Raw genomic sequence first — 115,343 nt, 5'->3', positions numbered from 1 at the left:
AATGCTCATCGTCTTCGCAGTCTTATGGGTTGTATTGCACAAAACTCCATTTGGTCGTAAAACCTATGCCATTGGTGGTAATGAAAAAGCATCAATTATTTCAGGGATTAAAGTAGACCGCATTAAAATTATGATCTATTCATTGACCGGTATGTTGTCCGCATTGGCAGGAGCTATCCTGACTTCCAGATTGAACTCAGCACAACCCACAGCAGGCACATCCTATGAGCTGGATGCTATCGCAGCTGTAGTATTAGGCGGTACGAGCTTAACTGGTGGTCGTGGACGTATCGTAGGCACATTGATTGGTGCACTGATTATCGGGATTTTGAACAATGGTTTGAACTTGCTCGGCGTATCCTCTTTTTACCAGATGGTGGTCAAAGGAATCGTTATTGCCATTGCCGTACTCATAGACCGTAAGAAAGCCGTATAAGGGGGATTCCAACATGAAAAAGTTAACTTTGATTCTTACTTCCTTACTATTAATTCTCATGACAGGATGTTCCTTGGAGCCTCCAGAGTGGGCTAAGCCTAGCAGTGGTGGAAGCATGGAGAATATGAAGATTGGATTATCCATATCTACATTGAATAACCCCTTCTTTGTATCCGTTAAAGATGGTGTTTTGGCCGAGGCTAAGAAGCAAGGCTTGGAAGTCCTTGTCATTGATGCCCAAAATGATTCTGCTAAACAAAGTAATGACGTCGAAGATTTGATGCAAAAAGGTGTGAATGCGTTATTGATCAATCCTGTAGATTCATCAGCGATCTCGACGGTAGTGCAAACAGCTAACAGTTTAAAGATTCCCGTCGTTACGTTGGACCGTTCCGCAGATCAAGGGGATATCAAAGCTCTAGTTGCCTCTGACAATGTAAAGGGTGGCTCTATGGCGGCAGAATATATTGTAGAGCAGCTTGGGAAAGGTGCAAAGGTCATCGAGCTAGAAGGATCCCCAGGAGCGTCAGCGACTCGGGAACGCGGTAAGGGATTCCATGAAATTGCGGACAGCCAGCTAGATGTCATTGCTAAGCAAACGGCTGATTTCGACCGTACGAAAGGCCTGACCGTTATGGAGAACCTTCTACAAGGAAATCCTGGCGTACAAGCAGTTTTCGCTCATAATGATGAAATGGCGCTAGGTGCCATTGAAGCCATTCAAAGTTCAGGCAAGAATATCCCTGTGATTGGTTTTGATGGAAATGAAGATGCACTTAAATCCATCGAAGCTGGTAAATTAACAGGAACCGTTGCTCAGCAGCCTGAATTAATTGGCCAGCTAGCCATTCAAGCCGCTAAGGATGTATTAGAAGGCAAAACCGTAGAAAAGCTGATTGCGGCACCGCTTAAACTAGTTGTTAAAGAGTCAAAATAATAACCATTATAGAAAAAGACTGCGCTCGCCGATTTGGCGAGCACAGTCTTTTTTGCTGTACATTGCAGCTTATTCTTCAATAACTCTATCCGGTAGCTGTGTAACATAGCTGTCTGACAAATGGAGCAGCTGTAAGGCACGCTCGAATTCGTCTTCTGTGGATTGCAGAGGTTGATCGCCGTTACCAGATAAAGTATAATGCTGGCCATCCTCGAAGCCACTGCCGGATAAGAAGAGCTCTTCGTTATTTACGAAAGATCCTGTAGGCAAATAATACCGTTGTGGAAGTAAGTTATATGTTGATTGATTCAAGAGATCTTGTCCGAAATGAATATGATCTGTAAGAGAGACACCCAATAAATTAGATACGGTAGGTAAAATATCCACTTGCCCGCCCAGCTGTTCTTTTACACTAGGTGTTGTAATCCCTGTCGCTGACATGATCAACGGAATATTAATCAATTCACGTTCCGAATATTCATGGCCGAGAATCTCTTCCAGTAGGAGATGATCATCCTCTTTTAGAGAGAAGATAGGCAGCCCACGATGATCCCCGTACAATACGATCAAGCTGTTATCCCACACTCCGTTTTGTTTGAGCTCATCGATAAAAAGTCCTAGCGCATAATCAGCATAATTCTGAGCCCGAATATAATCGCCAACAAGCGTTCCTTCGAATCGCACTGGAAGTGTCATTTTGTATTTATCCTCTGGGATGGAGAACGGGTTATGAGATGACATCGAAATTACATGGGAGTAGAAGGGCCGGTCATCCTGATCCATTCTCGCCAGCTCTGCAGCGGTTTTTTCATACAAAACTTCATCAGAAGCGCCATAAAATACTGTGTCTTCTTCCCCGAAGTAAGTTTTATCATAATAACGATTGAATCCCAAAGCACTATAAAGCTCACCACGGTTCCAAAAGTCGACTTCGTTCGTATGGAATGTTGCCGTATCGTAACCTTGTGCTTGCAGCAGCTTGGGTAAGCTTGGAAGCTCTTTAGGAGCGTACATTTGGGTAGCTGGACCATCAGGTGGTACATAAAAAGAAGTGTTCACAATAAACTCTGCGTCAGAAGTGTTGCCTTGTCCAACCTGCTGGTAGAAACGCGGGAAGTAGAAGCTGCTGGCCGCAAGCTTGTTCATATTTGGTGTGATTTCTTGTCCATCAATCTTTAGATTGATTAAGAAGTTCTGGAAAGACTCCATTTGCAGAATGATTAGATTTTTTCCTTTGGCGGCTCCAAATAAAACCGGGTTAGAGATTGCTTGAATTCCTTTGGTTTTATCAATAGTGGATTGCGTAATCTCAGAGACGTCAATTTGTTCTTCCTCTTGATCAGCTAGCAGAGAGTAGGCTTCATAATTAAGAATGCCCATTTGCTCCGCTTTAATCGTTTCGTTCATACTGGCACGGTTTGGAAAAATATTCATTGCACAAATGATGATGGAAATACAGAACAGGACTGCCACCGCTTTACGGTTACTTTTGCGCGACATGGCTTTTTTCCAATCCAGTGCTTTCTGTTTTCTAAACATCACCAAGCTGATGACAATGATATCCACAAAGATAAGCATATATTGAGGACGAAGGACCGAAAATATACTTTTCTTTACGGCTCCCACTTGTTTGACCTGATCTAATACTTGCGAAGTAGCAATGATGCCAAAATGATTATGATATACAATTAATGAGAAAAATAGAGTAGTAATCAACACATTGACAAGCATGTAAATTGCAATTTTTCGTTTCGTAGCGAACCATTCAATCAAGCAAAAGACTAGAAGTACAAAAGGGATTTCTTTAAGCCAAGTGGTCCAAGTAGGGCCATCTTCAAATAGAAAATACCAGGCAAAATAGCTTTTTACAAGCATAATGAGAGAGAAGAATAGCAGGGATCTTTTACTGAGGGTACGAGGTTCTTTAAACGGCATTGCTTATGCCCATCCTTTTCTTTTTAGATTAGTTCATTCTATTACATTGAAGCGTTTAAAATCAACTAGATTTGGGTATGTCTGAGTGAAATTTTCCTGAATATTACAGTTTAGGTGGATTGAATAGTTCGCGATATATAAAAATTTTTTATGAAGATGAACTTTTTACAGTGCTCCTGACTCATATAGGGGAGAGAGGTGAAGGCATGGATGTTATACGATTGGTGAAAAAAGCCAAAAAAGGAAATAAAGAAGTTTTGCTGCAATTAATTATGTCTGAAAAAGATGTTTTTTATAGGCTTGCGTACAGCTATATGGGAAATGCGCAAGATGCAATGGATGCCATGGAGGAAATGATAGTTACGTTATACGAGAAGATTGATCAACTTAAGAAAGAGGAGTCTTTTTACAGCTGGAGTAAAACGATTTTGGTAAATGGCTGCAAAAGGCAGCTTCATAAGCGAAGCAAACTGGTGTTATTAGAGGATTGGAGCTCCAATGATAAGATGGAAAGCGTCCATGTTGCACCAGGCGATCCTTATCATAAAAGTGAACAGCAAATGGATATGCAGGCGTTATTGTTACATGTGAACGAGCAGCAAAGAGAAGCAATTCAATTAAAGTATTTTCATGATCTCGATTATCAAACGATAGCTGACATTACACAGGTCTCGATCGGAACTGTTAAATCAAGAATCTACAATGGATTACAAACGCTAAAAAATCATTACAGAGGTGATGTTGATGAACGATAACGTCGAACAACGATTAGTGGATGAGAAGAGGAATTTAGAGTCCATAACTGCACCTGAGGGTTTAGAAATGAGATTAAGAAATGCTTTAGACTCGGCACCCCCAAAAAGAATAAAAAGAGAAAGCTCCCCCCTCTGGAAGATTGCAGTCGTCATCTTATTAGTGATAGTGGTTTCTGGAAACAGCTATAATGCCTTCGCTTATTATGGAAAAAAGTTATTTGGTTTTGATGAGGTGTTAGAGGGAACTTTACAACAACTCAATGAACAAGGAATGGGACAAAGCATAGACAAAAAGACGACGTTAGCAGATGGAACAGAACTTAAGATTAACGGAATTATGGCAGATGCCAATCAATTTATTGTGTATTACACGTTAAACAATCCTAAGGGACTAGAGGAGACGGGAGATCATTTTAGTCCTTCTAAAATAGAAGGGTTTCTCACGAATTCCAACATAAGAAGTGGTTTATCTTTAATCAATGACGAACATACAGAAATAAAAGGCACGATGACATTTGATAGCGTAAGCCCATTTTCGAAAAAACTAACACTTCATTACTGGGGACCTCTACAGAAAGGGCAGATGAGTGAAGGGAGCATAACGTTTTCTTATAATCCAAATCAAGCGATGGTGACTCAGATCAAACAATCGATTAATAAAAAGGTCAAAGCCGACAAAGGATCAATTACCTTCAAATCGATCACGGCCACACCAACCATGACTGTGATTAAAGGGAGTATGAATGTCGAGAATTTCGATCGAATAAGATTAGGGTTAGAAGGCATTCAATTAATTGCCAATGGAAAGCCTGTAGAAATATTAGGTAGTAGCAATAAAACCTCGCTGGGTGGGAGATCATTTGATATTCGTTATGACACCTTGCCAAAAGAACTACATTCATTGCAGCTGGTTGTTAAAGAGTTTGTTGGATATCAGAAGCTGGAAGAGAAGTATCCTCTAAATGCTGATAGTAATGAGCCGATTCTACTGGGGGATAAAGAATTATGGATTAAGGATGTGTCCAATACCGCTCAAGGGATTGAAGTAACTATTGCTACAGATGAGGATGTAATGCTGGATGGTGTGTCTATAGAAAATGCTGGCGAAAACACGGCTTTAAAAACAACAATTAATCAAAAAGAGTCAGAACAAACGAACGGTAAACTCATGAAGGAACGCACCTTATTATTTGATACACAAACGAAACCTGAAAATATTCTGATAGAAGGAATACATTATATGAAGGAATATAACAAGGTGATTGAGATTCCAGTGGATTAAAAAGAGGTGCCATATCCATAATTTATGAAATATAGTAAGCTATAATAGTCTGAGAAAGTGAGGGGGTTATGGAAAATATAGGAGCTTATAAGGTGAGTCGTCCGTCGTTAATGTCGCTTCTGTTTTCTATGATTTTTTCAAGTAGCATACTACTGTTAAATGCCAGAAATAATATGGAGTATAAAGTATTACTTTATTTTGGTTATATATGGTTGACCTTCTGTCTGATTGTTGTAATCATATTGCTCTATAGGATCATTACGATTAGAAAGTTCATTGAGGTTCGGATTCTTCCAGACTCTATACTAGTAGATAACAAAGAAATTCAAGCGAAACAAATTGAGAATATTTATGTAAAGGGCTATTTCATACCCGTAATTGGCATTAAACCTGTAGATCACAAATTTCCTCCCTATAGATTATGTTTTAGTTTTCTTGACGAAGAATACAAGGGAATGAAAGAACTAACCGCATGGGCCGAACATAATCAGATTAAACTATCTAAAAAAAGATTTATGAGATGGCTTTAACCGGGCTCTGACCAGTCCACCATACCGCGCTATATGCGCACTGCGGAGAGGATGGGTGTCCCAAAAGCCGAAAATGGCTACTGGGGCACCTCATTTTTTTTGCTCCATCATCGAACCCCAAACGTCGCTCGTTTCCTCTATCTGCGAATCCAGAAACGTCGTTCGCTTCCTCCATCCGCGATTTCTCATACTTCGTTTGTTACCGCTATCACCGATTTCCCAAACCTCGCTCACATTCTCCATCATTCAACCCCAAACCTCGCTCACATTCTCCATCATTCAACCCCAAACCTCGCTCACATTCTTCATCACCGAATCCTCAAATTTTGTTCTCTTCCGCTATCACACTCCCAAGTCACACTTTCTTCGATCACATTTGCGCGTCCGGAAGCATCTATCGGACTCAGATGACCCTTAGACGCGTCATATCCCATTTTTGGAATTCTAACGGACCGCATAGTCGCTATTGGCCTGAAAAACACCCCGAAAGCAGCCTTTTCGGGGGAATAACTGCACTGGAGTCCGAACCCTTGCTCCAAAGCCGAAATATTCGCAAATAACGTCATCTGGGTCCGAAAAGTAACCGTCATCCATCATCGAATCCCCAAACGTCGTTCGCTTCCTCCATCCGCGATTTCTCATACTTCGTTTGTTACCGCTATCACCGATTTCCCAAACCTCGCTCACATTCTCCATCACCGAATCCTCAAATTTTGTTCTCTTCCGCTATCACACTCCCAAGTCACACTTTCTTCGATCACATTTGCGCGTCCGGAAGCATCTATCGGACTCAGATGACCCTTAGACGCGTCATATCCCATTTTTGGAATTCTAACGGACCGCATAGTCGCTATTGGCCTGAAAAACACCCCGAAAGCAGCCTTTTCAGGGGAATAACTGCACTGGAGTCCGAACCCTTGCTCCAAAGCCGAAATATTCGCAAATAACGTCATCTGGGTCCGAAAGTAACCGCCATCCATCATCGAACCCCAAAAACCTCGTTCGCTTCCACTTTTGGAGTCCTGACTGCCGCATAGAGACTGATTACGCCAATACGCTAATAGGTGGGATGAATGGAAAACACTTAGTTTTTGTTGCAAATACAACAATTATGGTATACTATTTTCCTGTCACATCTGCATAACACCATATAAATAGAGCTCAAAATAAAGTTTATTTGTAAATTGATATTTTAAAAGGAGAAAACACAATGGCTATAAATATAAAAAAGTGCACGTTAGAAGATTTAGGTTCACTTCAAGGAATTAGTGTTGAAACATTTAATGAGGCATTTAGTAATCAGAATTCACCTGAAAATATGAAAGCCTACTTGGATAGAGCATTTAACTTAAAGCAATTAGAAAAAGAATTGTCGGATAGCTCATCAGAATTCTATTTTATTTATTTTAATGAAGAAATAGCTGGGTATTTAAAGGTTAACACCGATGATGCTCAATCTGAAGTAATGGGCAATGATTCGCTTGAAATCGAGAGGATTTATATTAGGAAAAAATTTCATAAACAGGGGCTTGGGCAATATCTAATAAATAAAGCTATAGAAATAGCGATACAATGTAATAAAGAGAAGATTTGGCTGGGGGTTTGGGAAAAAAATAAGAACGCCATTAGCTTTTATGAAAAAATGAAGTTTGTTCATACAGGAACTCATTCTTTTTATATGGGTGATGAGGAACAAATAGACTTTATTATGACAAAACAACTATAACATTTCTCTAAAATGATGTTAACTAAGGAGCGATAGGAGGCTTAGAATGAAGCAACTTTATATAAAACAAAAGGTATTCAGTCTAAGTGGTAAATTCACGGTAAAGAATCAGCAGGAGCAAGATGTCTATTACGTAGAGGGCAGTTTTATGCAAATTCCCAAGACTTTCTCTATTATGAATACAACAAGAGATGAAGTCGCACTAATTACGAAAAAGGTGTTCAGTTTTTTACCAAAGTTTTTTGTTGAAGTAGATGGTCGAGAGGTGTTAACGATTAAGAAGGAGTTTTCTTTCTTTAAAGCACGTTATACGATTGATGCTGCTGACATTGAGGTACATGGTAACTGGTGGGACATGGATTTTCAGGTTTTACAGCATGGTGTAGTCATCGGTAAAGTGAACAAGGAGTGGTTCACTTGGGGTGATAGCTATAAGGTTCAAATATTGAATGATGAGATGGAGACGCTCATGATTGCGTTCGTTGTCGCTATTGATTGTGTGAAGGCTGACCAAGCATCTGCATCTCATCAGTGACGATTTAACATTAAAGTTGAAAACTTAACAAGGTGACGTGGACGGAATTAATTCAGCAGGTGCTGATGAGTGTAATTGGCTTAGTTTATTTATGATGCGTTGAACCGTACTATAAGTAGGAGCAAGTTTAGTTTTTTGATATTGCCTATGTTAGATCTTATTGTTGATTTTCATTTTTTGAAAAAACGCCCATTGCGCCCAAGCGCCCTTTCCACGAATGCATATGATGATTATGCCTACTCATTGAAAGGAGCGATCACATATGGGATTTTTTCCAACACCGGGAGCCGGCGGAGGATTTCCAGGATTCCCGGGCGGACCTGGCGGACCCGGGGGACCAGGGTTTCCGGGAACCCCCGGACAATTTCCGGGGGGTGCACCAGGAGGCGTTCAAGCGCCGACGGCTCCTCCACCGCAATTCGTGCCGCAAATGACGTCTACCACATTTGCCATTGATCCCGGCGGGATCAGACGCTGCCTGTTCCGCAACACATACATTTGGCTGAACAACGGCGAGCAATTCTGGTTCTTTCCGGTATTCGTCGGACGTAATTCTATTGCAGGGTTCAGATGGAACGGTTTTTTCTGGTCGTACTTCGGCATTGATTTGAATCGGATTAGCTCGTTCACGTGCTTCTAAGGCAGACAGCGATAGAGAACAGCCAGCAGGCTGTTCTCTATGTTATGCGAATTTTCGTGTTCCGGGAGTAGTGAATTACGCAAAAGATACATAGACAAGGTTCATTTTTCCCTGACGCTGACGTTAATACTAGATTCAAAAAAGGACCACTCTGCGAAGGATAACCTTAAAGCTTGCCGTTACAGACAGCGCGTTGAGTCATATCATAAATCACGGTAATGCGGAGGGCTGGGCACGTTGGGTGATCCATTGTGTTATGAATTCAATTAGTTTTTTTGCCGCTGGAGAGGCATTTTTAATGGAGGCGGCTGCAATGCCAATAGAACGATAATGCTCTCCTTCTAATGGGCGATAACATACATTGTCGGGGAGATGTGACAGAATCATTTCGGGGAGTATACTTACTAGGCAGATTTACAAATCCCAAGTCAGCGGTTCCATCGGCAATCCATTCTTCTATTTCAGAGTAGTTACCATCAAGTAGTTTTATTTCAATATGTGGAAACTGATTTTGAAATTGTTTAATGATTTGGGGCATCCATTGGATCGATACACTAGAGAAAGTACCTATTTTCACAGTGCCAATCTCAACTACCTTACTGAAAATCTGATATTTTAAAAGATTCATAATGATTTCTCTCCTCAATAATATATGAAAAAAATTCATTAAACTAATAATTAATATTCATTATTTTTATCTTAATTATAATAGTATAATCTGTTTTATATAAAAACATCTACGATTAAAGGGGAGTTTGAGCGGAATGGTTCATGAATCAAACGGATCTTATTATGCAGTCATATTTTCAAGTCAACGTACGGAGGGGGATAACGGATATAACATTATGGCTGAAAAAATGGAGCAGCTTGCGTCCGGGCAACCTGGGTTTTTAGGAGTGGAAAGTGTCCGGGATTCTTCAGGAGCGGGTATTACGATTTCTTATTGGGAGAGCTTAGAGGCGATTAGTAACTGGAAACAGCATCAATCTCACAAAGTTGCTCAGGAGAAAGGGAAGAATGATTGGTACCAAAATTACAAAGTGAAAATTTGTAAAGTTGAAAGAGAGTATTCTTGAGTGGTAACATATTACTGCAACTGCAAAGTAATTTGGGAATCAATCCATTGAAGCGTACAACAACAATTGTTTTATTTCAAAAGGATGCGAAGAAACTTATCCGAGAAAATAGAAGATTCCTTTACTAATTAGATAAAATATAGATATGGGATGATTATTAAATGAACTATCAAATTAAAAGGGCGACCCTTGAAGAAAAAGAAATCCTCAACAACCTAATGCAATTTTATATGTATGATTTCTCCGAGTATATGGATTTGCACCTTGAAGAAAACGGAAAATTTAATGATTATCCTCTCAACGATTACTGGACAGAAGAGTCGAATTTCCCATATCTGTTAACTCTGAATGAGAAAAATGCTGGATTCGTTTTAGTCAAATTAAAAAATAGAGATGATGATTTATACTTTTCCATTGCAGAGTTTTTTATTATAAAAAAGTATCGGAGAGTAGGATTAGGTAGACTAGTTGCAAAAGATATTTTTAATTTACATAAGGGGCAATGGGAAGTTTATCAAATAGATAATAATGAGCCCGCACAACGCTTTTGGAAAAAGGTAATAGAGGAATACACTGGCGGAAAATTCACTGAACGAATTGAAGCAGGGAGAAAGACACAGGTGTTTGTTAATTGAGTTTGAATCTTAAGCTAACAGGATACAGTAGATCAATAAAAAGCGGCAGTCGTGGACTTTATTTACTAGTTCAGGGCTGCCGTTGTTTTTTAGGTTCTCCAGAAGTGATGTTATAAGCCAGTTGCTTTGGTATTTTTGAGTAGTACAAAATCTCTTCTGGTGTTAAAATTACCCAAAAAGTATTTTAGGAGGCTAAGACGGGAATTATGCTAAATATACAGCAGATTGTAGAACTTATTCCTCATCGGTATCCGTTTATTTTAGTGGACAGAATTATAGAGTTGGAGGAGAACAAGAGAGCAGTAGGTATAAAAAAAGTATCCATTAATGAACCGTTTTTTAGCGGCCATTTTCCTGAGCATCCTGTAATGCCAGGTGTTTTAATTGTGGAGGCATTAGCCCAGGTAGGAGGAATCACAATGTGCAAAAACGAAAAGCTGATGGGCAAGATAGGGTTATTAGTTGGCATTGATAATGCCCGTTTTAAGCGCCAAGTAACGCCTGGGGATCAGCTTCTTCTCGAATTCGAAGTCAATCGGATGAAAGGTGAGATTGTAAAAGGCAAAGGCATCGCAACAGTAAATAGTGAGCTGGTATGTGAAGCTGAGATTTCTTTTGCATTTGTGCAAAAAGGAGGTTCAAAATGAAAAGGATGCCGTTTGTACGACCAACTGAACATTACGATCTGCAAATTAAGGATATCGACGAGCAAATATGTGCATTGATCAAGCAACGAAAGGAAATCTCGAATAATAATCCAGGATTCCCACCGTTTGAATCTATCTCTAAATGGGCAGAAAATTATGAGCTCTATGAGGATTTTTTGAAAGCGGTATTTGGGACATTGCTAAGTGAAGATCATTTTAAACCGATGGTTGAGCCAATTGATTTTAGAAAACATATTGCAGTTCTTAAATCAATTGAGAAAGATGAATTATTTTATACACTGACCTCTATACGTCAATACAGTAATGCTAGTGTGGTCACCCTTAATATAGATTGGGACATGACAACTGAGCTTCCAGCAAATTCTCATAGCCATAGCTTTTTCGAGCTGTTTATAGGAGAAGAATATGATAGTCGAATGACGAATGGCGGAAGTTCAACCGGACAAGCTTCTTATAATTACGTGATTTCTCCACCGCTTTCTGACGATCCTTCAGGCGTTACATTAGAGTTCAGGAAATATGGTAAACCCTTCAAGAACAATGAGACAGGAGATCAAATTGTTTTTAGGCTGTAGTACTTATTTATTCACCGGAAAATATTGCTTATAGCTGTCTCCATTGCTATGATCAAAAGTGGAGATCCGAGCGAAGTTAAATTAGGCTCCGCTCCATATCACAGTTAACGGATTTTAGTGAAATAAAAACCGGCCATCCTGAGGGGATGGCTGTTTTCTGTGTAAAACAAATTCAATGATTCATTTCCAGCCATAAAAACTACGAAGGTACAGTTTACAATGTAGATATTCAGGAATACGAAAATTGATGACCCCACACAGACTTCAGATGTCTGTATTTTTTTGCTAATTGTGGTTCTATAGTATGATTTTTTGGGATTATTTGAAAAATGGTTGAGAAATACATAGTGTATAGTCAATACTGTGACTTATAATGTTAGCTTAGGTAATTATCTAAAACCCTTAATATAACCTTGAATATATTCATTTACGCAGCAAAAGGCTGAAAGGAAGTCATCTCTTGTTTGAAACCCTACTTTTGAATTTTTTGTTTTTGCTTTTTCCAGTATTAACATTTCTGATATTTTTTGAGAATCGGGCCTATTCCTACAATAGATTGATTCTCGTTTTTATGTCAGCAGTGACCATGAGTCTCTGTATCGCTAAACCTATCAGACTAGAAATTGGCTATATTTTTGATTTAAGGTACATTCCGTTTATTATTGTGGCACTCTTTGGAGGATATAGGAATGTTTTTCCTCTATATATTATTTTGAATGCGTACAGATTCTATGTGGGTGGAGATGGCGTATTTTATTCGTTTCTATTTGCGACGGCGATTCTGATTTTGGTGCCGTTATATAAAAACAGATTTTTAAAATTACCATCGAAAGGTCGTGTGATTGCGGCAAATCTGATTGCTTTGCTAATTATGGGGGTTTATCTGTTTATTTTAGGTTTGGTTCAGGATTCTTTAGACAGGCAATTTTGGATTCTTTCATTAAATGCTTTGACGACTCATGTTGGGGTGATGAGTGTCATTATGATTTTGATTGAAAAAATTATATCTAATATTAAAAATCGGGAACGGATTGTCCAATCGGAAAGATTAAATGTCGTCAGCGAGCTAGCGGCAAGTGTATCCCATGAAATCAGAAATCCACTTACTGTGACTAGTGGTTTTTTGCAGCTATTAAATAAATCTAAAACAATGACGCCAGAGGAAAAGGGATTTGTAGAGTTGTCTCTACAAGAGCTACAGCGAGCAGAAAAAATTGTAAGTGATTATCTCTCCTTTGCCAAGCCACAATCTGAAAACATGGTTTACTCCAATATGAAGGCAGAATCAGAATATACTAAAAATATCATAATGCCTTATGCCACCATGCACAAAGTAGATGTTCAATTCAATTTTAATAATTCCTTAAATAAAAGTTATGACCGGAACCAGATTCAGCAGTGTCTAATTAATTTATATAAAAACGGTATAGAAGCGATGAAGGAAACCGATGGCGGAACGCTATTTATCGATATATTTGAAAAAAAGCAAAATATTATGATCAGTATCAAAGATAACGGTGTCGGCATGACTAAAGATGAAATATCGCGACTCGGTAAACCATATTATTCTACTAAAGCAGAAGGGACGGGGCTGGGTATGCTTATGGTCTACAGTACCGTCGATAAAGTGAAAGGAAATATTGAAGTCGATAGTGAAAAAGGCAAAGGGACAACATTCCTTATAACCATCCCAACATAGGCAAGTTGCAGAGAGTATCTTTTGCTGTTTATACCCCACTAGGAGTGTGTAATACCTTTCATGAATGGATTTCGTGTAAAAAGGGCAACGTGCCTGCGCGAGTCCCATCTGGAGGTGCAGCAATGGAGATATTTGTAACTATAGGCGTCAAATTGGTCATCAGCTTTTTTGGTTTGTGGATCATTACCTTTATTACCGGCCGCAAGACGCTTAGTCAATTGACACCACTTGATTTTCTGTCTTCATTGATTTTAAGTGAAATTGTCGGCAATACGATATATGATGATGAGGTGAAGATCTGGCATTTGCTGTTTGCTCTTTTTATTTGGACCGCATTATCTTATCTGTTCGAAAAGGTGACTACCCATTTTGTGAAATTCGGGAACATGGCGGAAGGCCGGACAGTGCTGCTAATTGACGATGGCAAAGTGAATCAGGATTTGTTGGAGAAATATGATATTGAGTATACCCAACTGCTGTTCATGCTGAGGCAACAAAATATCTTTTCCCTAAGTGAAGTACGGTATGCTCTGCTCGAAACGAACGGTTCTCTATCGGTAATGCGCAAGTCTGAAGATGAGCAATCTTCTGCTTTTTCCGTTACAGTTATTGATAAAGGCAGGGTACTGGAAGAGTCTATGCGTGGCAGATCGATGAACAAGGAGCAGATTAAGGAACGCGTCAGAGAGCAGGGCTATAATTGCATTGAGGATATTGCCTATGCTGAATATAAAGAAGACGGAACACTCTATATCCTTCCCAAAAACAAACCATAAATCCACATGATGAGACGCTGGAGCCGGGAGGCTCAAGTGTCTTTATTTGAAATCAGGAGTGCAAACTCAACTTTTTGGGCTTCACATTACATTGTTTGGAGTAGTTGTGATATTAGCCTATGAGGGTGGCCGCGGGATAGGCGTTTTTATTGGATTAATTGGGCTGTTTACGGGTATCTTGGGCTCTTTTAGAGATTCCTCTAAATCGGAGGATAAAAAGAATATCTGACAGCTTATATATTTACTAACTTTCGGAGGGGTATAACTTTATGGAGATTTCTATATGTAAAGCAGACGCGAGTGACGCAGCGTTTATTCATGAAATGCAAGTCAAAGCCTTTATGCCATTGCTGGAAAAATATAAAGATTATGAAACCAGCCCAGCCAATGAATCTGTGGAACAAATAAGGGATCGAATTAATCAGTCTTTTGCAGATTATTACATGATTAAGAGTTTTGATATTGTTGTGGGTGGTGTCCGCATCGTTAAAAAGGAAAATAAAACTTATCGGGTCAGTATCAAAGAAATGGGAGCTGGATAGTATTATACAAGAGCAAAGGAATTGCTATTTATATGAAAAGTTAGGGTATAGAAGCACGGGGGAAACCAAAAGAATAAATGACAACTTAACATTAGTTTTTTATGAAAAACATATGAGTTAAAGCCTTAGGATTATACTTGAAAAAAAAGACAGCGGGCAGTTCATGTCCACTGTCTTTTTAACATACAAATCAATACACTCGAATACGCTTCACAAATAACGATATAATCAATCCTATACCTGCAATTGCTGCGATAAATAAGTAAGCATGTGTAATTCCAGCGGTTAATATTTCAGGCTGTGCAGCGGTTGGGTGTGTGATTGCGAATCGTGTTTGTCCACTAGACATTAGCGTAACAGCGAACGTTGTACCAAGAGCACCTGCAATTTGCTGAAGTGTACTCATAACAGCAGCCCCATCCGGATAGTATTTCACAGGTAATTGATTTAACCCATTGGTTTGAGCGGGCATAATGACCATTGCTAATCCGATAAACATTGCGCAGTGTATTAAAATAAAGGTTAGGCTACTGGTTTCAGTTGAGTTTCTTGTAAATAGAAAACCAGCAATGGTTGTGATGGAAAATCCAAGCGGCAGCAATAATTTCGGACCGTATTTATCGAATACTCTACCCGTAACTGGAGCCATAGCCCCATTAATAACACTGCCTGGAAGAAGTAGAGAACCAGCCATTGTGGCCGATAACAACAAACCTCCTTTTAAATATAAAGGTAATAAAATTGCAGAAGATAAAATGATCATCATTCCTAAAAAGAGCATTATAAGACCTATCGTAAACATGGGATATTTAAATACCCGTAAATTCAGCATTGGGGTTTCCAATTTAAATTGCCGTAATACAAACAAGATTAAGCTGATGAAACCAATAATAAGAGGCAACAAAACAATGATTTCACTCAAAGAATGATCAGCAAAGTTACTAAAACCAAAGACGATTCCACCAAATCCAAGCGTAGAAAGCAAGATGGATAAAATATCTATTTTAGGTTTTGTGATGTTGGCTACATTTTTGATGAATGTTAATCCGAAACCTAATGTAAATAACAATAAAGGTAAGCTTATCCAAAAGATATACTCCCAGCCAAAATGATCTACAATTAAACCAGATAGAGTAGGTCCAAGGGCCGGTGCACACATAATAACGAGCCCCATCATTCCCATGACAGTTCCGCGTTTATATGCAGGGAAAATAATAAGAATAATATTGGTCATTAATGGAAGCAATAAGCCTGTCCCTAAGGCTTGCACTAATCGTGCAATTAATAATGAGCTGAAATTAGGGGAGAGGGCAGCAATTAATGTACCGACGATAGATAATAGCAAGGAAGCTGTGAATAATTGTCTAGTGGTAAACCATTGCATTAATAGGGCGGATATTGGAACGAGGATTCCTAATACAAGTAAATATCCTGTGGTTAGCCATTGAACCGTTGAGGCGTTGATTGAAAATTCATCCATTAAATTTGTAAAAGCCATGTTTAAGGCGGTTTCACTAAATAGCCCGACGAATGCACCTAACATAAGCGAGAAGGCCATAAGGGCGGGACGTTTAACTTGAACAGTTGATGTTGATTCCATGATAATGATGAACCTCTTTTCAGAATTTTGATTCGGATTATTTATGCTGGATAGATGATATATCAACTATGAGGAGGAGAGAAATGCTCTAAGCACCTCTTACATTATCCTGCACACGAGTTAACAAAGTCTTAAGTGTTGAATAATCCGCAGGAGATAGTCCTGTTGCGATAACTTCGTTTAATTTAATAGTCACCTCATTTATTGTAGACTCTAATTTTCTGCCCTCGTCTGTGACAAAAACATTTACCGAACGACGATCCTGCGTACTTGTTATTTTGTGTATATAACCTTTGCTCTCTAAGCTGGCGATCATTCGGGCAACACTGGCTTTGTCCTTCCCAAGTTTATTAGCAATCTCGTTCTGAGATAAACCTTCTTTCTCAAGCAACAAAGCCATAAGTAGATGTTGTTCAGGCGCAAGTCGAACAGGGGCAAGCAATTTTGTTAAATAATTTGCTATTTCCAAATGTAAATCGCGAATCACTAAACCTAGCGGGTCTTTGGAATCCATATAATCTCTCCTAATTGAAGAATAGATGATATATCAACGTTATTGATTTGTCTATATTAGCATACAGTAACTGATGCTTGTCAAGTTAAAGAAAATGAATAGAATCATAGGCTTAGATACAAGCGACAAAGTTGTTTAATGCCCAATCATTTGATGATACATAGTCATATGCTGTTGTGAAATTAAAAAAAAGTAATTAGGGAGGGATTAAAATGGGATATAATTGTGTTGGGGGCGTTCAAGAACAAAAAAAGGCTCCAGTTTGTATTAATCCTTGGACATCAACGGGTACGATTCTTGTGCTTTACATTCTTCTCGTCATTATCCTTAAAACTTGTTGGATCTAGAATTTATGTAAATTGACGCCCCGAAGTTTTTTTCTTCGGGGCGTTTCTTTGTTTTCTTTAGCAGGATAGACTTAACGGGAATAATCGGGTTGTGTCATAGAAATAGGCTGAGGATTGGCAAGTACCCATTGCACCGCCAGCTCGCATAATCTGGCTGGTTGCTCATTGCCAGCAATGTTGCGGAACCGCTTGGCGAGTGCAGCTGCCTCTTGAAGAAGGGCGGGCGTTAAAGGCGTGCCCGTGCTAAAATGCCGTATCAGTGCATCCAGCATTTTACGGTAATCGGCATCCCAGTTTCCTCCGCCATTATTAAGTATTTCATGAGACACCCGCCCTGTGATGCGGATAACCTCACCCTGCACCGTTGTCGCATGTCCTGAAGCAGGGACAAGAAAATCCCACAGCTCTTGGTGCTGTGCGGGCCATGCGGCTGCCGTTACCTTGATGGGAGAAATTCCATCATGTCTCACCAGTTTCGCTATAGGCTCGACATCAAATTGCCGGTACAGCTCCAGGAGAGCATTTGCCGTTTCATCCAGTCGATCTTTATTGTAATTTGTTCTGACGAATTCAAAATCCTTGCCGATACGCCGCACGGATTCCTTCATCTCCGGCGTGATTACTGCTCCTGCATCTAGCATAATACGCGAGATTTCTGCCATGTGAACTATATCGATATTCCGGCATTGTAATAATCCTTTGGCGAGAGGTGTGTTTTTTCGGTTATTTTCTGCATGGACATTTGCGCCGCGTACCACCAGATCCCGCACTACTTTTGTTTTGTAAGAAGCAGCTGCTGAGTGCAGCGGTGTCTCATTCTGGTAATCCAGGGCTTCCATATCTGCACCTAGCTCAAGGAGTAAGGGGACATTTCCGGACCAGGTTGCAGCCTGAGCATGAAGAGGGGTACGCTTATAGTTGTCGGCAGCGTTGATGTCAGCACCCTGCTCCACAAGCCAGGAAACCATTTCATCCGGTATTTGCCGGAAGCTGAGGGCGGTACCTTTGCTGTAACCCCCACGGGCATCCCATTCGCATAGCTCAAATACCTCTTTTAAGGCAGACATATCATTCGTTTTAACCAGCTCGTCAAAATTGGCGGGTAATGTTTTTTTCTTTTTGCCCATCTCATTTTTCCGCTCCTTTATTAATAGATAAATAGCAGATAACTTCTTGCAAGTTTATCATATAGGAGAATTGAACACTAATTCATGCAGGACGAAAAGGTTGAAGATATAAACGTAACTTTATTGGAAAAGAGTGGGATATCGTTTATATGTCGATTTCGAATCATAGACTAATAGAAAATAAAAACATTAAGCTTGTGTCTTGGAAATATATTCGAGATTTACGAAGGACATCGAAATTACGCTAACACTAGGCAGTCAGACAAAGCGATCGACTCTGCTTTTGTTGTTTTTTAAGTTCGTTCATTTCTAATTTTTCTGAACTCCTTAGGAGTTATGTTTAAGTGTTTTTTAAAAGACTGGATAAAGTGATTGGCGTTATTGAAACCAACTCGCTGTGCGATTTCAGTTATCGTGTAGTCAGTTGCTATTAACAAATCACAGCTTTTATTAATGCGATATTTAATTAAGTAGAAATACGGAGTCATATGGATACTTTTCTTAAAACCTCGAGTGCACTCCGATACACTTAGATGTGCTGTGTCTGCTATTTCCTTCAATGTCAAATTATTAGAATAGTTTTTGTGAATAAAACTAAGCATTAATTGTAGTCTCTCTTGCTGGAGTCTGTTATATTTAGACGATTCCTCAGAGGATAGAGAAAAATTTGATATAAGGATTAACCATAACTGGACAGTTTTGATAGAAACTTCGTACTCCCATCCCCATTTTTTTTTCGATTCAAATTCTTTTTTCATATCCCAAAGAATTTGTAGGATTTGATTATGCCAGTCCTTATCTCCTTTGATTTCTAAACTTAACAAGAATGAATTGGTATACGGAAGTACATACTTTTTTTCCATTGCACTTTCAGAATAAAAAGCGAGTAACTTCTCTGGGAAGTTAAAACTAACATATTCACCCTCTTGGTTAAGGTACGTAACAATATGAAGTACGCTCTTATTAATAAAGATGGCCTGACCTGCTTCTAAATCATAATTGATTCCGTTGACTTGTATGGTTAGTTTCCCTTTGGTCACTAAAGTAATTTGTAGTTCTTGGTGCCAATGTAGATCGTTAACCCCTCTGCCATTAGGAATAGATTCATAATTGGTATGAGTGTACATGATGTATGGAAATGCATCATCAGGAAATTGAATGGCTTCGTGCAATTGCTTTTTCAAAGTGCTTATTCTCCTTATTTGACGATATTTCAATATAAATTAAAGATATAGTTGCACAATATAGACCCTGACGATGATATTATTATATCCAGCCTAGACTTATCATACAATTCTGTGCACAGGGATTGTCACACATTTTGGAGGAACTATGGTTAGTTCAAATAAACCGTCTATACTATTTCATCCGTTTATTCTGTTATTTATCAGTATTTTGTCCGTTTCTATCTCTTCAATTATGATTAAACTTTCAGATACACCTACTTCAGTGGCTGGGATGTATAGACTGTTTATTTCTGTAATCATCATGCTCTGTTTTACATCCGGGAAAATGGCTCGTTCTACTGAGATGAATAAAGAAGATTGGGTCATCGTTATTTTATCCGGCCTATTTCTAGGGTTACACTTTTTATTCTGGATGGAATCATTGGTCTATACTTCAGTTGCAAGCTCCATGGTGATCTTATCGTTACAGCCACTATTTGTTATGATAGGGTCTTACTTTTTATTCAAAGAACATGTTAACCTGCTAACCGTTTTTTGCCTGATTGTTGCTCTTTTAGGTTCGATTGTTATTGCATGGGGAGACATATGGGTTTCGAAAGATGCACTAATCGGTGATGCTTTATCGTTAATTGGTACATTCTTCGCTTCAGCCTATCTGTTGGCCGGGCAAAAAGTAAGCGGCAAAATCAATGCAAATATATACAGCATTTTCGTCTTTTTTATTGGTGGTACTGTTATGCTCGTGTACAATTTGATAGATAATGTCTCATTAATTAATTATGCTTCATCAGATTGGATTTATTTTTTGCTTCTTGCAATAATTCCAACTATTTTTGGTCAATACATCTTTAACCTTTTGTTAAAGTCGATTGGAGCAACTACTGTCTCGGTTGGGATTATTGGTGAGCCTGTTCTTGCCATTGTCCTTGCATACCTATTATTAGGGGAAACTATGTCATTATTCCAGCTTTTAGGCGGCATAATAACCTTACTCGGTATGGGAATGTATTTTTGGTCGAAATCTTTAAAGTACAACATTCAAAATAAGTAAATGAGTAGTCGGAAATATGTATAGGGGGATGGAAAATGGTAACTATTGATGATTTTTTGAAACTTGATGTTCGTGTTGGAACGATTATTAAAGCGGAGTTTTTTGCAAAAGCAAAAATACCTGCGATTAAACTCCAAATTGATTTTGGACCAGATATCGGAAGCAAAACATCAAGTGCACAGATTACTAAACGATATAGGCCTGAAGAGATTGTAGGGCAACAAATCATTGGGGTAGTTAACTTCCCTGCTCGAAATATAGCGGGTTTCCTATCAGAAGTATTAGTTCTTGGAGGAATACCGGATAAAGGGGATGTGGTTCTCTTGAAGCCAGATATTAAATTACCTAATGGGACACCTATTGGGTAATATAGGGTAATTGTTGTATTAAACTAACTAACAGTGGGTCTATTTTAAGATGTACACAAAATTGATAGTAATCGGAGAGAAGACCATGGAAGAATTAACAAGCTTAGTATCTGAAAGTATTGAGGCAAGTAAAACGGCGCTAGTCGTGATCGACCTGCAACAAGGAATTGTCCTCAGTCCAAAGCAGGGGCCGCATACAAGTGCTCAGGTGGTTGAGAATGCCTGCAAATTAGCTCAATCCTTTACGGAGAAAGGAGGATTTGTTGTTCTAGTGAGGGTGTCATGGCTAGATGGGCAAGATATGCTTAAACCTAAAACTGATTTACAAATGAATTCTGTCACCTATCCAGAAGGTTGGGACAACATCGTGCCAGAATTAGCGAATATCAAAAATGCACATCTGATTACCAAACGGCAGTGGGGGGCATTTTTCGGTACAGATCTTGATTTGCAGTTACGGCGCCGCGGAATAGATACGATCGTATTATGTGGTATTTCTACCTCGATTGGTGTGGATACTACTGCAAGAGAAGCTTATCAGCTTGGTTATCATCAAGTTTTTGTAGAAGACGCTATGACCGCGATGGTAAAAGAAGAGCATGATTATGTATGCAAAACTATCTTCCCTCGTATAGGTAAGATCCGGTCGAGCGATGAAGTAATATCCATGTTGAAATAGTATAAAAAAACCTCAGGCTCTCTCTGTAATTTCAGAGATTGTCATGAGGTTTTTTAATTGAAGTTATGTCTTACATAAAGATGAGGAGAAGTATCCCAGCTAAGAAGCAGTAATAAGAGAAATACTTCAAATTACCTTTAGCCATAATCCCCATAAACCAGCGCATGGAGAAATAAGTAACGATAAGTGTAGTAATAAATGCAATCAAGTATGGAATTGCTAGCTGCGAGCGGTTAGGATCGTGGGCAATATCAGATGCACCCATAACAAGTCCGCCCAAACTGACAGGAATATAAAGCATAAAAGAAAAGCGTAAAGCAGTTTCTTGCTTCATTCCCACAGCGATGGAAGAGATGACAGTTGCACCAGAGCGGCTTATCCCAGGAATAAGGGCGACTGCTTGGGCAAGTCCGACTATAACTGCATCCTTCGCTTTTAAGTCACCATCTTGTTTACGGCCGCGAAGGTTACGGATCAACCATAAAGCTACCCCTGTAACCAGCAAGGCGATGGATACGGTATGAACTGACGAGAAGATATCCTCAATCTGATCCTTGAAGAGTAAAGCAACGATTACCGCAGGCAAGGTACCGATGATGATGTACAAAGAGAACAGGAAATCTGACTTATATTCCTCTTTGCGGGTCAGAATAAATTGAACGAATCCAGTGATCAATCTTCCGATATCTTTACGGAAAATAAAACAAATCGCGATTAGTGAAGCCGTATTTGTTAAGATTTCAAATGATAGCCCATTTTGTTTTAAGCCTAGCAATTTCTGTGCGATGATCAAATGGCCGCTCGAAGAGACGGGGATTGGCTCAGTTGCCCCTTGAACAAACCCTAGAAACAAGTATTTAAGCCACAGTATAATATCTTCCATTTTACCTCCCAGTATTTTTGTAATCTTTTCAATCATATCGTATTCAATAAAGAAATGACAATAGAACCATCGTGCCATATTCAATTGGACGAGTTATACTAATTCGTAAGACTATTAAATGAGGTGGAACTATTTGTAGTACATTACTAAAAATTCAGCAGCATGATATTCCGAGAGCAGCCAGTGTTCTGGCCGAAGCATTTGCTAAAAATGATCCGTTATATCAGCATATCTTGCCTGATGAATCAACCAGATTACGCGTGTTGAATATTTTTTTTCATCGTTACATTGAGATGTTGTATCCATATTCGGATTTACTAACGACTTCTACTAACTTTGAAGCAGTGGCTTTAGTGTTCCATTCGGAGCGTCAGACAGGGACATTGATTTCGAACGTCAGGTATATGAAACAGATAGTCCTTGCGATCATCAAGTCATTACCGATCTGCCGAATCATTGGGGTGCGAGGATTTATACGTGGTTTATCTATTTTGCGTAGTATGAGTTCTTTATGGTTATCAATGTTTGGGGATCAGAAGTATAAACATTTGGATATGCTTGCAGTGCAAGAACAATATCGAGGCCAAGGATATGTATCAAAAATCATGACACCGCTGCTCGCGGAATGTCGTGTGAACAATACATTATGCACGTTAGAGACACAGACGCCGAGCAACTTGCCCATCTATGAGCATTATCATTTCCGTACGGTTAAAGTCATTCCTCTACCTAATAGCCCACTTGAGCAGTATTGTATGGCGTTTACGCAAGGAGTTGCTGAGTAGTTAATAAAAAAGGGCCGTCTCATTCAGCCAATTCATGGTTTTTGGGGCAGCCTTTTTTTGCTTAGTCCATAAGGGTTAATGAAGCTTCAAGAGAAAAATCAGGGGATTTCTCCCTGTAATTCCGCGATCTTTTGTCATCCGGCTAGAATCTATTATTTTGTTTAACAAAAATAGCATAAGCTTCGAAGGATTGTTATAATAGAAACATATATTCCCGTGTTTCAGAACCCTATACAGGATGTATAGGGGTTTTATTTCTTTTAGTGAGGGTGATCGAGAATAAGTATGGCGTTGTCCGTACAGGGAGAAGAGGACCGGAGAGTTCCGCAGGAAATTTTAAATTATGAAGTGATGGCGAGGTTAGCAGAAAGATGAATTGGTCGGATTTTGGCGAACGAAACAAACGATTGAATCCCCTGTGGAATTTGGGGGCTGGCATGAACCTTGGCGAAATCCAACCGTACAAAGAAATGGTGTCTTTAAGCGTTCTGCTGCAAGTCTATTATCTGGAGCTAGAATCGAATGAGAGAAGATCCAAAGAGGATATTATAGAACTTACTTGGACTGCACTGGAACGTTTTAATATCGCCAATCTTGGGACTACCGAATCCGTAGAGCGTCTCGTGGACGGTTTATTGTGGAGCGGGAATGGTGGAGATTTCGAATCCTTTTTCTATGATGATGTGACCCGGCAAATGTCCGTGCAGAAATATAAGTATTTCACGGTGGACGAGGATGCGACCCGCAGCAGTTGGGAAGAGAATGGCAGAACCATCTATCGTCTCTCCGAATATGCAATGGAGCTCATTTTTATGAGCCATGAGATTATTGATGAATTTCAGATCAGCATCAAACTGCTCGAGATTCAAATGCATATTAAACATGGGCGCGTAACTCGGGCTCTTCAGGATGTTAATGAACTGATCTCCCGTGTCCGTAAGATGACCCAGCAACAGCAAGAATACCGCAATGCGTTACGCCGCAATCCAAAGCATATTTTTAGTGAATTCGGAGTGGCTCGGCATCAGCGACTCGAAGAGATTCATCATCAGTTCGAGGAGGAACGCAAACATTTTGACAGTATTCACCGTTCTCTGGCCCGGCTGGCCAATGATGAGAAAGACGTAATCGACTTCAATGAGATCCGTATTCTCTCTGAACGAGTCGAGCTTTCTAGGCGTGTACACGATGAGCTGGCTGAGGTAGTGTTGAATATTTTTGAGATGGAGACCAATTTAAGATTGAACTTTCCTGAATTATTCTGGGGAGCAGCCGGGTTTAACTTCCGTACTCACGTATGGGAGGAATGGGTGAAAGAAGAGGGTCTGCCAAGCGGTGACAGTCTTGAACTGCTGCTCAGCGGATTATTCGCTCCGAATCAGGACTTCGTTTATCCGCTTCCTTGGGCTTGGGAGGAACAAGAGGTAGGGTTTATCCCCGACTTAGTGATGGATGATTTCGAAGATGAGGTGGACGCAGAGCCTGTTCAATATATTCCTAAAGGTATCCCATGGGCAAAAGTAGTGGATCTGTGGAAGCCGGTTTTTACTGCCTTGGCTGAGCAGGGAAGCTTTACCTTTACTGCAGAGGCTTTTTCCGCCGAAGAACTAACAGGGTGGGCAAATACACCGGATGCTGTTGATCTGTGGGTGCAGTTTTTTCATACAGAGATTTTAGTGCAGGAACAGGCACCAGAAGGTGGTGGCGGCGTTTCTGATGAATGCCAACAGCTAATCCAATATGTACTTGCAGAAGATCTTCTGTTTGAGAGTTTACGCGGCAAAATGCTGCGGACGAGCATTGCTCCAGAACCAGCCTCAAGGGTACGGTGTCCTGGTCTGGATATGAGTCCATATATGATTACGATCGTGGAGAGGTGAGAAGTTACTAACATGAGTTATACATTAGAGCAGGTACAGCAAGCTTCACGGCTATTTTTTGAATTGCTCCGTAAAAAAGTAATTCCTCTTGATGACCCTGCAGCGGCAGAATGCCTTCAGGATGCAGGAACTTATGATGCGCTTCAGTATGTTGCTAAAGAAGGGGGCTGTCGGGTGATGAATTCGGGGCACCGTCTCCATCTGCTGGTTAATCCACTGGGGTCAGTGTTTGCAACCAATTTCACCCAGTTAAAGAACAAATATTCACGTGTTGAGCGTAAAACTCACTTACATATTATCAATATTATTATTCTGGTTTTTCTGGCCGAAATGGATCAGGATGAGACTCATTTTAAGTCGGGGCAGGACAGTATGTCCTATATTCAAATTGCTGATCAGGTGTCCTCGCTCTTTCAGACGTGGATTCAGATGGATGAGGATGGGCGATTTAGTCAGCAGTGGCAGCTTGATATCCAAGCGATGTTTAAGGTATGGACCAGTCTCTACATGCAGACTAAGAGTCAGGAAGAAAGCGATCTTCTGACCAGAGGCGCAGGCTCACGAATTGGACTGATCCATGAAGGCATGAAACTTCTGGAAGAGGAGAAGCTCGTATTCATCTCTGAGACAGAGAAGCGTATCTTTCCTCGGGAAGAGCTGTATGAGAGAATGCGTTATTTATATCATGATGTCGATCGATACCAGGAATTAAAGAGCCTCATTGGAAGAACTTTAGCTGAGAAAGACGGTGCTACCTATGCCGCGGATTGAACGCATACGAATTACAGGACTTAAATACGAGAAGATGCTCAAGAAATACGACGATATGATTCTGGACCTCTGCAACGAAGAGGGACCGGCTAATACGCTTATTACGCTCATGAATGGCGGTGGAAAGGGCGTACTGCTGCAATCCATTTTCCAGCTATTGATGCCCAAAACACCGTGGGGTAAAGACAGTGAGAACCAGGTTGAGGCTTTTTTTCATAATCATAAAAAACAACTTAAACCGTACACTTTTCACGTAGCTATCGAATGGCATCTCGACAACAATGAGCGCAATGAGTATATGACTACGGGAATCGCTATGACGGCACATAATTCGCTTGATCAGCAGGATATCAAAGTGGATTACTTGCTGTACGCACTTACAGATTACGGTGAAGCGGCTGAACTTACGCTATCAACGTTGCCGTTATTTGACGAAGTGACTGCTGAACCTACGAGTTTTGAAACGATCCAGCAATTTGTACGCGATCGGCGGGGGGAGATTGTACCTTTTGGCAGCCATAGCTCGGATTTGAAAAGATATTATGACTTCCTGGCTATCCGGGATATCCATATCGCCGAGTGGCGTAATATGCGGCGGATCAATGGTGAAGAGGGCGGTATCAAAGGTTATTTTAAAAAGAATGATGCCTTCACCAATCATAACTTGTTCGAAAAGCTGATTATTCCTGAAATCGGATCTAGTCTGAATGAAGGATTAAAGGAAGACGACAATACGCTGCAGCGGATGTTTATCGATACAGCAACAGTGGCTCAGCGCTTGCCGATGCTTGAACAGCGGGAGCAGGTCTATTCAGAGTTTCTTGGTATGGCTGCACCGCTTTATGAGCTGGTGAAACTTGGCGTGGAGGCGGAAAACGTAGTACAAGAAACTGAACTACGTGGACGCCAAATCTATACGGTTATCTATGAAGAGCAGAGAAATGCAGAAGTTGAGCGAAGTAAGATTGCTGATGAACTGGCTGGACGTTATCAGGATGCGAAGCAACTGCGCTTTGAGACAGACAATCTTAAATACTTACGCAGCAAGGAAGAAACGGAACTGAAGCAAGAAGAGTTTAAGAAGCTCAGTGATGATCAGAGCCGTGCGCGTGGTCGGTTGGAGGATTCCAAAGCGCAAGAGAAGAAGCTTGAAGTAGCTTATTTTCTGGCTAAACGGTTGCTCCATACCCGGCAAATTGAGCAGTGGCAAAAAGAAATTCAAGCTATCGAAGGTTCTCTGGAGATGAAAGAACAGCAAGAGGTCATTCAGGCAGCCAAGGAACAGCTGCGGAAACAGTGGGATGTGGTGTTTAATCTCTGGCAGCAAACGATTAGAGAGTTTGAGACAGCGCAGCAAGACCTGACGGCGGAAGAAAGGGAATTGCGCAAGGAAAGGGAAAGGTTCTTGGTAGAGCTGGCCGGGCTGGATAATCAGATCAATGATTTGACCTTATCTATTCGGCAATACACGGAAGAACTCGGAGCATTCGCAGCCCAATATGGGCAGGATGCCGCCCATTCTCCGGCAGCTGCGCTGCAGCGTACGGTCTCAGCGGCCAAAACGATTCTTCAAGTCATTGGAGACTTGGAAGAACAGCGCAAGCAGGAAGAGATTCGGAAGCTGGCACTGCATAAGAGTCATGCTGAGCTGAGCGAGAAACGGCGTTCTTATGAGCGTGAAGCGGACGAGCTTGGAGTTCTGCTTGAGTCACAGACTCAGAAAGAATCCCAATTATGGTCACAGCTCGTTGTGCTGCTGGAAATGTATGAAGAGCACAATCGTTTAGGTGCTACTGGCCTTTTTGAAGAACAAGATGTTATCCCGGCACGTTTTATCCGAAAAATAGATGAAATAGAGCAACAGACTAAACGTTCCAGACGGGATTACTATAATCAGCTCATGGATGTGGAACTTCAGAACCAATCCTACTGGCTACCCAATTCAGATATTCTGACGGTCAAAGATACACTCGATTCGTTAAAGATTCAATCAACGCTAGGTAGTTCCTACTTAAATGACCGTCCGTATCTTGAACGTGAGGAAGAACTGGAGCAATATCCGTTACTTCCATATAGTTTGATTTTGACCCGGCGCGAAGCTGATAAAATTCAGCCGGAACTGATGAAGGACACCTTGCTGAAATCAGCGGTGCCGATCTTTATTCGTGAAGAGATGGCAGCTTCGAATCAAGCATCCTTCATGCTTTTTGCGAATCAAGGGCCGCAAATGGTCTTGCAGCCGGATCGTTTCCAGGATTGGAAGAGCAGTATTCAGGGGAAGCTCAAGGAACAGGAGCAGATCCTTCAGGACTCTGAAGCCTATTTATCTAAGTTGAAATCGGTGCGTCAGGAGTATGAACGTTTATTTCAAGTCGAGAATACCATGACGCTTACAGCCAAGCATGATGCGCTTATTAAACTGCAGGCTGAACTTCAGCAGAGCATTATCAATCTGAGCAATGAGATGGATGAGAATGAGGGGACGCTTACTCGGATCGGACGAGAGCTCGCGGAGAACAAAGTTCTAAGTGTGGAACATGAGCAGAGAGCGGGGGTTCTGCAAGCTTGGATTGAACGGACGAAGAAACAGGAACAAGATTATAAGGAAAAACAAAAAATAATCGAACGAAAGAATCTGGTGAGCAAAGAGTTAGCAGGTAAAGATCAGCAGCTTGAACACCTAAAGGTGCAAATGGAAAGCTTGAGCGGACAACGCAATAAATGGACGAGAGAAACCGAATACGCGATGTTCCCTAGACTGCAACGATGGTTTCCTGAGATTGTTTTCCCAACAGATCGCCAGCTTTCTGATGAAGGAGAAGTCCTACCTGTAGATCCTGTAGAGCAGAATCTTCTCTTGCAGCAGCTCAGTACCGTTGAAAGCCTGCAGCAATCACTTACCGAAAATGAGCTGGAAGTTCGGACAAGAGCTGCACAGATTAAGGCAGCAAGCGAGAATCTGGCTGAGCTTGAATCCAGCCTGAATCAAGTAGATGTGAATTGGCGGAAGGCGACTGAACCTGCGGAGTCGGCCGAGTCCATTATGGCTGCAAGAAATCGCCAAAAGACGGATACTACTTCGTTGGAGGAAGACTATCAGATTGTTCACGACGGTTACATCCGCTGCCAGACTGAATTGGAGAACTTGCAGAAAGAGTTGCGCAAAGTAGAGAAGGGAATCAAAGAGAAACATGAACGTGCCGTGGAGCTTTGGAATGAGGCGCTAGAGGATAAGGAAACAGAAATTCAGGAGCGCTGCCAAGCGAATGAGCTTATGCTTAATCAGTGTAAAAGATCCTTGGACCGAATCGATGTCCTCCTTCAGACTTTATCCAATCAAATCAAAATAATGAACGCGCATATTGAGGATCGCGTCAACCTACGGAGTGTGCCAGAAGAAATAACGCTGAGGGTTAGAGAAAACTGCGAGCCTTTAGTAGCCGACTGGCTTCTCCGCATTAAGGATAGCCGGATTAGACAGGATGAGATCTCCAAAAAGGTGAAGGAAGAGAAAAATTCATTAACCGAAAAACTTGCGAAAAATGAACGGAACTCCGAACTGGAGACCAAGATTCTAGATCGATTGAATACGGTCCATTGGGATAATTTCGCTATTGCACTGCAAGTCCTAGATTCCATGCTACGCAGTTCGCGTGATCAGATCGAGAGCATTCAAAGCGATAAGGAAGGCATGGATCTCTCCCGCAAGATGTGGGTAGGCCGGGCTTCTCTACGAGTGGTACAAATCATTGATATTATGAAGCGAATGGAACGCCGGATGATTATTCATAACGAGAATAATTATGCCTTCCCGCTGGTACGTCTGAATTACAAGAATATCAATGTGCCAAGAACAAGCGATGAGGTAGAGCCGATGGTGAGTGACTACTTCAATCAATGTATCAATGAATTGCTCAAAAAGTATCCAAAGATAGAACAAGTGCCGGCACTGGTAATCAAAGAGGTTATTAATGACGGACGAATTGTCTATGCGGCGCTGCAGAACCGCTTTCCAGTTCTTCAGGTGTATAAACCGGTAACGGAGAATTATTTCCTCTACGCCGCACCGGAAGATTATCATTATTCGGACTGGGAGATTATTAATCGCGGCGCACTGGATGAAGCTGTCGGCAGTGGGGGGCAACGTCAATCTGTACAGCTGCTGGTCGCAATGATGATCATGACGCATAAACGGGTGAATCGTGAGAATAAAGGGTGGACGGTCTTTTTATATGACAATCCTTTCGGAGAAATGGTCTCCAATAACGTGCTTGACCCCGTCTTCGAAATTTCCAAGGCACTCAAATTCCAATGGCTGATTGTTACGCCGCCGGAGCTTGTCAAGAATGATGTCAGCGTGCGTTTTGGCGTGTATTGGCAGCTTTATTTTGGAGGCGTCAAAGGGGACATGCTGGAATCAACCCTGATCAAGGGAGGAAGAAAGCTTATTCCTGTCTCGTTGTTCTGAGTATGGAATGAAACTTAAAGAAGCTCCAGTATGCATCACGCTGCTGGGGCTTCTTTTTATTAAATGTTAAAGATATTTTGTTTATTTAGGTTTGCGTTCGGAAATATAAGAACCGATAAGCGTTAAAAAAGTTCCCGTTAGGATTGCCCAGGTGATCTTTTCATTCAGAACAAGGGCGGAAGCTGCCACTGTAATTACAGGAACAATATAGATATATACACTTGTTTTTACAGCCCCTAGAATCCCTACAGCTTTATTCCAAGTCAAAAAACACAGTGCCGAGGCACCCAGACCTAAGAAAAGCAGGTGAGCTACATTTGAAATTTCTTTAAATCTACTCGGACCTAGCTGAAAATCAAACAGAAACAGAGTAGGCAGCATAAACAGCAGACCATAGAAAAATACTCTGCGGGTAGCCCCTATAGTATGAACCATTAATACGCTTATTTTTCTCATCAACACTGAATAAATTGCCCAAACCACAGGTGCCAGCAATGCCAGCAAGTCACCGATGGGGTTCAGCTGCAGAAGAAAACTCCCGTTCAGCCCAATTAATATAATTCCTGCCAAGGCTATCAAAAATCCTATAATAAACTGCCTATGAAATTTCTCTTCTTCTAAAAAGAAATGAGCGATCACCGCCGTGAAAAATGGAGCGATGGAGACAATCACACCTACATTGGATGCAAGGGTATAGACTAGGGCAATATTTTCTATAAGAAAATATAACGTGACCCCACAAAGACCTGCTGAGATAAAGAGTAATTCCTCTTTAAAAGATGTAGTTCGGATTGGACGTGAATAGATCAGTAACAGTACAAAGTACCCAATAAGAAAACGGAAGAACAGAATTTCCACAGGCGTAAAGTCTTTTAACAGTATTTTAGTGGAGATAAAGGTGGTTCCCCAGATTAAAATCGTAAGTAATGCCAGCAGATGTCCTGTGTTAATCTTGCGTTGATTTATCATTTCGTAAGTTCCATTGATGACTTTACTCCCGTTTGCTGAACAAATATACGCATATATTGCTTAGGGGTTAAGCCTATGAGTCTTTTGAAAAAATTTGTGAAATGGCTCTGATCACTGAATCCGGTTAGAGAGGCCACTTCTATTGGCAATATTCCTTGTTCTAAAAGCTTTTTGGCATGGTTGATGCGAATAGTTTCCAAGTAACGGTAAGGTGATATTCCTTTCTGTCTGGTAAATAAACGCAGCAAGTGATATTTACTTAAGCCGCTTAATTCACTTAACTGGTTTAGCGTAATGTTCTGCGCATAATGTAACTCTATGTAATCGCAAATGATTTTAATTTCAGAAGTAGGCTCTTGAGCTGGATAGGGGGTTTCTGTCTCCGTGTATTCTCTCAGAAGCTGCTCCAGGAGAAATAGAAACAATTCTTCTTTTTGAAAATCGGATTGATCCTCTAATATCATTTGGTGCAGGTCGTGTAAAGGGTTCGACAGTTCACTTTGGTAGAGAACGTTGTGTGTGAACCGCGGTAAGTAGCCTATGCCGGTAATTTCTAGCACATACTCACGCATGACTTCCGGCTGAATATTGATGCAGCGATAGTCAAGCGTTCTCCCGTCTATCTGTTCACAGGCATGGGGATCCGCCGGATTAAAGATGACCACATCTCCGCTGTTAAGAATATGCTCTTCTTGGTTACAGAGCAGATGTCTCTTTCCTTGTTCAATAAAACCTATGACATAATGGTCATGAAAATGGTTGGGAAACTTCTGCATAATACCTTCGAATCGATACGCCTCAAATTTTAAGTCATGATCGAAAACTACAGTTCGAACTTCACGAGTCATTGCTGCACCTTCTTTTCCAATAATGTATAACCATTATAATGTGAAAATTAGGGGCATTCTTGCATGATGTTGCGATACCACATCTTCTACATGATAGGTTCCTCAGGTGTAATGATCGTTGGAATACTCACAGTAAAAGTTGTTCCTTGCTCCAGAGTACTTTCTACAGAGATCGCTCCGCCATGATTATGTATAATATTTTGTGTGATCATATAACCTAAGCCTGTTCCTGTTTCTTTGGTCGTATAAAATGGTTTGCCGAGGGCATTGATCTGTTCCTCTGTCATCCCACAGCCTTCATCCTGCACACTGATTCGGGCTTCTCTGTCATAGGTTTGCACATGAATATAGATGTTTCCCCCATGATTCATTGCTTCCATCGCATTTTTAAGTAAGTTAATAAATACCTGCTTCATCTGATAAGCCTCACCATTAATCCAAATGGATTGATCAGTACAGACAGGGAGGATCTTGAGATTTTTTAGGGCAGCTTGTCCATTCATTAGTGTGGTGACTTGTTCCAGCAAAGACAATAAATCCACTGGTTTACTAATATGAGTGGTTTGGGGTTTAGATAAGACAAGCAGTTCGTTGACGATGAACTCGATGCGTTTCAATTCTGACTCAATAATGGAAATATATTTATCATTCATCCGCTCGGAAGAGCGCAGTAGCTTCATAAAGCCATTAATGGCTGTAAGAGGATTCCGTATTTCATGAGCGATTCCAGCGGCTAACTGTCCTGCTGTAGATAATTTCTCGGACTGTATCAGTCGTTCATCTTCCAATACTTGCTCGGATATATCTTTGAATATGCCAATGTACGCTTCGTTTCCCTCATAAATGATTGGCAATGTAATCCCATCCACATATTTCTGCTGGTTATTTAAACAATTAATCAGGTAGCAGACAGAACCTGTTGTTCTATCAGTGTTGAATTTCTTTCTTCGTTCTGAGAGAATTTCATAATTAGAGTAGTCTACAATATCCATAGTCGATAGACCAAGTACTTGATCTAGGCTTTCTGCATGGATTAATTGTAAACCTGCCGAATTTGCATATAGAACAATCCCTCCCCTAGTGATAAGCACGGGCTGAGGCAGTTCCTCCAGCAGCTGTAGAAAAGAGCTCTCTTTTTCAAGTAGATGGGTCTTCACAACCTGAAGCTGAGTCTCCATTTCCCTGATCAGGGTCTTATTCTCGAATTGAGTAAAATAAAATATAGGTTTACCAATGTCATCCGAAAGGATAGATAAGGAGACGTTTAAAGATAACCGGTGTCCGGTTGGATGGAAATAATCTAATTCGAGTCTCTGCGGATCAGTACTCGTAGATGGAAGAGAGCTTCCTAATGAAATGAATTTATGAATCTGATCTAGAAGGGTACGGACGGTTGGAGAGGGTGTCGTTAACTCGTTTTCATCATACCCCAAGAGGTCGCATAATGCTGAATTCAGTTTTAGGAACGTTCCATCAAGCGAAATAAGGGCCATACCCATCACGGCTTGGGTAAAAACAAAGTCAAAACCTTGAAAATCATTTGTCCGCACAGCAGGTTACCTCTCTTCTTTATAGGGGAGTGAGTGTTATCTCAAAATGCAATATATCCAACAGTCATAGTATAAAACATATAACTCAATAAAACATATAAAATTTCTGGGTTATTAGATATTCATACAACAGTTAAATAAAATCAGGTAGAATGGGAAGATACGTTGCATTTTAAGACAAGTGGAGGCGTTGTATCATGTTATCAGTTGTTGGTGAAATTCAAGGAATTAATCGTTACCCGGTCAAGTCATTTGCGGGTGAGAATTTAGAAAGCTGTATAATTGAACCGTATGGAATGCTTGGTGACCGTTTTTGCTCCTTTTACGATGAGTCAAAAGAGGGCTGGCGAAAATATATCACCGCTAGAAATATTCCGAATATGCTTACCTATCAAGCGCAATTTATAGATGGACAAATCCATGTAACGGCATCAGACGGGCGAACCTTTGGATGGGATGATAATCTATTGGAAGAAATCCAAAGCCAAACCAAAACTCCAATCACTATGTCTGGTTTAAAAGCTGCACATCCTCAGCCAGAACATCCGCAGCTCCTATCCGTGGATGGCGCTAGTATTCTACTCATTACGGATGCCAGCTTAAAAAAACTGGAGGCAACCTGGGGGCATTCCTTGGATCAACGGCGTTTTCGCGGGAATTTTGTTATTGCGCTGAATGATGATTCTCTTTTTGAAGGAGATTGGATTGGACGCCGGCTTAACATTGGGGACGCACAGCTACAGGTAGATAGTTTTTGTGAGAGATGTGTTGTGATTACGATGGACCCGGATAGTCTCCAGAAGGACCCAGTACTTTTGAAAAAACTGCATAAAGAGTTTGATTTGCATTTTGGAGTTTATGCTTCAGTAATCAAAACTGGGCAAATTCGAATCGGAGATAAAGTAGAATTAGTAGATTAGATACATGGTCCCAATATTGCAAACTTCCTTTACATTACTCCATGGATAAATTATCCTTTAAAGGATGACGATTTCATATCGGGAGGTTATGTATGAAGAAGAATTTGGCATCCCTATTAGTTGCATTGCTTCTACTGGTAATGTATGTCCCTACGAGTGCATTAGCAGCAGATAGCGGCAAAGGGCAAACGTATGTGAACACTCAGAAGGTGGCAGCAGAGAAGGCAGCATTCTTAACGGAAAAGCTGGGAACGACTAGTCTCCAATATGCTCTTATTGATGGCGATAATATCGTTGTGAGCGGTCAATCTGGATATAGTCATGTGGAGAGTAAGACAGCACCAAGCGCTACAACGATGTATGGAATTGGCTCAACGAGTAAAATGTATACAACAGCTTCTATTATGAAGCTTGTTGAGCAAGGGAAAGTAGACTTGGACGGTTCAGTCGTATCTTATTTGAATAATTTTACGATGGAAGATCCTCGTTATAAGCAAATCACTGTACGGATGCTGTTGAATCATTCCTCAGGTCTTGCTGGCTCGAACTTATCCAATTCTTTCTTATTTAATGATTCTGATCCTATTGCAAAAGATAGTTTACTAGAAACGTTGTCAACACAACGTCTGAAGGCCGATCCAGGTGCCTACTCAGTATATTGTAATGATGGATTTACGTTGGCTGAGTTGATTGTTGAAAAGGTCAGTGGCACGGACTTTACCACATTCATTCATCAAAATTTCACAGAACCTCTAGGGCTTGAACATACGAAAACGCCTGTAGATTCTGTAGCTTCTTCTCAGCTGGCTAGTGTCTACAATGCTACCTACTCAGCAGCTTTACCCAAAGAAACCATTAATGTGATTGGAACAGGTGGTATCTATTCCACTGCAGAGGACTTGGTGCGCTTTGCAACTATTTTTACGGGCCAATCGACTGGCATTTTGTCAGAAAAGTCTGTGAAAGCGATGGAACAAGAGGAATATAAGCGTGGAATATGGCCTAAGGGAACAGATAATTCGTTAGCTTATGGATTAGGCTGGGACAGTGTGAACTTATATCCATTTAACCAGTACGAAATCAAGGCTTTGACAAAGGGGGGAGATACGGGTCTGTATCATACCTCATTAGTTGTATTGCCCGAACAACGGATGGCAGCAGCAGTAATATCTTCTGGCGGAGCAAGTACAACGGACCAGATGCTTGCCAACGAAATTTTACTCAGTGCCTTACAGGAAAAGGGAGTTATTAAGGAACTGAAAGCTACACCTACCTTTAAAGCTTCGAACAAAGAGGATATGCCGCAAGAATTGGTAAACTATGCGGGTGTCTATGGTGATTCTACGCAACTAATGAAGATAGAAGTTAGTATAGCTGGGGAATTGAGTATATCTTCGATTATAGCTCCTACAATGCCAGCACAGAAATTTTCATATAATTCGAACGGTGAATTTTTAGATGCCGAGGGTACAAGTAAAGTTAGCTTTGTGAAGGAGAGCAATGGCCGTATCTATCTTTGGAGTCAAGGGTATGGGGTAATTCCAGGACTTGGTGAAACTGCCGTTACCCAATATGCAGCTGAGAAGCTTGAACCTAATGCCCTATCTCAAGAGGTCATTACTGCATGGCAGCAGCGTCAAGGGAAATTGTATTTTGATGTCAGCGAGAAGTACAGCTCCCAATATTACATGAGTATGCCGGTAGCTGGAATCGCTATGTTCCCTGACGCACCTGGTTATATGGGCTCGAATAAAATAACTGGACCTAATAAAGCAGAAATGACCGTGCAAATCCCAACCATCGCTGGGCGCGATCTTGCGGATCTTATTTTTGAAAATAAAAATGGTGTGGAGTATTTAAAGATTGGCAATCAATTATTTATACATCAAGATGCGGTTAAACCGATTTATGCAGGCCCGCAATCTATGGTAACGATCCAATCAGATGGATATGCTAGATGGTATGGAGTTCCTGAAACGGCAACAGGTAAGATAATGACAGTAGAGCTGCCAACCAAGAGTTCCTTTGCCGTCTATGATGAGAATGGTGTATGTGTGAATTACTTTACCATTAGCGGTCTTAAGCAAGTCAAACTTCCTAGCAACGGCAAAATTGTATTTGTAGGTGATGTCGGTGCGAAGTTTGAAGTGACCCTCAAGGCGCAATAAACGTATATAAAAAAAGAATCCTGTTATCAAGATTTTCGTCTTGGTAACAGGATTTTTTATTTGAAATTTTGTGAGAATTCTTTTATTTTATCTACCAATATCCCTTTGAGCTGATCAGTACCTTCCTTTGGAGCCTTATAGGCCTTATAACCTCCAAAAGATTCAATACAAATCGCAGCTTCTTTCAGATCATCAGGGAAATTTTTCTCTATTAATTCTTCGGTTTTCTTGGGTTTCTCGTTGCAAATGTAGTAGCCCATCTTCTTAGTCAGTAACTCATCTTTATTTTTTTTGATAAAGTCACGAATGGCTTTATATATTTTTTCATCTCTTACTCCTGCCCCTAAAATAATGCTATCAAATGCCTCGATATCTGGCTTTTCTAGTTCGATATTGCAAATTTTGCTCTGAGGTAGCTCTTCTGATAATACTTTTGCACATTGTTCTGTTGCTCCAGATTTTGTAGCGTATAGAATAAGTACTGCCATTGTGTTCCCTCTTTTCAGTTAAGATTAATCGCGTTCCCTCATGGAAAAAATCTCGCAAATCAATTATCTTGATTATCAAGATATAATATACTTTATCGAATATACTGATCATTTGTCAAGCCAACGGCAAGCTCCTGAGTGTTAATTAGATATCCTTATTATGGTATCATGGGAATAATATTAATCTAATGCTAACAATATCTTTAAGGAAATATACAAAAAAAGAGGAGTGAACGTAAATTGGGGATCATCGTAATGCTAATCATCTATTTGTTGCTTGGAATATTTGTGATTAAAGTAGGCATCGATAACTCTAGAAGTACGCAACTATCAAAAGAAATATTAAATGAGTTAAAAGAAATCAAAGAACTAATGATCAGAAATAAATACGAATGAATTCTATATAAGGGTGGAGGTGAACGAAAGTGAAAATTGGACTTATACTTATAATACTTGCTTTTTCTAACCTATTTCTAAGGATATGGATTGTTGGCCCGGACAAAGAAAAACTTCCTGAAGACGGTTATGAGCTTAATATAAAAGGGAAGCTTATACTTGCACTTGCGGGATTAATTACGGGGATTGTGATCATAATTGCCGATGGCCCAGAGGGTACGGTTATAAAATGGTTTTGGATTGTAGTTATAGTAGTAGCAATAGGGTTTCAGTCGTTCATCGACTGGAAATTTCTAAAACATACGAAACAGCACATAGTTTCACTTATTCTGTTAGTCCTGGGTGTGGTATTAGTTTATTTTATATTCTGATCTAGTTTCATTCGTACCGGTTTCGGACCCAGATGACGTTAATTGCTAAATAATCGCCTTTTGGGCAGCGTTTCGGACTCCAGTGCAGCTATTCGTTAGAAAGTGACTTATATTAGGTGTTTTTTATGCCAATAGTGGCCATGGAGTCCGATGGAATTCTTAAAGTGGAAATATACTGCTGTTAGTGTCAATGGAGTCCGTTAGTGACTTTGTAACTGCTGATGGCATCGAATCATACGAAGAAAAGAGGTGTTCCGGCAGCCAGCATATGGCTTGTTGGGCACCTCCTTTTTGTGTTCACATTATACTTCTGCTTTCGTAGCCACGAGTGGACAGAATCCTGGGTTCGTTATACATAATTCTTGAGCGAATTCCGGTTGGAGCTTGGAGAGCTCGGTGAAATAGCTGCTGATTACGTGATTACCACTTGTAGATCCATTCTGGAAAGACAGTGAGTTAAAAGTATGGACATGATTGTAATAATACTTTTTTTCTCGTTTGGGGAGCTTATAGACATGTGGAGGTGCGTAGGTTACAACATCAAAAAGATTGGCATACCGGTAACTCTTCCGCACATATAGTTTGAAAATATTAACGAAGTCCGGATCGCCTACCCGTGGGGAACCATAAGTATAGAGGTTAGGTGTGGTGTAAGAGGTATTTGCCGCAATATCTAAGGTACATAAGGTGGCGAGCGCTCCACCGAGGCTGTGGCCCGTAATGTATAAGGTCTTGTCGGGAGATAGCTTGGAGAGCGTAGAGAAGATGCCATCCCGAGCTGAAGAATAAATGTTGGTGAAGCCACGATGGGTGAGAGAGTCTTCTTTAAGATATTTGAACCGTTCCTGTGAAGCGAGGACGTTGGATATCCAATTGGTCGTCGTACTGGTTCCCCGAAAGGCAATAATAATCTCTTGTGGAGACTCCAAAATAAAGCCGAAACGTTCCCATACATTATTGAAGGATTGTGCTTCAATGGGATGACATAGCTGATAATCTAATGGAATGACGAAAAATCCATCTATATTTGAAAATTGTGTATAGGTCTGCCCGCAGACTGCAGCTAGAAAGATCGCCCTTTGCTCTTGCTCATTCCTCTTACTCACGTGCATCCCGCCTTTCTTTCCTACACTATATTAGGGGGATGAAGGAGTGATTCCTAAGAAAAAGGATTCCCTGAAACTTCTCTCTGAGTTACTATATATAAATAACTCCAACAGGAGAGAGAAGGGGGAAATGCATACATGAGCAACTTATTGGAAATTTTACACAAGGAAGTCGTACCGGCAGAAGGCTGTACGGAGCCGATTGCAGTTGCGTATGCCGTCTCCTTGGCGGCAGAGCTTCTCGAGGAAGAAATTACGGGGATTCAGCTGCATCTCAGCGGTAATATTATCAAAAATGCAATGGGAGTGGGCATTCCCGGGACAGGCCAGACAGGCCTGCCTATCGCAGCAGCCCTTGGAGCGGTGGTCGGCCGTTCTCACAAGGAACTGGAAATTCTGTCAGGCCTGACGCAGGCTGAGTTGAAGATGGCAAATGACCTGCTGGATAGAAAGCTGCTAAAAGTGGAGATAAAGGACACTCCTGAGAAATTATATATTGAAGCCCAGTTGTTTACGCAGAACCATACGGCGACTGCCATTATTGCCAGAGAGCACACCCATATAGAATATTTGGCTCTGGACGGGGAGAAAATAACACCCCGGAATTCAAAAGCCGACTGTGGCAAGCCTGGTCTTTCCGACACGGAAGAGTATGCGGGCTCAGTTGATCAGATATTCGAGTTTATCTGTTCCGCTCCTTTTTCAGAGCTTGGCTTTCTCTTGGAAGGGGCGAGGATGAACAAAGCGATCTCTGATGAGGGATTGCGAGGTGATTATGGCTTGCAAGTAGGCAAGAAAATGAATCAGCAATCTACGGTGAATCTGTTCGGCAATGATGTAGCGAACAGAATTATCGCGGCTACCGCAGCGGCTTCAGATGCTCGAATGGATGGCAGTGCAATGCCTGTGATGACAACTGCGGGCAGTGGTAATCAAGGCATCGCCTGTACGCTTCCCGTTATAGCTCTGGCGGAATTGCTGGGCAAAGATGAAGAAATGCTAGCTCGGGCGCTTGCACTGAGCAATCTGGTCACTGTGCACATCAAACATTATATCGGGCGGTTGTCCCCATTATGTGGTTCAGGGATTGCAGGGGGAGTAGGAGCAAATAGCGGGATCATTTATCTCATGGGCGGCAGTCTTGAGCAGATCAAGCATGGGATACAGAATACGATTGCTTCTTTGTCAGGTATGATCTGTGACGGTGCGAATTCTACCTGTGCGCTGAAGATTTCCACCTCCACCAATACGGCGATCCAGGCAGCCACACTAGCTATGAACAACATTGCTCCTACAACCAAGGATGGTGTGATTTTCGAAGAGGTGGAAGATACCATCCGCAACATGGAGCGTTTGGTTCAGGAAGGGCTGGCGGATACTGACAAGACCATTCTCAATATTATGCTCTCCAAAGGCGGAGCGAATTAGCTTCCAAATAAGTTGAAAACAAGATAGAACATCATAATTAAGACCGCCCGGTTTCCTGCATAAAATGGCAGGAAGCCGGGCGGTCTTTGTAACACTTCGGCAAAACATAGGTCTGCGAGAAGATTTGCATTAAATTTTAACATAACTTATTCTGAGTTAATAAAGGCATAGAGACTGAGGGTATAAAAAGGAGATAATATGACAGAGAAAATAGATATAGGCTGGAATTTTGCGAATAGTTATATTCATCTGCCGGAATCAATGTTTACAAGAATTAAGCCAACGCCTGTGCGTAAACCGGAACTGATTATTTTTAATGAACCATTGGCTGCTACTCTAGGGCTGAATAGCACAGCACTACAGAGCAAGGAGGGTCTTGGAATTCTTGCCGGCAACGAAGTTCCTGAAGGTACCGTGTCGCTTGCGCAAGCTTATGCTGGACATCAATTCGGACATTTTACCATGTTGGGAGACGGTCGAGCAGTGCTGCTGGGCGAACAGATCACCCCTCAAGGTGATCGTGTAGATATTCAGTTGAAGGGTGCGGGAAGAACCCCATACTCTCGTGGTGGCGATGGCCGGGCAGCGCTTGGACCGATGTTACGCGAATATATCATCAGTGAAGCTATGCATGGACTCGGGATTCCTACGACTCGCAGCTTGGCGGTGGTAGCTACAGGGGAGTCGCTAATCCGGGAAACGGAACAGCCGGGGGCGGTTTTGACTCGGATCGCGGCGAGTCATTTGCGTGTTGGAACTTTCCAATATGCTGCTGCATGGGGGACTGTGGAGGATCTGCGTATTCTGGCTGATTACACATTGCAAAGACATTATCCAGAAGCTCCTGTGGAAGATAATCCATATCTTGTTCTGCTTCGGGAAGTAATGGAACGTCAAGCAGCGCTAATTGCCAAATGGCAGCTTGTAGGTTTTATTCACGGAGTGATGAATACCGATAATATGGCCCTTAGCGGAGAAACGATTGATTATGGTCCATGTGCCTTCATGGATGTGTACAATCCTGAGACAGTATTTAGTTCCATAGACCAGCAAGGTCGTTATGCCTACCACAATCAACCCGGGATTGGCGCATGGAATCTCGCCAGATTTGCCGAGACTCTCTTGCCATTGCTGGCTGACGATCAGGCACAGGCGATTAAGCTGGCTGAGGAGGCAATTTCAGATTTTTCGGAGCGGTCCTATCAATATTGGCTAACGGGAATGAGAGCGAAGCTGGGAATCTTTAACGAAGAGTTAGAGGATGTTGCTCTGATTGATACCCTCCTTGAACTGATGCAAAAATATCGGTCTGACTACACTAATACATTTCGGTCTTTAACTTTAGGCGTAATGGAAGATGCTGATCTGTTTGGCACTCCTGAATTTAAGCAATGGAATGAGCTGTGGCAGGCGCGCCTTAGCAGGCAGCAGGAATCACAATCCTCTTCACAGGAGCTGATGCGTACCAGTAATCCTGCGATTATTCCGCGGAATCATCGTGTGGAAGAAGCGCTTGAGGCGGCGGTAGAGCGGAAAGATTACGATGTGATGGAGAGGTTACTTCAAGCATTGTCTAACCCATACGCCTACTCCCCTGAACAAGAGGAATACTCGGCACTTCCTGAGGAATCCGCATGTCCATATCGTACATTCTGCGGTACTTAAATTGCTTATAATCTATCTGGAAAATGGGGGAAGGAAGAATGTTTCATGCTTATGATGTTCTAGCCAACCAGTTGCTGGCCAATGCAAATGATCCGAGTTGGTATGTGCCCTTTGAAGTGGCGGTTAAAGACTTAAGTGAAGAAGAAGCTTTTTGGAAGGTAACGGAAGAAAGCAATAGTATTGCTGAGATTGTGCAGCATCTGCTTTACTGGAATGAAACTTGGCAAACTAGGTATAAAGAAGCCAGTGTTCATGCGGTTCCTTCAGTGGATAATAATAATACCTTTGTCGTTGCAGAAGAGAAAACGTTCGAAGCGTTGCAAAAACAACTTTTAGAGGTTCTTTTACATTGGCAGGAATTGATTAAGAAAGAACAATTGGAAGCTGATGTTCAAGGATTCCCAGACAGTAAATGGTGGGAAGTACTCGGAAATGTAACAACCCATAATGCTTATCATGTGGGCCAGATTGTTTTTATTCGAAAAATACAAAAAAGCTGGAACCGCAATGTGAAGTGACATTGTGAAGTAAATCCTAAAAAAATAAAATTAAAAAGGCGTTAGCGGATGCACATTCATCTGGCTTTCGTCTTTTTTTACGCATTAATACTTACATATGCTTAATCATATACTCATAAACGCTTGTAAATACTTATTAAATGACTTATGATGACTTTAGGAGGTGGATTACCTTATGTATCAAGAGGAACGATTATTAAAAATACTCGAATATTTGAAACAACACCAAGCAATGAGTGTTCAAGATATCTGTACGCAATTTGAAGTCTCAAGAGATACTGCCCGACGGGATATTGTTAGGTTAGTACAAGAGGGCGTCGTTGTTCGGACGCATGGCGGTCTAGCGTTACCAGAATTACAAAAAGAATTATTATCTTACCAGGATCGTTTGATCGATGAATCCGAGAGTAAGCAGAGAATAGGGAAGATCGGAGCCGCGCTTATCCAAAATCGTGAGACTGTGATTTTAGACGTATCGACCACTGTACAGTTTGTTGCTGAACAAATTAGTGCACAGGATATTACGGTTGTCACGCATTCAATAGATAATGTAGGGATTTTATCCCATCGTGAGGATCTGCAAATTTATGTACTTGGTGGTTACTTGAATGTGAAAAACCGCTTGTTATATGGTTCTTCCATTATCGATAAACTTAGTGAAATTCGTGCGGATAAAGCCTTTATTGGAGCGTCGGCGATCTGTGCTGATGGGCTCTATTATCCTTATGAAGAAGATGCGCGGGTAAAAAGAGAAATGGCTCGAAGATCTGATCAAGTGATTTTAGTAGCCGATCACACCAAATTTAATGCCAAATCCTTTTATCGGCTAGACTTTGACTTCATTGATATTTTAATTACAAATCGAGAGCTTCCAATCGAGATCAGAGAAGTTCTAGATCAGAAGAACATCACAGTTATTGAGTGTCAAGATGAAGCTGAAGAGGTTCGAAATCAAGAGTGATAACGAAATGGAGGAGAACGTTTATGACTTATATTTTGCAAAATGTACAAGTAGTGCTTCAGAATAGTATAGTTTCAGCGGCCAATGTATGGATTTCTGAAGGAAAAGTGATGAGGATAGACTCAGGAGATACCTCTATCCCAGAGGGTGAGTATGAACGGATTGATGGCGGAGGGCATTTGTTAGTGCCCGGAATGATAGATGTGCATATTCATGGTGCTAACGGGTTTGATATGATGGACGGTACTGAAGAGAGTATTCAAGAAGTATCGAAGGCTTGCGCAGCATCTGGTTGCACCTCATTTCTGGCTACCTCTGTGAGTTCTACGATGGAAGATCTTTTAGAGATGATTCGTAGTGTCAAACGTGTAATTGGGCATGAAGTGGGAGCAAAGATCGCAGGCATTCACTTAGAGGGACCTTATCTAAACCCCAAGAGAAAAGGAATGCAAAATGAAAAGTATCTGCGGCATCCTAACTTAGAGGAAATGAAGCTCATTTTCCAAGAAGCTGGATCACTCATTAAAATGGTTACGATTGCTCCTGAGCTGCCGGGAGGCATGGAGCTTCTTTCCTTTTTGAAGGAACGGGGAGTGGTGATAGCAATTGCTCATTCGGATGCCACATATGAGGAAGCCAAACAAGCTTTTGCCGCTGGGGCAAGTCATGTTACGCATTGTTTTAATGGCATGCGGCCGATCCATCATCGAGATCCGGGGATTGTGGTTGCCGCTTTCGAAGAGAAACATGTAAGCCTGCAAGCTATTGTGGATAATGTCCATCTGCATCCTGCAATTATCCGATTGATGCATACCATGAAAGGACCAGAAGGAATGGTCTTGATCACAGATGCGTTACAAGCAATGGGGTTAGGGGATGGGAACTATATATTTGGAGGACATCAGGTTACGGTATCTGGGGGCATAGCGCGATTGGAAGATGGCACGCTGGCCTCCAGTACAGTTACCATGAATGAAGCCTTACGTTATACTGTCGAAACTGGAATTTCGCTGACAGATGCCGTACAAATGGCTTCAACTACACCTGCTAATATTCTTGAACTTCAACAAAAGGGGACGATAATCACTGGCTTAGATGCTGACCTGGTCCTCATGGATGATGAATTTAAAGTGCTCTGGACAATGGTAGGAGGGCAAATCTTACAGCTGTGACCGATATTCATGTGCCGTTATTCCGAACACGCTCTTAAAATGCCTGTTCAGATGAGTTAGATCCACAAATCCGCAATCTACAACAGCTGCATAGATATCCTTGGTTCTCTCAATGGACTGCTTGGCACGCTCTACCTTGCAATTTAAGAAAAATTGATAGGGCGATATTCCTGTATGTGTCTTAAACTCGCGAATAAACTGATATTTGGACAGACCAAATTCTGTGCAGAGATCGTCCAGCTTCAGCACATGGTCTAAACTGCAGTACATCATTTCCTTTGCTTTTTTGAGAAATTTATTATTCGTTCTACGATCGGTAACTATTTCAGTATTAGATACTAAATGAAGCAGAGTGAATAACAGTTCACTGCACAAAGACTCCTCTTTGCCATTCTGGATGGCATGGTTTAGGGCTAATATGCACTGCGCCAATTTGTCATCGTATAAGATAGGAGTGGCGAAGCGGAGTTCTTTTTTATCTAGTATCTCTCGCATTAGGGTTGGCTTAATATAAAGCATGACATAATCAATGCCACCTTTATCATACGCATTGCCATCATGCGTTTGTTCTGGATTAAACAACATTACGCCATTTTTATGAGAGGATTGCAAACTACCGTCAAGATTATATTGCTGAATGCCACGAAGGGTCACACCGAGTGCATATTCCTCATGGCAATGTTTTTTATAGGTGAAATCAGTAAGGCTGGCGGATAAGGACAGGATCTCTGCTGACTTTTTATAGTTAAATCTCTCCACGTTCTTAACCTCCGCGACTTTATAGGATTCCCGATATCATAATGGCTGAGTATACTAAAAACAGTGCCATCACGGTATTTAGAACTTTTTGATGATTTTTCATAAATGTTCTGAAGATTGTCCCAAAAACAACCCATGTCGTAAATGCAAAAAATCCGATCACAGTTATAATTATAACAAACATAAACAAGGCAAGCGAAGAGGTATAGAATGGCATTACGTAGTTGGGAATGACCGTTAGTGTAAATACTAGCACTTTAGGATTCACAAGCTGCATAAGCACGCCTGAGCGGAAATTGGCATTGGGGTCAGGCTGGTCTTCCATTGAACCCATTTTAAAGATTTTATAAGCAAGGTAGAGCATATATAAACTCCCAATGACTTGCATAATGATCAGGATATTTGGGATGATTTCTACTAGAACACGGTTCAGCAGAGTAGAAAGGATAAGTAATAAGCCAAAAGCCAGCGTGGATCCGTATACATACCCCATTGATTTTTTAGCCCCGGAATGTTGCACGGAAGAAAGAATAACAATATTGGTAGGACCGGGTGTAAATGTAGCGACAACGCAATAGATCAGAAAGGACAATATATTCATGATGACCTCCAGTAAAGTAGTTCTATGAATATAAACCTTTCAGTCTGAATGCTGATAGTATATTATTGCAGGATTTTTAAGAATTCCGGCCGGGAATAGAAGAGGTGTACGAATCAATGAATAAGAGTAATCAAATGGCCATAAGCACACTTTCTCCAGATGATTTTGAATCCACATGCTCTGTTTTTGAAATTTCAATCCCAGATGCTTTTGAAAAAGAAGGGCTTGATCATTTACAAGACGATATCCAAAGTGAAATAGATCATAAAAAGCAAATGGTGATGACTTCACTGGATACTACGACTGGGGAGCCTTACTTCCTTCTTGCAAAAATAGAAGAGCAGGTGGTCGGTACGATTTCCTTTGGAGCTTGTGGCAAAGATATTCAAACCTGCACGGATCATCAGTTAGATGAAATAGGGGAATTGGGCAGTCTATACATCATGCCAAGTTATCAGGGTCAAGGTGTAGGTTCAGCCTTAATTAAGGAAATGATGATATTTCTAAAAAAGCAAGGGGTAGAGCGGTTTTGTCTGGACAGCGGTTATAAACGTGCACAAGTCAGGTGGCAACGTAAATTTGGAAAACCTTATAAAGTAGTGGAAGACTATTGGGGACCTGATTCCGTACATATGGTTTGGTTGTGTAATGTGAGTGATCATTTAAGCTAGAGATATATTTTTCATAAAAATAACAGTCCCTTTGCTGCGCGCAGAGGGATTTTTTGTTTTGTTGGATAAAACGGGTGTAATGTCGTTTGACAGATGATCTTTTGCCGGGTAATATGAATCTTAGATTTAGTAAATTAGTAATTTAGTAAATGAGTAAATTAGTAAATCATAAAATGGAGAGTGACTAATCATGAAAATTCCAACAACTCTAAAACATAAACCTGTAATCGTGTCAGAAAATTACGAGCAGGTTGATGGCCGCTACGCCGGGGACACAGATGCAAAAGGTCTGTCCCTAGGATTAGCTCAATGGAATGATAGAGGAAAGGTCGACATCTCAGCAAAGGTATGGAGACATACAGGGGACAAATGGTCGAGACAGTCCGAAGAGCTGCCAATGCACAGAGTGCTTGACCTGGCAATTTTGATTTGCAGAAGTAGTTTGTATTTTCAAGAGGCCTATCGTTTTCCAAAAATGTATGATCCCGAGAGCCCTATGATTGATCGTGTTGGGCTGCAAGGAGATGCAATGAGTGTATCTGTCTGTGCAGACAATCCCATGATTGATAATGATATTAAGCTGTTCGCCCAGGCGCTTAGTGATGATGGTGAAATGATTGGAGAACGACTTTCGGTATTGTCCCGTTTATTAAAAGAAATGGGGTACTGAAATTTAGCAGAATTGTTTGTGGAAGGAGAATCATGAATCATAATGGACAAAAGCAAACGTAAAGAACTTCAGGAGCAATATAAGCAGCTCAAGACTTACATGGGTGCTATTCAAATTACAAACAAAATAAGCGGAAAAATATTCGTTGACAGCTATCCCAACCTGAAGAATAAATGGATGACTATACAGATGCAATTAGATATGGGCAGATTTGCGAATGCAGAGCTGCAAAAGGACTGGAAGGAACTTGGAGCAGAAGCTTTCAGCTATGAGGTATTAGAGCAGAAGGAGTCAGAAGACTTAACCGACGTGCGCTGGGAGCTTAAACTATTGAAAAAGAAGTGGTTCGAGAAATTGCAACCCTTTGATGACAAAGGATATAATAAGCCACTTACCCATTAAGCCAAGTATAAAGAAACCTTTAGCTTTCATAGCAAGGGTTTCTTTTTTTTGGATCGTATTTCACTCCGGATTTTATGTGTCGTAATATTATATATGTTTTGTCGCATTTTCCTACTAAAAAAGCTGTTTATTATGTGTTATTTTTATAGCAGATGTCAGAATAACATATATACGGGAGGCACAAGTAAATGACCATTAGAATTGGTAAGCTCAGCTATTGGCATGTGCATGCATGGGATTATACCAAGCAAGCTCAGGAGCATGAAGATACCGTATTAGCTGCAGTTTGGGACGAAAACGTAGAGCGTGGGAACAAAGCTGCGGAAAGCTTGAATATTCCTTATTTTGAATCACTGGATGATCTGCTTGCGCAAGAGGATATAGATGCCGTTATCGTGGATGCACCAACGAATATGCATAGAGACGTAATCGTGGCTGCAGCCAAGGCGGGCAAACATATCTTCACAGAAAAAGTTATTGCCCCAACGTTAAAAGAAGTTAACGCAATTATCGCAGAAGTTAACGAGAACAAAGTGAAGCTAACGGTCTCCTTGCCTCGTTTAAATGACGGCTATACATTAACTATTCAAGAGATTCTAAGTCAGGAACTGCTCGGCAAGATTACTTACGTTAGAGTTCGCTTATCCCATAACGGAGCAACGGAAAGCTGGCTTCCTGATCATTTCTTTAGCTTGGAGCAATGTGGAGGCGGAGCTTTGATTGATCTTGGCTGTCATCCCATGTATTTGGCGAAGCTTTTCTTAGATCAAGATGTGACTGGGGTAAGTGCTAATTTTGGTTATGTAACCGGTAAAGAAGTGGAAGATAATGCCGTAGTGACACTATTTACGGATTCAGGAGCAATTGGTGTGGTGGAGGCTGGTTTCGTGAATAGTCATTCGCCGTTTACTATCGAGGTGCATGGAACTGAAGGAACGCTGCTTTACGGAACACCAGAGAATAAGCTTCTTCTTAGAACGAACAAATCCACGGATAAAGAAGAAGGCTGGAAAGAAGTAGCCCTGCAAAGCAATCGTGAAAGCGCCTTCCATCAATGGGTTGATCATATTCAAAATAATACACTTGGCACTCAAAATGTTGAAATGGCAGTTGAGCTTACCAGATTAATGGAGGCGGCGAACCGCTCGGCTAAAGAAGGCTGTGTAATTCCGATTGGGAGGACTTAACGTTGAGCAGCTTTCCCTATGAGATGATGTTTGAGAAGCAGGATATGCTTGAAAGATTGGATATCACGATTCTATGGGGACATTACGAGATTACAGTGTTTAGATTTCATTTGACATCTTTTCCACCGGGCAGAGTAGTCGAGTTCCATAATCATTCTGAATTTGAATTTCATTTCATTCCGCGCGGGAAGGGAGAAGTCATTCTTGGGGATCAAAAATATCCTCTTTCAGAAGGAATGTTCTATCTAACCGGACCAGGTGTTATGCATCGTCAAGAGGCAGATGCTGATGAATCCATGGAAGAGCTATGTCTGCATGTTGACATCAAGAAGAGGATCAGGGATGATGCTGATCTTTGGGAGGTTGCGGAAGCTGAGACCTGTGTGGAGAAGCTGAAGTGTTTACCCTTGGTTCCAGCACAAGACTATCACGGGGCTATGAAGTGTTTTCGAGAAGCGTACGAAGCATGCGATGGGAAGTTGACCGGATATTATACTTCAATTAAGCATCTTGTGATCAGTATTTTACTAAAGGCCGTTAGAGCGTATGATTCAGGCGGGATCCGCACGGAGGCGCCGGTTAGAGATATGCTGACTTACCGGTATCAATACGCAATGCAATATATGGAAGCGAATTATTCAGGAACGGTTACCTTAGAAAATGTTGCGGAAAAGCTAAATATTAGTTCAAGGCAGCTGCAGCGGGTGTTTAAGCAAGTAAATGCAGAACAATCATTCAGTAGGGCGCTTGAGGATATTCGATTGCAAGCGGTCTGCCGCAAGCTTGAAGAAAGCAATTATCCGATAGAACAAATCGCACAGTCGGAAGGGTTTACCAATGCTACCTATTTGCATATTGTCTTCCGCAAGCGGTTAGGTATGACACCGGCAACTTATCGAAACAGCAAACAAATCCATTAGAGGTGAGGGTGAAGGATATGAGTAAGGTTTTTCGTGTAGGGATTATTGGATGTGGTGGTATTGCGAATGGCAAACATCTTCCAAGCTTGAGCAGACAAAGTAAGGTTGAGATCGTGGCTTTCTGTGACATTATTAAAGAACGTGCTGATGAGGCAGCGGAGAAATACGGAAATAATGAAGCTACTGTCTATACGGATTACACTGAACTATTAAAAGATCAATCCATTGATATTATTCATGTGCTTACGCCTAATGATGTCCATGCGGAAATATCAATCGCTGCTCTAGAAGCCGGAAAACATGTGATGTGCGAAAAACCAATGGCTAAGACGGCGGCAGATGCCAAACGAATGGTTGAAGCAGCGAAACGTACAGGCAAGAAGCTGACCATTGGATATGACAACCGGTACAGAGAAGACAGCTTATATTTGAAAAAAGCTTGTGAGTCCGGAGAGCTTGGTCATATTTATTTTGCAAAAGCACATGCCATCAGACGAAGAGCCGTACCGACCTGGGGAGTATTTCTTGATGAAGAGAAACAAGGCGGCGGTCCGCTTATCGATATCGGAACCCATGCGCTGGATCTAACCCTTTGGATGATGGATAACTATAAACCAAAAGTTGTGCTGGGCACTAAATATCATGAACTTTCACAAAAAGAAGAAGCCGCCAACGCATGGGGACCGTGGGACCCTAAAAAGTTCACCGTAGAGGATTCAGCCTTTGGAATGGTCGTAATGGAGAATGGTGCAACAATCATGCTGGAAGCGAGCTGGGCTCTGAATTCACTAGACATACATGAAGCGAAATGCAGCTTAAGTGGGACGGAAGCAGGCGCAGATATGAAGGACGGACTTAGAATTAACGGAGAGAAATTCAGCAAGCTGTACACCAATAAAATTGAGCTTGGGGCAGGCGGTGTTGCCTATTATGAAGGAAAAGCTGAAAGTGCTCCGGATATAGAATTAAGAAAGTGGATTGAAGCGATTGAACAGGATAAAGACCCGGTTGTAACTCCTGAACAGGCTTTTGTCGTTTCGCAAATATTGGAAGCTATTTATGAATCGGCGCAGACCGGCAAGGCTGTGTATCTGGATTAGATTTTTGACAACTATAGCGATTTAGAGTAATATCCACTTGTGATTTAATTATAGGGATCCGAGACAAGACTCTCTCTTTACCGGGAGAGTTTTTTTGTTTTTTTACTTGTCTAGACTCTGGGTAATAGGGGTGGAAATCGTGGATACTGTTGATCGCAATCATGTGCTTATTGTGGAAGATGACGATAATATTAGACGTTTTATATCTATAAATTTAACGAATAATGGGTTTGTGGTTAGTGAAGCTGCTTGTGGAGAAGAAGCATTGCAGAGCTTTGAGGTGAGCCGTCCAGATGTTATGGTTCTGGATATCATGTTGCCTGATTCTAATGGGTTCGAAATATGCCGAAAGCTAAGAGAGAAAGACGCTGGGGTCATCATCATTTTCTTAACCGCACGTGGACAGGATTTGGACAAAATCAATGGCCTTGAAATGGGTGCTGACGATTACATTGTTAAACCTTTTAATCCATTAGAATTGGTAGCACGTATTAAAGCTATTTTGCGCCGTACAGAATCCGCTCTAAAGCCGCAAAGAACTATACTTCAAGCTGGACCGATCCGGCTGGATTTGAACGCGAACAAGATGTTTAAGCAGGATGACAGCATTGAATTAACTCCGAAGGAATTTCAGTTGATGAAAACCTTTCTGGAGCATCCGGATACAGCACTCTCTAGAAATGAATTAATGAATCTTGTCTGGGGAGAGGATTATATTGGAGATCCCAAAACGGTGGATGTTCATGTGCGTAAGTTAAGAGAGAAAATTGAGGTTGATGCTTCTAATCCGCATTGGCTTGAGACGGTATGGGGGCTCGGTTACCGCTTTAGAAAGGATGGTTGAAGAATGGGGATTCAGAAAAGATTAGTAGGAAGCTATTGTATACTCATTTGTCTTACTGTGCTCATTCTTGAAATCATTCTTAATGTATCTGTGCGATATTATTATTTTCATAACATAGAGGAAACCTTGATGAATCAAGCAGAGCTATCGGCTTCTTTTTTTCAGCAATACTTTGGGGACCAGGATCTGGAGGAACAATCGGATAGGTTACTGAAGGGTTTTGCGAGTCATTCTGATGCACAGGTGCAGATTATTAATGTTGAAGGCTGGCTGTTGCAGGACTCAAATGGACTTCAAGGCGATCTAACTATGACTGAGTACATAGATGTACAAGCAGCAATAAAAGGGCAGCCCGGCAGTTGGAAAGGTGCGGACCCTAACACAGAGGAAGCAATTTACGCGGTATCTTATCCCTTGCAGGCTAATGGAAACATCGTGGGGGGAGTCAGATTTATCACGTCCTTAACGGAAACTATACATACAGTTAAACATATTACGGTTTTACTGATCGGGGTGGGGATCATCGTCATTGGCATTGTCACCTTACTTGGATTATTGCTGTCTTGGACCATAACCAGATCAATTAAAGATCTGAAGCAGGCAGCAGACCAGATGACCGAAGGAGATTTCAGCATCAGAGTGCATAAGCGCTATCAAGATGAGCTTGGTTCATTGGCGGATACGTTAAATATGATGGCAAGCCGAATCTCCAAGAGTGAACAGCTTAAGAATGATTTTATTGCTTCCGTATCCCATGAACTGCGAACACCCTTGACCTCGATCAAAGGTTGGGCAATTACCTTAAAGGCGAGTGAGGTGAGTAATCAACCTCTGTTTTATGATGGGCTTGATATTATTGAATCCGAAAGTGACAGGTTAACTCATATGGTGGATGAATTGTTGGATTTCTCTAAGTTGGATAACGGAAGAATCGCCGTTCACTTCACATCAGTGGATCTAACAGAACTGCTGCAGCATATCGGCAGACAACTTACCCCTAGAGCGACCCGACAAGGCATCTCACTAGAAGTGAAAATAGAAGAACATCTGCCAGTAATTCAAGCTGACGAGAATCGTTTGAAGCAAGTCATGATTAATCTCATTGATAATTCAATCAAATTTACTGGTTCATCAGATCGGATTTTAATCAGCGCCCAAACGGTTCCAGGGAAAGTCGTGATTTCTGTAGAGGATACAGGCTCAGGTATCGCAGAGACGGATTTAGAGAATGTGCGGCAAAAATTTTACAAAGGGGATCAACAGGCTTCGGGCAGCGGCTTGGGATTATCCATCTCGGAACAGATCATTAAATTGCATCATGGAGAGCTGCGAATAAGCAGCACTTTAGGCAAAGGAACGATTGTCCAATTTGACTTACCGATAGAATAAGAATTCAAATTTAACTATTTCATAACCACTTTCATCTCTTTCACAGATAAAATACTATATATGCGGACAAGCGAGGAGTCGATGATCCAAATGCCGGGCAAATTCATAAAAATTGGTACCCTGTTTACAACTTTATTTTTGCTCGGAGGATGCGGAGTCCCGGCAACACCCGGAGAGCTGATTAAACCTCCATCATCAGAAGCAAGCCTGGAGCGAGACAAAACGAGCCAGGAATTTATTAAGTGGCTTCCAGACAAAGCTCAATTGATAACTCCGATGAAGGGACAAGAGGATAATGCCATCTCTTTTGGCGATATGGATGGAGACGGAATTGACGAAGCTGTGGTTGTGTATGAGTACAGTAAAAACAAAGGATATACTATAAAAGCAATGTTGTTGAGGCAGGAAAATGAAGCTTGGCAGAAGATTTCCGAGGTTGAGGGGTTTGGGTATGGTCTAGATTATGCCGGATTCTTTGATGTTGATGAAGATGGCCATAAGGAGCTCGCGCTGGGCTGGTCATTGGGTGAGGCTGGGAATGGTCTGGATATCTATACGCTAAGTGAAGATAAACTGAAGCTGTTATCGAAGAAAGCGTATCAGGGCAAATTTGATCTGAGGTAATCATTCAATCTAATCATCCGTAGCGCTTCAATGTGAAAAAAAGAAGTAAAAGTGCTCAGCACAACAAGAAAACTACAGAAATTAAATAGAGGTTGTTTTATGCTCATCTCTACCAAAATTGCAAAGCTGGACAGATCCGTACTTTTTCTCACCACCTGCTTAGTTGGCGTGGGCACTGTTGCTATTTATGAAGCGACTACGGATACGCGGTTAGACGGTCTTTACATAAGTTATTTGTATTTATTTGCTTTATTTTGCCTACCCATGTTATTCATTGCTTTGGTAGATTATAAGATTCTATTAGGCAGGTTAGCGTATCTCTTTTATGGCGTGGGCATAGGTTTACTCGTACTAGTCAAGCTGGTTGGAGAAAACCTCAATGGTGCCGTGCGTTGGTTAAGCATTGGGAGCTTTCAGCTTCAGCCCTCCGAGTTGGCTAAAATATGTACGGTGCTGCTCATTGCTCATCTATTAGGTACACGAGAGGGCCAGCAGCTGCGGTTTTTTCAAGATTTAGTACCGGTTTGTTTCGTTTTTTTAATTCCTTTCATTTTAATAATGGATCAGCCCGATTTGGGTACAGCGCTCGTTTTTGCTGGCATATTACTTAGTATGCTGTGGATTGGTAACATCCGTGCTCTATATATGATTCTGATCCTTGGTGTTGTGATTATTTCGATCGGCACGATACTATGGCTGTATTATGCCAACTTCGACTTGTTATCCAAGATTGTCGAACCCCATCAATTGTCACGAATCCAAGCTTTTTTGGACCCGCAAAGCGATCCTGATAAATCTTGGCATGTAAAAAACGCAATGATAGCCATTGGCTCCGGAGGATTATCGGGCAGTGAAGGTATTTTTTTGCGAAAAGGATATATTCCATATGCGTATTCCGATTCGATCTATGTAGTCATCGGGGGGAAATACGGTTTTATAGGTTCATCCGTGCTGCTGATGCTTTATTTACTGCTCGTGTACCGAATGATCTTTATTGCGCTGGATAGTAGGGACCGTGCGGGTACCTATATTGTCACCGGGTTTATCGCCATGTTCATCTTTCAAGTTTCCGTTAATCTTGGGATGCATATTGGGTTGCTGCCCCTGACGGGGATTTCATTGCCTTTTATTAGTTATGGAGGCAGCTCATTGCTAACTAATATGATTGCGATTGGCATGGTGTTAAGTGTTAAAGTTCATAAGGATGAAAGCACTGATTGAATTAGCTATTGGAACTGAGTGGAGGAAATTATGTCTAACAAACGCAAGTGGACAACAACCCGTAAAATTCTGACGAGCATTGGTCTTGTCTTAGGCGCAGCTATTATAGGGATTGGAGTATATGCAGGGTATTTATATAAAAAGACGGATGATGCGATACAGCGTATGGCAGCTCCAGTCACCATCCAGCCCACAGCTGCTCCAGAGGAAAAAAAGGAGACGGTATCGGTTGAACCTATGATTTTTCTGCTAGCCGGGGTAGATAGTCGGGATGGCGGTGGTGGAGTAATGAATACCGATGTTCTGATGCTTGTCAGCTTCAATCCGGACACGAAGTCGACGAGTTTCTTATCTTTACCACGGGATTTGTTGCTAAAACCTAAATCGTTGCCTTCCCGCAAAGCCAATTATTATTATGCTTATCATTACATAAAAGACAAAACAGAGGCTATTCCAAATACAAAAGAGTTCTTCAGCAATTTGCTCGGTCTGCCGATTGAGCACATGGTTGTGGTGAATTTTGATGTGTTGCAGAAGACCGTGGATTTGCTTGGCGGACTGACTATAGATGTCGATATGGATATGAAATATACCGATACGGCAGATGGTACACACATCGATTTAAAGAAAGGCTTGCAGAAGCTGGATGGCAAACAAGTTCTTGATTTTGTACGGTACCGTAAATCGAATCAAGGAACGGCTGAATCCTCCGATTTCCAGCGCAATGATCGGCAGCAGCAAGTAATCAAGCAGATTCTGGATAAGCTAGGAAATTTCCAAGGCGTGTCCCAATGGGGAAATGTATTGGATATCATTGGTGAAAATGTGAAGACGGATATTCCTCAAGCAGATCTGCAGCAGTGGTTATTCAACTTCCCTAAACTTAAACCAGAGCATATTAATTCCTTACATGTGGAATCTCTTTGGAAAAGTCCGTATGTCTATGTGAATAAAGAGGATCTAAAACAAGCACTTACTACTCTGAGTACGGAAGCAGGCGTCAGCTCCGAAAGCTCATTACACTTGGAGAATGTTGGGACTGTGGATTAACATCAACAAACTGCTCTTAGGAGCAGTTTTTTTGTAGCTTTCTGCCGGCTGTGAGTTTATGTAGAAAATAAGGTGAAAGAGTTTTTTACCTCGTATTGAGCTTCCAATTAATAGTATAATAAGAACTCGTAGGAGTTATTTCAATATGTTGTAGAGAGCTTATCCACAATAACTTTATGCGAATACATACTCATATTTTTTTGAGGAATAAGGAGATGAGAGCATGACTGTAAAAACTACAGCGGAACAAATCCGCATTATCGAATACGATTCTTCTTATGCTGGGGCGGTCGCAGAAATGTGGAACCGCAGCAACGAAAGCTGGGGCGGAGGCACTAATCAGAGAACTGAGGACAGTGTGCGCCGTGAGATGGAGATCTCGTCCAATCTTAATGCCTTTCTTGCCGTTGATGGCAAAGAGGTAGTCGGCTTCTGCAGCTTCGCCCACTACCGTCAAGATGAAGGGGCTTTGTATGTCCCGCTATTAAATGTGCGCCCCGATTATCACGGATACAAGGTTGGCCGCAATCTGATTCTGAACGCTGTTCGCCAAACAATAGAAGCGGGCTGGCCACGTCTTGATCTGTTCACTTGGGCAGGTAATACGAAAGCCGTACCGATGTATAAGAAATGCGGATTTTTTTGGGAGAAAAATGAAGATTACGTCCATCTGATGAACTTCATTCCAACTGTATTGCAAACGGAAGCACTTGCTCCTTATTTTGAAGAACTGGATTGGTATGCAGACAGTACCCGTGAACTTCCCATCCAGCCAGATGGCCGCCAGGAGCGTGGCTTTGATTTCTTTGATTATACTTGGCAAAAGGGAGAACTCTCCTTGCGGGCGGAATTCGAGAAGACTGGCCGCGGTCTGACCGCTCTTGATACACCAGACTATGAAATCTCTACGGAAATTGATGATCATGATCTTGTGTTTGGTTCGACCTACAAGATTCGCTATCGCATCAAGAATCGTTCGACGTCTGAGCTGGCCATTGAGATCGAAGGCCAGAACGATAAAAATATCCGTTTTGCTCTATCTGCTGCGCGAATACTCGCTCCAGGTGAAACGGTTATCGTGGAAGGTGATTTTGAGCTTGATTCAGTTCGGGAAGAACAGAACGATAAGAAGACACACCCCGTTGTTATGAGCAAGTGGATCATCGGTGGCAAGCGTGCGGAATTCCGCATTGGCGTTGCTCCTAAATTTCCACTCAAAATGAAGATAGCGCTGCCACACCGGGAATTGTATCTGGGTCTTCCTTCGGAACTGTACCTTAATGTGGAGAATAATTTTGCTGCAGAAGCAGAATTTTCTTTTGATTTGCCCGAAGACGAATTCCTGATGTGGGCGGACCGTACAGTAAGCTTTACTGTTCCAGCTAAGAGTAAGGCTTCTATTCAAGTACCCTTTACCCTAAATTCATACGGTCTTTATTCACAGGCTATTGAGGTAACGGCCGTTCCGGTTGGAGAGAAGGCAGTCACCTTTATCAGCAAGCTATCCGTTCTAATGAAGGGAACGCATGGCCGCTTTGGCGGGGAAAACGGGGATCAGTGGGTGGCGGTGAATGGCGCCTACTCTATTCATCTTAATAATACCGACAATGGAATGTGGATTGAATATCCCGGCTCGAGCCATAATTTCTGGTTGACCCATCCGAAGTTAGGCAAGCCATTCGCAGAAGAATTCTCTAAGAAACAGGCCAAAGAAGTAAAGATCTATTCTGAAGGGGAGAGTCAGGTTCTCGAAGCTCTTTACGAGTCGGAAGAATTTCCGGGTCTTGAGATAAAAAGAGTGGCTAAGCTATTTGCCAACGGAATCGCTGAGTTTTATAGCGAGGTCTGCAATACCAATAGTGATATCCTGGAAGAAGACATGTATCTGTTGACGAATTTCGGCTTTTTCGGTAAACAGCTTATCTTGCCATATCAGGGCCAATACGTGGACATGGGCGATGCTTACTCAGGCGATCCAAGTCTTTGGGACAGTGCACAAATTACGGAGAACTGGTTGTTCTGCAAGGAAGAGAACGTCACATGCGGAATCTGCTGGGATCCTTCGCTAAAATTACTTCGCCCGGAATACCCGCTTGGGCTGGAGCATAATCTTGGCCGAATCTCCGCTGGAGATGTCGTACGGACAAAAACTATGATGTTTGCTCTTAACACCTTCCTTAAGTGGTCGGAATTTCGCGCCTTTGCCCTAAAACAGCAGAATTCGGTCATACCGGTGTTGGATGACCATCTTGAGCTAACGCTCGGCGGTGGAAATCCGTTTGCGGCAGGGGCACTTCATGCCGAGCTAATCGAACGAAAGATGACACCGCTTGATGGAAGCCTTGAATTGTATGTACAGGCTGATGGAGAAGAGGAGCGAAGTGTCGCTGAGATGGAGTTGCAAAGAGGACAAAATTTGCACTCCGCAGGTTTTGAACTCTCTACTGAGGATACAGAATCACCAGAACACAACGAATCTGGCCGTAAGGTCCGGGTCGTCTATCGCGGTGAGGACCGCATTCAAGAGCGAACAGGCCTCTGGTTTCCACAAACGGAAACAAGCGTTGTTTGTGGGATAGAAGAAGGACCTGCGGGTCCCATTTACACAGTGACCAACGGAGTTCTATCTATTGCAGCTGCTCCTGATTTCGGCAGTGTTGTGCATTCCTTGAAGCACCGAGGAGAAGAGTGGTTGGACAGCACCTTTCCGAAAGCAGAACCACGCTCCTGGTGGAATCCTTGGCATGGTGGACTCGGTGTGGGTATTTCTGGAATAGGCGGATTTAGCCGGTTGCAGGAGCCAAGAAGCGCAGCTTGGACGGAGCAGATGGATGATCACGGCAACGTCTGGAAGGGTTTGAGACTGACCACTTCGATGGAGAAGCAGGAAGCAAACCGGGGGATCACGATCAATCAGCATTACCTCATGCTGCCCGGAGTTCCTGTGCTCTGTGTGTTGATTTCAGTAACCAATGAAAGTGGAATGACGCTGCCGCATTATTCGCTATCCGAGGATAGTTACTTTAAGCCTTCACCAATCTATTCGGAAGGCTGGATGGAGCTCCCAGAGGAAGGCAACTTCCCTATCGGGAAGGTCGAAGCCCATCTGGAATCCAAGGGGCTTATCCGAATCGGTGCAACTTCGCGTAAAGACATGCTGCATGTGGTGCATAGTTATCCTAATCAGAGAGCTATGTCTTACGTGAACAATAAGGTATTCACATATGGTGTGAATCACCATCTACTACTTCTGAACGGAGAAACCGCTTGGACACAGCCGACCTTCATGATCATGGGAGAGCTCGCTCTGGATCCAGAGGTAATTCGTAATCTTATGAAGGTGACCTTTGCTAGTGCTTCTGACAAAAAGGAGACTATAAATGCCAATCATTGATATTCACATACATCTGTCGGACATCGATAGCTTTCATCAGACAGCACAGGACCTCTCCAAAGTTGATTACACAGCTGCTGGGCTCAAAGCGGAGTTTGACAAGAACGACGTTGTTCTCGGCATTGGAATGGGGGTCACGGAGCAGACGAAGGGTGCCTTTCCTGACTCTGCCTCTCCCAATCCGATGGGTCTCGATTTGGAAGATAGTGTGCCGCCATTCTTAATGGAATGCGTGGGTATTAATCCGAATATGCTCGGAGGAAAGGATGCTTTGGATGAGCTGGACCGAATTGAGGCACGGCTGCAAGCTCCTGAGGTAGCTGGTATTAAGCTTTATGCCGGGTACTATCATCATTACGTTTATGACAAAATCTACTCGCCGATCTATGAGCTGGCGGCCAAGTACGGCACGCCTGTGGTTATTCATACCGGTGATACGTATTCGATGAATGGATTGCTTAAGTATGCGCATCCGCTTACTGTGGACGAACTAGCGTTCCAACGGCGCGACGTGAACTTTATGATCTGCCATTTAGGCGATCCATGGGTGATGGATGCTGCCGAAGTGGTCGCCAAGAATCCGAACGTCTATGCCGATTTATCTGGTCTCGTTGTTGGTGATCGGCCTCATTTTCAGCGGTTCATGAGTGAACCCCTGTTTATGGATCATTTTCGCCGGGCGCTGGTATACTCTGATCACTATGAGAAAATGCTGTTCGGTACGGATTGGCCACTCGCGCCTATAGACCTGTATGCGGAGTTCGTCCGCCGGCTTGTGCCTGAGCAGCACCACGAGAAAGTATTTTATGAGAATGCCTTTGCATTATTCCCACGCATCGAGCAGAGAATTGCAGCGCTCTGAGCGGAGCGGGACAGTATTTTTGAAGCGCAGGAAAATAATATAATTACGAACAAGCCATCCTTAGTTAGTACTAAAGGGTGGCTTATTTTTGCATTTGTATGAAACCATGCCTATTTTTAGATTGAGTTTCCAAATTTTAATCTTCCTTTTCTTTACTTAACAGATCAGCTAGCTCAACCGAATTCTTATTTCTTAAATCCAGCATCTTTTCGCTATTGCTGGCTTTAATCAGGAAACCATCTTTCGTTTTAAAATCCATATAAAGGCTGAATCCGGCCACCTTTGAATTAGCGTAAGTAACAGTCATTCGATAAGTTGGTTCACCCACATCAACAGACCCGCGTACTTTTTTTACAGTTCTTATAGCATCTTCGAAGATTTGAAGGCTTTCACGGTCAGTATAAGTGATTTCTGTTGTTTCGGATACAAGATTGACACTAACGATCTTTTGCGTGGGTCTGACTAATACAAATAATAAAATCAGTAAAATTATCAGTGAAAATGATAGAATACTAAATTTTTTCATAACCGACCTCCTTACTTAAGAATAATGCAGACCAATCACTTAGTTTCCAAAATAGTTATAAATTTCAGCTGAGTGTGCGTTGGTTATCTCATTGTTGGAATCTTATAAAAGTTCCTAGGGTTCTATTTATTATTTGCTACTGGACTGGTGAAACCTTTATTAAAATAATAAACGTCTAAGAATGTATACATTTTTTAGAAATAATGTGCTTGCTTTTTAATTATACATTTGTATAATTATTGTATTACACAAATGTATAACAAGGAGAAATAGGGATGAATAACAAAATCAAACGCTTGCCAGATGCTGAACTGGAAATTATGCTGGTGATTTGGCGAGCCGAGAGTTGGGTTAGCTCCTCTTACATTTTGAATCAACTGGGGGATAAACGTAAGTGGGCGCTTGCAACTTTGATGACAGTGCTGTCACGGCTGGTTGAAAAGGGCTTTCTATCTTGCGAAAAAGAAGGGCGGAGCAACCGTTATCTCGCTGCAATTTCTGAGACAGATTATAAAGAGAGCGAAGGGAAGTCTACGCTTGAAAAGCTTTTTGGCAACTCTGTGCAGGATATGGTAATGTCCTTATACAACGGGAAGGCGATTGATAAAAGCGATCTTGCTGAGTTGCGGGAAATGCTCGATAGAGTAGATAAGGAGGAATCCTGATGATAACAGGTCTTTTTACAGATTTTCTGGTTATTTCTGTGACCATAAGTTTAGTTATTATCGGCTTAATCACATTAACTCCCTTGTTAAGAAAACATTATTCGGCTAAGTTGAGCTATTGGATATGGTTGATCCTAACCCTGCGATTATTGTTGCCATTCAACTTTTCCTTTACCAATCCTCCTGTGGCGATTCAGCTACCCGAAGGTCAGGCCATAGCAACTGTCTTTCAAAGCTCAGTGTCCCAGAATTTGCAGGCGGATACGTCAGTAATCTCTCAGCCGGTCCAGACAGGGGATGTAAGCCATATCCCTTCTATAACTAATATCTTAGCGTACATCTGGGTTACTGGAGCTATGCTTTTTTTAGGGTATCATTTGCTTAGTTATTTCTTTTTCAGAAAACAGGTATTACGTTGGAGCAGCCCTCTTCAGAGAGAGGATATGTTCTCCAAGCTCAAACAAGTCGCTAAAGAAATGCATGTAACACCCGCCATTCCGGTTCTGATAAGCAGTAAAGTTCCGAATCCGATGCTAATGGGTTTTTACAAGCCAACACTATTCTTGCCGCATGATCAATATAGTGAGGAAGAGCTGGAGTTTATCTTAAAACATGAGCTGGTCCATTACAAAAGGCATGACATCATATATAAGCTGTTGCTACTGATTGTGCAGGCAGTGCATTGGTTTAATCCATTGGTTTGGTTCATGGCACGCGAAGCTGTCCGCGAAATTGAAATTTATTGTGATGACACCGTTGTACGTAAGCAAAATGCAGCATATCGAAAGAAATACTGCGAAGCTATTTTATCGGTTATGCAAAGTAATGCTACTCGGCATGTAGCTTTATCAACGAATTTTGCAGGAGGAAAACACTCGATGAAGCAGCGATTCGGCAGTATTTTAAATATGAAAGAAAAACGAAATGGAGTAGGCGCATTTCTTGCGGTCTTAATGGTGGTTGGTGTAACAGCAGTGCTAGCAGCCTGTACGAACCTAACCGGACAATCTACAGATACGGCGCTCAAACCAGGTACTATTTATTCCTACAGCTCTAGTGGAGAACAAGTTGTTGTGCATGACGCTGGGAATGCGTATTCCATGGACGAGGATGGTAATGTCTCTGTCTCCTATCGGAAAGGGGAGATCCAAGCGCCAACACCTTTAAAACTTGATACGACTGGAACAGAAATGGGGATGGGGAGAGCGGATACCGGATTTTATATCTCCGAGGACAAAACTGCAATTGTATATGGATTTGCGAATGGTAAAGAATCCCCTCTACATGTATTAATCAGCGATGACATGGGGAAATCGTGGAATAACTACAACATTGAAGGTGCTAAGGGGTATGATGCCAAGTTCATCGGGTTTACTGACAAGCAAAATGGTTGGATCGTCTCCGGAGGTTCTGCAGGCGTGGGACGTTCGCTAAATTATGTATACCAGACCTCTGACGGCGGGAAGACATGGACGGAGCTTGGAAATCCTAACGATTTATACGCGGAAAGTTTAGCCGGGGCAGGGTTTTCTAACAAGGATATCGGATTCTTGGGGTTCAGATATTATGAAGATAATGGGCCTGTTATTTATTGGACCAAAGATAAGGGTAAGTCATGGGAAAAGCTCGTGGTATCCCTACCGGAAACCTTTAATGAATATCAAAAAACGCCGCTTTCACCTATTTTTAATGGAAAAGAAGGATTGTATCCTATTCTGCTCAGCAAAGAGGGCAAAACTGTAGGTACCATCTATCTGTCGAGTAAGGACAACGGCCTGAAGTGGACGTATGATTCAGCATATGATCAATTGGGCGATTCTAAATAAGAGCAAGTGGAGCAGGGGGTGGTCTACAAAGATCCCGCCCCTTTTTTATATGGAGGGCTGACGATTTTAATATGTAGTGGCTTTTAATTGTATTTCGTACAGCTATTTTCGCTCGAAAAACTCGCTCCTGAAGATAGTTGTATTTTGTACACCTATTTTTTAGTTTTTTGCCGCTAAAGCTGATAACTGTGGTTTTTAATTGTATAGAATACAGTTAAAGTGAGAAGTTAGCCTTTTACAGACGAAATAAGTGTATAGAGTGCAGTTATCTCATAGGTTGCATAAAGTTACAGCGATTTTTCTCCGAGGGTTGCCCAAAGAAGACCTTAAAGTCGGATAGCTACGATTTATCATTATCTGCTTAAACTTCCGCTACAAACCAAAAACACCAGGCAGAGCTTCTCCAATAATCGGATAGTCAATGCCTGGTTGTCTTTTTACTATTTTTTTAATAACGAGACTTTATTTGAATCTATCATCATCTGCTTTAGTATAACGCCTCGTCACCGATAAAAGAGGAATAAATTACTTTTTCCAGCCTCCACCGCTATGTGAGGAGGACTCTACATAGTCTACGTTGATTTTGCCAGTGCTCGTTCCTACCTCAGTGTTGAAATTATATTGTCGCAGGTTCCAATCATCGAAGGTTCCCTGCCAGTCATTATCTACGATGAAGGTGTAACGTGTTGTGGCGGAATTAGTGCCTCGAATATGAGAGCAGACTGCTCGTGATCCGTAGATACCCATTTTATAGCCTTTGGAATTTTTAGTACTGCTGTCTAGCACTGATTTTATGCCTTGAAAATAAGGTACTATATTGTTTGTGATTTCGGTAGAGGTCATATCGCGGTCTATGGCAAAATAAATCGGAGTGCTGCTGGTTTGTCCCAAATCACTTGCTAAGCCTACAGCCGTTTCAGCATCTTTAACACCATTGGCTTTCGTAAAATGATCGAGCGATTTGCTGATTTGATAAAGGGATATGATATATAATCCCCCATCTGAAATCCGTGTAATCTCAGCTGAGGTGAGACCATCCTGATATCCTTCGACGCGATTCAAATATCGGCAAACGAATGTGAATTTATTATTTTTAAGTGTAGTTAATCTTGCTGCTGTTACATTTGTAGCTGTATCACAACCTAAAGCCATTGTAATTGCCTTCTTTCAATTATTTTGTTTAAGGTTTGGCGCCAACCTCCCTATCAATATATGAGAAAACTTTCACAGATTCTTGGGGGAACCACGAAATGAGAGAAAAAGAGGCAGATTGAGAGGATTAATAGAAGGAGAGACTTTGATCGCTTATTTTACTTTCATTATGGATGGAGGCGGGAAAGGTACGAGCGCTGCACTAGTAAAGGATGGGATTACTTATGTATCAGCTAGTCACTGGGAAGCGGCAGGGTTGAAGGTTGTATGGGATAAATCGCATCAAAGAGCGGAGTTTACTGGATGGGGAAAAAAGATAGCCGTTCGTATTGGAAGTAAACAGGGGGTTTATATCTAACAGATTCCGCAGGACAAACTCGCTTGCTAACGAACCTTGGTTCGCAGTTATTCGATGCTGTTCAATTCGATTTTCAGAAGACGCCGAAAGGTCTAATCTATCTAACCGTAACAGATGTTTACGGAGAACCACATATCAATAATAAATGGTATACCATGATTATTAAGGATGGAATGGTCATTCGCCAGGAATGGACAAGGATTTTCTGCTGATTCGGTCCAATCAACAAGGTTTCTTTATGATAATAGATCGTAAAACAGATGCCAAAACATTATTGTACAAGGCACTTCTTGACGAAGAGCAGCAAAAATATGCCGAAACAAACGACCTTCCTTTTTTTGGAGATAACCTGAAGTTCCTGAAAAGAGAAGGGGATGCCCTGCTTTTTAATAATGAATATGTACAAGACGGTAAGGTTTATAAGTTTACGCTGGACGGTTCATAATGGGGAGGCTGAGTGGCGTCTCCGCAGGTTATCATAGTAAGATTTGATCCCAAGGTTTAAGAACCTTGGTTTTTTTGCTAACTAGAATAGTATAAGATCATGCTTAAACGGGTCAATGATTGTCCTGGATTATAATATACATGGGGTTTGTCTGCGTTAAACGTGATAGAATCACCAGATTTTAATAGATATTCATTATCATTGACACGCAAAGACAATTCACCATCAAATACAGTGATTAATTCTTCAGTTCCTTCCATATGTGGATTGGCATCAAGGTATCCACCTTCGTCTATCTCGACTGTATAACCCTCAAATCGTTTGCTTTCATCAAATGGGAAAGATGGATACACTCGATATTTTCCGTTGTCTTCAAGCAGTGGTTGAATCTCATTTCTTAATGTTATTCTTGTGTCAGGTTTTGGGTAATCTATCAGCGTAGAAAATGAAGTTTTTAATCCATTAGCGATCTTCCAAATGGTTGTAATGGTAGGTGCTGATTCGCCTCTTTCGATTTGACCAATCATTGTTTTGCTTACTCCTGTTAATTCTGCCACCTTTTCCAGGCTTAAATCTTTACTTCTTCTAATCTTTTTTATATTCTCCGCAATGATTTGATTTATCTCTTCCACGGTAATTCTCCACTCCCTATTTACTTTATAACGACCAAAATATACAATAAAACGCACATGAGGACGTTATAACGTTCGATAAATACATTATAACATACAAAAAGGGAAGGGGAGAAATAAGTTAGTGATTGTTTCTTTGTTTTTATATGCATTTGTTGCAAGCTTTACTCCGGGACCTAATAACATTATGGCAATGACTTTTGCTAACCAGTTTGGTTTACGAAAAACAATGAGATTCTGTTTAGGAGTGGGTACAGGTTTTTTCGTGATCATATTGTTATGTTGCTATTTTAATATACTTCTGATTAATTTTATCCCTAAGATTGAATCTATTATGGCTGTGATAGGCGGAGTCTACATGTTTTATTTAGCATTTAAAATTATTACAAGTAAACATCAAGAAAATGATGGAAGTGGCGATAAACACAACAGCTTTATTGCGGGTATGCTTTTACAATTTATTAATCCAAAAGGGATATTATATGGAATCACAGTTACATCTACATTTATTCTTACCTCTCATTCTTCCTATTTTAGCTTATGGAGTTACTCTATAGTCTTAGCTCTCATAGGTTTTATGGGCACTTTTAGTTGGTGTTTATGTGGTTCTCTTTTCAAAAAAATGATATCTAAATATAGAAGTCAATTTAATATACTGATGGGATTGTTGTTAGTGTATTGTGGAGTTTCGATAGTGATAGGATGAATAAATGAAGCCTCATGTCAATAACGCCATAACATTGAACCGGCTTGATAACCTGATCCCAATGTCCAAAATAACAAGTTATCGCCACGTTTGATCAAACCATGTTCAATTGCACAATATAAGGCCAGAAAGGGACTGCTTGTGCCAGTATAGCCATATTCGTCGGCTACATAAATAATTTTATGCTGATCCAGGTTCAGCTTAGCCTGAAGTAATTTAATATTAGCCAATGTAAATTGTGAAAAACAAAAAACTTGTATATCCTCGAATGTTAGGTGATGTTTGTTCAATAATTCAACAATAGATGTTTCCGCAAATCGTACACTGTCTATTCCGCTGAATCTCCCCCAGTGTAAGTAGCGGTGTTCAGCCCCATCACGCAAAGACTTAGCCAATCCTTGAGCGGGGTACACAATTTCTTCTGTAAAACGGCTGTCCGAAAGATACCTTACGTCAATTAATCCACTCTCTGAATGGTCTTTTTCTAAAATGAGGGCTACGGCGGCATCGCCAAAAATTGAATATGTTATTGGATGTGATGGATCAGCCCATAAATTTAAAAAATCCGAACCGATAACCAACGCTCTATCTCTATCAGGATCATCGTATAAAGTACGAGCAGCCTGTTCAACCGCAATAAACATTCCTATACAATTCCCATTCAAGTCATAGCAAAGCGTATCATCTTTACCTTTGATAGCTTTGTGAATAAGCAATGAATTCGTTGGTGATAGATATTCCGGAGTTGAGCTGGAAAAAAGAATCAGGTCTATATCTGCAGATTTCAATGAAGCACCATCAATTGCTTGTTGAGCGGCATTAATCGCCATCGTCAACGAGTTCTCCTTCGTTCCTTCAATAACATGGCGGTTTTTTCTGCCTGTCTTTTTAAGAATCCGCTTAATATCTATGCCTTGCTTTTGAAAATGGTCAATAAAATATTGGTTGTTAATCACTCTTTCAGGACAATAAATGGAGACTTGTTTTATCGAGATACCTTCTAACATAGCATGATCACCCCTTGTAATAATTTTGCAATCACATTACATTAAGTAATCTAAAAGTATCTGTTTACCTAACAACGCCTGCTCATTTCTATAAGCTTGTTTGTCCAAAAAAATTTGTGATGTTATAGTTTATTATCTTAATAAAGCATAACACTAATTAGTAAAAAATTCTATAAATTCCTAAAAGTGTAACAAAATCAACGAATCTAATATATCCACTAAAATTAAGTCCACAGCAACCATGTTGCGGGTGGACTTTTTTGCTTTTTATATTTTTGAATTAGGGATGAATAAATCAGTGGTACTTTACAAAAACTTTATTCGATTAAGTCACTACTTTGCCAAATCAGGAGGGGTTCTTATTAAACCATTTATCGTTATAGTAGCGCTATTACTCGTTACTGCTTGTTCGGGTAATAACTCGGCCAACAACCAAATGACTACTCAACAAACGAAGGTTGACAATCATGCTCGTAAAACTACTTCAACGTCAACTTTAACGCAAGCATCTTCCATTTCCACGGAGAATGCAGGGAATTCAACAATTAAGACTAAACAAGTTCCTGGCGATGTAACGAAATGGCTGGATGGGTTCATCCGCACCAATCCACCTACAGGAGGCACAACAGACCAAACAACGTATCCGCAGCAGTCGGCCAAACCACAATATTCTGCAAATCCGCAACATTCTGCTGTCCCGCAGAAGTCTGCAAATCCACAACCATCCGCCAATACATCCCAATCAGTACAGCAAGTATTGGATCTTGTGAATAAAGAAAGAACGAATGCAGGCTTGAAGCCCCTTAGTTTAAATAGCGAACTTTCGAAAATGGCTTTGGCTAAAGCGCAGGATATGTATGACAACAATTATTTTGACCATCAGTCTCCTACGTATGGATCTCCGTTTGATATGATGAAAGCCTTCGGAATCTCATACAATTCAGCAGGGGAAAACATCGCCAAAGGTCAGTCGAGTGCAGAAGAAGTAATGAACCAATGGATGAACAGTCCTGGTCATCGTGCCAACATCCTGAATAGCAGCTTCACAGAAATTGGAATAGGTTACTATAACAGCGAGTGGGTTCAAGAATTTATTGGTTAGTGCGATTAAAGTAATAAACTTAACAGGGGTGTCCTAATAAGCTAAAAGTGGCTGTAGGGCATCCCTACTTTTCTGAAGTCTGCAAAATGAGATAGGGGATATTGAATCCGTATAGAACGGGTTATTTTTTGTGTTTTTTTATATGATAACGAATGAAAGTGACCAATAGAATCAGAAGAAATGGCAGGGTGTAAGCTAGGTTAGTGATCAAGGGCCATGTAATATTCACGATTTCCTCAAGCTCAGACTCTTGTGTGTAAGTCGTTACAGATAACAGCAGGCAAACAAAAGCAAGAGGGAAAACAATTAAACGTTCATCCTTCAATCTCAGAAGCTCCTTTAGTACTTTAATAAGAATAAGCAGCAGGATAGAAGCCTTGAAATAGAAGCCGATAATGAGTGAAAAACCAATCACGGATTCGATTCTTTCAATGGTTTCCTGAAAATAAATGAGTCTCGCCAACTGATATAATGAATATTTTAAGCTGCCGGACAGTGGTCCCAGTACCATAATACTGCTAATGACAGAAGCAATTAACGTCAGGGCATTGATGATGAGTGCAAGATACATTTGTTTTCCCAGTTTAGAATTGTCTTCTTTACGCACGAACGGTAAAATCATCGAAAAAACGATAAGCTCGGAATAGGGAAAGCCATAGACTACATATGCAGCGCTTAGGATAGGCCTAAATCCATCAGGCATGATGGGCAGTAGGTATTCGGGATGATATAACCCTGCTACGAGTATCCAGACTAAGATGATAAATCCGAACATTAGTGACATTAGGACGGCTGCCATGCGGGCAATCACTTCGATTCCAGCTAGAGCTGTCATCGCAATCGTTATAAAAAACATGGTATTTACCGCGTAAGTGGGCGTTTCTTTTAACATCGTACTTTTGAAAAAGGTTCCGATCTCAATTACAATTCCTGCGACATTCCAAAACAGCACACAAGTGAAAGGAATTAGGAGGACAAGGGTCAGTCCGTTTCCAAGTACGGAGCGGCTTTGTTCCACAAGCGAAAGATCTGGCGCTCGTCGGTTCAAATATAGAATGCCGGAAAGCAGAAGCATTCCTATGGCCGAGGCGATTAAGAGGGATATCCAGGCTCCGTTGCCGGCAAAGTTAGTTAATGATGCAGGGACGATGACGATTGAGGAACCGGTCATAAAGAAGAGAAACAGCATGGACATTTGGATCGAGCTAACACGTTCTTGCTTATTCATACGTTCCTCCTCATTCTTTAAGCTTATGAAATGGTTGGGTTGATCCAATGGACGATGTGCTCAGCTGGAGCCGTAAGTAAATTGAAGATGGAGTCTAAATTGGGCCATGGCTTAGCTGCAATAAAGATAAATCCGAGATAAAGTACGGGTAGTAATAATACTCCATAAACTACTCGATCGCGGATGGAGGCTTGCCTAAACCTTGGAATGTCATGGGCTAGCATAGCGGAAGCTAATAAGAGGACGCAGATTATTTTTCCCACCATAGCTACTTCTCCTTTGTTCCGAATATTGTACCTGAGTTCATTCCAGTGCTTAACACTTTGACATCAACGTTGATATCGAACTGAGTCTGGGCGAATGTATCCTTCCATTGAGGCTCTAGTTGTTTCCACAGCTGCGGATTTTTCCGGTAAATCTGATTGCCAATTCCGAGTGCGTCGATCTTTTTTGTTTTCAAAAACTTGGTTGCATGCTCAACCTGTTGTTCAACCTGAGTTATGACACGCTGCTCAAAAAGCTTCATGTCCTTATTGTTTTTTAAATGTGAGCAACGTAATTCTCCGATCATCCCTTCAATAGCAATTTTTACACCGACGGATACAGAACCATTTTTCACGGTTGGAGTAAGCGTACTGTTGAAGGTAAGCACTTCAAGCGTTTCTTTTTTTCGCAGCGGTTCTTCGGTTTCATCCGGGCAAGGAAATTCTAGTACTCCATAGATATATCTATCCGTCAGCATCATGAATGCTTCTGTATCCTTTTCCTTTAGGATGTCAATCATTTTCCCGTCATGGATTACAGCCAGCCCAGATATCAATGGTTTATGATCCAAACTGGTCTTATGCAGGTAAGGGATGATGGAAGTATTGGAGGGGCTACACATTTGTATAGCCAGCTCATAGAGAGGAATCTTGGAAGTTTTTGCGGCATATAGAGCACCGCTCGTCTCCATTCTCTTATACTGTTGACCAATGGTCTGCTCGATAAACGGGTTGATATCTAAAAATGGTGCCGCAGATTGCTCAGCGATGAGAGGAAGAACGGTACCACGCGGTTCTTGATCTCTGGAGAAAAAATCAAGCACCTCCCGGATGTTCGAGGTTCTGGCTAGTTGCTCCCCGATTAATATGACACGCATATGATCCCATTTGGCTTTTCGACCAAATTTTGCCGGGATCTCCCTTATTGCTTCAAAAAAGGTTTCTCCACTTGTAACAATATTAATTCCCTTCGACGCTGGATCCCCTGCTTGTCCCATTTCTATTTTGGTGGAAGGATTATAGAAATGTGTCGTGATCACAATCCCATTGTCTTCGCTTTGGTCAATGGCGACCGCCTGCACATACCCATACTCGTCCAATTCTTTATTATCCCAGCATCCGCTAGTTAGAGTGAGTACAAGAAGGGAAATTAGTATGGTAGTAAGTCGCTTCACTATATCTACTTCCTTCCTGAAGTCTTTTTATATAGGTGTCGATTCCGTGGTGAATGAAGCAGCAGTCTTCTCGGAAGTAGAAAAATAGAATCACGTACTCTTTTGAGATCTAGCGGAGCTAACGAGTCTAAATACGGTTCTCCTAAAGAGCGCAAGGTAGCCAGATGGAGGTAAATTAGAATAAAACCGACCATGATGCCAAGTCCTCCGAACGTTGCCGCGAGAATCATTAAGGGAAACCGTAAAATCCGCAGCGCAATTGCCATATTGTATTGAGGTAGCGCAAATGAGGCAATGCCCGTCAAAGCGACGACAATGACCATGACCGGAGAGGCAATCTGCGATTGAATAGCCGCTTGTCCAATGACCAATGCCCCAACGATACTGACGGCCGATCCAATCGGTCTGGGTAAGCGTATGCCCGCCTCTCTCAAAAGCTCAAAGAAAAACTCCATGATCAAAGCTTCAACCATAGCCGGAAAGGGGATTCCTTCGCGTGTGTTTAGAATGGCAAGCAGCAGAACCGTGGGAATTAGTTCGGAATGGAAGTTGGATAAGGCAATATAGGTACTGGGTAACAGCAGGGCGATGATGAAGGCAGCGACCCTAATCAATCTTATCAATGATGAAAAAATGGTTCGGTAGTAATAATCTTCGCTATTCGTAAAAAACTCCATGAAATTCCCGGGACAGATCAGAATGGAAGGACTTCCGTTAACCATAGCAATAATCTTCCCGTCTAGCAGAGCTGTTATAGCTGTATCCGGTCGTTCTGTGTAGCGGACTTGTGGAAATGGTGAGTAGAGAGAATCACCGATCCACTCTTCGAGATAGGAGACGTCAAGAATTTCTTCCTGATCAATACTTGCTATACGTTGTTTGAATTGATTTAATGCTTCTGGTTTCACCACTCCATCCAGATAACCATAGGACAACGTTCTTTGAACCTGCTTACCAGAGGTAAAGAACTCGAACTTAAGATTAGTAGATTTCAGCAAACTACGAATAACACCTATATTACGCTCTAAGCTTTCTATAAAGCTGACGTGGGGACCTTGAACAGTAGGCTCTGAAATGGGCTCAGAGGTTTGGCGCTGTTCTACATCAAAGGCATAATAGGCAACGGCTTTTTGCCAACCTGTAAAGAAAAGGACAACTTTCCCATCAAGAATCCCCTTAATGGCTTGACCGATATTGTCCATTAATTCAAGCAGCGGTGATGAAACACCATTTTTTTCAAAATAAGAGATGACATCTTCAACGGTTACGTCCAAGGTGGGCCCCAGCTCATGCGGAACTATATTTTGCAAGACATCTTTAAAATAATTTGTAGGGTCAGACTTAGTAAGTGTATTGAAATAGACGGATGAGGCTTCATACTTAAGATCCGGGCCATAATGCCATGGAATAACCTTTAGGTCTGAGCAATTGGCAAAACAGTCATTAATAATCTGCAAGTTGTCTTCGAGAGACGCAGAGATAGCATGGGAAAAAAGATCCTTCATTGAAAGCTCATTTTCGGCTTCGATTTGAGGGGGCACCTTAGGATTAGACGGAGGCGTCTTGGCGTTAAAAAATTTCCGCATGCAATTCTCCTTAAATAAATTAGATGTTAAGTGTGATTTTTATCTTCTCCCTTATTTAGGAATTTATTCGGAAGATAGAGATAGATCAAATTCTTCGCAAAATGAACAATTGGAACTGGCTCATGGAGGAGTTGCGATGTTATAATGAACATAATTTTTTCAGGAGGTGCTCCTTGTGACCCATTCCATTCGTTTATGGTAGTCCGTGGTGCAAGACAAGTGGACTCATTCATTTTTTTGAGATAAGGAAATGAGTTTATTTGTGATGTGCCTGTTTCAGTGTGCCTATGCTCATGGAATGAGTTTATCTAAGTTTTTAATCAAAGGAGATGACCTTATGCAAATACAATGGAAAAAAGCCTTCGCCCTTATTTTTAGCGGACAGATTTTCTCGATTCTCACGAGTTCGATGGTTCAATTCGCGGTGATCTGGCACTTGACGGAATCGACAGGGTCAGCGGCAGTTTTGATGATTGCTGGGTTGGCAGCGTTTTTGCCGCAAGCGGTCTTGGGTCCTTTCGTAGGGGTTTGGCTGGATCGTTGGAATCGTAAAATAACAATGATTATTGCTGATAGCGCAATAGCGCTTTTCAGTCTGATATTAGGTATTTATTTCATGTGGGGGGAACCGGGACTTGGTTTTGTGTATGTCATTCTGAGCTTGCGTTCGGCGGCTTCGGCCTTTCATGCCCCGGCTTTTCAGGCGGCTGTTCCGTTGATTGCACCTGAAGAAGAATTGACAAGAGTCGCGGGCTGGCAGCAGATGGTGTTCTCTTTCTCGAATGTAATTGGTCCTGCACTTGGGATAGCGGTTTACTCGGCAACTTCGCTTGGGGCGGTATTGCTACTCGATGTGGCCGGGGCTTTGATTGCGAATCTGATGCTGTTCATGGTGAAGATCCATCAGCCTAAAGTGCAGGCTACAGCTGCGCCGTCTTTCGTTCAAGAATTCCGATTGGGCTGGAACGCACTCATTCAAGCGAAACCCATTGTGTTGATTACGGGGGCTACTGCGGTGTTTAGTATCGCATTTATGCCGCTGGCGACACTGTTTCCTTATATGACTTTGTCTCATTTTGGCCGTGGAGGATACAGTGCCAGCCTGGTGGAAGCGGTGTTCAGCATCGGGATGATTTTAGGTGGTCTGCTATTGTCGATGTTCTCATCAAAATGGAGCGACATTAGCTATATGAGCGTAGGTCTGCTAGTCATCGGTCTTACCTGTGTGATCAGTGGTTTGATTGGTCCGAATGCATTTGTGATCTTTGCCATTCTCTCGTTCTTCATGGGCAGTGCGGCACCCTTCTTCAATGGTCCCTTCATGGCGATGATCCAGCGTTCTTTTGAACCCGAGATGCTTGGGCGTGTCATTTCACTTGTGACCAGCATTATGATGTTGTCTTCGCCAATTGGACTGCTGTTGGCAGGACCTGTAGTGGATCGATACGGAGTGCAGCTATGGTTCCTCGGTTCAGGAATTGTGGTGATGCTGACCGCTCTGTTTATTTTCATCCAGTTTCGGCGGCTGGCGTCCGCGATTCCGATGAATTGATTAGGGTAAAAACTTTCCTATGAAAAGAGTTTATTGGCCGGTCCGAGAGGATCGGCTTTTTGGCGGTTCTTCATATTTTTCCAAATTATAATATGATAGAATTACGTTCACTTGGAGGGATACATAATATGAATCTTAACATTGCTATCTGTGACGATCAGAGGCAAGATGCCTCGCGGTTGGAAGAATTACTCAAGAAGCAGATGACTAGCCTGCAAGGGATGACCGCCTCTATTGAGATTTATGAATCAGGCCAAACCCTGCTTCAGACAATGACGTCTACCGCATACGATATAGTTTATCTGGATATGGAGATGCCCGAGTATAACGGTATAGAAGTTGCAGAGAAGATCCGGCTCAAAGATGCCAGGATATTAATTATTTATGTCACCAGCCATACAAGTTATATGAGAAGAAGCTTTGCGGTTCATCCCTTTCGCTATTTGCTGAAACCTATTGATGAACATGAACTGCAGACCGCCACAGTCAAAGCCATTCAGCAATGCTTGCAAAGAAACAATGTGCTGACATTCTCAATCCATCATATGAGCTATAATTTAAGGGTAGATGATATTATGTATATCACGGTAGAACGAGGTAAAAAGTTGGTCCTTTATACTGAACAAGAGACTTACTCGTATTATGGCAAACTGGGAGAGTTGGAAGGACAGCTGGGATCACATGATTTCTGTCGCGTACATACGGGATTCCTAGTAAATTGGCTGCATGTTCGTTCTTTAAGCAAGGAACTTATTCAGCTGAAGAACGGGGTGGAACTTCCAGTCAGCCGCAGTAAAAGTTCTGATTCTTTACGGTCATACCATGCCTTTATAGAAAAGAGGCTCTTAAGATAAATGTCTTTCATCCGGGAGATTAGTCCTTACTTTTTTGGTGTATTTATGCTCATCCTTATATATGTTCCGCAAGGGGTCACATTTTATATTTTTCTCAAGAAATTTCTAATCCTGAACAGGAGCAAAAAGTCATTTATAGGCTGTCTTATTATCTTTTATATGGTTAAATCGCTTACTGCTGCTAGCTTATCTCTAGTTGATTCGGTCATCCTTCACCTGATTGTGTATAGTCTGATTACTATTGTTTATTTCCGCGGCAGTGTGCTACAAAAGCTGTTCTTTAGCAGTTTCTATACAGTGTTTACGGTTGTTATTGAAATGCTGGTATGGTATGGGATTCAGCATATCCCGCTCAATACCGGTGGAATAAATGAAGCTAATTTTTTGTGGTTATCTTTTTCTTTCCTATTTGTTATCTTGCTAAGCATCATGTTATGTCTGCTATTGTTGCGGTTATTCAAAGTGGACACCACTACGTTATTGTCGAATCAGGATTGGGCTGTGTTGAATCTTGTTTCGGCGGGTTCTTTGCTTATTATTATTGTGAATCTGAGACATTCCAGTGATAAACCTTTTAATATTCCGCTTGATTTTGTATTCATCCTGCTTGGGATTCTTGTAATTAATGTGGCTGTAATGTTTATATATCAAAAGTTAATGAAACGGATGCAGATCGAATTCCATAATCATGTGCTTCAGCAGCAAGTGAAGGATTACACGAGTAAACTGAAAGATAATCAGGAAGCACAGCGTTTGCGGCATGATCTGAATCATGTGCTGATCCTTATTCATTCTCTGCTGGATGAAGGCGCTTTAGAAGAAGCCAAGCGATATATTGCAGAGGTTGCTTCGACACAGGAGGCGGGAGAAAAGTTTATTTCTTCTGGAAATATCGCTATTGATGCCATTTATAATGAGAAATTCGCAAAAGCTGAGCTACATCAAGTTACAATGCAATCTCATTTTCGCATCCCGCAGGACCTGTCACTTGCAGGCAAAGAGGTTGATATTGCAATTATTCTAGGCAATGCATTAGATAATGCAATTGAAGGGGTTCAGAGATTACCAGAGTCAGAGCAGAATGTTATTGAGCTGGAAGTAATTTATACCGAAGGGTTATTGGTGATTTCTTTAAAGAATCCTGCATCTCTGCTTACAGAGGACGGGCAGGGCTCTTTTTTGTCCAGCAAGCGGAACTTTGGGAGTAGAGGGTTCGGAATCGAAAGCATTGAGTATGCGGTTCAACAGCTTCAAGGAAGCGTCAGTTTCAGATATGAGAATGGGCAGTTCATGATGTTGGCGGTATTACCACTGCCTGAGTAGCAATCCGAAACCAACTACTCCACCTAACCTGCAAGTTACGGTCTCTTCCCGCGGGCAAGCAGCGGTCCATGATATATTGAGGCTGTTCTTATTAAAGGGAGGGTATTCCGTTGACATTGTCATTGCTCATCAGTGCAGTCCTTCAGCTCATCTTATTCAGCATCATTCCCTATACATACTGGTTTTTTACAAGCAGAACAACATCATCCTTTGCCATGTGGATTGGCTGGAAGAAACCCCAATTGATTTCTAGGAAGCAGTTCATACTATGTTTTATACTTACGATGACTATATTCACCAGTCTGGGAATGCTTACAGCAATCTACATGCTGGATAGGAATACTTTGGCCAGCTCACAGTTTTATGGTACAGGTCTTAAAGGTTTGATTCCGGCATTGATTTATTCTTGGTTGCAGACTAGCTTGTCCGAAGAGATTCTGTTCCGCGGCTTCATTGGAAAACGGTTAAGTTCGAAATTCGGATTCGGAATTGGAAACTGTGCTCAAGCTTTATTATTTGGTGTCGTACATGCTGTGCTGTTATACAGTAGTGCCGGATTTTTGAATTCTGCTGTTGTAATGCTTCTTACGGGTCTTGTGGGTTGGAGTATCGGAATATTGAATGAGAAGTTATCCGGCGGTTCGATCATTCCAGGTTGGGTCCTGCACGGGCTGACTAATCTGATTTCCTCCATTTTTATGATGTATCAATGGATGTAGCGATCAAAGTTTTTAGAGAGTACATTTTAAAAATATGGTAAACTAAAAAAGTCTTAAATTATAAGATTAAAGTTTATATACCATTTTTATTGGGAGGTAGATATTATGAAAAACAATGTCAGCTTGCAAAATTATATGGGGAAAACGTTTAACTGATCAAGCGTGTTAGCGTTCCCCACCATTCGAAAGGGGAAAATCATTTGAATCAGGTATTATTAATCATCGATGCACAACAAGAATTAATGGATGGAAACGAAAAGGAAAGTGCGGTATTCAATAAAGAGCAGCTTATCCGGAATATTAATAAAGTGATTGAACAAGCAAAAGAAGCCAATGTCGAAGTTGTGTTTGTTAGGGATCTTGATGTCGCTGAAGGAACAGGTGCAGGCTTTCAAGTGCATAATGAAATCAATAGGTCTGTAAATGCCAAAATCTTTGATAAGCTGGCAACGAATTCTTTTCACGGAACTGAACTGCTACAATATCTGAAAGATCAGCAGATTGAGCATGTGGTCATTATGGGATGTAAAACTCAACACTGCATCGATACTGCGGTTCGGACGGCTACGGTTAGCGGCATGGATGTTACATTGGTCGGAGATGGTCATTCTACAACGGACAATGATGTTTTAAGTGCAGAACAAATCATCAAGCATCACAATAAAACATTACATGGGCACTACAATGTCGAACATTTTTCTATGGTCAGAAGTTCCGAAGAAGATTTGTTTCGCCCAACGCATGACTCTTATAGATAATAATTCAGAGGCGGCACTTAAATGTGCCGCTTTTTGCTGTTTTGCATTACCTCTGATTTTCCTCACCTATTCTGATAGACATATTCGCCTAAACCATTTCCATCCCATCTTTATGGGATTGTTCTTGCAAGGGATCTACTTATAATTGTTAGTAATTCTTAAACAATATGAGTAGGGACGGGATCAACATGATAGCAGCAAAAGATATAGAGTTTAAAAGCAGACACGGGCAGCGGCTGGGGATGATGGCGGCTATTTGTATGGGGGCGTTTATTTCCCATTTTACAGCCGGAATTGTGAATGTGTCGCTTCCTTTTATTGTGAATTATTTTCAGACAGAGCTTGGGAAGGGATTATGGATCACAACAGGGTATCTGCTAGTGATTACGGCACTTCTTCCTGTTATGGGGAAACTGGGCGACCGTTATGGTTTTCGCCGGATTCACAATCTTGGATTTGTGATCTTTACTGTGGGTTCCATCCTGGTCGCTTTTTCACCTAATTTACCAATATTGCTAACGCTCAGAGTTATACAGGGAGTAGGAGCTGCGATGTTCCAAGCAACTAATATTGCGCTCATCACCATTCATATGCCGAAAGAGCAAAGAGGACGTGCACTCGGAATTTTAAGTACAGCTGTCGCACTGGGCGGGATGACGGGACCTATAGCGGGAGGTTTGATTGCAGAGTGGCTGAGCTGGAAATGGTTATTTTTAATCCATGTTCCTGTGGCGATTGTGGCTACAATTATGGCATATCGGTACATACCCAACCGTGTGCAAGAGCGCAAACCGGGTGCTATCAGCTTCGTGGGGGCCAGCTTGTTTATGGCATTCATCACCTTGGTTCTTCTCGTAATAACAAATGGGAGCAAATGGGGCTGGGTGTCCGTGTGGACGATGACAAGTTTGGTGGGGGGGTTCTTGTTACTGATTACTTTTCTATTCTGGGAACGGAAGCAAAAGAATCCTTTTCTACCCTTACAAGCTTTGAAAATTCCAACTGTAGCGGGAGGCTTGATCGTTAGCTGTGCCTCTTTTATTCTGTCTAATACATTGCTTGTCCTTATTCCATTTTATTTGATGGGGGCGGCGGCTCCGTTCTCGTCATCTACGACAGGATATATTATGGCGGCTTATCCCATTGCCTTGGCGTTTGCAGGTCCTCTCGCAGGCTACTGTTCCGACCGTTATGGCTCTCATCGTCTGATGCTTATGGGACTGAGCTGTATGGGAAGCGGGTTTATCTTGTTGCTGGTGTATTTAGACCATATACCGGTTTATGGAATCGCGGCGATTCTATCTCTTATAGGCCTTGGTATGGGGCTCATTGCCTCTCCTAATAATAGCTTCATTATGCAGCAGACACCTCGGGAATACGTGGGTTCGATTGGCGGATTAATTGCTTTAACAAGAAATGCGGGGATGGTCTTTGGCTCAGCACTTGGACTTGGTGTGATGAGTGGAGAGACAGGACAAGGGAGTCAGTTGCAGGCGTTCAAATTGGTTTTTGAGATTAATATTTTCATTTGTTTAAGCGTTATTGTATTAATGGTTGTTATAAATAGAAGGTCATTTAAATCTGCTTGATCTAAAAAAATGTGTGTGTAATCACAACTCAAGGTTTGGTGTTCTGTTACGTTGGAAGTAACGAATGATTATCTAGATATGGAGGATAACGATATGTTTTGTTACCAATGTGAACAGACACCGAATGGCGGATGCACCGTTGTAGGGGTATGTGGCAAAAATGAAACCATTGCGAGTTTACAAGATACGATGATTTTTGCATTAAAAGGAATTGCAGCTTATGCGACACATGCCCGGCAGCTAGGATATAGCGACCCCGAGGTGGATCGTATCACCCACGAAGCTTTGTATATGACGTTGACCAATTCCAACTTTAATACGCAGGAACATTTGGAGATGGCGATGAAGGTCGGAGATGCGGCGGTGCGCATCATGGATGTACTGGATCGTGCGCATACGGACCGCTTTGGCATTCCGCAACCAATCACAGTCAGTCAGAACAAAATTGAAGGTCAATGTATTGTTGTGACTGGACATAATTTATATGCGTTGGAGGAATTACTGCGGCAGACAGAGGGGAAAGGCATCAACATTTATACTCACTCAGAAATGCTGCCTGCGCATGGATATCCTGCACTCAAAAAGTATAAGCATCTTAAAGGCAACATCGGCAAAGCGTGGTATGATCAGCGTAGATTGTTTGAGCAGTTTCCCGGTGCAATTCTTGCTACCACAAACTGTGTAATGCCGATTAAAGGCACTTATGCAGACCGCTTTTTCTCATATGAAGTAGCGGGGCTGGAAGGTGTAGAGAAAATAACGGGCGACGACTTCTCCCCACTAATTAATCGAGCGTTGTCCCTACCTGCGGCTGATGTAGAGTCAGATCTGGTACTCACGACCGGATATCATCATGAAACTGTAATCGGGTTAGCACCAGAGATCATTCAAGCAGTCAAAGACGGGCATATCCGCCGGTTTTTCGTCATTGCAGGCTGTGATGCGCCAGGTACGGGCGGGAATTACTACCGTGAGTTGGCGACTTCCTTACCGAACGATACCGTCATTTTAACTACTTCTTGCGGAAAGTTCCGCTTTAATGACGTAGATTATGGCACCGTTGGAGACACCGGTATTCCGCGTTACATTGACCTTGGGCAATGTAATAATTCCGGTTCTACAGTGAAGATTGCCATGGCTCTGGCTGAGGCATTTGAGTGTACGGTGAACGAGCTGCCTGTCAGCATCGTGCTGTCTTGGTTTGAGCAAAAAGCAGTGGCCATTCTGCTAGGCTTGTTCAGTCTCGGCATTCAGGACATCCGCATCGGACCAAAGCCACCCGAGTTCATCTCGCCAGGTGTACTGGATGTGTTGGTAGAGCTTTTTGGATTGAAGCTAATTACTACTGCTGAGGAAGATATGAACGCGATGTTGGCGTTGTCGTAGGTAAAGAAAACTCTCACAAGGTTGTTTTTAATTATTTTATTGAAGTCAACTTCTACAAATGATCGAAGGTTGCCGCCCAGAAGGGATTGGCAACCTTTTTTGATAGGGGATATGAACGTGCCACTCCTTCAGTGGTTCTATCGGGTAACAGACGTAAGGGAAACGCCTCAAATGTTCGTCCATGCGCTTCTGAATGATAGCGGTCACGGTACACTTTTCTTTTTCGCTTAATGCAATTAAGTTGTTCTCCTTTCGGTTGTTTACTTCTCAAGAAATCCTCCGGGTAATAATTTCAGATATCAACTTATTATTTGCCCCAAAAACTGCGAATGGGTCTTCTGAGTTATGGTATACGCTTACTTCTTCCACTCGCATTACTTCATCACCATCCTAAACTGCGGCTTCGTCTTTGAAAACTATCGCTTCGTTCTTGAGTGGATAAATGAACCGGGTATCTGATAGCACGCATCAGACTATCTCTTTTTTTGTCTTTATCAAATCATATTTACCCATTCACTACTATTAGCTTTAAGAGACTGCTGGTTTAAATAAATCAATAACCCTTCTTAACGTCTAAGTAAATGGCAGGAAATCTTTCATCAGCTAGAGAATACCTAATTCTGGAAAAATAAATGAACATGAAAGGTTGATCCTTGCTTATGAATGACAACAAGTTCACCTGCTTAATCAAAGCGAAAATAATGTTTGTACATCCTTTGCTGCTTGCCCTGATCATTGCACTTGCAGCCTGCAGCAATTCCTCCACTGACAAGATAGCAAGCAAGTCTGCGCAGCCGACCAAAGAGGCACCTCTGGTAACTCAAGCATCCGGTAGCATTTATCTGTACGGTGAAGTACATGGCGTAGCCAAGATTATTGACAAGGAATATGAATTATGGTCTGAATTCTACCATAACGAGGGCATGAGACATCTGTTCGTCGAGATGCCTTATTTTACCGCCGAATATTTGAATCTATGGATGCAGTCGGACAATGACGATATTCTGGAGGAGATTTATGATGATTGGGAGGGAACAGCTAGTCACAATCCATATACCAAGGCGTTCTACAAAAAAATAAAAGGCGAGTGTCCTGAGACGATTTTCCACGGCACAGACATCGGGCATCAAGATGAAACTACCGGGAACCGCTTCTTATCTTATCTTGCGGCAAACGATCTAACAGAGACGGAAGAGTATACTTTAACAATAGAAGCGATCCAGCAAGGCCGTTTTTATCGCAGTAAAGATGACAACGTATATCGGGAAAACAAGATGACCGAAAATTTTATCCGCGAATTTGAAAGGCTGAGTAGTGAGAGCGTCATGGGTATTTACGGTTCAGCACATACCGGGCTTGATGAAATGGACTATAGTACCCAATCCATCCCTTGTATGGCCAATCAATTACAGAAACATTATGGCGACAACATTTATTCTGAGAACTTAAGCTGGATTGCTAAAGATATTGACCCGTCCAGAGTAGATTACATCACCTTACAGGGCAAGGAGTATGTGGCATCGTATTTTGGAAAGCAGGATTTGAACGGGTTCAAGGATTACGCCTATCGAGAATTTTGGCGATTGGAGGGCGCCTATGAAGATGTCAAAGACCTACAACTGGTAGAGAATTATCTTCCTTACGATAACTACCCGATGCTGATAGAAACAGGCCAGGTCTTTGTGATCAGCTATACCAAGACAGACGATTCAGTGGAAAGAGAATACTATCTGTCTAACGGCAAGATTTGGGATGAAGGTATGTATTCAACTCAACAATTCACAGCAGAATGATCGATTAATAATGTGAAGGTGATTATCACAAACGCAGCATGTTGTCGTTCAACTATGGCCAGTTCATTCATGAAGCGAATGAAATTAATACAAATGAAGCCAACTCAAAGGTGTCAGGTCGAAGGAGCTGGAGTAGATTGTTGAAAAGGACACTCAATCGCGATTTTTTTTCATATCAACTTGCCGTTACAGCCAGCGCGCTGATCCGTACCATTAGGGACGACAGGGAATTTTTGAGCGGAAAGTTGGAGAGTGCTGTAATAAGGATGTGGAATAGTTCGACAGAGGGTGTCCCAAACGTCATAAATTGACGTAGGGATACCCTCCTTTTTTAATGAGTGAGCGAAGCGAGAAGGAGGGAAGGAGCTAGAGATTGTGCTGAACGGTCAAGGTTATATCTCTTTCTATGCAAAGGTTATTTCCAAAATTCAGGTGAAAAGTAGGTAGACTCAGGACAAGCGATCACTATAATGGAAATATGAGACATTCATAGAACCGATCAATAGGATATAAATAGAATCCGGCTGAGTAAAAAAAGCGATTAGAGGAGGCCATCTCGTGGGAAGATCATTCGCAAATTTGCATATCAAGTCGAACAACCTTGAGAAGACTGTCGAAGCATTAAGAGAGCTAAGCGAAGGGCATGCCAAAGTATTAGGCAAGTCCAATCATGAGGCTCCAGAGAGCAAAGTTGTCATGTACGTAAGCAAAAGCAACGAGAACTGGATCAGCGTGCTCCACGATTACTTTGTATGGGGTACGGTGAAGGAGGCCGGCAAAACGTTGTCCCAGCTTATCGGGGAGCCAGTGATGACCGCCGGATATATGAATGAGGAAATATTCGAGTTGTCGTTGTTCGAGAATGGAGACATTCAAGCCGAAAAGATCTTTTGTGAACAGTGGACGAGGGATGAATATGAACAACTCCGGGAAGAGCGTCTCAATGATGACTACCTGCGAAAAGCGTTGGATATCCGTAATAAGGATTTTGACGACTTCATTGACATAACGAGTCCGGGACAAGCCGTAGATAAGCTGTCAGAACTCGTAAGTATGTCTTTATGGAGTGATTGGGAGTGGATCCCGTACGAAGAAACTCTCAGAAAACGATTTGTGAAATATGAATTTTGAAAATACACGAGCAAATGGCTAAGGACAGCTGAGATGACATTTTAGTACATGGCGGTGAGCGAAAAGAAATGGATAGATTAAAGAACAGCGGATTTTATAAGCTTAGATTCTTCATAAGGCCGGAAGAGTTTGAAAGCGTTTTGAAGCTTTTTGAACATAAGCAAGCGCAATTTCATCTAACCAATTATGCCCAGACAGAGCATGATCTGAATCAGGTGTATGAGGCGTATAAGACCTTTTATCATTATTTTACGGCAGAAGAAAAAAGGAATGAGGGTCTCCCTTTCTTTGTTTATTCTATTTCTGTTGCGTCTGATAATGAAAGCTCTGGATTTTTCGCGAGAAATGAAGGTGTCTATTTTCCATATTACGGACAATGGGCAGAGGATGAACTGCCGTGTATCTTGCTATCATTTCCTAAAGGCTTTCAAATAGATTTGGAAGATGAAAAAGGGAAGTATTATATCTATGAGGATATTCGGGACCATAAGCCATTAACATATACGTTTTTCGATGAAATAACGGGTGCTATTAAAAAAATGACAAGGCCGCTTCGCTTCTCGGCGCATGATGCAGATGCTATGAAGGAGCAAAAGCCTTCTGTGCGTATAAGCCATGGTGCGATGCAAGATTTGAGCAAATCGTGGATTTTCAATAAATATGGGCTTGTGATGGGTGGAAAATAGTTCAGGGAAAAATTGGGGATTGATATGTTGCACTCTCTAAAATTTCAGTATTATCTTGGATAAAAAAGCTCCTCAACCTGCAATATTTTAAAGAATTCTCTTATTTGGAAGAGTTGCATGTTGGGGGCAGCAGGAGGAGTATTTATGTACATCGTATCTCGGCCAAAACCGCTGTCTGATGACCAAAACCAAGCACTTGCGAAGGAAGATGCCGCTGTTTATCCACCGGGCTACCTCCGGTTTTTGCGGCGATTCGGCGAAGGAACTTACAGAGGGTGGTTGAATGTTCAGCTTCCGGATGCGGAGGTGCTCAAACCTTTTGCAGAGTACGGATTATGGGAGCATGACGAAAACAGCCCCATTACTGAGCAACAGATCGGGGAGTGTATCGTTATAGGTACAACGGTTGACGGTGATTTTCTGGCAGTGTATCAACAGACAGCTGGGCTGCTCTGGCTACCTCGGCATGCGGAGCACGTGAAGGCGATTTTCCTGCAAGCACCGGAGCAGGAAGACGAGGGGATGTACGCTTTGGTGCTGGACGAAATATATCGTCAGGTGTATGGAATCATTCAAGGGGAGAGCGTCTATTATGAACCGTGGACGGGCACTCGTAGCCATCGCTTTTTGCGTTTGCCACAAGGGCAGGACCAGCTTACGCTACCCGAACTGGCTGGATTGTGCCAACATGAATTTCCGCCGGATTTGTTTAATGAGAATGCCTATGCTTGTTTCCTGTTCTACCGGCAGCTGGGAGGCTATGTACGATTGAATTATGCCTACCAGCAAGAGGTGGCCGTCTTCTATGAACAGGATACGGGGCAGGCGTTTGCCGATATGGAGCAGTGGCTCTTGTCGAAAGGCTGCGAAGCGATTTCAGAAAATAACAGCTGATCTGGGTGCTCCTTACGTATGGGAGAGGGAGGTAGGCATGAAACTAGTTTTTACTTTGGATACACATGGAACGTGTGTGGGTCAATTGAGAGATGAACTGCTGCCCTTAGAGGAATTAGCAAATACATGGGAGTTTCCCTATGATATCTTTTTTGTTTTGCGTGTTTTACCTGAAGGTTATGGTCGAAAAACATCCAGACGGTTTGATAGCAGGGATCATACCCTCGAATTAGATATCAGCATAAGTTATGAGCAATACCAACGGATGTCCAAGCATGAGCAACGTGAGGGATTAGGTATTCACCTTTTTAACTATTTGTCAGAGTCAGTTGCTAAACATAATAAGCATGCAGATAAGAAAACCCAAAATCAACTACTGGACCTAGTGAAAAAATGGATGCTCGAAAATAATTGGCTAAATGGAAAGTTAAATCAAGCACGGAAATTACTTTCGCAAGACATGGATCTTTATGAAGTCAGCCAGAAATTGCAGATGCCATTAGAAGAGATTGAGTATATCCTTCTCCGTATGAATGACTATGAGCCAACTGATATTCATCCTGATAACCTTGTAGTAGAAAAAGCGCCGCCATATCATTTGTAGAAGGCTGGAGCTAATAGAAGACATCCTGCCTGAGGGGATCCACTAACGGAAAGGAGGAAGCCGATGCAAGAAATAGAGACGCTGGCGATAGAGATCGCCGATGCTGCTAGAACGTCTTTTCGCACTCTTTTTGAAAATGGCGAACGTTACTATTACTGTACTCTATACACTACTGGCGAGGGACATGCGCCAAGTATCTCCGCCTGGTCGTGGGAAGCTTTGGAGATGGAAGCAGCCAGGCAAGGAGTGGAAAGTGACACACCGGCATCGACGATTGCGGAACTTATCAAATGGTCTTATGCGGATTCGCCCTATTGTTGTTTCGGCGATGAGAACTTCGATAACGTTAAACAACGATTTACCGAGCGTCCTTTCATTGCGGATCTTGAGAATGACGAAGGAAATCGTGAGTTTGATTTGAGGCTGAAGGCCATGGAGCTGGCGATGAAAATGCTCGATGATGAAGGTGTGTTTGCCTTGAATCAACTGCGAGAGTCAGTATGCGTCCTTGTCGAAGTCATGCCGCCGGATGAGATCAATACTGAGATCGCCCTCCGTTTGAATCGGGCAGAATCTTCGGCTATGCAAGTATGGTTGGCGGAAGCGGCGGAGTAGAAGCATCCGCTTTCGGAAACCGTCTACTATATTCGGATTTAAAATGAAGGGAAAAATAATGTATGAGCAATCTTTTCCGATTCATTCCTATTAGCCAGCTAGCAGATAAATTTCCCGAAGGATCTTGGTGGGCGAAGTTTTACCAAGATTTTAGTGACGAGCAACTTGCCGCTTACTATGAAGGGGATTTGACGCTGCCTTCTCTTAATCTAGATTGGGAGCAACCTTTCCCGCAACAAAAAGAGGTAATCATCATTTTTATAGAAGGGAATCTTACTGTAGACAATCTTTATAATAAAGAAACTGATGGTGCCATAGGGCTTTTGGTGACCGGTAATATGAGTGCGAAAAATATAGCTGTAGGCGGTCAGGAGATTTATGTTTCGGGCAACCTGATTATTGAGGAAATATTATGCGGCTCCTACAATCATGGGGAAACGATTGTTAAAGGTGATCTCAGCGCTGCGGTTTTAGTTCAGGATGACGAGTACAGTTTCAAAGTGGACGGACATAAATCGATCACCTGCTTAGTAAATGTGTGGGAGGGGGACGGCGTATTTCAGGAGCTTCCTGTGGACATTCATGAAGTGTTGATCGATGAAGTTTTTTTGGATATGGAAGAGGATGAGGAGGACTTTTCCTTTGGCACACTGGTGAACGTAATTAAAGAAGGCCGTTCTGCTCTAAAAAAAATAAATGAATCCCCCACTAGCAAGCAAGCTGTTCATTTATATTTCACCCATAACACGATCAATGAAGAAAATATATTGAAGTTGACGCAGTGTATTTTAATGCCAAGTGACAAGCCTTCTTTTAATTTTCGCGAGCAAGACGTTTTTTTTAAAGTTCAACTGGAGCATATTGATGCTGATGGGGATGAGCGGGATCTTAGCGTTTATATGAATGATAACCGGCATCACTATTATATTTGGCTGGAGCAAGATTATTCTGTCGGTTTATTGAAGAGAACCATAGAAGAAGGGTCTGAGTGGGAGGACATTACAGAAGAGTCTCAGGAACAATTAGCAGAGATTAGCGATTGCTGGACGATGTTGCTGACCTGCGTTAATATGGCTGAGCTTTATTTACGAAACATTGAGGTACAGTATGTGCAAGACATTTTGCAACACACTGTAATTCAGGAATTATATTCGGAAGTGGAGGAAAATGGCGGGTTCTGGGACGGCTCCAAATGTTACAGCTTCCGTCAAACACATACGGACGAGGACGGAGACCTCCTACATGGTCGGATTGAAATCAGGACTCCAGATGAAGCGTATTATTTTTATACAGTGGACAATGGAACTTATGTTTCCCGGCATTATCAGCCGCCCGATCAATATGGCAAGCAGGACATGCCCTATTTGGATCTTAGGCGCTGGGAAGCATCAGAGCGGTATTTTACAAGATTCAAACAATTTATTACTGAGAAGATAGAGTCAGGTGTGAATAGTTAGATCTTGATATGCATTAGAGAAAAGGATGATAGAAATGCCAAATGATAGCCAAGCTGGTCCTTCAGCTGGTTCTGTTAGAGAAGTTGGTAGTTATCCTATCAACCTGACAGGTCCACGTAGTCATACTCTTGTCCTTAAGCCCGGTGTGGGCAGTCTATCCATGGGTCCGTCGCAATTGGGGAAAAAGGTTGACCTTCATGTCGCGTCTGATACGCCTATCGATTGGACCGTATTCGATGTCTTTGCCACACCGGCTGGCTCTCCCTGGCCGCGATTTCTGCATTATACAGGCAGTGATTCAGGCTTCTTTGACTGGGCACAGAAACGTCCCATTGAAGAGATGACATGGACTCCGATCCTGTCTGCAGACACGGTGGCGGACGCCAGTCAGTCCAATTTGCATGGCTTGCATGTCAAGTTGGAACCATCCGGGAGGTCCCTTAGCCTAATACTTCCGAAGCAGCCTTTCCGCCTGAGTGTGTCCGGCGATCTATCACGCTTCTCGGCCACAGGTGATATGCCATCTTCTCTTACACTAGCACCTCGCACCGGCCGACGTAAGAATGATTCCCCTTTTTTGCTGCCCGATATGGGGGAGCTGCACCAGGTAACGAGCTTGACGCTACATAACGCACCGCTGGGACAGCCCATCTCGCTAGAGTGTCTAAACCGGTACCCAAACCTTAAATCACTGAGTTTGTGGGGAAACTTCTGCGATTTGAATCTATTGGCTCATCATACCGAGTTAACGAATCTGGAGCTGCGCTTCATGCCTGATCTGGAGGATTTGCCGACCTTGAACGCGTGGCCGTTGCTTGACAGATTTATCGCCTACAATGTGGAAGAGAGCGCTGGCAAGCATCTAAAAAAGCAAATGAAAACTCGCGCTGAAACCCGTCCTTGGACCGACCATGCTTCAGTGAGCCAATTACGAAAGCCAGAGTGGTGGACGACCGAGTTTGGCCGCCCATTCTCCTCCTGGACTAAACGTCTAGCCAAGCTGGCTAATGAAGCTTACAACGTTGCACAGGTAACCTTGTCCGAGGCCCATAGCTTTGCTGAAGCAGAGGCCGCCATTACCGCTTTCACCGTGCGCTTCAACAATCTTAAGGGCATCGAAACCACCGAACGAGAAGATCTTGGTGAAGCGGTATGGCAACTTAGCCAGTCTGACCACTTGATTGGCCAGCCTATCACAGAGGAGATGGCTCAACACTGGTTCGATGCAGCGCGCGATTACTAAATGAATTGAATGTCACACCCCTAGAATAGAAATCGGATTGACCCAGGGGTTTATCCAATGTCTATTCTAAGGGGTGCACTTTACTATACTGGCGGGGTTTTGTTATACGATCATCCCCATTTCTCGGAGTCTATCTTTAATTTTCTTTAAACGAGCTTCTTTTTCGCTGTCTTCAGTTAATACCTCTACAGATGTTTCGTTATACTTCTTAATGATCCTCTTTAAAGTTAATTCTTTCATTTCCTTTTTACTGTGGATGGTAACAGGAGGGACAGTTGTATAGTTTTCTATGGTCTTGGGATCTGCAGAAATTCGTTCTAGTAAACTAAGTAGAAGCACCAGTCTTTGCTGGCCCAACCTCGGAACTTGGTATAGTTTTTTCCATGTGGAATTTAATAGATGATCAAGGTCTGTATATCCCTTTGAGTATAAAGCGTTTATGAGGCCTGTTAAATTTGGACCCCGTTCTTCTGCATGAGCCACAGCAACAATACAAGCAATATTCTTAGAATAAAGATGCGCCGGAAGTGGAAAAAAATGTATTAATGCCGCATTTCCGTCGATGATGTCAATCATGATGATATACCTCCATTAAAATATGTGTTCACTATACATGTTTAGTATTCTGGCAAGATTATGAGTCAGTAGGGTGAATTTCCCTGACTTGGTACAATAGATTGATACACTCTGCATTATTAAACCCCAAGCTGCTGATCATTTTCTGAACACCAGAAAAACCCATTACATAAGCTCTTAGAATATGTAGCAGATATGATTCGTTGCGCTTCATAATCATTGCTTAGTAATGATATGATATAGGCATCAATTTTGTGGGGTGCACTGATATGGATTTCCGAATCAAAGAACTAGTTAATGCTACACAGCAAACCTATGGATTGGACAACTATTACTTACATACAAATGAAATTTATCGCGAAGTTACGATGCTGGGAGAAACCGACTATTTGCTTAGTATGGAATGGTTTCCTTCTCACATTAAGGAATGGAAGGAGGATTATAATCCGGAAGGAACTGCAGTCATTACGCTTGACTTACTATCCCGCAACTATAAAAGTGTTATTTTTGTTGGAGGGAAATCTTATGCAAATCGAACACCATTCCAAAACATTGAAATAAACGGCGTTATTCAGTGGATGGAAGCTGAAGTAGGGCTTGAATATGGTAAACAATTCTACCTATTGAAGGAAGAAAGAGGAGAATATCATTTTGCCGAATGTATAGACGGTATCCCCATCTCCCCCGGCGGGCGAATGGAGTTACGCTTCGATGCGGAAGGTAGGATTATTTTTTATAGTGTATATGGCCAGTTTCCTTCTAGCTCCCTTGTGCACAAAGAGCATTATTCTCTCACGCTTCAAGCGGTAGAGCCACTGGCGAAAAAACAACTACAGCTTATCGAATATCCAGTGTACGAGATGAAGCATCTCCTGCCGATCTATGGGATAGAAGAAATCTACATTACAAATGATGGAACAACCACAATTCCATTTGAGATGATATCAGGTACGAGAGCACGACTGAATATTGATCAAGTAATACATTGGGAGCAAGTGGACACGGAACAGTTCGCAAGGACGGAGATCCGTCTGCAAGAAGTAGTTACAATCGAACAGGCAGTAGCACGTGAGCCGCATCCAGATTCATTTTCAATCACAGACGTAGAACAAGCCCAATGTATAGCCGCAGTCGAAGCTGGTTTAAGCCAGCTCTATCCGGATGAATCCGGACAATGGATACTGAAGACTTTACATCGGGAAAGAGGACATATTCAAGCGACATTGAGGAGGAATGCGCCAAGTAATCGTATTTTTCAGCGTAAGATCCTCCTGTTTATCGATACGAAAAATTATAAGGTTATAGATTATATGGATAACAAGTTAATGCTCGATACGTTTGATGAGTTCCAGAGCGAAGGGGAAATTGCTGTGAGCCATGACGAAGCTTATGACAAGCTCAGGGGATGGTTCGAATTAACACCCGTCTATGTGTATAATCCTGGGCAGAAGAAGTATGTGCTGTGCGGGAAGCTGGATTGTGATTTTGCAGTGAAGGCTACTAGCGGAGATGTGGTGGAGTTGGGTAGTTTGGATTGATAGTGAAACCAGATTGATTTAGTCAAAAAGATAACTTCCGAAACTCATGTCCAAGAGACATGGGTTTTTCTTTATGTAGTTGGATGCCAAAAATTTAGACTTAATGAAAATAATTGTATAAAAATTTGATTTACTCGCAGAGAAATTCTGGTGTATAGCGTCAAATATAAGTAGACGTTAGAAAAAAAGAAAGTTCCGTTAGGTACAATGTATGAAATGAGAGACAATAACCGTTTTAAGGATGGTGAATGAGTTGGGTTTCAAAATACGTAAAAACACGGTGCAGTCCGTCTGGATGATGTGGGAAAAAGCTTTTGCGTTGCTTTCACATTTTCGCGGATCGCATAAGTCACGCTTTGGAATATGTACCGTGATGCTAAAAAAGCATCGGGGACAGCCTATTGTATGCCAAGACGCCACGGTCATCAATCAGGGAGAGTGGGTGGGAGAACTCCACCTCGACAATGAAAGAATCCTGAAGTTGATCCGGTCCGAAGGATCGGATCGTGCCGCACTGCAAACGGCTCGCATGCTGCGCAAATCAATGCAGCAAATCAACGAAGCCTTCGAATCGCAGTCCGAGTTCAGGCAGGTCAAGGCTTTATTGGGGATTACACTGCTCCATCGGGGATTAACACACGGTCTTGGCTTTGAACAACAAAATATAAAGTCCGGCGTTTTCGAACGCATCACCACCATCTATCTTCGATTGCTGCTGTCTGCCATGCATCCTGAAGGGAGACAAAGAATCAATCGGCGAACAGAGCAACTGGTCCCGATGTTACTGATCCATTCACGCGCCTCACTGAAAAATCGATTCTCACCCGGACAGAACTACTCTGGATAGGACTTAGGCTTGTTATAAGGAGGTGTAATCATACTTACATATCTGATAGGAGGAATACTATGTGCGACTACTCTTTACATGTTTATTCCAAGTTTGATTACGCGAGTGAGCGGCTTTGGTGTCTTTCGCAAAGGAACGGTAGAAAAACAGGTGGCATTCACTTTTGATGATGGGCCACATCCGAAATATACGCCGGAATTGCTGGATTTATTGAAGTTACATCAAGTGAAGGCTACTTTTTTCGTGCTTGGAGCGCGAGCGGAGCAGTATCCAGATCTGATCAGAAGAATGGATCGGGAAGGCCATCAGATTGGCATCCATAATTACTGCCATACCTCTAATTGGCTGATGCTGCCCAGTACTATTAGGCGAGAACACCTGGAACGCTCCGCTGATATTATAGAGTCTATTGTCGGAATCAGACCCAATCATTACCGTCCACCCTGGGGATTAATCAATCTATTTGATTTTTTTCGGCACAAGCAGTATCGAATTGTTCTATGGTCGCTGAAGGCGAGTGACTGGAACATCCGGGCCTGTCAAACCCGGATGCAGGCCATTCTATTAGGTGGAATCACCGATGGCTCCGTTGTTTTACTTCACGATAGCGGAGAGACTGCGGGCGCGGACCGGCATGCTCCTTATTTTATGCTGCAAGCTTTAGAAGAAGTGCTGAACCAACTACAGGCAAGAAACCTGCAATTTGTCCGGCTTGATGAAATGTCTTGACGTTGCTATTTAGACTTAAATTGTTTGCGGAAGCAGAGCGGCGAGATGCCCATTATTAATTTGAAGGTTCGTCCAAAATGGGAGGTGTTATCAAACCCAACCATTCCCGCAATTTCAGTAACATTAAACGAAGAGCCAACCAGCAAATCACGCGCTTTTTTGATGCGGATATTATTGATATATTCAATGAAGCTGAACCCGGTGGATTCTTTAAAAGTTCGGCAAAGGTAGGAGGAGCTTATGTCGAATTGCCGTGAAATCTCACAGAGCTTAAGCGGTTCCATATAATGTTGATTTACATAATTAACGATGTCCAGGACTTTCTTATGTGTACGATTGGATTCTACAAATGAAGCTACGCGGCTGTCAAATAGTTTACGATTAAGATAGAGGAGCAGCTCCACCAATAATATTTGTTGGTACTGTTCATATCCGCGGGCTTGCTTCTTCCCCTCCTGGATCATTTTCTGAAAAAGCTGTTCGATGAAATATTGATCCATCCCGGTCATCTTCAAAGCGCGGTAATCACTTTTGAACAATTCGAGCAGTTCCTCACATTGACTGCCGGTGCAGAAATGCTGCAGGAATTCTTTTTTAAACAGGAGTGTTACCCGCTCATACATATTGCAGCCTGAATTGACCAGTTTGTGCATTTCGTGAATATCCATAAATAGCAGCGTTCCGCCCGCAACCTGATAGGTTCTGTCCCCTATAAAATAATAAAAATCCCCGGATATTAAATACAGAATCTCATATGCATCATGATAGTGTCTTGCAGGCATGCTGGTGTATACCTGTTTCTTGCGGCTGATGTCAAAAAGAGTAGACTCATAAAATACCGGCTTCATTCAGCACCTCCTAAGAGGATTGTAGACTTAATCTATGGTTTGTAGCAACATATGTATAAAAATTAATAAATACAAGAAAATACGTGCTGTTTGGACAAACTTTTTGAGATAAGCTTGAACTGAATTACCAAGTGTTGGTAAAAGGAGGGCTGTCATGCTCAGATGGGTTGGGGATAAGGTTCACTGCTGCTAAAAGTTAAAGCGCTTAAACTATTCAATTAAAGGAGAGATTGCGGTGCTAAATTCAACGAAGAGTAAGGTTTCCAAGAAGATGAAATTTTCATTGTTGATCGTGCTCAGTTTTTCAATGATTTTTTCTTATGGCTGTCTGTCCAAAACATCTCAACAGAAAAGTTATGCGGCAGGGAACCCTGATTCTAATTTTTCACCGGCAACACTTCAATTCTTGCGTGACAACACAGGACTGGATGGTGAGCAGTGGAACAATATTATGATGCTTGTCAACAAACCGGAGCAGGACGATCTGAACTGGATCGATTTTTACGGATATTGTGAAGATATTGATGATGACCGCGGGTATACGATTGGAATATTTGGTGCAACTACAGGCGGCTCAAATGATACCGGTCCTGACGGTCCGGATCTGTTCAAGGCATATGACGCTGCTAAAGGCGCGAGTAATCCTTCTGTTAAAGGTGCATTGGCCCGGATCGGTGTTAAGGGTTCGATGAAAGGGAAGATCCTCGAGATCAATGAAAGCGAAGAGAGCTTCTGTAGAAAAATCGGCAATTTGCAAGATGATCCCGAGTGGAGAGAGGCTATGTGGAAAACGTTCTACAATATCTATATTAAATACAGTGTGGAGCAGGCCCGCAAACGCGGCTTTAACTCGGCATTAACTATTGGTTCCTTCGTGGATGCAGCGCTGAACCATGGAGCTACCGGCGGCTCCGAGACACTCCAAGGGCTTTTGGGTAAATCCGGAAGTAGCACGGATGAGAAGACTTTCATGACCAAATTTTATAAAGAACGGACCAAGATTGTGGATACTAATGAGTACAACTCTCCGCCTAACGGCAAGAACCGTGTGAAGCAGTGGAGTAATTTGCTGAACATGGGAGAGACAGACCTGAAAGGTGCAGATTCGGCAATTCTTCAAGTCACCGACTGGGAACTCCAATAACAGGAATGTAAGGGCAGTAGAACCACCGTTCTTCTCGGTGACTGCGGTTCGATGATAAGTGAGATTAAGGAAGAGGGAGATGGGCTGAATGGATAACAACCAATCTTATCTCAAAAATAGATTTTACAAGGTAATCAGTCTAATGGTTATAGGTTTGCTGCTTGCCATGGAGTTGACCGGGTTTGTCTCAGCAGGAAGAGAGGGAAATGAGGAAGATCTTGCAAGCGAAGCAACTGCAGTTCAGGAAACGATTGCCCAGTGGATTTTTAAAGACAAAGGCGAGAACGGTGTATTTCCGGCTACAGGCGGGGTATATCAGACGGCTTCATCCATTCGTGATGTAGGAACTAATACGAATGCGTACACCTATGAGTCAGGTGAGAACAGCGTACGCAACCAGGGGTGGCATGAAGGAACGGGCCTGAAATACTGGCTTGCCACGCTTTCTACCAAAGGTTTCGAAGGTATCTTCCTCTCTTCACAGCAAACTTCTTCAAGTACAGGACCCAGGGATTTTAAGGTGCAATACAGTATAGATCAACAGGAATGGACAGATGTTACGGGCGGCAACCTTGTTTTAGCCCAGAACAATTTTAATTGTTCCAATAATTCCTGCAAATTAACTAACCTCGCTTTGCCTGCGGGAACAAACAATCAAGATGTACTCTATATCCGCTGGGTGGTAAACTCTGCGAAAAGTGTAAGCGGGGGAACGGTGTCCAGCTCAGGCTCAAGCAGAATCAAAGATGTGATAATTAAAGGAACACGCAGCAGCGGCGAACCTGGGGACACTCCCACACTTGAGGTAAGCAAAACTCCCGCTTCAGGGGCTGCAGATGTTTCCCTTAACGCAGAGATCACAGTGAAGTTTAACAAAGCGATCAGTCTCGACAGTGGTTATCAAGTTGTAATCACGGAAAACAATCTCCCTCTTAATAACATTTCTGCTTCGCTCCTCGGTCAAGACACAGTCAGAGTCAGCCACCCTAATTTTACTGCCGGCAAAACTTACAACGTGACCGTCCCTAAAGAGCTTGTTAAGGGGACTGCGGATGGCCGGACACCTGAGAACGATATTACCTGGAGCTTTAAGACAAAGTCTCCGGATACCGGCATCAAAACACCAACGCTGCTGAACATGACTTTTAACGGGGACCCAAAGACAAGTATCGCCTTTGACTGGTATACAGCCGAAACCGTCAGAGGTACAGTAGTGCAAGTAGTGGAGGCCTCCAATGCGGGAGGAAGCGAGTTTCCGGAACAACTGGCAGCTTCTTATGAGGGCAGCTCAACAGTTATTGAAACCTTAATGATATCAGGAGACAGAAGTTCTAAAAAGTATAAAAAGTTCGCCAGCCACAAGGTTATTGCAAGCGGTCTTAAGCCTGGAACCCAATATATCTACCGGGCCGGTAACGGTGATGCGGACGGCTGGAGCGAGGCGGGTTCTTTTACCACGGACAAGGCGGATAATCAGGATTTCCATTTCCTCTATGTAACCGACACCCAAGGCTCAAGTAAATCGAATTTTGATCTGTGGCAGGATACTTTTAAGAGAGCTATTGAGAAAACGGTAGATCCCAAGTTTGTTCTTCTTACAGGGGATCTAACGGATGACGGTGATCTGGAGCAGCTGTGGCAGTGGTTCTTGGGTGTGCCGAAAAAGGAATTTGCCAATGTGCCATTTGCACCGATTATCGGCAACCATGAGATAGAAGATTATCCGAATAACAACTTCTATAACCATTTTAATCTTCCGAAAGATGTCGGGACGGGTGCTCATGACGGTTCGGTATATGCTTTCGAATACGGCGATGCCCTGTTTATGCAGATCAATTCCCAGTACGAAGGGGAGGTCAAGCCATACAAAGCGGATATTCAGTTCACCAAACAATTGGAATGGATGCGGAATCAGGTGGCAAAGACCGATAAAAAGTGGAAATTCGTCTCGATGCATAAGGGAGCGTATTCTTCAGGGGACAATGCTTCGGCAGAAAGCGACCGGGTAGAATTTTACCGGAAATATCTGATTCCTGTATTTGATGAGCTGGGTGTGGACATGGTTTTTGAAGGTCATGATCATATGTATATGAGGTCTTTTCAAATGCTGAACAACGTTCCGATTAAGAATGTCATTACCGATGAGCAAGGAAATGTGCTGAATCCCAAAGGGACCGTATATCTAATGGGCAACTCGGCAGCTTCGAAATTCTATGCTATTAATCCAGATGCAGACACTTTTTTTGCAGCAAAAAACGATCAGCCCAACAAGAAAATGTTCGTGGATGTTTCCATTACAAGCGACGTGCTGAAATTCACATCCTACACAGCAGTTAAAGATAAACCCCTTGCCGTCTATGATGCTTACAGTATTAAACGGACTGATGTCAAACCCGGCATTGTCCAAAATCCAAGCGCAGTAAGACAGTCAGGGAACCGTGCAGTTCTTTCTTGGAAAGCGCCAGCAAATAGTTCTGAGCCGGTGCGAGGTTACCGGATTTACGAGAAAAATGATAAAGTCAGCACAAACTGGAGCGTGTATGTACCGACGGTAAGCGGTCAGACGAGTTACAGCTATACATTAAACGGCATAGATTCTGCTAAAGCCTACAATTTCGTTATTAAAGCAGTGGGGACAAGAAATAACTCGCTTCCAGCAGAGGCAGGAATACAATGAAAGGATAGAGGAGGCGTTGACGGAGCTTAGGCATCCGTTAACGCCTTTTTTTAGTTGTTGAAGCTGTCCATTCCTCCTACGGTAACTCCTCAGAAAGATAGCCTCACTTTTTACCAGATCATGATTCATTGCGCATTGGCGTGACTTTTGTTCCTTTTAACGGCATAACCTCTGCATTGGTACCTTCAAAATATAACGGCAGTCCTTCTGCCAGGATAGTCAAGAGGGTTTGGGTTGGGTCCTACGAAACCTAGAATGGGGATGATAAATTTAAGTGCCATCCATTCATAGACAACAGGTAAGCCGTGAATCAAAAATACGCAGATCCATGACAGTAAAGCTGCAGCCAAAATTGTACTACCTAAATACCCGAATGCTTGAATTATTCTTTTCATATTCGCACCTAACGTATAAGAAAGTGTCTAATAGTTAGAATAATATAACTGTAAAAATCACTTCAATTGCTAACATATCCGAGGCTCGATACGGTTATTTGGATAATACCACCATAGGGAAATCTGAAAAACAAACATTTGTACAACTGTATTTGTCTTGTACCGTCCTTTGAAGTTAGTAATAAACTATATCAATCTCAGAAAAGGAGTTGATTTAGTTGGCTAACAGTGATATACGTCTTACTCTTTGGTCGGGTACTAATTTTACCAATCGTCGGATTCGATTCAGACGTGGAGGAGTTGCGGTTCGTGATCTTGGAGCGTTTCGGTTTAACAACGTTCTCTCGAGTTTCCGTCTCAGAAATGTTGTGGAAAGCTCTCAAGTAACGCTTGTACTATTTTCGCGAATTAACTTTCAGGGATCGTTCCGTGTATTCCGTGGCAGCCAAAACGTAGCGAACTTGAATAATTTTAACTTTAACAATGTCACATCTTCGTTGATATTGGTAGGACGTATCCTTACAAGCTCCGAAATTTCCCAAATTCAAAGCACGGGTAGAGCGCCTCGAGATGTCCTCGTAATAAGACAATAATAATGCAAAGGGGGCCCCTAGGGCGCCCCTTTTTTACAAATATCAGTAGCACAGGTCAAGACAAAATATGCATAGAATTTAATATAAAATAAGAGAATAGGTGCTGCTCCCGCAAACAATCCTCCTTTAAACTAGTAACGTACTTAACAAAATCTGCTAGAGGAGGATTCAAATGCGCAAAAAGGTTATCGGGAGAATTTGCAGTACAGTTATGATTTGCAGTCTGCTTGCAGCAGGCAACGGAACGACCTACGCCGATGGCGCCAATAACTCTGATGCTCCTACCAACAAATCGGTCAAAAACGTAATCCTGTTTATTACGGATGGGATGAGCTTATCCGATGTGAACTTGGCCAGATGGTATCAGGGAGGGCAGGCGCTTGCGATGGATAAGTATTTCAGCGGGCTGGTGAGAACCTATTCTACGGATTCACTGACCACAGATTCCGCTGCGGGAGCTACGGCTTATGCCACAGGCCATAAGGTTAAGAGTGAGACGGTATCCATACTTCCAGACCGAATAACGATGCCTTTCGTAAGCGCAGTTAAACCAGAGGACATGAACAAACCTTTGCCTACCCTTATGGATGCAGCGAGAATGGCAGGGAAAAGTACAGGGACGGTATTCACTTGTGAATTAACGGATGCGACACCGGCTACATTTTTAAGTCATGCATACACGCGTGACAATGCGCAGTCTATTGCAGAACAGATGGTCTATAGTGGTGTAGATGTTCTACTTGGGGGCGGTTCCGGGTATTTGGTACCCGGCAAAGAAGACATTAACCGCAAGGACGGAGAAGATTTAACCAAAATCCTGAAATCAAATGGGTATGAATACGTAACGGATAAAGCAGGTTTAATGAATTCTAAAACGAATAAAATCTGGGGACTATTCAACCCCGAAGCACTGGATGCTGATTTTGACCTGAACCCGCAAAAGCAACCGAGCCTTGCCGAAATGACCAATGTAGCGATAGAGAAGTTGTCACAGAACGAGAATGGTTTTATTCTGATGGTCGAAGCAAGCCAGATTGACTGGTATGGTCATGATAACGATCCAGTGGGGATTATGAGTGAGACCTTAGCGTTTGATAAAGCCTTCAAAGCCGCTGTTGATTTTGCAGAAAAGGACGGGAATACAGCAGTCTTATCGGTTTCGGATCATGCTACCGGCGGGCTCAATATGACGAACTATGATTCTACCAAAGATCTAATCTCCGTGCTGAAGAAAGCGAAGCACACCAGTTATTACATTGAAGGCAGTATTAATGAGAGCAATTTCAAAAAGGTCCTTGCGGATAATTATGGACTTAGTGATCTAACCAAAGAAGAAGCGGATCAAGTCAGATTGGGAATGCAGGATAACCTTTCGCCAGTCATCGGTAAAATTTTGGGGGATAAAATAGGTGTAACCTTCTCTACGGATGATCACACATCGGAAGAAGTTGGATTGTTCGCCTACCATCCGGCTAATTTTAAACCGACCGATTTCATGAACAGCGGTGTAATCCAGAATACGGATGTGAATAAGTATATTCAAGAAGTAACCGGACTCAATCTGGCGCAGCTTCAGGATACACTGTACGTATCCAGTGATAAATTCAAGGCCAAAGGAGCTACGATTACCCTAGATAAGACCGATAAGACTAATCCGGTGGTTGTAGTGAAAAAAGCAGGCCAAGTTCTCAAGCTGCCTATAGATAAAAATATCGCCATTCAGGATGGCAAAACAACGAAACTAAATGTGCTGACAGTAATGATTAAAGATAAAGTGTGGATTTCGCAGGATGCTTTGGACTTAATTCTCTAATTCTTAAAGTTCATGTTGTGATCTGTCGCCTAACAGTTAAAGCGCTTAAACTTGAGAACCCCTTTTTAAAAGGGGTTTTTGGGTTTAGATAAGAAATTCCGACTTGAATTGAGGCGAGGAAAGCGAAGCTTTTATCGTTTGATTGCAGGCTTTGTTCCATAGGTCATCAAGCGCCAAACCTTTTCTAAAGGGCCCATGGAAAAAAACTTGAACCAAATGGTGCTAAAAATGATTTGAATCATATAAATCAGAACTGCGATGTAGAGAATATCTTTTGGTGAAACGACTTCGAGACCTATCATTGAAATGATTGCCGTCCCTATAATGCTTTGTGCTACATAATTTGTAAACGCCATTTGACCCACCCGTGATATGGGTTTCAGGAATTTCACCATTTGTTTATTTTCTAATAGTAGAAATAATGTTGTTAAGTAGAACAAAGTGGTTGGGAGAGATCCTAAGCCCGTAACTGAATCTACATTGCTGTTCCCATTTTGAGAAGCGTTCCAAATCCATAGTGAAAAACCAATGAACAACAGAAATGATACCATTTGAATCCATCTAATGGGTCTTGTTAATTCTTGTATGTGTGTCAGCCAACCTGACTTTGCGGTTAAAAAACCAGCTAAAAACATAATAAAGATTTGTATAGCGTCATTAGAAAAAATATCAAGAATAGATGAGATTGCCCCTTGAGAAGGCAGGAATATTTTTACCACTAAGGAAATGATGTAAATGGATGTCATACCCATAAGCCACTTTTTAAGTGTAGAAACCGTTGTGTGATAAAAAGGGATCAGAAACAATCCGATAATGGCATATGCGGGCAGAATGGTTCCCCAAAAGATAAATACATGAATGATTCCCAGCAGCAAAAGGATTAGTAAACGTCTAGCCATACGCCATCTGGGTTTATCTCCCCGGCTTTCGGCTCTTGAGGCGAAAATGTATAGACCTACACCAAATAGAAAGGAAAAAATAGAAAAGAACTTTTTTTGTACGAAGATGATTATCAAGCTATGGATGATTCCATTAATGCCACTATAGTCTGGTAAGGGATCTCCTTCCATAATAACTTTAAAGGCTCCAACATTTATAAGCAGAATGCCGAAAAGAGCAAGTCCGCGAATGATGTCGAGTGAAATGATTCTTTCTTTTTGCGAAATGGAGGGATTCATTAATAGTGCTCCTTTGAAAATATTTTTATTTGCCTAGGAGTTAGTATAAGTTGCGAACCTTACATTAAATTGATGCCAACATTACAGGATCCTTAAATTTGATAAAATGTTCCAACTCCAGTTGAATTAGAATCAGTTTTATGGTTAATATGAATACTAAATCATTTTGGGGTGTGAACTAGAAATGTCAGCATATACTCAACCGATCTTTGTGGCAGCGATCTTTTTTGTGGTTTTAGCATTTGCCTTATTTATCCCATGGCTCATTTATACCTATAGAAAATATAATTACCTTCCCTTTTCTACCACGTTAATTTCGTTTTCGTTTATCTTTTACTTTCTAGCAGCGTTATTTTTAGTATTGTTGCCGTTGCCGGAAATACGTAATACTTGTTCTCTTCAAAAACCGGGCACACAACATTATTCACTTATGCCATTTCAATTTATAGTGGGCACCTTTGGCAATAGTGGCATCGTGTTATCACAGCCAGCTACTTATAGACTGTTATTTAGCCAACCCTCATTCTATCAAGCTTTTTTTAATTTCTTGCTATTATTACCTTTTGGTGTTTATCTGCGTTACTTTTTTCATGATAAAAAATATTGGAAGAAAGCTCTAGGCTTCACGTTCCTATTAACTTTATTTTATGAGATAACACAGGTAACCGGTATTTACGGGATTTATAATTGCCCTTATCGTATTTTTGATGTGGATGATTTATTGTTAAATACTTCTGGCGGAGTACTGGGGTTCTTTATTGCTCCAGCCGTGTTGGCGTTATTCCCATCAAAAAAGAAAATTAAGGAGAAAGCAGAAAGATTATTAGCTCTTGATGAAGTAAGAGGGATGTCTGTGTTACTGGCTGTTATTATTGATCTATTTATCAGCAACCTAGTAGTTAAAGTTGTGTTGAGTATGACCAACGTTAATATGGTTAGTGAATTTATTGCGAGCACAATTACACTTTCTGTAACCTTTTTTATTATTCCGATGATTTGGAATGGATCGACAATCGGTACGAAAATAATGCGTTATCGCTATGACAGTAAAATAAGTCGAGTGGAAACTAACAAGCGATTATTTAAACGCTTTGGTGCCATTTACGCGATGTACTTCATAACAGTCATTGCGAATATTTTGAATAATGTGGAACTATCAATGGATTCTCCATTTTATAAGGCATCTATATTCTTAACGCTAGGTGCTGGATTGACCTCCATTATTTTAACGATCGTGTTGTTCATCCATATTGTCTTAGTCGTGTTTGGCAAACAAAAACGCCGCTTTTACTTTGATGAAGCTTCTGATTTATATACAACCAGAAAAAAATGAATGCTATTCAATAGCAAAGGGATACTCCGTAGTCTTAAATGGCTACAGGGTATCCCTTTTTTTGTAGATTTAAGCTTGTTGTAAGGTTGGCATGAATTTGCTGTAAGGTTCGGTGCCTATAGTATAAGTATCAGCAAATTATGAGGTGAAATGAATGGAACCATTATTAAAAGTAGAAAACGTAAAAAAAGTGTACGGGAAGTTAAGTGCTGCTTACACAGCGTTGGAAAACGTGTCTTTTGACATTCATGAAGGTGAGTTTGTAGGGATTATGGGACCTTCCGGAGCGGGAAAATCAACCTTGCTAAATTTGTTAGCAACCATAGATTCTCCAACAGAAGGAAAGATATATATGAAGAACAAGAGTATTCATGATCTGAAGGAAGCAGCTTTGTCAGACTTCCGGCGTGAACATCTCGGGTTCATCTTTCAAGATTACAATTTACTCGATTCCTTGACGGTAAAGGAGAACATATTGCTTCCCCTGGCGATTGCTAAAATTCCAGCGAAGAAAATTAATCACCTCGTGACTCAGATCTCTAAAGTATTTGGGATTGAAGATTTACTGGGGAAATATCCTTACCAAATCTCTGGGGGTCAAAAGCAAAGAACCGCTGCGGCTAGAGCGCTCGTGACAGAGCCAGCACTGATTTTGGCTGATGAACCAACAGGTGCACTTGACTCTAAATCAGCAACAGATTTATTGGAAAGCTTAAGTACTTTAAATGAAAATAACAATTCGACCATTATGATGGTAACCCATGATGCCTTTGCCGCAAGCTTCTGCCGCCGGATTATTTTCATCAAGGATGGTTCATTTTCAACAGAAATCTATCGTCGTGATCAGACACGCAAAGCCTTCTTCCAAGAGATCTTAGGTGTTCATGCGGCCATTGGGGGTGAGGTAGATGACGTTATTTAGTCTAGCAAGAAAAAATATAGCCAGAAACTTTTCGCAATATTTTTTATACATTGCATCGATGGTGTTTAGTATCATCATTTACTTTACATTTGTGACCTTAAAATATAGTGATACGATAGCAGAACAGACGGCTTCATCCCAAAAACTGGGTTCCCTAATGAGTGGCGCGGCAGTCATTCTTATCTTTTTCGTGTTTATATTTATAGCTTATTCCAATTCATTTTTTATGAAAAAACGTAAAAAAGAAGTCGCACTGTATGCGTTGCTGGGGGTACGTAATCGTCAAATCGGTTTTATGCTCTTTTTTGAAAATTTATTATTAGGATTATTCTCTTTAATAGTAGGGATTGTATTTGGCTTCCTTTGTTCAAAAGGATTTATGACGATTTTGATTCATTTAATGGGTTATGACGTTGTAGCACCCTTTACATTTTCATTGGCGGCAGCGATGAACACGGCTATCGTATTTCTAGTTATATTCTTAGTGACATCGTTTCAAGGTTATCGTTTGATCTATCAATTTAAGCTGATTGATTTATTTCATGCTTCCAAAAAGGGAGAAGTGGCGCCTAAACCATCTATGATAGTAGCTGTTCTTGGAGTGTTACTTATTGTCTTGGGCTATTGGCTTGCAATGCAGGACCTGTTCACTTCTAAGGTATGGGCAAAAATCGGATTTCTCATGACCGTATTAATTATTTTAACAACGGTAATTGTGGGTACATTTTTATTGTTCCACAGTGTGACTGGCTTTGTGTTAGCAATGATTAAGAAAAATGAAAAGTGGCTGTGGAAAGGACTTCATGTAATAACCATATCGCAACTGCTCTATCGTATCCGTGGGAATGCACGTACATTAACTGTGATTGCTGTGTTGAGTGCTACAACAGTAACTGCCGGTGGAGCGGTCTATAGCCTGTATTACAATACGAATGACTCGGCAAAAACGATTAATCCGAATACCTTTATGTATCAATCAACAGATGCAGAAATGGATAAACAAGTAAGTGCTGTACTGCCAGCTACAAAATACGATGAAAATATCGAAGCGCTATCCATTACGTTTCATACGAAAGAATTAAACTCGCCATCCTCGTTCGATAGCTCTGATAAAAGAGGGTATACAGTTATCGATGAAAAAACATACAACAACTTAGCAAATGTACAGCATAAAGAAAAATTAAATGTAAAGGATGGCTACACGGTTATTTTAGATATCGGATATGACAAAAGGTTCTCACCTATGTATACAGGAAAAACTATAACAACAGGCAACGGCCATTCACTCACATTCCAAAGCTTTAAAACTCAAACCGTATTGAATGCAGGCACAGCAGGCATAACAGTTGTAGTCTCGGATGAACAGTATAAAGTATTACGGAATGATGGAGAAGTGCTACGCTATCGTGTTCTTGGGGTAGAGGATGCCTCTGTGGATTTATCTGCAAAAATTGCAAACCAATTGCCTGAAGAAGCGCCATTTTCTAGTAGGCCTCAAGATTACCAAACAAGCTTGGAAAGTGTGGGTTCTCTACTTTTTATAGGCAGTTTCCTTGGGCTCGTATTTCTGGCTGCAACAGGCAGTATCATTTACTTTAAAGTTTTAACAGAGGCAGAAGAGGATAAAGCACAGTACAATATGCTGCATAAAATGGGTGTCAGTGCAAAAGAAATGCAGAAATCCATTGCGTCACAGGTATTCGTTATCTTTGTTGTACCGCTTATAGTAGGGTTATTGCATAGTGTAGTGGCTTTAAAAGCATTCTCTAGTCTACTGATGATAGATTTAGCAAAGCCAGTGTTGCTCTGGATGATTGCTTATACCGTAATTTACGGGTTGTATTATTTCTTAACCGTAGCTTCATACAATCGTATTATCACACTAAATAATAGAACAGAAGGATGATTGAGATGAAAAAATTTCTAATTACTATGGGTATTTTGTTTGTTATTGGGGTTGTAGGTGTCTTTGCTCTAGCAAAGATTGATTTCAATCGCATGAATGCCGAAAATTACTATTTACAAATTACAGAGGATGGGGAACCCCATGAATATAAACTGAGTGATGGTACAGTGATGACTTCCTATTCGTATACACTAGAAGCTACAAATGCTAAAGGTAATACAATTCCACTGGAATTTAATGCACAAAAAAATCTTCGTAAAGGCGCCTACTTAAAAATGTATGTAAAAAAAGGTGATCAAGTCTCCTCATATGATGAAGTGAAAGTAGAGGATATTCCGCTAAAAGCAATAAAAAACTAATAAATTGAAGAAGGGCTGTCTCCAATAATGGTAATGGAGCACAGCCCTTTTCTCTGCCTAATGAGTAAGTAAGGCATTTGTATTATAAAAGTATAGTAATGGTTGTTCCAATATTTTCAGCGCTCGTAATATCGAGTTTCCCCTCATGAGCCCAAATAATGTCTCTTGCGATGGCCATTCCTAAACCAGTACCATGCTTGCTGGTTGTATTTGTACCCCGATAGTAGCGTTCGAAAACCTGTTCCAGATCTTTAGTTGGAATACCCTGGCCATTATCAGAAATCGAAATTTGGGTATGAGATTCTGGACCTGTATCCACTCGAATCTTCACCACGACATTTTCATCGTTATGCACCAGCGCGTTGTAGATCAAGTTAAGGATCGCTCGTTTTAGTAACTTTTTATCTACTTTATGCATTGCTTTAGCCACATTCGCCTCAAACTCTATCTGCCGTTCACCAAAGGTCGGGTCATTTAAAAGTTCAATCGTCATTTCTCGTAGAAACTGAACGAGATTCGCCTCTTCAAATTGCAGGGATAGCTGGTGATTACGTAAACGTGTTGTTAAATTGAGGTCATCTAACAGATCTTTCATATACATCGATTTACTTTTGATAATTGACGTGTATTCCTGTAATTCTTGGGCTGTTAAATCTGTGGCACTGTCGTTAATAAATTCTGCATAACCTTGAATAGAAGCAAGTGGTGTTTTCATGTCATGTGAAACATTGCTAATCCATTCCTCACGCATTTGATCGAGACGTTTACGCTCCTCTTCATGCCGATCGAGCTTTTCAGATAGTTCATTCATATTACGAAAAACATCTTCATAAACACCTTTGGGAGTAGGCATTTTCTTAAAACGTCGTTCCCTGAGCTGTTGAATACCCTCTATTAATGTATGAAGGGGTGCAGTTAACTTTTTCCCAAATAGAAATCCAATGATGATTACAATAAGCACATCAACGATTAAAAAAATGGAAAGAAAAACATTAACATCTTTGAAAATTTTAGCGTAGTCATAGGTCATTACATACCGGCCTATTTTAGGATTATTAACCCCTAAAAAGTAACTAAAATTTTGGGCTTCGCTGACAAAAACCGTCGTGCGTGCATCTAATTCTTTATATTTATACATTTGGACAATTTCAATAGGAGAATACTCTGTTTTCAATTCTTCAGGGGTATAAAAGGCTGCTGCTTGCTCCCCTTGGTCATTCAAGAATTGTACCCAGGCGCTCATTTCTTGTAGTTTTTTGAGACCTTCTTCGTTCACAACAGGTTTGCCAGCCTGTAATTCTACGTATTGTGAAAAGGTTCGGCTAAAGGTTTCTGCAGATGCTTCTTCAGTGCCAAAGTTATTATTATTTACCTTTATAAAGAATAGGGAAAGGAACAAAATCGCGTTTACAATACCAACGATCACAACAATAGTCATAACCGATCTTAAAAAGCGGAGTGTCAATTTCCATTTCAACTAGTCTCACTCCTTGGTATGTAATTTATAACCTAACCCTTTAACTGTCAAAATAAAGGAAGGATTTGAAGGGTCGGCCTCAATTTTTTCACGTAATCGCCGAATATGTACCATCACTGTATTATCGGAACCAAAAAAATCTTCACCCCACACCTGTCCAAACAAGGTTTCTTTGCTTAGAATCTGATTGGGATGATGCATAAAACAGCTCATTAAACCGACTTCTTTGGCGGTTAGCACGAGGACCTCGCCATTCTTTTTTAATTCTGTCTCATTGGCACTAAGCTCAAAGGGGCCAGCTTGTAAGCTTTTCGGAGCCTTTTTTTCTTCTGTAAAGCCAGCTCTTCTCAGTTGTGCCTTTACCCGATAAGCGACTTCTTTCGGACTGAACGGTTTAGTAATATAATCATCGCCACCTATCGCCAGTCCTAACAGCTTATTAATTTCCTCGTCTTTTGCAGACATAAATAAGATGGGTGCATTTGATGTTTCCCGAATTTTTCTGCATAAGTCATATCCTTCTCCATCTGGGAGCATAATATCTAGCAATATAAGCTCAGGATTATACTCCTGGAACTTGTCCCAACCCTCTGCAACGGTCCCGGCAGTTACAACGTCTGGAACACCTTCTTTATGTAAAACAGCCTTCATTAGACGCGCTAAATCATCTTCATCGTCTATGATTAATACCCATTTACGACTTGCCATTTATTTCCCTCCATAACATAACAGTATCTACATTATAAAGTACTTTTGAAATTTTTCGCAAAAAAACCACGCTTCATACTTATGATACCGCTTAATATTTTTCAGGCATTGAAGACGTTTATTTTGAGTAGAGATAGTTTCAGAGTTTTGACACTTTGTTTTAATAAAAATAAAATAATGTTGAAATAATATTTCAGAAATGTTATCCTTCAATTAGAAAGCGATTTCATATACGGAAAAGGATGATGATGAAAATCATGTTAGAACATTTGACAACAGAGACTCGCAATAAGAAGACAATGAACTTGGATGAATTAACACCACTTGAGCTTCTGGAAGTGATGAATGAAGAAGATCAGAAGGTTGCACAAGCTGTTAAACAAGAGATTCCGCAAATTGCCAAAGCAGTAGAAGTAATTACAATGGCGATTAAAGAGGGTGGGCGCTTAATTTACATGGGAGCTGGAACGAGTGGACGTATCGGCTTGCTAGATGCTGTTGAATGTCCACCTACATTTGGAACAGCACCTGAAGAGGTCGTTGGGCTAATTGCTGGTGGAGAAAGAGCGTTTATTAAAGCGGTTGAAGGTGCGGAGGACAATGAACAATTAGGAGTGCAAGATTTACAAGATATTAAGCTGACCGCCAAAGATGTTGTCGTGGGAATTGCCGCTAGCGGACGCACGCCTTATGTTATAGGCGGATTAGAATATGCCAATTCTATTGGAACACCTACTGTAGCCGTGAGTTGCAACAAAGATTCAGCGATTGGTAAAGTTGCCAAGATTGCGATTGAAGTTGTAAACGGACCGGAAGTGTTAACAGGATCAACACGTTTAAAAGCTGGAAGTTCTCAAAAATTAATTTGCAATATGCTTTCAACAGCTTCGATGATTGGAACGGGAAAAGTATATGGAAATTTAATGGTCGATGTACAGTTAACCAATGAAAAGCTTGTAGAACGTGCTAAACGTATTGTTATGGATGCGACAGATTGTGATGCTGTAACAGCAGAAGATTATCTGAAGAAAGCAGATCATAAACCAAAAATTGCCATTGTGATGATTCTTGCCGGGCTTTCTAAAGAAGAAGCTATACAACGTTTGGAGGAATCACAAGGGTTTGTCCGTCAGGCAATAAAATAATACGAAAGTAAGAAGGGGGTATAAACATGAGTAAATATCATGATTTAGCGGTCAAAATATTAGGGGCTATTGGTGGCAGTTCAAATGTATCCGAATATACCCATTGCATGACTCGTCTTCGTGTAACTGTGGTTGATCGCAGTCAAATCGCTGAAGCGGAATTGAAAAAAATGGATGGGGTTCTAGGGGTAGTGGATGACGAAACCTATCAAATCATTCTCGGACCAGGGGTCGTGACCAAAGTAGCCGAAGAATTTGGCAAAGTGTTAGAAGAAAGTGTCTTAGAGGGTAAAAGTTCAGCTTCGGCTGAACAATTACAAGCTAAAGGCGCAGAAATGAAAGCACAACTTAAAAAGAAGAATGATACACCTTTCAAAAACTTTTTGCGGAAAATAGGTAATATTTTCATCCCCCTGATTCCTGCATTCGTTGGAGCTGGTTTAATTGCAGGTATCGGCTCGATTCTAGCCAACAATATTACAGCAGGCAACTTAGATGCCACAACTTGGCAGCAATATGTGACGATATTAAATGTAATTAAAAATGCGATTTTTAGTTACTTAGTGATTTATGTCGGCATCAATGCAGCTAAAGAATTTGGAGCTACTCCTGCTCTTGGCGGAGTGATCGGTGGGATAACGCTTTTAACAGGGGTTACAGCTGAACTGCCCATTCATAATATATTTACGGGCGCACCTTTAACACCAGGGCAAGGCGGGGTCATTGGTGTCCTAATCGCAGTATGGATTTTATCAATCGTTGAAAAATATTTGCGTAAAGTGATTCCGGATGCGATTGATATTATCGTTACACCTACAATAGCCTTGCTAGTTGTGGGCCTGATAACTATATTTTTCATCATGCCATTCGCTGGATTTATTTCTAATAACTTAATCGGAGCGATTAACTGGACGATAGAAGTTGGTGGTGCATTCTCAGGTTTTGTATTAGGGACAGCGTTTTTACCACTTGTTATGTTAGGGCTGCATCAGGTATTGACGCCGATTCATATTGAGATGATCAATAGTTCAGGGATGACGTTATTACTTCCGATGCTTGCTATGGCTGGTGCGGGTCAAGTAGGGGCATCCATTGCCTTATGGATTCGTTGCAAAAAGAATAAATCATTAACAAACATGATTAAAGGTGCGCTTCCAGTTGGTATTCTGGGAATCGGTGAGCCATTGATTTATGGGGTAACTTTACCGTTAGGACGTCCTTTCATTACAGCTTGTATTGGCGGAGGTATTGGGGGCGCGGTCATTGGTTTATTCGGTAATGTTGGAGCGATTGCTATTGGGCCATCTGGAGTTGCATTGATTCCATTGATTGCTAATGGATTATGGTTGAAATATGTATTAGGGTTAATTGCAGCTTACGCTGGTGGATTTATCGCTACTTATTTATTCGGTACTCCAAAAGAGGCTATGGCAGAACAGGAATAATTGATCAGAAATACTGAGGTGATTTCAATGCTGGGGATTTCAATTTATGTAGCGGACCGGACGTTAGAAGAAAACGTGAACTATATGAAAAAAATGAAGGAAGCTGGTTGTACAGAAATATTCACCTCCCTTCATATGCCAGAAGATGATATAGAACTATTGAAGGAGAAATTGCTGGAAATCGCAAACGCGGCCAAACAATTAGAAATGGACTTGATGGCAGATATTTCCGGGAAAGCATTGGAGAAATTTTCTTTTCCCTTTTTATTGGAATCTGGTGTTACAGGTTTGCGGTTGGATTTTGGATTTAGCGCCCATGATATTGCTGCCTACTCGCAAAAAATGAAAATTGCCTTAAACGCGAGCACATTAACACCAGAGTTCTTAGCTACATTAAAAGATCATCATATCTGTCTTGGGAACATTGAGGCTTGGCATAATTATTATCCCCGCCCGGAAACCGGGCTTGATAAAGAAACATTTATTGAGAAGAACAGATGGTTGCAAGCGGAAGGTATTACGACCATGGCTTTTATTCCTGGAGACGGGCTGAAGAGAAAACCATTATTTGGACGTTTGTCCACATTAGAGAAGCATCGGAATCAATCTTCTTTTCTAGCTTACTTGGAATTAGAGAAGGATTGTGCAGTGGACAAAATTTTTGTGGGAGACTTAACACTTTCAGAATGGTCTCAGCTTCAATTTCAAAGTTATCAAGAAGGAATTATTCTTTTGCGAGTAACCAAGGAACTGCCTTATGCCTTATGGGATATTGTTCATCGGAATCGCCTTGACGCTGCTCGTGATGTGATTCGCTCAGAAACTGCACGAACAGATGAAGAACGTTTTATAATGACGAAAAATATTACGCCTATGCATACGAACAAGCGACTCAAAGGATCGATTACGGTTGATAATTATTTGTATGGCCGCTATGAACATGAGTTACAGATCACATTAACGGATCTGCCAGCACATGAAGGTGTTAATGTGGTGGGTCATGTTTTAGAAGAAGACATTCCTCTATTGGACTACGTTAGAAAAGGAGGCAGCCGTTTTTCCTTTACATCTGCTACTTAATGATTACTCCCCTCTATTTTGTTACAATAAAGAAAATAGATTAAGCAGAGGAGATAAGGACTTGGTAGTAGGGAGTATGATTTCGCAAATTGAACTATTATTAAATGAACTGCCAGAATCCGAAAAAAAAGTTGCTGAGTACATTCTTGCAAATGCTAAAGAAGTGATGCATATGACTATACATGAATTAGCGACGAAAGCGGATGCAAGCAGTGCGGCGGTTGTTCGTTTTTGCAGGTCACTAGGAATAGACGGTTTCCCCGCGTTGAAAATCCGTTTATCTGCGGAAGCAGAAAACACGCCGCATGTTGGCTACTTTGATGTTGAATCGAATGAATCGGTGCATTCTATCATTGATAAAATGTTGTCGAACACCATATTGACCTTTCAGAATACGGCCAGTCAACTGGACGCGCAATCTATAGAGCAGGCAGTGAACCTGTTACAACAGGCAGAAGTAATTTATGTTTATGGGATAGGTGCCTCATTTATTATTGCAGAAGATGCAGCACAAAAATGGCTTCGGCTAGGCAAAAATGTATATGCGATTTCAGATCGTCATTTATTGGCGGCAGCCATGGCTACGAAATCAGAAAATGCTGTCTTCTGGGGGATTTCGTATAGCGGTGAAACGAGAGAGGTTATTCAATTATTAAAACGAGCTAAGGAACAGGGGATAAAAACAATCAGCCTCACTCGTCCTGGAAATAACAAGCTTTCTCAGCTAGCTGATGTTTCTTTATTTACATCACGTGCGCCGGAAGCGCAGCTTCGCAGTGCGGCAACAAGTTCAAGATTTGCGCAATTATTTGTGCTCGATATTGTCTTTAGTGCATATGCTTCTGCTCAGCATGATTTTACTGTGGAGCAGCTAGCGAAGACAAGAAAAATGATTGAAATTTTGAATGATTAAATTGCGATAAGAAGCTTCTACCAGAGTATGGTGGAAGCTTTTTTATTGTAAAGTGCTTTAAGCAGATCGAGCTATTCTTCCACTTAATAGTATAATCAAATTGTATTGCTTATTTTGAATGGAGGAGATTTTCTGGAAGCTAAAGTAATAACATTGCCTTCTTTTCATGTTGTTGGTTACACCTGTCCTTTACCTACACAGAATTTCAAACAGATGTACTTGACATAATTCAGTTGTCAGATGAGTAGCTCTGCGTAGCAAAAAAACTGGATAAATTGTTAATTTCACCTCTATAGTTACTAAAATCGATTATAATAAAATTTATGTTCAAGCCGATTACCTATCCTAAGTTAATAGGATAATCATACGCAAAAAGGCATAGTGATGAATCGCCTATGCTATAAGGGTTATAGAGTTTTCAAATACACACTTATGTATAAGAGGAGGCGAATGATATGACGATAATACCTGTTATAGTAATGATCTTAGTATTTGTACCTGCCATTGTACTCATGGTAAGCATGCCTTATTTAACAAGAGAGACGATTAGTTTTGGGGTCACCGTCAGCCCTGTACAATTCCATAGTGAGCCTCTGCGCCAGATGCGGAAGTCATATGCTAGGATTAGTGCTACCTTACATACCATCCTATTCATTATTTGTATCATCTGTCTAATATACGGTGATGAACATTCCAAGCAACCAAGTTGGATCATTGTCACTTATTCACTCGCCATGGTCGTAATCTCCCTAGTCATAAACATTAGCTATTATTTCAAAATGAAAAGTTTACTACCTATGCTGCCTATTGGTCTGGAACCATCGATCATGGCAGTGGACACTGGATTTCGGAAAAGAAACATTGGCTTGTCTAATAAATGGTTCCTCATTCATGTTTTAATTATTGTTGTTACTATTGTAAATGTGCTACGCAACTACGATCTGATTCCTGATCAGATTCCGATCCATTACAACAGCAGTTGGAACGTAGACGGCTATGCAGCTAAATCTTATAGTTCTGTGTTTATGCCTACGATCATGCAAGTGTTCATAACACTTTTGTTCATATTTGAGAATTGGAGTATTCGCAGAGTGAAGCAGCAGCTTCAACCCAATGATCCTAACCGTTCCATCAGACAAGACGCAACTTACCGCCGTACTTGGTCATATTTTATGCTTACAGCAAGCTTCTTAATAGTTATCCTGTTTTCCGTCGTGCAACTAAATATGATATCTCAGCTTAACATGAATTTCGCTATCCCTATTATCCTAATCATAATAGCCCTTATCATCCTATACGCCTTGGCCTTAACGTTCTGGGCTGGTCAGGGTGAAAGCCGCTTGGAGCGATCTGCCGATAGCTCCAATGTCAGACCTGTCCATGATGATGAAAAATGGCTATTAGGTATGGTTTATTTCAATCGCAAAGATCCAAACCTAATCGTCAAGAAAAGGCTCGGAGTCGGCTGGGGATTAAATTTCGGTCACCCAGTAAGCTGGCTGTTTTGGCTCGGAATTATTGTACTGTTAGTTGTGGTGCGGTAACAAGGCTTGGAGGTTAATACTCACCGGAGTATAGGCGAAGTTAGAGTTTCGAAACAGAATATTTACCGAAAAAAACGCCTAAAGGGCGTTTTTTTATTATCTTTAAGTGTCTCAGTAATATCTATTTTGAATTAAACTGCATATTAAAGAGTATTTCTCGTATTAATATCTCTTTGTTACAATCAGATTGTTATCTAAAGGAGGGTATAAAATGAACTATCGCAAATTAGGAACTAG

At 41.6% G+C, this 115,343-nt stretch carries 108 protein-coding genes and 2 pseudogenes (2 of these 110 cut by a window edge); 82 read left to right on the top strand and 28 right to left on the bottom strand.

Annotated elements, in window-relative coordinates; genetic code table 11:
• Both NYE35_RS20430 and rbsB read left to right on the top strand, forming a co-directional pair.
• On the top strand, positions 1-436 hold the 3' portion of the coding sequence (locus NYE35_RS20430) for an ABC transporter permease subunit (RefSeq protein ID WP_036688938.1). 533 nt of this gene lie to the left of the window's left edge; 436 of the gene's 969 nt are visible here — the last part of the coding sequence; its start codon lies beyond the left edge, outside the window; it ends in the stop codon at positions 434-436.
• Between the two features lie 13 nt (positions 437-449).
• Positions 450-1,373: a ribose ABC transporter substrate-binding protein RbsB gene (gene rbsB, locus NYE35_RS20425; RefSeq protein ID WP_341121978.1), complete on the top strand. Its 924-nt coding sequence runs from the start codon at positions 450-452 to the stop codon at positions 1,371-1,373.
• A gap of 69 nt (positions 1,374-1,442) precedes the next feature.
• Here the strand turns inward: rbsB and NYE35_RS20420 are convergent, their stop codons facing one another.
• On the bottom strand, positions 1,443-3,308 hold the full coding sequence (locus NYE35_RS20420) for an LTA synthase family protein (RefSeq protein WP_341121977.1): 1,866 nt from the start codon (positions 3,306-3,308) through the stop codon (positions 1,443-1,445).
• Between the two features lie 206 nt (positions 3,309-3,514).
• On the opposite strand from NYE35_RS20420, the gene NYE35_RS20415 reads away from it, so the two are divergent.
• The 3 genes from NYE35_RS20415 (at position 3,515) to NYE35_RS20405 (ending at position 5,875) form a co-directional block, all read left to right on the top strand.
• Entirely contained in the window at positions 3,515-4,063 is a 549-nt protein-coding gene (locus NYE35_RS20415; protein ID WP_341121976.1) for an RNA polymerase sigma factor, read from the top strand.
• Positions 4,053-5,345 (top strand): DUF4179 domain-containing protein, encoded by a 1,293-nt coding sequence (locus NYE35_RS20410; protein ID WP_341121975.1) that lies wholly within the window; start codon positions 4,053-4,055, stop codon positions 5,343-5,345. Before NYE35_RS20415 ends, NYE35_RS20410 begins: the two co-directional genes overlap by 11 nt.
• Positions 5,346-5,413: 68 nt before the next feature.
• A complete protein-coding gene (locus NYE35_RS20405; RefSeq protein WP_076105271.1) occupies positions 5,414-5,875 on the top strand; it encodes a hypothetical protein in 462 nt (153 codons plus the stop codon).
• A 444-nt stretch (positions 5,876-6,319) separates the two neighbouring features.
• On the opposite strand, the gene NYE35_RS20400 is transcribed toward NYE35_RS20405, so the two are convergent.
• The gene (locus NYE35_RS20400) at positions 6,320-6,571 is read right to left on the bottom strand and encodes a hypothetical protein (protein ID WP_341121974.1); all 252 of its coding nucleotides are present in this window, start codon (positions 6,569-6,571) and stop codon (positions 6,320-6,322) included.
• Between the two features lie 514 nt (positions 6,572-7,085).
• Between NYE35_RS20400 and NYE35_RS20395 the strand changes: the two genes are divergently transcribed.
• The 3 genes from NYE35_RS20395 to NYE35_RS20385 all read left to right on the top strand — a co-directional run bounded on the left by NYE35_RS20395 (position 7,086) and on the right by NYE35_RS20385 (position 8,776).
• The gene (locus tag NYE35_RS20395) at positions 7,086-7,601 is read left to right on the top strand and encodes a GNAT family N-acetyltransferase (protein WP_341121973.1); all 516 of its coding nucleotides are present in this window, start codon (positions 7,086-7,088) and stop codon (positions 7,599-7,601) included.
• Between the two features lie 46 nt (positions 7,602-7,647).
• Complete coding sequence (locus NYE35_RS20390) at positions 7,648-8,136, top strand: LURP-one-related/scramblase family protein (RefSeq protein ID WP_076104991.1); 489 nt, start codon at positions 7,648-7,650, stop codon at positions 8,134-8,136.
• A gap of 262 nt (positions 8,137-8,398) precedes the next feature.
• Positions 8,399-8,776, top strand: a complete 378-nt coding sequence (locus tag NYE35_RS20385; protein ID WP_341121972.1) for a collagen-like protein — start codon at positions 8,399-8,401, stop codon at positions 8,774-8,776.
• A 210-nt stretch (positions 8,777-8,986) separates the two neighbouring features.
• Here NYE35_RS20385 and NYE35_RS20380 read toward each other — a convergent pair.
• Positions 8,987-9,416, bottom strand: a pseudogene (locus NYE35_RS20380) (LysR family transcriptional regulator substrate-binding protein); the annotation flags it as partial.
• A 124-nt stretch (positions 9,417-9,540) separates the two neighbouring features.
• On the opposite strand from NYE35_RS20380, the gene NYE35_RS20375 reads away from it, so the two are divergent.
• The 7 genes and pseudogenes from NYE35_RS20375 (at position 9,541) to NYE35_RS20345 (ending at position 14,868) form a co-directional block, all read left to right on the top strand.
• A complete protein-coding gene (locus NYE35_RS20375) occupies positions 9,541-9,852 on the top strand; it encodes an antibiotic biosynthesis monooxygenase family protein (RefSeq protein WP_076100214.1) in 312 nt (103 codons plus the stop codon).
• A gap of 161 nt (positions 9,853-10,013) precedes the next feature.
• On the top strand, positions 10,014-10,487 hold the full coding sequence (locus NYE35_RS20370) for a GNAT family N-acetyltransferase (protein WP_036688911.1): 474 nt from the start codon (positions 10,014-10,016) through the stop codon (positions 10,485-10,487).
• Positions 10,488-10,693: 206 nt separating this feature from the next.
• Positions 10,694-11,134, top strand: coding sequence for a 3-hydroxyacyl-ACP dehydratase FabZ (gene fabZ, locus NYE35_RS20365; RefSeq protein ID WP_038572210.1), 441 nt, complete (start codon positions 10,694-10,696; stop codon positions 11,132-11,134).
• A complete protein-coding gene (locus tag NYE35_RS20360; protein WP_076100216.1) occupies positions 11,131-11,730 on the top strand; it encodes a chorismate mutase in 600 nt (199 codons plus the stop codon). The genes fabZ and NYE35_RS20360 overlap by 4 nt, the downstream gene beginning before the upstream one ends.
• Before the next feature lie 460 nt (positions 11,731-12,190).
• Positions 12,191-13,429 (top strand): ATP-binding protein, encoded by a 1,239-nt coding sequence (locus tag NYE35_RS20355; protein ID WP_076100217.1) that lies wholly within the window; start codon positions 12,191-12,193, stop codon positions 13,427-13,429.
• A 122-nt stretch (positions 13,430-13,551) separates the two neighbouring features.
• Positions 13,552-14,205 carry a DUF421 domain-containing protein gene (locus NYE35_RS20350; protein ID WP_076100219.1) on the top strand — a complete coding sequence of 218 codons (654 nt, stop codon included), beginning with the start codon at positions 13,552-13,554 and terminating at the stop codon, positions 14,203-14,205.
• Positions 14,206-14,474: 269 nt separating this feature from the next.
• A pseudogene (locus NYE35_RS20345) lies at positions 14,475-14,868 on the top strand (GNAT family N-acetyltransferase).
• Positions 14,869-14,937: 69 nt separating this feature from the next.
• On the opposite strand, the gene NYE35_RS20340 reads toward NYE35_RS20345, so the two are convergent.
• Positions 14,938-16,353 carry an MDR family MFS transporter gene (locus tag NYE35_RS20340; RefSeq protein WP_341122486.1) on the bottom strand — a complete coding sequence of 472 codons (1,416 nt, stop codon included), beginning with the start codon at positions 16,351-16,353 and terminating at the stop codon, positions 14,938-14,940.
• 82 nt (positions 16,354-16,435) lie between these two features.
• Positions 16,436-16,861 carry a MarR family winged helix-turn-helix transcriptional regulator gene (locus tag NYE35_RS20335; protein ID WP_341121970.1) on the bottom strand — a complete coding sequence of 142 codons (426 nt, stop codon included), beginning with the start codon at positions 16,859-16,861 and terminating at the stop codon, positions 16,436-16,438.
• 266 nt (positions 16,862-17,127) lie between these two features.
• Between NYE35_RS20335 and NYE35_RS20330 the strand changes: the two genes are divergently transcribed.
• Positions 17,128-17,208: a YjcZ family sporulation protein gene (locus NYE35_RS20330; protein WP_232061537.1), complete on the top strand. Its 81-nt coding sequence runs from the start codon at positions 17,128-17,130 to the stop codon at positions 17,206-17,208.
• Positions 17,209-17,279: 71 nt separating this feature from the next.
• On the opposite strand, the gene NYE35_RS20325 is transcribed toward NYE35_RS20330, so the two are convergent.
• Together NYE35_RS20325 and NYE35_RS20320 are read right to left on the bottom strand one after the other, a co-directional pair.
• Complete coding sequence (locus NYE35_RS20325) at positions 17,280-18,335, bottom strand: ankyrin repeat domain-containing protein (RefSeq protein WP_341121969.1); 1,056 nt, start codon at positions 18,333-18,335, stop codon at positions 17,280-17,282.
• Positions 18,336-18,628: 293 nt separating this feature from the next.
• A complete protein-coding gene (locus NYE35_RS20320; RefSeq protein WP_076143736.1) occupies positions 18,629-19,519 on the bottom strand; it encodes an AraC family transcriptional regulator in 891 nt (296 codons plus the stop codon).
• Between the two features lie 148 nt (positions 19,520-19,667).
• Between NYE35_RS20320 and NYE35_RS20315 the strand changes: the two genes are divergently transcribed.
• The 3 genes from NYE35_RS20315 to NYE35_RS20305 all read left to right on the top strand — a co-directional run bounded on the left by NYE35_RS20315 (position 19,668) and on the right by NYE35_RS20305 (position 21,620).
• Positions 19,668-20,573, top strand: a complete 906-nt coding sequence (locus NYE35_RS20315; protein WP_076316270.1) for a DMT family transporter — start codon at positions 19,668-19,670, stop codon at positions 20,571-20,573.
• A 35-nt stretch (positions 20,574-20,608) separates the two neighbouring features.
• Complete coding sequence (gene csaA / locus NYE35_RS20310) at positions 20,609-20,941, top strand: chaperone CsaA (RefSeq protein WP_038572193.1); 333 nt, start codon at positions 20,609-20,611, stop codon at positions 20,939-20,941.
• 85 nt (positions 20,942-21,026) lie between these two features.
• Complete coding sequence (locus NYE35_RS20305) at positions 21,027-21,620, top strand: hydrolase (RefSeq protein WP_036688884.1); 594 nt, start codon at positions 21,027-21,029, stop codon at positions 21,618-21,620.
• Between the two features lie 70 nt (positions 21,621-21,690).
• Here the strand turns inward: NYE35_RS20305 and NYE35_RS20300 are convergent, their stop codons facing one another.
• Positions 21,691-22,503, bottom strand: a complete 813-nt coding sequence (locus NYE35_RS20300) for an undecaprenyl-diphosphate phosphatase (RefSeq protein ID WP_036688882.1) — start codon at positions 22,501-22,503, stop codon at positions 21,691-21,693.
• A 404-nt stretch (positions 22,504-22,907) separates the two neighbouring features.
• Between NYE35_RS20300 and NYE35_RS20295 the strand changes: the two genes are divergently transcribed.
• From NYE35_RS20295 to NYE35_RS20280, 4 genes are all read left to right on the top strand, one after another.
• A complete protein-coding gene (locus NYE35_RS20295) occupies positions 22,908-23,288 on the top strand; it encodes a GNAT family N-acetyltransferase (protein WP_235219572.1) in 381 nt (126 codons plus the stop codon).
• A gap of 371 nt (positions 23,289-23,659) precedes the next feature.
• A complete protein-coding gene (locus NYE35_RS20290; protein ID WP_141240267.1) occupies positions 23,660-25,168 on the top strand; it encodes a hypothetical protein in 1,509 nt (502 codons plus the stop codon).
• Between the two features lie 12 nt (positions 25,169-25,180).
• Positions 25,181-25,939, top strand: coding sequence for a DUF6063 family protein (locus tag NYE35_RS20285; protein ID WP_076100230.1), 759 nt, complete (start codon positions 25,181-25,183; stop codon positions 25,937-25,939).
• Positions 25,926-30,407: a hypothetical protein gene (locus tag NYE35_RS20280; RefSeq protein WP_341121968.1), complete on the top strand. Its 4,482-nt coding sequence runs from the start codon at positions 25,926-25,928 to the stop codon at positions 30,405-30,407. Before NYE35_RS20285 ends, NYE35_RS20280 begins: the two co-directional genes overlap by 14 nt.
• Positions 30,408-30,488: 81 nt before the next feature.
• Here NYE35_RS20280 and NYE35_RS20275 read toward each other — a convergent pair whose 3' ends face one another.
• From NYE35_RS20275 to NYE35_RS20265, 3 genes are all read right to left on the bottom strand, one after another.
• Entirely contained in the window at positions 30,489-31,373 is an 885-nt protein-coding gene (locus tag NYE35_RS20275) for a DMT family transporter (RefSeq protein ID WP_341122485.1), read from the bottom strand.
• Positions 31,373-32,224, bottom strand: a complete 852-nt coding sequence (locus tag NYE35_RS20270; protein ID WP_076104975.1) for an AraC family ligand binding domain-containing protein — start codon at positions 32,222-32,224, stop codon at positions 31,373-31,375. Before NYE35_RS20270 ends, NYE35_RS20275 begins: the two co-directional genes overlap by 1 nt.
• An 86-nt stretch (positions 32,225-32,310) precedes the next feature.
• Complete coding sequence (locus NYE35_RS20265) at positions 32,311-33,774, bottom strand: ATP-binding protein (protein WP_256715487.1); 1,464 nt, start codon at positions 33,772-33,774, stop codon at positions 32,311-32,313.
• 197 nt (positions 33,775-33,971) lie between these two features.
• Here NYE35_RS20265 and NYE35_RS20260 point away from each other — a divergent pair, with 197 nt between their 5' ends.
• The gene (locus NYE35_RS20260) at positions 33,972-34,694 is read left to right on the top strand and encodes an MOSC domain-containing protein (protein WP_076104974.1); all 723 of its coding nucleotides are present in this window, start codon (positions 33,972-33,974) and stop codon (positions 34,692-34,694) included.
• 92 nt (positions 34,695-34,786) lie between these two features.
• A complete protein-coding gene (locus tag NYE35_RS20255; protein ID WP_341121967.1) occupies positions 34,787-36,862 on the top strand; it encodes a serine hydrolase domain-containing protein in 2,076 nt (691 codons plus the stop codon).
• 56 nt (positions 36,863-36,918) lie between these two features.
• On the opposite strand, the gene NYE35_RS20250 is transcribed toward NYE35_RS20255, so the two are convergent.
• Positions 36,919-37,350 carry a flavodoxin domain-containing protein gene (locus NYE35_RS20250; protein ID WP_076104972.1) on the bottom strand — a complete coding sequence of 144 codons (432 nt, stop codon included), beginning with the start codon at positions 37,348-37,350 and terminating at the stop codon, positions 36,919-36,921.
• Positions 37,351-37,775: 425 nt separating this feature from the next.
• On the opposite strand from NYE35_RS20250, the gene NYE35_RS20245 reads away from it, so the two are divergent.
• On the top strand, positions 37,776-38,117 hold the full coding sequence (locus tag NYE35_RS20245; protein ID WP_326047709.1) for a DUF4181 domain-containing protein: 342 nt from the start codon (positions 37,776-37,778) through the stop codon (positions 38,115-38,117).
• Between the two features lie 302 nt (positions 38,118-38,419).
• Here the strand turns inward: NYE35_RS20245 and NYE35_RS20240 are convergent, their stop codons facing one another.
• Positions 38,420-39,223, bottom strand: a complete 804-nt coding sequence (locus NYE35_RS20240) for a lipase family protein (RefSeq protein WP_445321958.1) — start codon at positions 39,221-39,223, stop codon at positions 38,420-38,422.
• A 138-nt stretch (positions 39,224-39,361) separates the two neighbouring features.
• Between NYE35_RS20240 and NYE35_RS20235 the strand changes: the two genes are divergently transcribed.
• The 5 genes from NYE35_RS20235 to nagA all read left to right on the top strand — a co-directional run bounded on the left by NYE35_RS20235 (position 39,362) and on the right by nagA (position 44,967).
• Positions 39,362-40,651, top strand: a complete 1,290-nt coding sequence (locus NYE35_RS20235) for an L-cysteine desulfidase family protein (RefSeq protein WP_341121965.1) — start codon at positions 39,362-39,364, stop codon at positions 40,649-40,651.
• Between the two features lie 198 nt (positions 40,652-40,849).
• Positions 40,850-42,316 carry a protein adenylyltransferase SelO gene (locus tag NYE35_RS20230; RefSeq protein ID WP_076100248.1) on the top strand — a complete coding sequence of 489 codons (1,467 nt, stop codon included), beginning with the start codon at positions 40,850-40,852 and terminating at the stop codon, positions 42,314-42,316.
• Positions 42,317-42,354: 38 nt separating this feature from the next.
• Positions 42,355-42,834: a DinB family protein gene (locus NYE35_RS20225; RefSeq protein WP_036688853.1), complete on the top strand. Its 480-nt coding sequence runs from the start codon at positions 42,355-42,357 to the stop codon at positions 42,832-42,834.
• A 175-nt stretch (positions 42,835-43,009) separates the two neighbouring features.
• Positions 43,010-43,795, top strand: a complete 786-nt coding sequence (locus tag NYE35_RS20220) for a DeoR/GlpR family DNA-binding transcription regulator (protein WP_341121964.1) — start codon at positions 43,010-43,012, stop codon at positions 43,793-43,795.
• Between the two features lie 23 nt (positions 43,796-43,818).
• Positions 43,819-44,967, top strand: coding sequence for an N-acetylglucosamine-6-phosphate deacetylase (gene nagA / locus NYE35_RS20215; protein ID WP_341121963.1), 1,149 nt, complete (start codon positions 43,819-43,821; stop codon positions 44,965-44,967).
• Here nagA and NYE35_RS20210 read toward each other — a convergent pair.
• Both NYE35_RS20210 and NYE35_RS20205 read right to left on the bottom strand, forming a co-directional pair.
• A complete protein-coding gene (locus NYE35_RS20210) occupies positions 44,956-45,726 on the bottom strand; it encodes an AraC family transcriptional regulator (protein ID WP_036688847.1) in 771 nt (256 codons plus the stop codon). The two genes, nagA and NYE35_RS20210, sit on opposite strands and share 12 nt — an antisense overlap.
• Before the next feature lie 19 nt (positions 45,727-45,745).
• Positions 45,746-46,327, bottom strand: a complete 582-nt coding sequence (locus NYE35_RS20205) for a LysE family translocator (protein WP_038572164.1) — start codon at positions 46,325-46,327, stop codon at positions 45,746-45,748.
• A gap of 116 nt (positions 46,328-46,443) precedes the next feature.
• Between NYE35_RS20205 and NYE35_RS20200 the strand changes: the two genes are divergently transcribed.
• The 13 genes from NYE35_RS20200 (at position 46,444) to NYE35_RS20140 (ending at position 60,661) form a co-directional block, all read left to right on the top strand.
• The gene (locus tag NYE35_RS20200) at positions 46,444-46,998 is read left to right on the top strand and encodes a GNAT family N-acetyltransferase (protein WP_341121962.1); all 555 of its coding nucleotides are present in this window, start codon (positions 46,444-46,446) and stop codon (positions 46,996-46,998) included.
• A 190-nt stretch (positions 46,999-47,188) separates the two neighbouring features.
• Positions 47,189-47,668: a DUF6530 family protein gene (locus NYE35_RS20195; RefSeq protein ID WP_036688841.1), complete on the top strand. Its 480-nt coding sequence runs from the start codon at positions 47,189-47,191 to the stop codon at positions 47,666-47,668.
• 42 nt (positions 47,669-47,710) lie between these two features.
• Positions 47,711-48,070, top strand: coding sequence for a GIY-YIG nuclease family protein (locus tag NYE35_RS20190; RefSeq protein ID WP_036688839.1), 360 nt, complete (start codon positions 47,711-47,713; stop codon positions 48,068-48,070).
• A gap of 188 nt (positions 48,071-48,258) precedes the next feature.
• Positions 48,259-49,257 (top strand): Gfo/Idh/MocA family protein, encoded by a 999-nt coding sequence (locus tag NYE35_RS20185; protein WP_341121961.1) that lies wholly within the window; start codon positions 48,259-48,261, stop codon positions 49,255-49,257.
• 2 nt (positions 49,258-49,259) lie between these two features.
• Positions 49,260-50,177 (top strand): AraC family transcriptional regulator, encoded by a 918-nt coding sequence (locus tag NYE35_RS20180; RefSeq protein WP_235219571.1) that lies wholly within the window; start codon positions 49,260-49,262, stop codon positions 50,175-50,177.
• A 17-nt stretch (positions 50,178-50,194) separates the two neighbouring features.
• A complete protein-coding gene (locus tag NYE35_RS20175) occupies positions 50,195-51,277 on the top strand; it encodes a Gfo/Idh/MocA family protein (RefSeq protein WP_076104965.1) in 1,083 nt (360 codons plus the stop codon).
• A 139-nt stretch (positions 51,278-51,416) separates the two neighbouring features.
• Positions 51,417-52,121 carry a response regulator transcription factor gene (locus NYE35_RS20170; protein WP_036689130.1) on the top strand — a complete coding sequence of 235 codons (705 nt, stop codon included), beginning with the start codon at positions 51,417-51,419 and terminating at the stop codon, positions 52,119-52,121.
• A 3-nt stretch (positions 52,122-52,124) separates the two neighbouring features.
• Positions 52,125-53,510, top strand: a complete 1,386-nt coding sequence (locus NYE35_RS20165) for a sensor histidine kinase (RefSeq protein ID WP_341121960.1) — start codon at positions 52,125-52,127, stop codon at positions 53,508-53,510.
• A 90-nt stretch (positions 53,511-53,600) separates the two neighbouring features.
• The gene (locus tag NYE35_RS20160; RefSeq protein ID WP_038572145.1) at positions 53,601-54,134 is read left to right on the top strand and encodes a hypothetical protein; all 534 of its coding nucleotides are present in this window, start codon (positions 53,601-53,603) and stop codon (positions 54,132-54,134) included.
• A gap of 99 nt (positions 54,135-54,233) precedes the next feature.
• Positions 54,234-55,355 (top strand): FtsW/RodA/SpoVE family cell cycle protein, encoded by a 1,122-nt coding sequence (locus NYE35_RS20155; RefSeq protein ID WP_036688828.1) that lies wholly within the window; start codon positions 54,234-54,236, stop codon positions 55,353-55,355.
• Between the two features lie 30 nt (positions 55,356-55,385).
• Positions 55,386-56,405 (top strand): LCP family protein, encoded by a 1,020-nt coding sequence (locus NYE35_RS20150; RefSeq protein ID WP_036688825.1) that lies wholly within the window; start codon positions 55,386-55,388, stop codon positions 56,403-56,405.
• A 223-nt stretch (positions 56,406-56,628) separates the two neighbouring features.
• The gene (locus NYE35_RS20145; protein ID WP_341121959.1) at positions 56,629-59,799 is read left to right on the top strand and encodes a GNAT family N-acetyltransferase; all 3,171 of its coding nucleotides are present in this window, start codon (positions 56,629-56,631) and stop codon (positions 59,797-59,799) included.
• On the top strand, positions 59,786-60,661 hold the full coding sequence (locus NYE35_RS20140; RefSeq protein ID WP_341121958.1) for an amidohydrolase family protein: 876 nt from the start codon (positions 59,786-59,788) through the stop codon (positions 60,659-60,661). Before NYE35_RS20145 ends, NYE35_RS20140 begins: the two co-directional genes overlap by 14 nt.
• A 136-nt stretch (positions 60,662-60,797) precedes the next feature.
• Here the strand turns inward: NYE35_RS20140 and NYE35_RS20135 are convergent, their stop codons facing one another.
• Positions 60,798-61,187 (bottom strand): hypothetical protein, encoded by a 390-nt coding sequence (locus NYE35_RS20135; protein ID WP_326047697.1) that lies wholly within the window; start codon positions 61,185-61,187, stop codon positions 60,798-60,800.
• A gap of 275 nt (positions 61,188-61,462) precedes the next feature.
• Between NYE35_RS20135 and NYE35_RS20130 the strand changes: the two genes are divergently transcribed.
• On the top strand, positions 61,463-61,852 hold the full coding sequence (locus NYE35_RS20130; protein WP_036688814.1) for a BlaI/MecI/CopY family transcriptional regulator: 390 nt from the start codon (positions 61,463-61,465) through the stop codon (positions 61,850-61,852).
• Positions 61,852-63,678: a M56 family metallopeptidase gene (locus tag NYE35_RS20125; RefSeq protein ID WP_341121957.1), complete on the top strand. Its 1,827-nt coding sequence runs from the start codon at positions 61,852-61,854 to the stop codon at positions 63,676-63,678. Before NYE35_RS20130 ends, NYE35_RS20125 begins: the two co-directional genes overlap by 1 nt.
• Before the next feature lie 525 nt (positions 63,679-64,203).
• Here NYE35_RS20125 and NYE35_RS20120 read toward each other — a convergent pair.
• Positions 64,204-64,830 (bottom strand): glycoside hydrolase domain-containing protein, encoded by a 627-nt coding sequence (locus NYE35_RS20120; protein ID WP_036688810.1) that lies wholly within the window; start codon positions 64,828-64,830, stop codon positions 64,204-64,206.
• A 118-nt stretch (positions 64,831-64,948) separates the two neighbouring features.
• On the opposite strand from NYE35_RS20120, the gene NYE35_RS20115 reads away from it, so the two are divergent.
• From NYE35_RS20115 to NYE35_RS20105, 3 genes are read left to right on the top strand one after another with little or no spacing between them, the layout of a single operon-like run.
• Positions 64,949-65,188 (top strand): hypothetical protein, encoded by a 240-nt coding sequence (locus NYE35_RS20115; RefSeq protein WP_143760470.1) that lies wholly within the window; start codon positions 64,949-64,951, stop codon positions 65,186-65,188.
• Positions 65,189-65,211: 23 nt separating this feature from the next.
• Positions 65,212-65,400 carry a hypothetical protein gene (locus tag NYE35_RS20110; protein ID WP_036688806.1) on the top strand — a complete coding sequence of 63 codons (189 nt, stop codon included), beginning with the start codon at positions 65,212-65,214 and terminating at the stop codon, positions 65,398-65,400.
• A gap of 26 nt (positions 65,401-65,426) precedes the next feature.
• Positions 65,427-65,633 (top strand): hypothetical protein, encoded by a 207-nt coding sequence (locus NYE35_RS20105; protein WP_341121955.1) that lies wholly within the window; start codon positions 65,427-65,429, stop codon positions 65,631-65,633.
• Between the two features lie 77 nt (positions 65,634-65,710).
• Here NYE35_RS20105 and NYE35_RS20100 read toward each other — a convergent pair whose 3' ends face one another.
• Positions 65,711-66,265 (bottom strand): helix-turn-helix domain-containing protein, encoded by a 555-nt coding sequence (locus NYE35_RS20100; RefSeq protein WP_341121954.1) that lies wholly within the window; start codon positions 66,263-66,265, stop codon positions 65,711-65,713.
• 124 nt (positions 66,266-66,389) lie between these two features.
• Here NYE35_RS20100 and NYE35_RS20095 point away from each other — a divergent pair, with 124 nt between their 5' ends.
• Positions 66,390-66,971 (top strand): LysE family transporter, encoded by a 582-nt coding sequence (locus NYE35_RS20095; RefSeq protein WP_341121953.1) that lies wholly within the window; start codon positions 66,390-66,392, stop codon positions 66,969-66,971.
• 17 nt (positions 66,972-66,988) lie between these two features.
• Here the strand turns inward: NYE35_RS20095 and NYE35_RS20090 are convergent, their stop codons facing one another.
• Positions 66,989-67,978, bottom strand: a complete 990-nt coding sequence (locus tag NYE35_RS20090; protein ID WP_076141042.1) for a ketoacyl-ACP synthase III — start codon at positions 67,976-67,978, stop codon at positions 66,989-66,991.
• A gap of 298 nt (positions 67,979-68,276) precedes the next feature.
• Between NYE35_RS20090 and NYE35_RS20085 the strand changes: the two genes are divergently transcribed.
• The gene (locus NYE35_RS20085; RefSeq protein WP_235219570.1) at positions 68,277-69,080 is read left to right on the top strand and encodes a CAP domain-containing protein; all 804 of its coding nucleotides are present in this window, start codon (positions 68,277-68,279) and stop codon (positions 69,078-69,080) included.
• 121 nt (positions 69,081-69,201) lie between these two features.
• On the opposite strand, the gene NYE35_RS20080 is transcribed toward NYE35_RS20085, so the two are convergent.
• The 4 genes from NYE35_RS20080 to NYE35_RS20065 are packed head-to-tail and all read right to left on the bottom strand — an operon-like array spanning position 69,202 to position 73,332.
• On the bottom strand, positions 69,202-70,308 hold the full coding sequence (locus tag NYE35_RS20080; protein ID WP_036688787.1) for a GerAB/ArcD/ProY family transporter: 1,107 nt from the start codon (positions 70,306-70,308) through the stop codon (positions 69,202-69,204).
• 23 nt (positions 70,309-70,331) lie between these two features.
• On the bottom strand, positions 70,332-70,574 hold the full coding sequence (locus NYE35_RS20075) for a hypothetical protein (RefSeq protein WP_036688786.1): 243 nt from the start codon (positions 70,572-70,574) through the stop codon (positions 70,332-70,334).
• Positions 70,575-70,576: 2 nt separating this feature from the next.
• Complete coding sequence (locus NYE35_RS20070; protein WP_341121952.1) at positions 70,577-71,746, bottom strand: Ger(x)C family spore germination protein; 1,170 nt, start codon at positions 71,744-71,746, stop codon at positions 70,577-70,579.
• Positions 71,747-71,751: 5 nt separating this feature from the next.
• Positions 71,752-73,332: a spore germination protein gene (locus NYE35_RS20065; protein WP_235219569.1), complete on the bottom strand. Its 1,581-nt coding sequence runs from the start codon at positions 73,330-73,332 to the stop codon at positions 71,752-71,754.
• 337 nt (positions 73,333-73,669) lie between these two features.
• Between NYE35_RS20065 and NYE35_RS20060 the strand changes: the two genes are divergently transcribed.
• The 15 genes from NYE35_RS20060 (at position 73,670) to NYE35_RS19990 (ending at position 89,936) form a co-directional block, all read left to right on the top strand.
• Complete coding sequence (locus tag NYE35_RS20060; RefSeq protein WP_038572114.1) at positions 73,670-74,884, top strand: MFS transporter; 1,215 nt, start codon at positions 73,670-73,672, stop codon at positions 74,882-74,884.
• 128 nt (positions 74,885-75,012) lie between these two features.
• Entirely contained in the window at positions 75,013-75,738 is a 726-nt protein-coding gene (locus NYE35_RS20055; RefSeq protein ID WP_341121951.1) for a LytR/AlgR family response regulator transcription factor, read from the top strand.
• Complete coding sequence (locus NYE35_RS20050) at positions 75,739-77,061, top strand: sensor histidine kinase (RefSeq protein WP_094901135.1); 1,323 nt, start codon at positions 75,739-75,741, stop codon at positions 77,059-77,061.
• Positions 77,062-77,171: 110 nt separating this feature from the next.
• Positions 77,172-77,780, top strand: coding sequence for a CPBP family intramembrane glutamic endopeptidase (locus NYE35_RS20045; protein ID WP_036688777.1), 609 nt, complete (start codon positions 77,172-77,174; stop codon positions 77,778-77,780).
• Positions 77,781-77,980: 200 nt separating this feature from the next.
• Positions 77,981-78,538, top strand: a complete 558-nt coding sequence (locus tag NYE35_RS20040) for a cysteine hydrolase family protein (protein ID WP_094901139.1) — start codon at positions 77,981-77,983, stop codon at positions 78,536-78,538.
• A gap of 188 nt (positions 78,539-78,726) precedes the next feature.
• Positions 78,727-80,127 carry an MFS transporter gene (locus tag NYE35_RS20035; RefSeq protein ID WP_094901141.1) on the top strand — a complete coding sequence of 467 codons (1,401 nt, stop codon included), beginning with the start codon at positions 78,727-78,729 and terminating at the stop codon, positions 80,125-80,127.
• Positions 80,128-80,220: 93 nt separating this feature from the next.
• Entirely contained in the window at positions 80,221-81,513 is a 1,293-nt protein-coding gene (hcp, locus tag NYE35_RS20030; RefSeq protein ID WP_036688774.1) for a hydroxylamine reductase, read from the top strand.
• 659 nt (positions 81,514-82,172) lie between these two features.
• Complete coding sequence (locus tag NYE35_RS20025) at positions 82,173-83,306, top strand: hypothetical protein (RefSeq protein WP_341121950.1); 1,134 nt, start codon at positions 82,173-82,175, stop codon at positions 83,304-83,306.
• A 558-nt stretch (positions 83,307-83,864) separates the two neighbouring features.
• Entirely contained in the window at positions 83,865-84,437 is a 573-nt protein-coding gene (locus NYE35_RS20020) for a hypothetical protein (RefSeq protein WP_341121948.1), read from the top strand.
• Positions 84,438-84,505: 68 nt separating this feature from the next.
• A complete protein-coding gene (locus tag NYE35_RS20015) occupies positions 84,506-85,123 on the top strand; it encodes a hypothetical protein (RefSeq protein WP_038572099.1) in 618 nt (205 codons plus the stop codon).
• 144 nt (positions 85,124-85,267) lie between these two features.
• On the top strand, positions 85,268-86,017 hold the full coding sequence (locus NYE35_RS20010) for a hypothetical protein (protein ID WP_341121947.1): 750 nt from the start codon (positions 85,268-85,270) through the stop codon (positions 86,015-86,017).
• A 37-nt stretch (positions 86,018-86,054) separates the two neighbouring features.
• Positions 86,055-86,621, top strand: a complete 567-nt coding sequence (locus NYE35_RS20005) for a hypothetical protein (protein WP_038572097.1) — start codon at positions 86,055-86,057, stop codon at positions 86,619-86,621.
• Positions 86,622-86,684: 63 nt separating this feature from the next.
• On the top strand, positions 86,685-87,236 hold the full coding sequence (locus NYE35_RS20000) for a DUF4303 domain-containing protein (protein ID WP_038572095.1): 552 nt from the start codon (positions 86,685-86,687) through the stop codon (positions 87,234-87,236).
• A 62-nt stretch (positions 87,237-87,298) separates the two neighbouring features.
• Positions 87,299-88,693 carry a hypothetical protein gene (locus NYE35_RS19995; protein ID WP_341121945.1) on the top strand — a complete coding sequence of 465 codons (1,395 nt, stop codon included), beginning with the start codon at positions 87,299-87,301 and terminating at the stop codon, positions 88,691-88,693.
• 34 nt (positions 88,694-88,727) lie between these two features.
• Entirely contained in the window at positions 88,728-89,936 is a 1,209-nt protein-coding gene (locus tag NYE35_RS19990; protein ID WP_341121944.1) for a hypothetical protein, read from the top strand.
• Positions 89,937-90,038: 102 nt separating this feature from the next.
• Here the strand turns inward: NYE35_RS19990 and NYE35_RS19985 are convergent, their stop codons facing one another.
• On the bottom strand, positions 90,039-90,512 hold the full coding sequence (locus NYE35_RS19985) for a hypothetical protein (RefSeq protein WP_076223148.1): 474 nt from the start codon (positions 90,510-90,512) through the stop codon (positions 90,039-90,041).
• A gap of 269 nt (positions 90,513-90,781) precedes the next feature.
• Here NYE35_RS19985 and NYE35_RS19980 point away from each other — a divergent pair, with 269 nt between their 5' ends.
• From NYE35_RS19980 to NYE35_RS19970, 3 genes are all read left to right on the top strand, one after another.
• Positions 90,782-92,050, top strand: coding sequence for a hypothetical protein (locus NYE35_RS19980; RefSeq protein WP_038572089.1), 1,269 nt, complete (start codon positions 90,782-90,784; stop codon positions 92,048-92,050).
• A gap of 241 nt (positions 92,051-92,291) precedes the next feature.
• A complete protein-coding gene (locus NYE35_RS19975; RefSeq protein WP_081386525.1) occupies positions 92,292-92,897 on the top strand; it encodes a YkoP family protein in 606 nt (201 codons plus the stop codon).
• Positions 92,898-92,975: 78 nt separating this feature from the next.
• Entirely contained in the window at positions 92,976-93,626 is a 651-nt protein-coding gene (locus NYE35_RS19970; RefSeq protein ID WP_175617280.1) for a polysaccharide deacetylase family protein, read from the top strand.
• Between the two features lie 5 nt (positions 93,627-93,631).
• On the opposite strand, the gene NYE35_RS19965 is transcribed toward NYE35_RS19970, so the two are convergent.
• On the bottom strand, positions 93,632-94,474 hold the full coding sequence (locus NYE35_RS19965) for an AraC family transcriptional regulator (protein ID WP_076297647.1): 843 nt from the start codon (positions 94,472-94,474) through the stop codon (positions 93,632-93,634).
• A gap of 235 nt (positions 94,475-94,709) precedes the next feature.
• Between NYE35_RS19965 and NYE35_RS19960 the strand changes: the two genes are divergently transcribed.
• The 3 genes from NYE35_RS19960 (at position 94,710) to NYE35_RS19950 (ending at position 101,096) form a co-directional block, all read left to right on the top strand.
• Complete coding sequence (locus NYE35_RS19960) at positions 94,710-95,618, top strand: chitosanase (RefSeq protein WP_235219566.1); 909 nt, start codon at positions 94,710-94,712, stop codon at positions 95,616-95,618.
• A gap of 88 nt (positions 95,619-95,706) precedes the next feature.
• Positions 95,707-98,295: a metallophosphoesterase gene (locus tag NYE35_RS19955; RefSeq protein ID WP_339210257.1), complete on the top strand. Its 2,589-nt coding sequence runs from the start codon at positions 95,707-95,709 to the stop codon at positions 98,293-98,295.
• Between the two features lie 1,160 nt (positions 98,296-99,455).
• Entirely contained in the window at positions 99,456-101,096 is a 1,641-nt protein-coding gene (locus NYE35_RS19950) for an alkaline phosphatase (protein WP_341121943.1), read from the top strand.
• A gap of 131 nt (positions 101,097-101,227) precedes the next feature.
• Here the strand turns inward: NYE35_RS19950 and NYE35_RS19945 are convergent, their stop codons facing one another.
• On the bottom strand, positions 101,228-102,274 hold the full coding sequence (locus NYE35_RS19945) for a DUF418 domain-containing protein (protein ID WP_076182853.1): 1,047 nt from the start codon (positions 102,272-102,274) through the stop codon (positions 101,228-101,230).
• Positions 102,275-102,458: 184 nt separating this feature from the next.
• Here NYE35_RS19945 and NYE35_RS19940 point away from each other — a divergent pair, with 184 nt between their 5' ends.
• The 4 genes from NYE35_RS19940 to NYE35_RS19925 all read left to right on the top strand — a co-directional run bounded on the left by NYE35_RS19940 (position 102,459) and on the right by NYE35_RS19925 (position 106,794).
• Entirely contained in the window at positions 102,459-103,607 is a 1,149-nt protein-coding gene (locus NYE35_RS19940; protein WP_341121942.1) for a VanZ family protein, read from the top strand.
• A gap of 154 nt (positions 103,608-103,761) precedes the next feature.
• The gene (locus NYE35_RS19935; RefSeq protein ID WP_341121940.1) at positions 103,762-104,529 is read left to right on the top strand and encodes an ABC transporter ATP-binding protein; all 768 of its coding nucleotides are present in this window, start codon (positions 103,762-103,764) and stop codon (positions 104,527-104,529) included.
• The gene (locus tag NYE35_RS19930) at positions 104,516-106,435 is read left to right on the top strand and encodes an ABC transporter permease (RefSeq protein WP_341121939.1); all 1,920 of its coding nucleotides are present in this window, start codon (positions 104,516-104,518) and stop codon (positions 106,433-106,435) included. Before NYE35_RS19935 ends, NYE35_RS19930 begins: the two co-directional genes overlap by 14 nt.
• Positions 106,436-106,440: 5 nt before the next feature.
• Positions 106,441-106,794 carry a YxeA family protein gene (locus NYE35_RS19925; protein WP_036688737.1) on the top strand — a complete coding sequence of 118 codons (354 nt, stop codon included), beginning with the start codon at positions 106,441-106,443 and terminating at the stop codon, positions 106,792-106,794.
• A gap of 82 nt (positions 106,795-106,876) precedes the next feature.
• Here NYE35_RS19925 and NYE35_RS19920 read toward each other — a convergent pair whose 3' ends face one another.
• Both NYE35_RS19920 and NYE35_RS19915 read right to left on the bottom strand, forming a co-directional pair.
• Complete coding sequence (locus NYE35_RS19920; RefSeq protein ID WP_341121938.1) at positions 106,877-108,271, bottom strand: sensor histidine kinase; 1,395 nt, start codon at positions 108,269-108,271, stop codon at positions 106,877-106,879.
• A gap of 6 nt (positions 108,272-108,277) precedes the next feature.
• The gene (locus NYE35_RS19915; RefSeq protein ID WP_036688733.1) at positions 108,278-108,979 is read right to left on the bottom strand and encodes a response regulator transcription factor; all 702 of its coding nucleotides are present in this window, start codon (positions 108,977-108,979) and stop codon (positions 108,278-108,280) included.
• A gap of 257 nt (positions 108,980-109,236) precedes the next feature.
• On the opposite strand from NYE35_RS19915, the gene murQ reads away from it, so the two are divergent.
• The 6 genes from murQ to NYE35_RS19885 all read left to right on the top strand — a co-directional run.
• Positions 109,237-110,124 (top strand): N-acetylmuramic acid 6-phosphate etherase, encoded by an 888-nt coding sequence (gene murQ, locus NYE35_RS19910; RefSeq protein ID WP_038574604.1) that lies wholly within the window; start codon positions 109,237-109,239, stop codon positions 110,122-110,124.
• Positions 110,125-110,150: 26 nt separating this feature from the next.
• On the top strand, positions 110,151-111,569 hold the full coding sequence (locus tag NYE35_RS19905; RefSeq protein WP_038572072.1) for a PTS transporter subunit EIIC: 1,419 nt from the start codon (positions 110,151-110,153) through the stop codon (positions 111,567-111,569).
• A 27-nt stretch (positions 111,570-111,596) separates the two neighbouring features.
• Complete coding sequence (locus tag NYE35_RS19900) at positions 111,597-112,649, top strand: DUF871 domain-containing protein (RefSeq protein ID WP_341121936.1); 1,053 nt, start codon at positions 111,597-111,599, stop codon at positions 112,647-112,649.
• A 76-nt stretch (positions 112,650-112,725) separates the two neighbouring features.
• On the top strand, positions 112,726-113,562 hold the full coding sequence (locus NYE35_RS19895; protein ID WP_038574602.1) for a MurR/RpiR family transcriptional regulator: 837 nt from the start codon (positions 112,726-112,728) through the stop codon (positions 113,560-113,562).
• 455 nt (positions 113,563-114,017) lie between these two features.
• Positions 114,018-115,106, top strand: a complete 1,089-nt coding sequence (locus NYE35_RS19890; protein ID WP_341121935.1) for a DUF1648 domain-containing protein — start codon at positions 114,018-114,020, stop codon at positions 115,104-115,106.
• A 211-nt stretch (positions 115,107-115,317) separates the two neighbouring features.
• A protein-coding gene (locus NYE35_RS19885; protein WP_341121934.1) for an aldo/keto reductase family protein crosses the window boundary here: on the top strand, positions 115,318-115,343 show its start. 964 nt of this gene lie beyond the right edge of the window; the window shows 26 of its 990 coding nt (coding positions 1-26); the start codon lies at positions 115,318-115,320; the stop codon falls past the right edge of the window.

It is taken from the genome of Paenibacillus sp. FSL L8-0494 (assembly GCF_038003695.1).
In the GTDB taxonomy this organism is placed as follows: Bacteria; Bacillota; Bacilli; order Paenibacillales; family Paenibacillaceae; genus Paenibacillus_AQ; species Paenibacillus_AQ odorifer.
This window is presented reverse-complemented; position numbering and strand designations above follow the sequence as displayed.

Excerpts from the sequence above, each read along its gene's own strand:
- NYE35_RS20050 (WP_094901135.1), top strand. The coding sequence starts at position 75,739 with ATGTCTTTCATCCGGGAGATTAGTCCTTACTTTTTTGGTGTATTTATG.
- NYE35_RS19945 (WP_076182853.1), bottom strand. The coding sequence starts at position 102,274 with ATGAATCCCTCCATTTCGCAAAAAGAAAGAATCATTTCACTCGACATC.
- NYE35_RS20285 (WP_076100230.1), top strand. The coding sequence starts at position 25,181 with ATGAGTTATACATTAGAGCAGGTACAGCAAGCTTCACGGCTATTTTTT.
- NYE35_RS20015 (WP_038572099.1), top strand. The coding sequence starts at position 84,506 with ATGGATAGATTAAAGAACAGCGGATTTTATAAGCTTAGATTCTTCATA.
- NYE35_RS20035 (WP_094901141.1), top strand. The coding sequence starts at position 78,727 with ATGATAGCAGCAAAAGATATAGAGTTTAAAAGCAGACACGGGCAGCGG.
- NYE35_RS19940 (WP_341121942.1), top strand. The coding sequence starts at position 102,459 with ATGTCAGCATATACTCAACCGATCTTTGTGGCAGCGATCTTTTTTGTG.
- NYE35_RS20155 (WP_036688828.1), top strand. The coding sequence starts at position 54,234 with ATGCTCATCTCTACCAAAATTGCAAAGCTGGACAGATCCGTACTTTTT.
- NYE35_RS20255 (WP_341121967.1), top strand. The coding sequence starts at position 34,787 with ATGAAGAAGAATTTGGCATCCCTATTAGTTGCATTGCTTCTACTGGTA.
- NYE35_RS20120 (WP_036688810.1), bottom strand. The coding sequence starts at position 64,830 with ATGGCTTTAGGTTGTGATACAGCTACAAATGTAACAGCAGCAAGATTA.
- NYE35_RS20295 (WP_235219572.1), top strand. The coding sequence starts at position 22,908 with ATGAAACAGATAGTCCTTGCGATCATCAAGTCATTACCGATCTGCCGA.
- NYE35_RS20360 (WP_076100216.1), top strand. The coding sequence starts at position 11,131 with ATGAAAAGGATGCCGTTTGTACGACCAACTGAACATTACGATCTGCAA.
- NYE35_RS20300 (WP_036688882.1), bottom strand. The coding sequence starts at position 22,503 with ATGGAAGATATTATACTGTGGCTTAAATACTTGTTTCTAGGGTTTGTT.
- NYE35_RS20010 (WP_341121947.1), top strand. The coding sequence starts at position 85,268 with ATGTACATCGTATCTCGGCCAAAACCGCTGTCTGATGACCAAAACCAA.
- NYE35_RS20305 (WP_036688884.1), top strand. The coding sequence starts at position 21,027 with ATGGAAGAATTAACAAGCTTAGTATCTGAAAGTATTGAGGCAAGTAAA.
- nagA (WP_341121963.1), top strand. The coding sequence starts at position 43,819 with ATGACTTATATTTTGCAAAATGTACAAGTAGTGCTTCAGAATAGTATA.
- NYE35_RS19970 (WP_175617280.1), top strand. The coding sequence starts at position 92,976 with ATGTTTATTCCAAGTTTGATTACGCGAGTGAGCGGCTTTGGTGTCTTT.
- NYE35_RS20235 (WP_341121965.1), top strand. The coding sequence starts at position 39,362 with ATGAGCAACTTATTGGAAATTTTACACAAGGAAGTCGTACCGGCAGAA.
- NYE35_RS20390 (WP_076104991.1), top strand. The coding sequence starts at position 7,648 with ATGAAGCAACTTTATATAAAACAAAAGGTATTCAGTCTAAGTGGTAAA.
- NYE35_RS19990 (WP_341121944.1), top strand. The coding sequence starts at position 88,728 with ATGCCAAATGATAGCCAAGCTGGTCCTTCAGCTGGTTCTGTTAGAGAA.
- NYE35_RS20420 (WP_341121977.1), bottom strand. The coding sequence starts at position 3,308 with ATGCCGTTTAAAGAACCTCGTACCCTCAGTAAAAGATCCCTGCTATTC.
- NYE35_RS20140 (WP_341121958.1), top strand. The coding sequence starts at position 59,786 with ATGCCAATCATTGATATTCACATACATCTGTCGGACATCGATAGCTTT.
- NYE35_RS20200 (WP_341121962.1), top strand. The coding sequence starts at position 46,444 with ATGAATAAGAGTAATCAAATGGCCATAAGCACACTTTCTCCAGATGAT.
- NYE35_RS20335 (WP_341121970.1), bottom strand. The coding sequence starts at position 16,861 with ATGGATTCCAAAGACCCGCTAGGTTTAGTGATTCGCGATTTACATTTG.
- NYE35_RS19985 (WP_076223148.1), bottom strand. The coding sequence starts at position 90,512 with ATGATTGACATCATCGACGGAAATGCGGCATTAATACATTTTTTTCCA.
- NYE35_RS20090 (WP_076141042.1), bottom strand. The coding sequence starts at position 67,978 with ATGTTAGAAGGTATCTCGATAAAACAAGTCTCCATTTATTGTCCTGAA.
- NYE35_RS20060 (WP_038572114.1), top strand. The coding sequence starts at position 73,670 with ATGCAAATACAATGGAAAAAAGCCTTCGCCCTTATTTTTAGCGGACAG.
- NYE35_RS20165 (WP_341121960.1), top strand. The coding sequence starts at position 52,125 with ATGGGGATTCAGAAAAGATTAGTAGGAAGCTATTGTATACTCATTTGT.
- NYE35_RS19895 (WP_038574602.1), top strand. The coding sequence starts at position 112,726 with ATGATTTCGCAAATTGAACTATTATTAAATGAACTGCCAGAATCCGAA.
- NYE35_RS20230 (WP_076100248.1), top strand. The coding sequence starts at position 40,850 with ATGACAGAGAAAATAGATATAGGCTGGAATTTTGCGAATAGTTATATT.
- NYE35_RS20160 (WP_038572145.1), top strand. The coding sequence starts at position 53,601 with ATGCCGGGCAAATTCATAAAAATTGGTACCCTGTTTACAACTTTATTT.
- NYE35_RS20290 (WP_141240267.1), top strand. The coding sequence starts at position 23,660 with ATGAATTGGTCGGATTTTGGCGAACGAAACAAACGATTGAATCCCCTG.
- NYE35_RS20350 (WP_076100219.1), top strand. The coding sequence starts at position 13,552 with ATGGAGATATTTGTAACTATAGGCGTCAAATTGGTCATCAGCTTTTTT.
- NYE35_RS19925 (WP_036688737.1), top strand. The coding sequence starts at position 106,441 with ATGAAAAAATTTCTAATTACTATGGGTATTTTGTTTGTTATTGGGGTT.
- rbsB (WP_341121978.1), top strand. The coding sequence starts at position 450 with ATGAAAAAGTTAACTTTGATTCTTACTTCCTTACTATTAATTCTCATG.
- NYE35_RS20315 (WP_076316270.1), top strand. The coding sequence starts at position 19,668 with ATGGTTAGTTCAAATAAACCGTCTATACTATTTCATCCGTTTATTCTG.
- NYE35_RS20225 (WP_036688853.1), top strand. The coding sequence starts at position 42,355 with ATGTTTCATGCTTATGATGTTCTAGCCAACCAGTTGCTGGCCAATGCA.
- NYE35_RS19890 (WP_341121935.1), top strand. The coding sequence starts at position 114,018 with ATGACGATAATACCTGTTATAGTAATGATCTTAGTATTTGTACCTGCC.
- NYE35_RS20130 (WP_036688814.1), top strand. The coding sequence starts at position 61,463 with ATGAATAACAAAATCAAACGCTTGCCAGATGCTGAACTGGAAATTATG.
- NYE35_RS20280 (WP_341121968.1), top strand. The coding sequence starts at position 25,926 with ATGCCGCGGATTGAACGCATACGAATTACAGGACTTAAATACGAGAAG.
- NYE35_RS20395 (WP_341121973.1), top strand. The coding sequence starts at position 7,086 with ATGGCTATAAATATAAAAAAGTGCACGTTAGAAGATTTAGGTTCACTT.
- csaA (WP_038572193.1), top strand. The coding sequence starts at position 20,609 with ATGGTAACTATTGATGATTTTTTGAAACTTGATGTTCGTGTTGGAACG.
- NYE35_RS20370 (WP_036688911.1), top strand. The coding sequence starts at position 10,014 with ATGAACTATCAAATTAAAAGGGCGACCCTTGAAGAAAAAGAAATCCTC.
- NYE35_RS20025 (WP_341121950.1), top strand. The coding sequence starts at position 82,173 with ATGAATGACAACAAGTTCACCTGCTTAATCAAAGCGAAAATAATGTTT.
- NYE35_RS19905 (WP_038572072.1), top strand. The coding sequence starts at position 110,151 with ATGAGTAAATATCATGATTTAGCGGTCAAAATATTAGGGGCTATTGGT.
- NYE35_RS20055 (WP_341121951.1), top strand. The coding sequence starts at position 75,013 with ATGAATCTTAACATTGCTATCTGTGACGATCAGAGGCAAGATGCCTCG.
- NYE35_RS20135 (WP_326047697.1), bottom strand. The coding sequence starts at position 61,187 with ATGAAAAAATTTAGTATTCTATCATTTTCACTGATAATTTTACTGATT.
- NYE35_RS20270 (WP_076104975.1), bottom strand. The coding sequence starts at position 32,224 with ATGACTCGTGAAGTTCGAACTGTAGTTTTCGATCATGACTTAAAATTT.
- NYE35_RS20260 (WP_076104974.1), top strand. The coding sequence starts at position 33,972 with ATGTTATCAGTTGTTGGTGAAATTCAAGGAATTAATCGTTACCCGGTC.
- NYE35_RS19965 (WP_076297647.1), bottom strand. The coding sequence starts at position 94,474 with ATGAAGCCGGTATTTTATGAGTCTACTCTTTTTGACATCAGCCGCAAG.
- NYE35_RS19975 (WP_081386525.1), top strand. The coding sequence starts at position 92,292 with ATGGTGAATGAGTTGGGTTTCAAAATACGTAAAAACACGGTGCAGTCC.
- NYE35_RS19995 (WP_341121945.1), top strand. The coding sequence starts at position 87,299 with ATGAGCAATCTTTTCCGATTCATTCCTATTAGCCAGCTAGCAGATAAA.
- NYE35_RS20220 (WP_341121964.1), top strand. The coding sequence starts at position 43,010 with ATGTATCAAGAGGAACGATTATTAAAAATACTCGAATATTTGAAACAA.
- murQ (WP_038574604.1), top strand. The coding sequence starts at position 109,237 with ATGTTAGAACATTTGACAACAGAGACTCGCAATAAGAAGACAATGAAC.
- NYE35_RS20175 (WP_076104965.1), top strand. The coding sequence starts at position 50,195 with ATGAGTAAGGTTTTTCGTGTAGGGATTATTGGATGTGGTGGTATTGCG.
- NYE35_RS20105 (WP_341121955.1), top strand. The coding sequence starts at position 65,427 with ATGATAATAGATCGTAAAACAGATGCCAAAACATTATTGTACAAGGCA.
- NYE35_RS20375 (WP_076100214.1), top strand. The coding sequence starts at position 9,541 with ATGGTTCATGAATCAAACGGATCTTATTATGCAGTCATATTTTCAAGT.
- NYE35_RS20250 (WP_076104972.1), bottom strand. The coding sequence starts at position 37,350 with ATGGCAGTACTTATTCTATACGCTACAAAATCTGGAGCAACAGAACAA.
- NYE35_RS19900 (WP_341121936.1), top strand. The coding sequence starts at position 111,597 with ATGCTGGGGATTTCAATTTATGTAGCGGACCGGACGTTAGAAGAAAAC.
- fabZ (WP_038572210.1), top strand. The coding sequence starts at position 10,694 with ATGCTAAATATACAGCAGATTGTAGAACTTATTCCTCATCGGTATCCG.
- NYE35_RS19930 (WP_341121939.1), top strand. The coding sequence starts at position 104,516 with ATGACGTTATTTAGTCTAGCAAGAAAAAATATAGCCAGAAACTTTTCG.
- NYE35_RS20125 (WP_341121957.1), top strand. The coding sequence starts at position 61,852 with ATGATAACAGGTCTTTTTACAGATTTTCTGGTTATTTCTGTGACCATA.
- NYE35_RS20185 (WP_341121961.1), top strand. The coding sequence starts at position 48,259 with ATGACCATTAGAATTGGTAAGCTCAGCTATTGGCATGTGCATGCATGG.
- NYE35_RS19980 (WP_038572089.1), top strand. The coding sequence starts at position 90,782 with ATGGATTTCCGAATCAAAGAACTAGTTAATGCTACACAGCAAACCTAT.
- NYE35_RS20000 (WP_038572095.1), top strand. The coding sequence starts at position 86,685 with ATGCAAGAAATAGAGACGCTGGCGATAGAGATCGCCGATGCTGCTAGA.
- NYE35_RS19955 (WP_339210257.1), top strand. The coding sequence starts at position 95,707 with ATGGATAACAACCAATCTTATCTCAAAAATAGATTTTACAAGGTAATC.
- NYE35_RS20065 (WP_235219569.1), bottom strand. The coding sequence starts at position 73,332 with ATGCGGAAATTTTTTAACGCCAAGACGCCTCCGTCTAATCCTAAGGTG.
- NYE35_RS20150 (WP_036688825.1), top strand. The coding sequence starts at position 55,386 with ATGTCTAACAAACGCAAGTGGACAACAACCCGTAAAATTCTGACGAGC.
- NYE35_RS20005 (WP_038572097.1), top strand. The coding sequence starts at position 86,055 with ATGAAACTAGTTTTTACTTTGGATACACATGGAACGTGTGTGGGTCAA.
- NYE35_RS20075 (WP_036688786.1), bottom strand. The coding sequence starts at position 70,574 with ATGGTGGGAAAAATAATCTGCGTCCTCTTATTAGCTTCCGCTATGCTA.
- NYE35_RS20405 (WP_076105271.1), top strand. The coding sequence starts at position 5,414 with ATGGAAAATATAGGAGCTTATAAGGTGAGTCGTCCGTCGTTAATGTCG.
- NYE35_RS20145 (WP_341121959.1), top strand. The coding sequence starts at position 56,629 with ATGACTGTAAAAACTACAGCGGAACAAATCCGCATTATCGAATACGAT.
- NYE35_RS20325 (WP_341121969.1), bottom strand. The coding sequence starts at position 18,335 with ATGGGCAAAAAGAAAAAAACATTACCCGCCAATTTTGACGAGCTGGTT.
- NYE35_RS20205 (WP_038572164.1), bottom strand. The coding sequence starts at position 46,327 with ATGAATATATTGTCCTTTCTGATCTATTGCGTTGTCGCTACATTTACA.
- NYE35_RS19950 (WP_341121943.1), top strand. The coding sequence starts at position 99,456 with ATGCGCAAAAAGGTTATCGGGAGAATTTGCAGTACAGTTATGATTTGC.
- NYE35_RS20410 (WP_341121975.1), top strand. The coding sequence starts at position 4,053 with ATGAACGATAACGTCGAACAACGATTAGTGGATGAGAAGAGGAATTTA.
- NYE35_RS20385 (WP_341121972.1), top strand. The coding sequence starts at position 8,399 with ATGGGATTTTTTCCAACACCGGGAGCCGGCGGAGGATTTCCAGGATTC.
- NYE35_RS20080 (WP_036688787.1), bottom strand. The coding sequence starts at position 70,308 with ATGAATAAGCAAGAACGTGTTAGCTCGATCCAAATGTCCATGCTGTTT.
- NYE35_RS20190 (WP_036688839.1), top strand. The coding sequence starts at position 47,711 with ATGGACAAAAGCAAACGTAAAGAACTTCAGGAGCAATATAAGCAGCTC.
- NYE35_RS19935 (WP_341121940.1), top strand. The coding sequence starts at position 103,762 with ATGGAACCATTATTAAAAGTAGAAAACGTAAAAAAAGTGTACGGGAAG.
- NYE35_RS20195 (WP_036688841.1), top strand. The coding sequence starts at position 47,189 with ATGAAAATTCCAACAACTCTAAAACATAAACCTGTAATCGTGTCAGAA.
- NYE35_RS19915 (WP_036688733.1), bottom strand. The coding sequence starts at position 108,979 with ATGGCAAGTCGTAAATGGGTATTAATCATAGACGATGAAGATGATTTA.
- NYE35_RS20400 (WP_341121974.1), bottom strand. The coding sequence starts at position 6,571 with ATGGAGAATGTGAGCGAGGTTTGGGAAATCGGTGATAGCGGTAACAAA.
- NYE35_RS20415 (WP_341121976.1), top strand. The coding sequence starts at position 3,515 with ATGGATGTTATACGATTGGTGAAAAAAGCCAAAAAAGGAAATAAAGAA.
- hcp (WP_036688774.1), top strand. The coding sequence starts at position 80,221 with ATGTTTTGTTACCAATGTGAACAGACACCGAATGGCGGATGCACCGTT.